The sequence below is a fragment of the Echinicola pacifica DSM 19836 genome, from assembly GCF_000373245.1.
Lineage (GTDB): Bacteria > Bacteroidota > Bacteroidia > Cytophagales > Cyclobacteriaceae > Echinicola > Echinicola pacifica.
On sequence record NZ_KB890738.1, the window covers coordinates 865,072 to 980,414 of the forward strand.

General features: G+C 44.3%; 86 protein-coding genes and 1 riboswitch (1 of these 87 running past the window's edge). Of the genes, 51 read left to right on the forward strand and 35 right to left on the reverse strand.

Annotation, left to right across the window (positions count from 1 at the left end; translation table 11 throughout):
• Window positions 1–125 precede the first annotated feature (125 nt).
• Window positions 126–2,930, forward strand: coding sequence for a YCF48-related protein (locus tag B050_RS0103660; RefSeq protein WP_018472534.1), 2,805 nt, complete (start codon window positions 126–128; stop codon window positions 2,928–2,930).
• A 313-nt stretch (window positions 2,931–3,243) separates the two neighbouring features.
• Here the strand turns inward: B050_RS0103660 and pafA are convergent, their stop codons facing one another.
• Entirely contained in the window at window positions 3,244–4,872 is a 1,629-nt protein-coding gene (gene pafA / locus B050_RS0103665) for an alkaline phosphatase PafA (protein ID WP_018472535.1), read from the reverse strand.
• A 304-nt stretch (window positions 4,873–5,176) separates the two neighbouring features.
• Here pafA and B050_RS0103670 point away from each other — a divergent pair, with 304 nt between their 5' ends.
• Window positions 5,177–6,775, forward strand: a complete 1,599-nt coding sequence (locus B050_RS0103670; RefSeq protein WP_026235601.1) for an aminopeptidase P family protein — start codon at window positions 5,177–5,179, stop codon at window positions 6,773–6,775.
• A 100-nt stretch (window positions 6,776–6,875) separates the two neighbouring features.
• On the opposite strand, the gene B050_RS0103675 is transcribed toward B050_RS0103670, so the two are convergent.
• The 4 genes from B050_RS0103675 to B050_RS0103690 all read right to left on the reverse strand — a co-directional run bounded on the left by B050_RS0103675 (window position 6,876) and on the right by B050_RS0103690 (window position 9,873).
• The gene (locus B050_RS0103675; protein ID WP_018472537.1) at window positions 6,876–7,895 is read right to left on the reverse strand and encodes a TQO small subunit DoxD; all 1,020 of its coding nucleotides are present in this window, start codon (window positions 7,893–7,895) and stop codon (window positions 6,876–6,878) included.
• 7 nt (window positions 7,896–7,902) lie between these two features.
• Window positions 7,903–8,328: a DsrE family protein gene (locus B050_RS0103680; RefSeq protein WP_026235602.1), complete on the reverse strand. Its 426-nt coding sequence runs from the start codon at window positions 8,326–8,328 to the stop codon at window positions 7,903–7,905.
• A 299-nt stretch (window positions 8,329–8,627) separates the two neighbouring features.
• Window positions 8,628–9,008 carry a hypothetical protein gene (locus B050_RS0103685; protein ID WP_157492520.1) on the reverse strand — a complete coding sequence of 127 codons (381 nt, stop codon included), beginning with the start codon at window positions 9,006–9,008 and terminating at the stop codon, window positions 8,628–8,630.
• Window positions 9,009–9,279: 271 nt separating this feature from the next.
• Window positions 9,280–9,873, reverse strand: coding sequence for a carboxypeptidase-like regulatory domain-containing protein (locus B050_RS0103690; RefSeq protein WP_018472540.1), 594 nt, complete (start codon window positions 9,871–9,873; stop codon window positions 9,280–9,282).
• Window positions 9,874–10,062: 189 nt separating this feature from the next.
• Between B050_RS0103690 and B050_RS0103695 the strand changes: the two genes are divergently transcribed.
• The 3 genes from B050_RS0103695 (at window position 10,063) to pruA (ending at window position 12,958) form a co-directional block, all read left to right on the forward strand.
• Window positions 10,063–10,443, forward strand: a complete 381-nt coding sequence (locus tag B050_RS0103695) for an ArsR/SmtB family transcription factor (protein ID WP_026235604.1) — start codon at window positions 10,063–10,065, stop codon at window positions 10,441–10,443.
• An 11-nt stretch (window positions 10,444–10,454) separates the two neighbouring features.
• Window positions 10,455–11,150 (forward strand): YjjG family noncanonical pyrimidine nucleotidase, encoded by a 696-nt coding sequence (locus B050_RS0103700; protein WP_018472542.1) that lies wholly within the window; start codon window positions 10,455–10,457, stop codon window positions 11,148–11,150.
• Window positions 11,151–11,326: 176 nt separating this feature from the next.
• Window positions 11,327–12,958 carry an L-glutamate gamma-semialdehyde dehydrogenase gene (gene pruA, locus B050_RS0103705; protein WP_018472543.1) on the forward strand — a complete coding sequence of 544 codons (1,632 nt, stop codon included), beginning with the start codon at window positions 11,327–11,329 and terminating at the stop codon, window positions 12,956–12,958.
• Window positions 12,959–13,222: 264 nt separating this feature from the next.
• On the opposite strand, the gene B050_RS0103715 is transcribed toward pruA, so the two are convergent.
• The 4 genes from B050_RS0103715 to lysA form a co-directional block, all read right to left on the reverse strand.
• Complete coding sequence (locus tag B050_RS0103715; protein ID WP_018472545.1) at window positions 13,223–13,906, reverse strand: porin family protein; 684 nt, start codon at window positions 13,904–13,906, stop codon at window positions 13,223–13,225.
• A gap of 67 nt (window positions 13,907–13,973) precedes the next feature.
• Entirely contained in the window at window positions 13,974–14,177 is a 204-nt protein-coding gene (locus B050_RS0103720; RefSeq protein ID WP_026235606.1) for a hypothetical protein, read from the reverse strand.
• 85 nt (window positions 14,178–14,262) lie between these two features.
• Window positions 14,263–15,804 (reverse strand): glutamate--tRNA ligase, encoded by a 1,542-nt coding sequence (gltX, locus tag B050_RS0103725; RefSeq protein WP_018472547.1) that lies wholly within the window; start codon window positions 15,802–15,804, stop codon window positions 14,263–14,265.
• Window positions 15,805–16,646: 842 nt separating this feature from the next.
• A complete protein-coding gene (gene lysA / locus B050_RS0103735) occupies window positions 16,647–17,879 on the reverse strand; it encodes a diaminopimelate decarboxylase (protein WP_018472549.1) in 1,233 nt (410 codons plus the stop codon).
• A gap of 305 nt (window positions 17,880–18,184) precedes the next feature.
• Between lysA and B050_RS0103740 the strand changes: the two genes are divergently transcribed.
• Window positions 18,185–19,900 carry a sensor histidine kinase gene (locus tag B050_RS0103740; RefSeq protein ID WP_026235607.1) on the forward strand — a complete coding sequence of 572 codons (1,716 nt, stop codon included), beginning with the start codon at window positions 18,185–18,187 and terminating at the stop codon, window positions 19,898–19,900.
• The gene (locus tag B050_RS0103745) at window positions 19,897–20,595 is read left to right on the forward strand and encodes a response regulator transcription factor (protein WP_018472551.1); all 699 of its coding nucleotides are present in this window, start codon (window positions 19,897–19,899) and stop codon (window positions 20,593–20,595) included. Before B050_RS0103740 ends, B050_RS0103745 begins: the two co-directional genes overlap by 4 nt.
• Window positions 20,596–20,737: 142 nt before the next feature.
• On the opposite strand, the gene B050_RS0103750 is transcribed toward B050_RS0103745, so the two are convergent.
• The 4 genes from B050_RS0103750 to aspS all read right to left on the reverse strand — a co-directional run bounded on the left by B050_RS0103750 (window position 20,738) and on the right by aspS (window position 28,138).
• A complete protein-coding gene (locus B050_RS0103750; RefSeq protein WP_044201694.1) occupies window positions 20,738–23,458 on the reverse strand; it encodes a non-ribosomal peptide synthetase in 2,721 nt (906 codons plus the stop codon).
• 716 nt (window positions 23,459–24,174) lie between these two features.
• The gene (gene queG, locus B050_RS0103760; RefSeq protein WP_018472554.1) at window positions 24,175–25,107 is read right to left on the reverse strand and encodes a tRNA epoxyqueuosine(34) reductase QueG; all 933 of its coding nucleotides are present in this window, start codon (window positions 25,105–25,107) and stop codon (window positions 24,175–24,177) included.
• 34 nt (window positions 25,108–25,141) lie between these two features.
• Entirely contained in the window at window positions 25,142–26,179 is a 1,038-nt protein-coding gene (ruvB, locus tag B050_RS0103765) for a Holliday junction branch migration DNA helicase RuvB (RefSeq protein WP_018472555.1), read from the reverse strand.
• A gap of 204 nt (window positions 26,180–26,383) precedes the next feature.
• Window positions 26,384–28,138 carry an aspartate--tRNA ligase gene (gene aspS / locus B050_RS0103770; protein ID WP_026235608.1) on the reverse strand — a complete coding sequence of 585 codons (1,755 nt, stop codon included), beginning with the start codon at window positions 28,136–28,138 and terminating at the stop codon, window positions 26,384–26,386.
• Between the two features lie 280 nt (window positions 28,139–28,418).
• On the opposite strand from aspS, the gene B050_RS0103775 reads away from it, so the two are divergent.
• Window positions 28,419–29,714 (forward strand): M23 family metallopeptidase, encoded by a 1,296-nt coding sequence (locus B050_RS0103775; RefSeq protein ID WP_018472557.1) that lies wholly within the window; start codon window positions 28,419–28,421, stop codon window positions 29,712–29,714.
• 341 nt (window positions 29,715–30,055) lie between these two features.
• On the opposite strand, the gene B050_RS0103780 is transcribed toward B050_RS0103775, so the two are convergent.
• On the reverse strand, window positions 30,056–32,941 hold the full coding sequence (locus tag B050_RS0103780) for an outer membrane beta-barrel protein (protein WP_018472558.1): 2,886 nt from the start codon (window positions 32,939–32,941) through the stop codon (window positions 30,056–30,058).
• A gap of 303 nt (window positions 32,942–33,244) precedes the next feature.
• Between B050_RS0103780 and B050_RS22010 the strand changes: the two genes are divergently transcribed.
• Genes B050_RS22010 through B050_RS0103800 form a run of 4 tightly spaced genes read left to right on the forward strand, consistent with a single transcriptional unit; the run spans window position 33,245 to window position 37,778 of the window.
• Complete coding sequence (locus B050_RS22010; protein WP_018472559.1) at window positions 33,245–34,843, forward strand: sodium:solute symporter family transporter; 1,599 nt, start codon at window positions 33,245–33,247, stop codon at window positions 34,841–34,843.
• Window positions 34,844–34,845: 2 nt separating this feature from the next.
• The gene (locus B050_RS22820; protein WP_018472560.1) at window positions 34,846–35,463 is read left to right on the forward strand and encodes an L-rhamnose mutarotase; all 618 of its coding nucleotides are present in this window, start codon (window positions 34,846–34,848) and stop codon (window positions 35,461–35,463) included.
• A complete protein-coding gene (locus B050_RS0103795) occupies window positions 35,460–36,533 on the forward strand; it encodes a Gfo/Idh/MocA family protein (RefSeq protein WP_044201700.1) in 1,074 nt (357 codons plus the stop codon). Before B050_RS22820 ends, B050_RS0103795 begins: the two co-directional genes overlap by 4 nt.
• A 12-nt stretch (window positions 36,534–36,545) precedes the next feature.
• Window positions 36,546–37,778, forward strand: a complete 1,233-nt coding sequence (locus B050_RS0103800) for an enolase C-terminal domain-like protein (protein WP_018472562.1) — start codon at window positions 36,546–36,548, stop codon at window positions 37,776–37,778.
• Window positions 37,779–38,238: 460 nt separating this feature from the next.
• On the opposite strand, the gene B050_RS0103805 is transcribed toward B050_RS0103800, so the two are convergent.
• The 3 genes from B050_RS0103805 to ytxJ form a co-directional block, all read right to left on the reverse strand.
• Window positions 38,239–39,885 carry a RagB/SusD family nutrient uptake outer membrane protein gene (locus B050_RS0103805; RefSeq protein ID WP_018472563.1) on the reverse strand — a complete coding sequence of 549 codons (1,647 nt, stop codon included), beginning with the start codon at window positions 39,883–39,885 and terminating at the stop codon, window positions 38,239–38,241.
• Between the two features lie 24 nt (window positions 39,886–39,909).
• The gene (locus tag B050_RS0103810; protein WP_018472564.1) at window positions 39,910–43,173 is read right to left on the reverse strand and encodes a SusC/RagA family TonB-linked outer membrane protein; all 3,264 of its coding nucleotides are present in this window, start codon (window positions 43,171–43,173) and stop codon (window positions 39,910–39,912) included.
• A gap of 701 nt (window positions 43,174–43,874) precedes the next feature.
• Window positions 43,875–44,213 (reverse strand): bacillithiol system redox-active protein YtxJ, encoded by a 339-nt coding sequence (gene ytxJ / locus B050_RS0103820; RefSeq protein WP_018472566.1) that lies wholly within the window; start codon window positions 44,211–44,213, stop codon window positions 43,875–43,877.
• A gap of 398 nt (window positions 44,214–44,611) precedes the next feature.
• On the opposite strand from ytxJ, the gene B050_RS0103825 reads away from it, so the two are divergent.
• Window positions 44,612–46,000, forward strand: coding sequence for a DUF4403 family protein (locus B050_RS0103825; protein WP_018472567.1), 1,389 nt, complete (start codon window positions 44,612–44,614; stop codon window positions 45,998–46,000).
• A 20-nt stretch (window positions 46,001–46,020) separates the two neighbouring features.
• Here B050_RS0103825 and B050_RS0103830 read toward each other — a convergent pair whose 3' ends face one another.
• From B050_RS0103830 to recF, 8 genes are all read right to left on the reverse strand, one after another.
• The gene (locus tag B050_RS0103830) at window positions 46,021–46,695 is read right to left on the reverse strand and encodes a 3'-5' exonuclease (RefSeq protein WP_018472568.1); all 675 of its coding nucleotides are present in this window, start codon (window positions 46,693–46,695) and stop codon (window positions 46,021–46,023) included.
• Complete coding sequence (locus B050_RS0103835; protein ID WP_018472569.1) at window positions 46,696–48,642, reverse strand: DUF294 nucleotidyltransferase-like domain-containing protein; 1,947 nt, start codon at window positions 48,640–48,642, stop codon at window positions 46,696–46,698.
• Between the two features lie 371 nt (window positions 48,643–49,013).
• The gene (gene acs, locus B050_RS0103845; RefSeq protein ID WP_018472570.1) at window positions 49,014–50,915 is read right to left on the reverse strand and encodes an acetate--CoA ligase; all 1,902 of its coding nucleotides are present in this window, start codon (window positions 50,913–50,915) and stop codon (window positions 49,014–49,016) included.
• A 232-nt stretch (window positions 50,916–51,147) separates the two neighbouring features.
• Window positions 51,148–52,851, reverse strand: a complete 1,704-nt coding sequence (locus B050_RS0103850; RefSeq protein WP_018472571.1) for a sodium:solute symporter family protein — start codon at window positions 52,849–52,851, stop codon at window positions 51,148–51,150.
• Window positions 52,852–52,872: 21 nt separating this feature from the next.
• Window positions 52,873–53,130 carry a DUF4212 domain-containing protein gene (locus tag B050_RS0103855; RefSeq protein WP_018472572.1) on the reverse strand — a complete coding sequence of 86 codons (258 nt, stop codon included), beginning with the start codon at window positions 53,128–53,130 and terminating at the stop codon, window positions 52,873–52,875.
• A gap of 380 nt (window positions 53,131–53,510) precedes the next feature.
• The gene (locus B050_RS0103860; protein ID WP_026235610.1) at window positions 53,511–54,242 is read right to left on the reverse strand and encodes a ZIP family metal transporter; all 732 of its coding nucleotides are present in this window, start codon (window positions 54,240–54,242) and stop codon (window positions 53,511–53,513) included.
• Window positions 54,243–54,244: 2 nt separating this feature from the next.
• Window positions 54,245–55,306: an FAD:protein FMN transferase gene (locus B050_RS0103865; protein ID WP_018472574.1), complete on the reverse strand. Its 1,062-nt coding sequence runs from the start codon at window positions 55,304–55,306 to the stop codon at window positions 54,245–54,247.
• A 118-nt stretch (window positions 55,307–55,424) separates the two neighbouring features.
• Window positions 55,425–56,531 (reverse strand): DNA replication/repair protein RecF, encoded by a 1,107-nt coding sequence (gene recF / locus B050_RS0103870; RefSeq protein ID WP_018472575.1) that lies wholly within the window; start codon window positions 56,529–56,531, stop codon window positions 55,425–55,427.
• A 157-nt stretch (window positions 56,532–56,688) separates the two neighbouring features.
• Here recF and pdhA point away from each other — a divergent pair, with 157 nt between their 5' ends.
• The 7 genes from pdhA (at window position 56,689) to B050_RS0103905 (ending at window position 64,855) form a co-directional block, all read left to right on the forward strand.
• Entirely contained in the window at window positions 56,689–57,711 is a 1,023-nt protein-coding gene (pdhA, locus tag B050_RS0103875; RefSeq protein WP_018472576.1) for a pyruvate dehydrogenase (acetyl-transferring) E1 component subunit alpha, read from the forward strand.
• A 400-nt stretch (window positions 57,712–58,111) separates the two neighbouring features.
• Window positions 58,112–58,831, forward strand: coding sequence for a tetratricopeptide repeat protein (locus B050_RS0103880; protein WP_018472577.1), 720 nt, complete (start codon window positions 58,112–58,114; stop codon window positions 58,829–58,831).
• Between the two features lie 93 nt (window positions 58,832–58,924).
• On the forward strand, window positions 58,925–59,401 hold the full coding sequence (ribH, locus tag B050_RS0103885) for a 6,7-dimethyl-8-ribityllumazine synthase (protein ID WP_018472578.1): 477 nt from the start codon (window positions 58,925–58,927) through the stop codon (window positions 59,399–59,401).
• Between the two features lie 43 nt (window positions 59,402–59,444).
• Window positions 59,445–60,764 (forward strand): aspartate kinase, encoded by a 1,320-nt coding sequence (locus B050_RS0103890; RefSeq protein ID WP_018472579.1) that lies wholly within the window; start codon window positions 59,445–59,447, stop codon window positions 60,762–60,764.
• Window positions 60,765–60,887: 123 nt separating this feature from the next.
• Complete coding sequence (locus B050_RS0103895; protein WP_018472580.1) at window positions 60,888–62,624, forward strand: M14 family metallopeptidase; 1,737 nt, start codon at window positions 60,888–60,890, stop codon at window positions 62,622–62,624.
• A 10-nt stretch (window positions 62,625–62,634) separates the two neighbouring features.
• Entirely contained in the window at window positions 62,635–62,958 is a 324-nt protein-coding gene (locus tag B050_RS0103900; RefSeq protein ID WP_018472581.1) for a DUF6787 family protein, read from the forward strand.
• Between the two features lie 109 nt (window positions 62,959–63,067).
• The gene (locus B050_RS0103905) at window positions 63,068–64,855 is read left to right on the forward strand and encodes an ABC transporter ATP-binding protein (RefSeq protein ID WP_018472582.1); all 1,788 of its coding nucleotides are present in this window, start codon (window positions 63,068–63,070) and stop codon (window positions 64,853–64,855) included.
• Window positions 64,856–64,982: 127 nt separating this feature from the next.
• Here the strand turns inward: B050_RS0103905 and B050_RS0103910 are convergent, their stop codons facing one another.
• The 3 genes from B050_RS0103910 to B050_RS0103925 all read right to left on the reverse strand — a co-directional run bounded on the left by B050_RS0103910 (window position 64,983) and on the right by B050_RS0103925 (window position 67,294).
• Window positions 64,983–65,759, reverse strand: a complete 777-nt coding sequence (locus tag B050_RS0103910) for a LytR/AlgR family response regulator transcription factor (protein WP_018472583.1) — start codon at window positions 65,757–65,759, stop codon at window positions 64,983–64,985.
• Between the two features lie 30 nt (window positions 65,760–65,789).
• Window positions 65,790–66,647 carry a carboxylating nicotinate-nucleotide diphosphorylase gene (gene nadC / locus B050_RS0103915; protein WP_018472584.1) on the reverse strand — a complete coding sequence of 286 codons (858 nt, stop codon included), beginning with the start codon at window positions 66,645–66,647 and terminating at the stop codon, window positions 65,790–65,792.
• A 242-nt stretch (window positions 66,648–66,889) separates the two neighbouring features.
• Window positions 66,890–67,294 (reverse strand): DUF4783 domain-containing protein, encoded by a 405-nt coding sequence (locus tag B050_RS0103925; RefSeq protein WP_018472586.1) that lies wholly within the window; start codon window positions 67,292–67,294, stop codon window positions 66,890–66,892.
• 571 nt (window positions 67,295–67,865) lie between these two features.
• Here B050_RS0103925 and gpmI point away from each other — a divergent pair.
• Both gpmI and B050_RS0103935 read left to right on the forward strand, forming a co-directional pair.
• Complete coding sequence (gene gpmI, locus B050_RS0103930) at window positions 67,866–69,389, forward strand: 2,3-bisphosphoglycerate-independent phosphoglycerate mutase (protein ID WP_018472587.1); 1,524 nt, start codon at window positions 67,866–67,868, stop codon at window positions 69,387–69,389.
• A gap of 10 nt (window positions 69,390–69,399) precedes the next feature.
• Window positions 69,400–69,969: a hypothetical protein gene (locus B050_RS0103935; RefSeq protein WP_018472588.1), complete on the forward strand. Its 570-nt coding sequence runs from the start codon at window positions 69,400–69,402 to the stop codon at window positions 69,967–69,969.
• A 258-nt stretch (window positions 69,970–70,227) separates the two neighbouring features.
• Here the strand turns inward: B050_RS0103935 and B050_RS0103940 are convergent, their stop codons facing one another.
• Window positions 70,228–71,745: a sodium:proton antiporter gene (locus B050_RS0103940; RefSeq protein ID WP_026235611.1), complete on the reverse strand. Its 1,518-nt coding sequence runs from the start codon at window positions 71,743–71,745 to the stop codon at window positions 70,228–70,230.
• 793 nt (window positions 71,746–72,538) lie between these two features.
• The gene (locus B050_RS0103945) at window positions 72,539–73,609 is read right to left on the reverse strand and encodes an anhydro-N-acetylmuramic acid kinase (RefSeq protein WP_018472590.1); all 1,071 of its coding nucleotides are present in this window, start codon (window positions 73,607–73,609) and stop codon (window positions 72,539–72,541) included.
• 38 nt (window positions 73,610–73,647) lie between these two features.
• Here B050_RS0103945 and B050_RS0103950 point away from each other — a divergent pair, with 38 nt between their 5' ends.
• The 18 genes from B050_RS0103950 (at window position 73,648) to B050_RS0104045 (ending at window position 96,625) form a co-directional block, all read left to right on the forward strand.
• The gene (locus B050_RS0103950) at window positions 73,648–74,520 is read left to right on the forward strand and encodes a type III pantothenate kinase (protein ID WP_018472591.1); all 873 of its coding nucleotides are present in this window, start codon (window positions 73,648–73,650) and stop codon (window positions 74,518–74,520) included.
• Window positions 74,504–75,787 carry a S1 domain-containing protein gene (locus B050_RS0103955; protein WP_018472592.1) on the forward strand — a complete coding sequence of 428 codons (1,284 nt, stop codon included), beginning with the start codon at window positions 74,504–74,506 and terminating at the stop codon, window positions 75,785–75,787. The genes B050_RS0103950 and B050_RS0103955 overlap by 17 nt, the downstream gene beginning before the upstream one ends.
• Window positions 75,788–75,798: 11 nt before the next feature.
• On the forward strand, window positions 75,799–77,103 hold the full coding sequence (locus tag B050_RS0103960; RefSeq protein ID WP_018472593.1) for a tetratricopeptide repeat protein: 1,305 nt from the start codon (window positions 75,799–75,801) through the stop codon (window positions 77,101–77,103).
• Between the two features lie 251 nt (window positions 77,104–77,354).
• Entirely contained in the window at window positions 77,355–77,891 is a 537-nt protein-coding gene (lptC, locus tag B050_RS0103965) for an LPS export ABC transporter periplasmic protein LptC (RefSeq protein WP_026235613.1), read from the forward strand.
• A 5-nt stretch (window positions 77,892–77,896) separates the two neighbouring features.
• Window positions 77,897–78,106: a hypothetical protein gene (locus B050_RS0103970; RefSeq protein ID WP_018472595.1), complete on the forward strand. Its 210-nt coding sequence runs from the start codon at window positions 77,897–77,899 to the stop codon at window positions 78,104–78,106.
• Window positions 78,106–79,371: a hemolysin family protein gene (locus B050_RS0103975; protein ID WP_026235614.1), complete on the forward strand. Its 1,266-nt coding sequence runs from the start codon at window positions 78,106–78,108 to the stop codon at window positions 79,369–79,371. Before B050_RS0103970 ends, B050_RS0103975 begins: the two co-directional genes overlap by 1 nt.
• A gap of 89 nt (window positions 79,372–79,460) precedes the next feature.
• Window positions 79,461–81,569 (forward strand): SurA N-terminal domain-containing protein, encoded by a 2,109-nt coding sequence (locus B050_RS0103980; protein ID WP_018472597.1) that lies wholly within the window; start codon window positions 79,461–79,463, stop codon window positions 81,567–81,569.
• 172 nt (window positions 81,570–81,741) lie between these two features.
• Window positions 81,742–82,011 (forward strand): DUF493 family protein, encoded by a 270-nt coding sequence (locus B050_RS0103985; RefSeq protein ID WP_018472598.1) that lies wholly within the window; start codon window positions 81,742–81,744, stop codon window positions 82,009–82,011.
• A gap of 11 nt (window positions 82,012–82,022) precedes the next feature.
• The gene (locus B050_RS0103990; RefSeq protein ID WP_018472599.1) at window positions 82,023–82,256 is read left to right on the forward strand and encodes a 4a-hydroxytetrahydrobiopterin dehydratase; all 234 of its coding nucleotides are present in this window, start codon (window positions 82,023–82,025) and stop codon (window positions 82,254–82,256) included.
• A complete protein-coding gene (rsmI, locus tag B050_RS0103995) occupies window positions 82,253–82,939 on the forward strand; it encodes a 16S rRNA (cytidine(1402)-2'-O)-methyltransferase (protein WP_018472600.1) in 687 nt (228 codons plus the stop codon). The genes B050_RS0103990 and rsmI overlap by 4 nt, the downstream gene beginning before the upstream one ends.
• 6 nt (window positions 82,940–82,945) lie before the next feature.
• Window positions 82,946–83,737: an inositol monophosphatase family protein gene (locus tag B050_RS0104000; protein ID WP_018472601.1), complete on the forward strand. Its 792-nt coding sequence runs from the start codon at window positions 82,946–82,948 to the stop codon at window positions 83,735–83,737.
• 253 nt (window positions 83,738–83,990) lie between these two features.
• A complete protein-coding gene (locus B050_RS0104005; RefSeq protein ID WP_026235615.1) occupies window positions 83,991–84,605 on the forward strand; it encodes an NADPH-dependent F420 reductase in 615 nt (204 codons plus the stop codon).
• A 151-nt stretch (window positions 84,606–84,756) separates the two neighbouring features.
• Window positions 84,757–87,756 carry an AsmA-like C-terminal region-containing protein gene (locus tag B050_RS0104015; RefSeq protein ID WP_018472604.1) on the forward strand — a complete coding sequence of 1,000 codons (3,000 nt, stop codon included), beginning with the start codon at window positions 84,757–84,759 and terminating at the stop codon, window positions 87,754–87,756.
• Window positions 87,757–88,234: 478 nt separating this feature from the next.
• Entirely contained in the window at window positions 88,235–91,621 is a 3,387-nt protein-coding gene (ileS, locus tag B050_RS0104020) for an isoleucine--tRNA ligase (protein ID WP_018472605.1), read from the forward strand.
• A 42-nt stretch (window positions 91,622–91,663) separates the two neighbouring features.
• A complete protein-coding gene (locus B050_RS0104025) occupies window positions 91,664–92,302 on the forward strand; it encodes a lipoprotein signal peptidase (RefSeq protein ID WP_018472606.1) in 639 nt (212 codons plus the stop codon).
• 307 nt (window positions 92,303–92,609) lie between these two features.
• A complete protein-coding gene (pnuC, locus tag B050_RS0104030) occupies window positions 92,610–93,233 on the forward strand; it encodes a nicotinamide riboside transporter PnuC (RefSeq protein ID WP_018472607.1) in 624 nt (207 codons plus the stop codon).
• On the forward strand, window positions 93,220–93,783 hold the full coding sequence (locus B050_RS0104035) for an AAA family ATPase (RefSeq protein WP_018472608.1): 564 nt from the start codon (window positions 93,220–93,222) through the stop codon (window positions 93,781–93,783). Before pnuC ends, B050_RS0104035 begins: the two co-directional genes overlap by 14 nt.
• A gap of 64 nt (window positions 93,784–93,847) precedes the next feature.
• A riboswitch (TPP riboswitch) is annotated at window positions 93,848–93,945 on the forward strand.
• Between the two features lie 289 nt (window positions 93,946–94,234).
• Window positions 94,235–96,625: a TonB-dependent receptor gene (locus B050_RS0104045; protein ID WP_018472610.1), complete on the forward strand. Its 2,391-nt coding sequence runs from the start codon at window positions 94,235–94,237 to the stop codon at window positions 96,623–96,625.
• 186 nt (window positions 96,626–96,811) lie between these two features.
• On the opposite strand, the gene B050_RS0104050 is transcribed toward B050_RS0104045, so the two are convergent.
• On the reverse strand, window positions 96,812–97,576 hold the full coding sequence (locus tag B050_RS0104050; protein WP_018472611.1) for an alpha/beta fold hydrolase: 765 nt from the start codon (window positions 97,574–97,576) through the stop codon (window positions 96,812–96,814).
• A 67-nt stretch (window positions 97,577–97,643) separates the two neighbouring features.
• The gene (gene dxs / locus B050_RS0104055; RefSeq protein WP_026235616.1) at window positions 97,644–99,557 is read right to left on the reverse strand and encodes a 1-deoxy-D-xylulose-5-phosphate synthase; all 1,914 of its coding nucleotides are present in this window, start codon (window positions 99,555–99,557) and stop codon (window positions 97,644–97,646) included.
• Window positions 99,558–99,751: 194 nt separating this feature from the next.
• Here dxs and B050_RS0104060 point away from each other — a divergent pair, with 194 nt between their 5' ends.
• Both B050_RS0104060 and B050_RS0104065 read left to right on the forward strand, forming a co-directional pair.
• The gene (locus B050_RS0104060) at window positions 99,752–100,501 is read left to right on the forward strand and encodes a segregation and condensation protein A (protein ID WP_018472613.1); all 750 of its coding nucleotides are present in this window, start codon (window positions 99,752–99,754) and stop codon (window positions 100,499–100,501) included.
• A 3-nt stretch (window positions 100,502–100,504) separates the two neighbouring features.
• Window positions 100,505–101,569, forward strand: coding sequence for a lysylphosphatidylglycerol synthase transmembrane domain-containing protein (locus B050_RS0104065; RefSeq protein ID WP_018472614.1), 1,065 nt, complete (start codon window positions 100,505–100,507; stop codon window positions 101,567–101,569).
• A 323-nt stretch (window positions 101,570–101,892) separates the two neighbouring features.
• Here the strand turns inward: B050_RS0104065 and guaB are convergent, their stop codons facing one another.
• From guaB to B050_RS0104095, 3 genes are all read right to left on the reverse strand, one after another.
• Window positions 101,893–103,371: an IMP dehydrogenase gene (guaB, locus tag B050_RS0104075; protein ID WP_018472616.1), complete on the reverse strand. Its 1,479-nt coding sequence runs from the start codon at window positions 103,369–103,371 to the stop codon at window positions 101,893–101,895.
• 204 nt (window positions 103,372–103,575) lie between these two features.
• Entirely contained in the window at window positions 103,576–104,763 is a 1,188-nt protein-coding gene (locus tag B050_RS0104085; protein ID WP_018472618.1) for an RsmB/NOP family class I SAM-dependent RNA methyltransferase, read from the reverse strand.
• 152 nt (window positions 104,764–104,915) lie between these two features.
• The gene (locus B050_RS0104095) at window positions 104,916–105,740 is read right to left on the reverse strand and encodes a formyl transferase (RefSeq protein ID WP_018472620.1); all 825 of its coding nucleotides are present in this window, start codon (window positions 105,738–105,740) and stop codon (window positions 104,916–104,918) included.
• A gap of 447 nt (window positions 105,741–106,187) precedes the next feature.
• Between B050_RS0104095 and htpG the strand changes: the two genes are divergently transcribed.
• From htpG to B050_RS0104140, 9 genes are all read left to right on the forward strand, one after another.
• Window positions 106,188–108,071, forward strand: coding sequence for a molecular chaperone HtpG (gene htpG, locus B050_RS0104100; RefSeq protein WP_018472621.1), 1,884 nt, complete (start codon window positions 106,188–106,190; stop codon window positions 108,069–108,071).
• Window positions 108,072–108,294: 223 nt separating this feature from the next.
• Window positions 108,295–108,711, forward strand: a complete 417-nt coding sequence (locus tag B050_RS0104105; RefSeq protein ID WP_018472622.1) for an RrF2 family transcriptional regulator — start codon at window positions 108,295–108,297, stop codon at window positions 108,709–108,711.
• Between the two features lie 73 nt (window positions 108,712–108,784).
• A complete protein-coding gene (locus B050_RS0104110; RefSeq protein WP_018472623.1) occupies window positions 108,785–109,033 on the forward strand; it encodes a DUF2061 domain-containing protein in 249 nt (82 codons plus the stop codon).
• 8 nt (window positions 109,034–109,041) lie between these two features.
• Complete coding sequence (locus tag B050_RS0104115) at window positions 109,042–109,743, forward strand: phosphoadenylyl-sulfate reductase (protein WP_018472624.1); 702 nt, start codon at window positions 109,042–109,044, stop codon at window positions 109,741–109,743.
• 98 nt (window positions 109,744–109,841) lie between these two features.
• Window positions 109,842–110,741 carry a sulfate adenylyltransferase subunit CysD gene (cysD, locus tag B050_RS0104120; RefSeq protein ID WP_026235617.1) on the forward strand — a complete coding sequence of 300 codons (900 nt, stop codon included), beginning with the start codon at window positions 109,842–109,844 and terminating at the stop codon, window positions 110,739–110,741.
• Between the two features lie 64 nt (window positions 110,742–110,805).
• Entirely contained in the window at window positions 110,806–112,065 is a 1,260-nt protein-coding gene (locus tag B050_RS0104125) for a sulfate adenylyltransferase subunit 1 (RefSeq protein WP_018472626.1), read from the forward strand.
• A 51-nt stretch (window positions 112,066–112,116) separates the two neighbouring features.
• Window positions 112,117–114,219 (forward strand): nitrite/sulfite reductase, encoded by a 2,103-nt coding sequence (locus B050_RS0104130; protein WP_018472627.1) that lies wholly within the window; start codon window positions 112,117–112,119, stop codon window positions 114,217–114,219.
• On the forward strand, window positions 114,216–114,980 hold the full coding sequence (cobA, locus tag B050_RS0104135) for a uroporphyrinogen-III C-methyltransferase (RefSeq protein WP_018472628.1): 765 nt from the start codon (window positions 114,216–114,218) through the stop codon (window positions 114,978–114,980). Before B050_RS0104130 ends, cobA begins: the two co-directional genes overlap by 4 nt.
• 87 nt (window positions 114,981–115,067) lie before the next feature.
• Window positions 115,068–115,343, forward strand: partial view of a precorrin-2 dehydrogenase/sirohydrochlorin ferrochelatase family protein gene (locus B050_RS0104140; RefSeq protein WP_018472629.1) — the 5' portion only. 300 nt of this gene lie beyond the right edge of the window; 276 of the gene's 576 nt are visible here — the first part of the coding sequence; it begins with the start codon at window positions 115,068–115,070; the stop codon falls past the right edge of the window.

The following is a 115,343-nucleotide window of genomic DNA, read 5'->3' on the forward strand; positions in this document are numbered from 1 at the left end:
ACTATTTATTCGTTTCCCCTGGCTAAAGACTTGTTATTTTGCTGAGTTGAGGTCATAGATTAAGAAACAGATTTTTCTTCAATAGCCCTATGAATGTGGAAAAGTGGCGCATTTTACCAACGATTATGAAAAGACTTTTACTTCTATCATTATTTATTCTTCAGGTTTTCGGCGCCAGTTATGCGCAGAGTTGGGAGCGTGCGGGGGACTGGGGAAATGACCTCTATGCTGTAGATTGGATAGATGAGCAATTGGGATATGCCGCCGGGGAAGGGATATTTCTAAAATCTACCGATGGTGGTAGTAGCTGGCTGGAGATTTCTCTACCCGTGGAGATGGAGGTATATGCTTTACGTTTCTTTGATGGGCTCAATGGCTATGTGGTAGGGAATGATGGATTGGTGTTCAAAACGACCGATGGGGCCAGCAGCTGGCAGCAGATGGACCTTGGTGCCACCAGCGACTTATTAGATTTGTACTATATCACTAAGGATCAGCTCTGGATAGTGGGAGCTGCGGGCAAAGTCTATAAGACCTCTAATAATGGGGGGAGCTGGACTTCGGTGGCTATCGGAAGCACGGAAGACTTGAATGCAGTGGTATTTACCAGTGCAAATAATGGATATATAGTTAGCAGTCTTGGTAAGGTTTTTAGGACTTTGGATGCTGGCGCGGCTTGGAGCGCGAGCGCGGTGACGAGCGGTATCGCTCTGAATGATATTTACTTTAGTGATGAGAACTCTGGCTTTGCGGTTGGCGATGCAGGGCTGATTTTTAGAACCGTCAATGGAGGTAGCCTTTGGCAGGAGGTCAAAAGTGGCACCAACTATAATTATAATACGGTAAGCTTTAGCCGTTCAAACCCAAAAATCGGGATTGTAGGTGGGGAGGGTGGCTATGTATTATATACTAATAATACTGGGCAGACTTTTTTGGAAAGAACCAGTAGGACGACTGAGGATGTACATGATTTGGTTTTTGCAGGACAAAGTGAACTTGCCATTGGGGTGGGAGATGCAGGGAATATCATTCGCAGCACCAATTCCGGGAATAGCTGGTCCCTGTCTCAGTCAGGTTTCAATAAGGACTTTTATACGACAGATTTTGTGACTGATAGTCGCGGCTATATAGCTGGGAATGATGGATTGGTGTTATTTACGAGCAATAGCGGCTTGACCTTTACCGATCGAACGCGGCCCTTGGTAGTTGATTTTTATGATATTGAATTTGAATCTACCAGTTTTGGCTATTTGGTAGGTGATGAAGGCACTGTGCTCCAGACCAGCAACTCAGGCGCTTCGTGGCTGGCCTTAAATCCCCAAACTGAGAAGGATCTATATGGCCTGTTTTTTTATGATGCCAATGAGGGCTATGTCGTTGGGGAGCAAGGTTTCATCGGCTATACTAATGATAGAGGCGTTTCATGGGTGACTTTGGAGGAGGGTTTGCGAAGTTATAATTTTAGAGATATAGCTTTTTTCGAAAATAAAATGGGGATTATTATTGGCGATGGTGGTAAAATTCTCCGCTCCAATAATGGTGTCAATTGGGTGGAAGTAAGTGCAGGTGTCAATCAGGATTTTACTTCTCTGAGTATTGTGAATGAAACCACGGCCCTAGCTATAGGGAAATCAGGGCAGCTCATTAGAACCAGAGATAATGGGCTCACCTGGACCAGGCTAAATACCAATCATACTACTGATTTTAATGGATTGGCATTTGCCGATGAGATGACGGGGTTTATCGTAGGCGTGGAAGGGTTGATTTTAGAAACTAAAGATCAGGGAGAGAGCTGGGAGCAGATCCAGACAGGCACCTTACAGGATTTTTATGATATCAATTTTGGCGATGCCACCACCGCCTATGCAGTAGGCGAGTATGGTTTATTTTATAAATACAGCTGTGCCCTGCCCACGGAGACGGGGACCATTGAGGGTTTTGATAATATTTGTATGAGCCAGCAGGTCTATACCCTGGAGCATGATGAGTCCACTGACTATACCTATGAATGGAGAGTGGACGGAGGGGAGATCATAGAGGGACAGGGAACGGATCGGGTGATTATCAACTGGGAGATTTCCGGAAGAAATTCAGTCATCGTCAAGAGCCTCAATGTCTGCGGCGAGGGGCCTGTGGCCGCACTGGAAGTGACCGTATCTACGCAGGCGGAGGCGGTAAATCAGATCAATGGTGTCGGCGTTTCCTGCCTGGGTGTGGAGGAATTATACTCGGTCGATTCCATTCCGGGAATGGAGTATTCCTGGGAAGTGAGCAATGGTATGGTGGTGTCGGGACAAGGAACCGCTCATGTGAAAGTGGCCTGGAATGGGCAGGGAAGTCAGGTGCTGACTGTCTTCCCTGGCAATGTATGTGGCCTCGGTCCTGAGAGTACCAAGGTCATCGAGGTGGGAACCGTTCCGCAGCAGCCCTCAGAGATCGTGGGACCGGCGAGGGTAGGCTTGGAGGAGCAAAGCTATAGGGTAACGACGGAAGCAGGCATAAATTACCAATGGTCCACCAATGGTGGAGGCACTATTGTCTCGGGACAAGGCAGTGCAGAGGTGCTGGTAAACTGGGATAGAGAGGGAGACTACTTACTGGAGGTGATACCTATGAATGCCTGTAATGAAGGTCCCAAACAGCTGCTCTCCGTTAATGTGGATTTGATCACCGCAATAGCGAATGAAGGGACCAATATGGCGCTAAAAATATATCCAAACCCCTCCCAGGGAGATATCCACATTGAAGCAAAAGGAATAGGGACCATTCACGATATCTCTGTGATCGACGCTATGGGTAGGCGTGTTTATGTGGTGACTCTTGAATTAGGGAAATTTAATTTCGAATTAAATAATCTGCCGAAAGGAATGCTATTAATCGTGCTGGAGACCAGTGAGGGGAGGATTGTGGAAAAGGTGTGGATAAAGTAGTGTGAATTTGCTTAAGATTCATCAATTGCCTATTTCTAATGTTAAATGATAGTATTTGAAGTTGCCGCAATTTCGTACTGTAATTTTCCCGAAAACCCTTGACCAAGCAAGCTTAATCTATTACCTATTAGGTGTTTTAGACAATTGTAAACTAAGAGTAAATTAGGTCTCAACTGCATTTTTACCCTCTCGCAAATCGGCTTCACTATAGATGAAGGCAGGAATTAATCACTTTCAATAAGCTTTAATAAAAAAACCGCTATATCAGCCTTCTTACTAAGGTCGAAATAGCGGTTTTGTGAATTAGGACGGATTACTTATCCGAAATTTCGAGTATAGGTTGTCCACTAGCACCATTAGGAATACGGATATCCAAAAGCATAGATAGGGTGGGTGCAATATCGGTGATCGAGCAATACCTAGAGCTCTTGCCGGCAGGGACATTCCATCCGTAAAAGAGTACGGGAACATGAGTATCATAGATATAACCGCTGCCATGGGTGGTGCCACGAGCCGAGTTAGATAGCCAGCCTGGTTCCAGGATCAGCATAACATCTCCTGAAGCCTTATGGTTATAGCCCATTTGCAATAAATGCGGGCGTCCCTCGGTATATTGCATGCGCTTCATATCGGAAGCGGTATAGGCTTCTTTGATACCTGGCAGCCTGAGCATAAAATCAGCTATTTCACGCTGCATCTTAGCTAGATCCAGTCCTTTCTCCTCCGCCAATTTCCTGTTTAGAAATATCTGATCGTTGGAGGTATTTAAGATCCAGTTGCCTTCCCCATAATGCTCACGAGTATAGCCTTTAAGTTGGGTCAGGGCAAATCGTGTGTCAAAACTGCCAGTAGGCAGGTTTTCACTCTTATTATAATTTACCACCTCGGCCACAGCATGATCGGCGGTAAGGAAGACCAGGTATTCACCTTTGCCGTATTCCTTATCTAGATAATTGAAAAACTTCTCCAGGCTTTGGTCCAATCGCAAATAGGTATCCTCCAGTTCTATGGAAGTAGGGCCAAATCGATGTCCTACATAATCGGTAGAAGAAAAACTAAGCGCTAAGAAATCTGTTTCCTCTCCCTTGCCCAATTTTTCGCCTTCTAAGGCCGCATAGGCCATGTCTAAGGTGAAGTCATTGCCGAAAGGTGTGGAGGCAATTAGTCCAATGCCATCGTTATCCTTCATCAATTTCTTAAGGTCGTAAGGAAAGTCAGTGGTTTCCTTACCAATAAATGGCGCCTCAAAATCATTATTGTCTGCTACACTTTGCTTATAGCTCTTGATATTATAGAGCGGCTTCCAGGTGTTGGACAGGTATTTCTCCGCAAGTTTCTTTTTGTTGAATTTCACTAACCAATCTGGCAGCTCCTCATGATAATAGGAGGAAGTCATAAATTCACCAGTGGTTTTATCAAACCAATAGGCTTCTCCCAGATGGCCCGCAGGAAGTGCCGCGCCACGGTCCTTGATGGCTATACCAACGACTTTAGACCGCTTATTGGTGGACAGCCTGAGCTCATCGGTGATGGTATTGGTAAGTAAGTTTCTTGGTGAGATCTCCCCATTTTTTGCTGATCCTCCGACTGCCGTCACCGTACTGTCTTCTGCGCAATAGATGGTCTGATTGAGTTCTCTTACATACCAGTTGTTGCCAATAATCCCATGAGTGGAAGGAGTGGTGCCGGTATATACTGAGGAGTGACCTGGCCCAGTATAGGTAGGGATATAGTTATAATGAGCATTTTTCATTACAAACCCCTCATTCATCAGGCGCTTAAAACCACCTTCGGAATAGCGCTCTTGGAATTTATTCAGGTATTCGTATCGCATTTGATCCACGACAATCCCTACCACCAGTTTAGGCTTTTCAGCCTTTTGAGCTAGGCTTATGCCCATACTCATGACCACGATAAGGCCAGTTGCAAAAATTTTTTTCATGGTGAAAATTCATTTTTTTGATAATGCGCTAATTTACAATAAAACCCGTTGGTATCTACCATTGAGAGTATGAAGTCTCTATTACCGCTAAAATTAACCTTAAACGGTTCATTTCAAACAAGAATGGTCTACGAATGCCGCTAGCACTTTAAAGGAAATGAGTAGAAATAACCATAATATAATATATAGACCTTGGTAAGTGTGCAGGCATGGTGTATAGCATGGGCCTTATGACTTATAAATATGCCCTTGCAAGGCCGATAATTATGGGAGAGCTTATTATCTTAGAGGAAATTTGAGTATTATGAAAACATTGAGAATAATCTGTTTGGCCCTAGGGTTTGCGGGAATATACGGCTCCCTTTTTTCACAGTCTTATTTTGATGATGGCCTTGATGCGGATTTCCACCGTGGTCGTCGCGAGGCCCTAAGGGAGAAAATGCCCGAAAAATCCATGGCAGTTATCTTCACCAATCCTGTCAAGAACCGGTCAAATGACGTGGATTTTATCTACCATCCTCAGACAGACTTCTTTTATTTGACAGGCCTTAGGGAGCCTGATGCGGCCTTACTGCTGTTTAGCGAGCCGGTATCGGTGGGTGGAGAATTGGTCGATGAGCTTATCTATGTGCAGCCACGTGATGAGACCGCCGAGATGTGGAATGGTAAAAGGCTGGGGAAAGAAGGCGTAGGTAAGTTTTTAGGCTTCCAGCAGGTGTACCTGAATGAGGAATTTTTAGAAGGCGTTTCTTTAGAGGATTTTGAGCTGATTCTAAGCTTTAATCTGGCCGATGGTATTGAGGAGAGCAATGCAAATAAGTCCATCCAAAGCATGAGAGATCAATTTAAGGAAGCCAGTAATTACCCTGATCAGCTATCAGAAGTGACCAATAAGATGTACGAGCTCATCAAAGCTACGGATGTGGATAACTCAGCGAATGTGGCCCAAGTGATAGGCCGCTATCGCAAATATTACCCAGAGGTGGAGAATGATGCGATGCTAACCGCCTACCTCGAGGCTGAGTCACCTGAGAAAAGAATGGAGATAGCGCAGGAAATTCCAGCACATAAGGTGAATATCAGTGCCCTTACGGAAATCATGGAATCGCTGAGAGGAGTCAAAACCGCTGAGGAAATCAGTATGCTGCAGAAGGCCATCAAAATCTCCGCCATTGGTCAGATCGAGGTGATGAAAGCCCTGAAGCCGGGCATGTCTGAGCGGGAAGTGCAGGGGATTCACGAATTTGTGTACAAAAGATATGGAGCTGAAAACGTGGGCTACCCTTCCATCGTGGGTGCCGGGCATAATGGCTGCATTCTTCACTATATCTCCAATGACCTACGAAATCCCGATAAGCGCCTGATGCTAATGGACCTTGGCGCAGAATGGCGAGGATATACTGCCGATGTCACCAGGACCATTCCCATTACCGGGAAGTTTACCGCCGAGGAAAAGGCAATTTACGATTTGGTCTATAAAGCCCAGGAAGCAGCTATGACGGCCTGCAAGCCAGGATCTGAATTTGGGGATATTAGCAAAATCGCTCAAAGGGTCATCAATGAAGGTTTGGAGGAGCTGGGAATCATCATTCGAGGTCAGCGCCATCGATATTTTCCACATGGAACTAGCCACCATCTCGGTTTGGATGTACATGACCGCGGTGAGTACGGTATGCTGCAGAAGGGTATGGTCCTGACCGTGGAGCCGGGGATTTATATTCCCGAAGGGAGTGACTGTGACCCCAAATGGTGGAATATAGCGGTGAGAATAGAAGATGATGTACTCATCACTGAGGAGGGATTCGTAAACCTCTCTGCCGATGCCCCGCGCAGCAGCGCGGCGATAGAGAAGATGATGGCCCAGCCTAGCATATTAGAAGAATGGGTACTTCCTGAATTATAAATAAAAAATCCTGAGGTTTCAAATAACTGATACCTACACGAAAAAATTACCAGAAGCGAGAAGATCATGCCCCTAGCTTCTGGTGAATTTTCCTATTTAATTATTTCAGTACTTGCTTTTCCCAGCTTGCACCACTTATATCTGTTATTTTAATACGATATTCTCCCGTAGGGAGTCCCTCCAATAGAGGACTATCAAAATTTAAAGTGGCTCTAGCCCCCAGAGGAAGGATCAAGCTATGTTTGCCAGGCTTTACCTTGGCTATATAATGGTTTTCTATCTGTGACTCTTCCATATTCGCAAGATCATTTTGGTCAAATTCAAGTTTGCGATTACCCTGCTTATCCATCAGCTCAATCCCAATGATCCAAGCGCCATAGACATCCACTCCTTCAGTTCTGAACACCTCAAAATCAAGTCTTCCCCCAATAATTTTGGTTTGAGAGATTTCTATTTTTGGCTTCACAGACTTATTGTGTAGCGTACCCCACAGTCCTCCATGGAAGACCTGGTTGGTAAATAGCGTCAAGCCAAAAATGAGCAGTGCGCCCGACAGGACCAATTTAGGAAACAGAGAATCATTGATCGGCAAGGTTCCGGAGCCTATCCATGGAAACCATGATTTCTTGGTGATCCCAAGGTTATTCTCAATCATATAGCGATCCACGGAATACTTGCCACTGCCGGTGAGGAATAAGATAAACCCGGAGGCTATCCCAAGTACCCCGATTTGCCATTCGTCTAAGCAGGTGGTGCCAATCCAGCCAGAACCCAATAGAATGCCCATGGCCAGGCCAAAAACACCGACACTCATCAGTCGCGTGAATACCCCAAACATGATGAGAAGTCCCACGATGCCTTCAATGATCGTGAAGGTGACCATTGCCATCCATAGAGCGTCTGGATTCTCCACCAAATACTGAATGATGGGCTTGATGCCTAGCGCATGAGGAAGGAAATGGTTGAATTTTTCTCCTATATACCCCGGCAGCTCAGGGTCTAATTTGTCCGCTAAAATGGTTCTTCGGAAGAAGGCCGAAAAATAGGTCCAGCCTACCACCAGCCTTAATGCTAAGGTCAATAGACCAGCGTCATTTTTATTATTAGTGATATTATGCATCTTACTATTAAAAACTTATGGTTAAAACTCCTTTTTTCTTTTGCTGAAAGCCATATAAAATGCCATTGTCCACCACCTCGACGGAGGAAGGAAGGTCCTTGGCCTCTAAGTCAAATTTTGATAGGGAAATGCCGCAGACATAGATTTTGATGCCTAGGCTTTCGGCTTTTTGCAATTGTGGATTAAACTGGGGATCGGTAATGATATCTTGCACGGCTTTGCCGCAAAAGACAAGCTGGAAATCCCCGAAATCAGCCCCATCCTCCTCGGCCAGCCCCTGTGCCGCCAAGAGAATGGGAGATAGCTGCTGCGCCTTTTGGGAGAGTGCAAGGTACCGATTTGCATGCCTTTCGGTACTCGTTTGGCCTTGCCCTTGCAAAGAAAAGAGTGTAAGGAAACAAACCGTGAAAATATAAACAGAATAAGATTTCATATAAATATATTTTTATTAAAGATAGATAACTATACCCTAGTACTATTTCCGTCAAGGAAAGTAAAAGGAATAAGGCCCATGCCTCATTTAGCCATTAGTCAAAAGCAGGTTTGAGTCTGCTGAAAGTGGATTTGAAAAGCGTATTCAGACCGCCTGTTGGCAAGGTTTATAGATGGCCTTATGGCAATGGCAATAGGATTTAGGGAAATATAGGATAGGCCCAATCCTGACTTCTCACTAGGCTTATTGTTATTCACCCAAAGTGGAAAGGATTCTGAATCAGCTAAATGAAAAAAGATTTAGGAATAAACCTTCAGATTCTGATATAAAATATAAAGAGGAATATAGCTGACCTTCTCTTCCAAGCTCGCATGAAAATGGAGGAAAGTATCAGGCTCCACTGCTGTGGACGTTTCAAAAGTATAAGGTATGAGGCTGAATGCAGGGATTTCCCATTGCTGATTGGTAGCGGCAGAAATCGCTTTTTCGGATATATCCAAGTTTGCGCAGCCTTGATTGGCAAGGGTCGATAAGCCTTTATTGGTAACTTCTGTAAGGGGAAGTCCGGATAGGGTTTGTATAGACTTTCGGACTTTGCAGGGGGAAAGCATGAGTAACATGGCGAGGCCAAGCACTGAAAATAGGGTAAAAAATGTCTTTCTTTTCTGCGATTCTCTCACGGCTAGGCTTTACTATTTTTGTTTGGGATAGGAATTATTCCTTTACCAAAAAGAGTGTACGGTAGTACAGCATAGGGGTTTCAAAAGTTAAGGTATTTGTTTCCTGAAATCAGCAGAATACTGGCATGATAAAAGAATAAAAGAACATGAATCACTACTCCTCACGCATCCCACTTTTCATGCCATGGTTGAGGCTGGATTGCTGGGCTTCGAATTGATTGCTGGGGAATAGTGGGATAAGGATTGTTGATATCAGTAGATAAATAGTACCTTAATTATCATTCTTCAGGTCACCTCGCTTGATGGATTTGATGAAGTTAGCCCAGGCAAAAGGATTAAGTAGGGGGAAAGACCTTGGCCCATAGCGATCCTGCACCTGCTGCATTTGACCTGCCTGCAAGTTTCGGAAGTTTTCATTGGCGGAGGCCGGCATTTTCTCAGCCCATCTTATGAACATTTGAGGACTTAGGTTGCCGCGATTTAGTGGAATATCCTCTATATTGGCGGCTAACATAGCTTGTTTGAATTCTTCCTCAGTGGGGTAGGGCATTACTTCTACCTCGCTCAGGGCGATTTCATCCTGTGCCATGGTAAGGATTAGACTGATCTTATCATCCGTCACCTTCATGGGAACCTGAAAGGTTTGGTTTTGAAGACCCACGAAACTGAAGATTACACTGTCACCTTCTGCTACGGGCATGGAGAAATATCCAAATTGATTGGAACTGGTACCGCGTCCTTTTTTAGGAACATATACGTTGACCCCGGATACGGCGGTGGTGCTGTCATTATTTAGGATAACCCCAGAAAGCTGAATGACCTTCTTTTCCTCTGTTTGCTGAGCGCTTACAGAGGTAGAAATCATTATTCCCGACAGGAAAAATAAAAAGAAAGCGAAATATGTAAGGGAGAATTTCAAAATATCCTTTTTTTAACGAAACGATTGGTGGCCAAAATAGTTTAGCGTATTGTGTGCCGATTTCAACTGCTATAATAGGGGTTTTTCGCTGCATTTTCTTAATTTCAAGCAGCTTTCTTCGTTAAAAGTTATTAAATGAGACTCAAGAACATTAGTTTAAATTATGGCATGAGGGTCTTCAAAGCCCTTTCTGAGGAGCCAAGGGTACGCATTATCCACCTTCTTATTCAGAACAAGGAAATGTGTATCTCTGACCTGGAGCATATTCTGGAATTTACCCAGACTAAGACCAGCAGACATCTGGCCTACCTTAAAAATTCTGGGCTGGTGGGGAGCAAAAGAATCGACCAGTGGACCTTCTATTATATCTTGGATGAGGCGATGGAAATCATCAACCAGATATTCAAGTTTATCCAAAAGGATATAAACCTCATCAGGGATCAGGAGGTATATGAAATCCTAAAGTCCAATCGAGAACTGGCGATCAATAAAATCGAAAATCAACCCTATAAATAAGTACCCTTAAAGTGAGAAAGTACCAGCATTTGTTTTTTGATCTTGACCATACCCTTTGGGATTATGACCGCAATGTCCAGGAATCCCTATCTGAGCTATATGAATTATACGCTTTGGCCGGACTGGGTCTGCCATCTGCAAGCGATTTCTATCAGGGATTCCTATTTGTAAATATGGGCCTGTGGGAACACTATAATGTGGGCAAGATCGATAAGGTGACGCTTAGAAAAGAACGTTTCAGAAGGATCTTCGATCATCTGGGAGCAGGAAATGCGGAGGTTCCGCAGGCGATGGAGGAGGATTTTATGCATAGAACCTCTACAAAGCCCCATTTGTTTCCACATTCCAAAGAGATTCTCATCTACCTGCAGCAACACTATCAGCTTCATGTGATCACCAATGGCTTTGACCATAGTCAGGCACAGAAGATGAGCTCTTCGGGTATTGGCGAGTACTTTCAGCTCGTGGTCACCTCTGAGACTACAGGTCATAAGAAGCCCGACAAGCGCATCTTCGAATATGCGATGGGCAAGCTGGGCGTAAAGGCTGAGGACTGTCTGATGATAGGTGATAATCCGGTTTCGGATATTCAGGGAGCCAAAAACGCCTCCATTGATCAGGTGTATTTTAATCCGCATGGAAGTGAGATAGATCCCCAGGCGACCTATACCATTACCCATTTGTCTGAGTTAGAAAACTTGCTGTAATTCAGGAATAGTAATATTGGGGTACCCCAAATAAAAAAGGCCTAAAAGTCCCCAGATAGGCAGAGGTTTCAGGAATGGTTCCAGCCAATCTGGGGAAACTTAGCGGCTACTTGGCATGGTATATGCCGCATTTTACATAAATTGTGCGACTAGGAATATAAAAACTCAAAATTGTTATGTTAAAAGGTTTTTTTAATGTGCCGGAACCAAAGAATGAGCCGGTGTTTGACTATGCCCCCGGGAGTCCGGAAAAGGCGAAATTGAAAGAAGCGCTCAAGGAAGCTAGAAGCCAGCAAGTGGATATTCCCATGTATATCGGTGGCGAGCAGGTGAAGACTGGGAAGAAAATCCCGCTTTCTCCTCCCCATGACCATCAGCATCTATTGGGTCACTTCCATGAAGGCGATAAAGGCCATGTGGAGCAGGCTATAAATGCCGCTCTGGGGGCAAAGGAAGCTTGGGAAACCATGGAATGGGAACAAAGAGCTGCCATTTTTCTGAAAGCTGCCGACCTGATCGCTGGACCCTATCGATATAAAATCAATGCAGCCACCATGCTCGGGCAATCCAAAAACGCCTATCAAGCAGAAATTGACTCTGCCTGTGAAATCGTGGATTTCCTCCGATTTAATGTGAAATATATGACTGATATCTATTCTCAGCAGCCTCCAATCTCTGGAAAGGGCGTGTGGAATAGGTTAGAACAGCGTCCTTTGGAGGGGTTTATCTTTGCCCTTACTCCATTTAATTTTACCGCTATTGCAGGAAACCTTCCCACTGCACCCGCTATGATGGGGAATACCGTGGTATGGAAACCTGCTTATACGCAGATCTATGCTGCCAATGTACTGATGGAGGTTTTTCGTGATGCAGGCGTTCCTGATGGTGTTATTAATTTGGTCTATGTCGATGGACCTGCAGCAGGAGAGGTGATCTTTGACCATCCTGACTTTGCGGGTATCCACTTTACTGGATCCACCGCTGTGTTCCAGACTATCTGGAAAACTATCGGAAATAATATCACCAAATATAAATCCTATCCGCGTATCGTGGGCGAAACAGGAGGTAAAGACTTCGTGGTCGCTCATAAGTCAGCACGTGCGAAGGAGCTGGCTACTGGTTTGGTAAGAGGCGCTTTTGAATTTCAAGGACAGAAATGCTCAGCAGCTTCCCGGGCTTATGTGCCTTCCAATCTATGGGAAGATGTGAAGAAATACATACAGGAAGATCTTTCTACCATGAAAATGGGTGGAGTGGAAGATTTCACCAATTTCGTGAATGCGGTGATAGATGAGAAGTCATTTGATAAAATCGCTAGCTTCATCGATAAGGCTAAGGAAGAAGGGCTGGAGATTATTTCCGGTGGCAATTATGATAAGTCCAAGGGGTATTTTGTGGAGCCTACCGTCATCGTGACCAAAGACCCAATGTACAAAACCATGTGCGAGGAGATTTTTGGTCCAGTGCTGACCATTTACGTGTATCAGGCAGATCATTTTGAGGAGACCCTGGAGCTCGTTGACCAGACCTCTCCGTATGCACTGACAGGAGCGATATTCTCTCAGGATAGATACGCTGCTGAATTTGCTACCAAAAAGCTAAGAAATGCCGCCGGGAACTTCTATATCAACGATAAGCCTACTGGTGCTGTGGTAGGACAGCAGCCATTTGGCGGAGCCAGAAAATCCGGTACCAATGATAAGGCCGGTGCGATGATCAACTTATTGAGATGGGTTTCTCCAAGAACAATCAAGGAAACCTTCGTCACTCCTACCGATTATAGGTATCCATTCCAAGGTGAAGAATAAGATTTCGATTAAAGAAATACCACTATCAATCCTAAGGATTGAGATCATTAAGAGCGGGCTTCCTAAAAGGAGTTCGCTCTTTTTTTTGCTGATCTGAGAGACGGATATTTATGGCGATTGATGCCCAAGGGAGGCTTAAAATGGTGATTAGGCTGAGGGTGGATGGGAGGCCGGGCTTCATGAGTGATATAGAAAGACTTATCAAATGCCCCACCTAAGCCTACTTTTGAATTTACCCTTTCTTATTACTCGGAAAGTGGATACTTAGCGGTCTATAACTTTAAATAAGTACGAGACGGTGAATTCTAAATTGGTAGCTGACATGTCAAAAATCCGATCCTGGCTTTCTGGGCGTCCTAGCTCGTAGGAAGCCCTTACTTCTGCGACGATGGTGCTTTTCCCAAATACTTTTGAAATCCCTGCGCCTGCAGTCAGTCCATACATAAAGCGTTTAGGGTCATCGCCTGGCTGGCCGTAAGTAGGCAGGATGGGTATATTGGGATTGGTAGATTCAAATTCCCTTCTGACGTCTTCGGCTTTCAGCAAATAACCAAAATGCGGCCCCATCTTAATATGGAATCGACCCGAGCCTCCAAAGTAAAAATTGGACAGCACAGGTATTTTCAAATAGTCAAATTGAGTTTCGTTGGAAAGGGTCTTTTCATCATTATATTCGATATAGCCAGTGGAGACATATTGAATGTCTAGCTCTATGCCGGCGTGATTTTGATAATAATGCTCCACTACCAGACCAAAGACAGGTTTGTTTTTTAAGCCATGGACTTTTTTACTGGGAATAGCAGGGTTGGATCTGTAGGACATTCCCGAATACGAAAGGCCTCCCCGGATGCCCACGCTCAGCTGAGCCTGCGCAGGAATACTTACCGCTATAAAAAGTACAATTCCTACTATGCCGATTTTCCTCAAAAGAGATTCTTTGATATTCAAGGTGCGATGATTAGTGGTCTGAAAAGGCTAATGAGGTAAAAAAGAAAAAATAGCTCGCCGAAGCGAACTACTTTTTCTTATCCTTTTTAATATCTTGAAGATCTTCCCGGTCTTTGAGCTTCTTATCATCTACATTCTTATTAAGGAAATCATTGATTTTATCAATTGAGAATGAACTTGATATTTCTCCGAAGGAGTTAATATTCATTTTGAAGCCATCGAGCTCAGGGTTTACTTTAGGATTTTCTTCTTTTTTGGTTTTCTTAGCCATGACGCATCTTTTTTTAGTAATCCCTGTGGATAAAGTCCCCAGGGCCATTCAAATTGGTAAAAGGTACTTCAATGGCTATCTGCCATTAAGATTCTATTACCTCTAGTGTGTTTAACGCAAAATCGATCCTTTTGATTAGCTCATCTTTACCGATGATCATAAATATCGAAATTAGATCTGGTCCTGCACCCGCGCCGGTAACTGCAAGGCGTACGGCTGGCATTACTTTGCCAAGCTTGATTTCGTTCTCAGCCGCCGCCTCTTCCAGCAATGCCTTGGCATTCACTGGCTCCAGGATGGCATCGAGCGATTCCAATTTCGCCTTATAGGTCGTAAGTACCTTCACGGCGTCAGCAGTCCATTTCTTGCTGGAAACTTTCTCGTCAAACTGATCTGGTGCAATCAACAAAAAGCGACCTTCTTTCCATAAGTCGGAAGGGAAAGTGGCGCGTTCCTTCATGATGGCAACGATTTGTTCCGCTTTTCCTTCTTCGATAGTTATGCCTTCGCTTTTCAGGTCTGCATTGAGGTATGCCGCTAGCTCCTCGTTGGACTTGGCTTTAAGGTATTGTTCATTAAACCACTTTGCTTTATTGATGTCAAACTTAGTGCCTGATTTGCCGATGCGCTCCACGGAGAATGCTTGGATCAATTCCGGAAGGCTAAATATCTCTCTGTTGTCCCCGGGATTCCAGCCCAAGAATGCAAGGAAGTTGATGAAAGCGTCTGGCAAATAACCAGCGTCCTTAAAGCCCTGTGAGAAATCCTCCGTCCGTGGATCTTTCCAGTTCATCGGGAAGATCGGGAAGCCGTTCTTGTCCGCATCTCGCTTAGAAAGCTTGCCATTGCCGTCAGGCTTAAGTAATAATGGTAAATGCGCAAACTCAGGCATGGTGTCTTCCCAGCCCAAATACCTGTAAAGTAGCACGTGAATCGGCGCAGATGGAAGCCACTCCTCGCCTCTGATCACATGGGTGATGCCCATAAGGTGATCATCCACGATGTTTGCCAAATGATAAGTAGGCATGCCGTCACTTTTCATCAGCACCTTATCATCAAGGGTATTAGAATGTACCATTACCCAGCCACGAATCATATCATTGAGGCGGATTTCCTCTTTTCTAGGTACCTTCAGACGGATAACATGAGGCTCTCCAGATGCCAAACGCTCCTTGACCTCATCCTCAGGAAGGGTAAGCGAGTTTTTCATCTGGGTTCTAGTGATGGAGTTGTACTGTGGAGAGACCACCCGAGCAGCAGTAAGTCGCTCACGCATGGCATCGAGCTCCTCAGAAGTGTCAAATGCATAATACGCAAAACCTTTTTCTACCAAATCCATGGCATAGTCCATATAGAGTGGCTTACGCTCAGACTGACGATAAGGACCATGAGGACCTTCTTTCCATGGACTTTCGTCTGGCACAATCCCAATCCATTCCAGCGCCTCCTTAATATATTCTTCCGCCCCAGGAACAAATCGGGTCTGGTCGGTATCTTCTATTCTTAGTAAAAACTGGCCTCCTTGCTTCTTCGCAAAAAGATAGTTGTAAAGGGCGGTGCGGACACCACCAATATGTAATGCCCCAGTCGGAGAGGGTGCAAACCGTACACGTACTTCTTTCGTCATTTTTTTATCTGTTTCCTAATTCTTTCAGGGAGAGCTCCCTGGCAAATTCCAAATGATAATTTCTTCACCGAGTATCTTGCCTTTTTTGGACTAATTTACTCCGTAAATACAATCAACAAAGATACAAAAAGATGATTTATAAAGATAATATCCCTTTAGGTAATCCGATGTATTATATTTTATGGAATTTTATTTTGGGCCTGGCGGCAAAATTGATGCTTGTCTTTTTTCTGCTTTGCAGCAATTATATAGCTTCTGCCTTACAAAATCCCTGATTCCCCTCAGTGGGAACATATTCTTAGCCGCCATGTGCTAAGCCGAACGAAGGGATGGGAAAGCTGTACCTTCTATACTTAATATAAGCCGACTTCAGCATTGCCCTTTAGAAAAGTACCAGCTACTTTTTACCTGCGTTTGGTATTTTTTCTACAGAGGCTTTATTGAGTGGCTTGATCCAATTTACCTCTTATCTATATTTATAAGGATGGGAAGCTAAGGTTTATAGATTCTTTATTTGATGTGGATTGGATATTGCGAAGCCGCTTAGCACCATGAGTATTTTAGGGTATTAGATTTGAGTAAAAAAAATATAAGCGTCAGCCAAATTATTCTTCGCAGGCCTAGGAAGGATATGGGAAATAGGAAGAATGATGCGTACAGCTTGAGGAGGGGATGAGTTTAGCAATAGGAGGGCATAAAAAAGCCCGGATAGTTGGATCCGGGCTTTGGTGAGTTAAATTATTACTACCAGGACCTGTGCTTGGTCATGCTGCTAATTTAAGGATATTGTCTTATTACTCAAAGTTTTGAAGGGGGAAAATATTGTCTTTCAAATGCAATATTTATATTCCTAAATCCACTTGATGACGCAAGATGTCTTCAAATGTTTCTCTTTTGCGTATAAGATGTGCTTTACCGTCCAGCACCAGAACTTCCGCTGGTCGTAGTCTGGAGTTATAATTGGATGCCATGCTGAAACCGTAGGCACCAGCATTCTTAATGGCAAGGATATCTCCTTCTTTCACTTCTTTGATTTTGCGATCTGCAGCGATGGTATCTGTCTCACAGATATACCCTACGATGGTGTACACCCGCTCTGGACCGTCCAGCTTGGAGATGTTTACCACCCCATGATAGGCATCATACATCATTGGTCTGATCAGGTGATTGAGTCCTGTGTCCACTCCTATAAAGGTGGAGGCAGGCGTAGATTTTACCACATTGGCATGCACGAGTAGATAGCCACATTCGCTCACCAGGAATTTCCCTGGCTCAAACCAGATTTCCAGTTCCCGGCCATATTCGGTGCAGAATGCTTTGAACGCGGCGGACACTTTCTTGCCCACATCCTGCATGTCTGTGGTGATATCACCTTCTTTATAACCCACTTTAAAGCCTCCTCCAAAATCAAGGAATTTCAAATCCCTAAATTCACGGGCGGCGTCAAACAGAATTTCGGCTCCTTTCAGGAATACATCAGCGTCCAGGATATCAGAGCCAGTATGAATGTGAAGGCCGATGACATTCAGCGTATGCGCTTCCACGATTTTCAGCACATGCTTCACTTGGAGGATAGAAATCCCAAATTTTGAGTCTATATGTCCTACAGAAATCTTGGCATTGCCTCCAGCGAGGATATGTGGATTTAGTCGTATGCATACAGGCACAGTATTACCATAGTGTGTCCCAAAATGCTCCAACATAGGAATATTGTCAATATTGATCATCACCCCTAAGCCTACGGCTTCCTGGATCTCCTCAAAGGCGACACAATTTGGGGTAAACATGATTTCCGAAGGAGCATAGCCTACGTGTAGGCAGAGATGTACCTCCTCGATTGAGACTGCATCAACACCCGTACCAGCCTTCTTCATCAACTTCAGAATATTGATATTAGAAAGGGCCTTAGTGGCGTATTTTATTTTAAGATTTGCAGAAGAAAAAGCGCTTTTCAGCGATTCCACTTGATCCAAGATCTTCTGGCCGTCGTACACGTACACCGGCGTACCAAATTCTTTTGCGATATCCAGCATAGGGATACCTTGTATTTGGTATTGTTGGTTGTTGATGGTCATGATTTTTCCAAAATAAATTAAGGTGGCAAATATAAAGAAGGCTAGCCAACAAAAAAAGGAAGGATGCCCCTTCCTTTTTGGATTTATTATAAAGCTTATTTTAAGAATGCAGATTTGAGAGCCAATCCACCACCAATGAAGGATCGGATAGTATGCTGTAGCACTATATCATTTATTGTCTTTCATTGGTAATTGTGACCAAATCTAGCTTTTTTGTATATTCATGAGGCCTCCAGCTGGTCTTTATCGCTGTTAAAAATTGTTAAGCTTAGAATATCCTACATGATATGGTATAAATTTGCGATATGTCTAAGACAAAAATGAAAATCATTATTCTTCTCATGTCTCTGGCCACCTTAGGTTTGGTGGGCTTTCAGTACTATTGGGTGACCAATGCGCTGAAGATAAACCAAGAGAGATTTGAGCAGAATGTCTATCAGTCTCTGGCAGCCAGCATATCACGACTGGAGCGTGGGGAGACCAGTGATATTATCCTCAATGCGGTGGCCCAGGACAGTACGTTTAAGTCAGTATTCTTTCAGAAGATTGAACCCATTCAATTCAATATACTCCGCAAGGTATCCATAGAGCGCAGGCCTTCGGTGATGGATTCGTTATTTAATGAGCCTATGCCGCAGGTGTCGCAGACCTTCCAGCGCATCATCGCCTCCCGAGGTGGTAAGCCCCAAAATCAATTTGAATTGCAGAAATATTTTGAGTTGCCGGCTTCCGTGGCCAGCCAGCTATTTACCCCAGATGAGATGGCCATTTACCTGCGGGAAAAAGAAAAATACCTGGGTTTTGTGGCCCGCAGAGATAGTTTTGCGCAGGTGCAGGATTATATGGTGAATCGCGAGGCCTTGATTACCGAGGAGTATAATGTATCAGAGAATGTGGCTGAAAATATTGTGAAGGCCAATAAGAAAATCGAATTAGTGGAGGTCGTGCTTTCCCAGATGATATCAGATGCCAGTCAGAATATCCTCAGCCGACTTGATACTGCAGACCTCAGGAAGGATATCACCTCCCAGTTGGCACAGAGAGGGATCGAAGGCCAATTCGAATTGGCTATTATGGATAGTCGAAATCAGCTTATCCCTATTCATGAGGTGGTCAATACTCACAATTTACGCCTCAATGGCATAAAAGCGGCCTTATTCCCTGGCGACCTGATGGGGCAGGAAAATTTCATGATTATCCATTTCCCTTCCAAGCAGCAGTATTTATTGCGGCAGGTGATATTGCCACTTTCGAGTTCATTATTGTTTTTGGTGATTATTATTCTTTGTTTTATATATGCGATCAAGGTGATCATACGCCAAAAGAAGCTGTCTGAGACCAAGAATGATTTTATTAATAATATGACGCATGAGTTTAAGACGCCTATAGCCACGGTCAGTCTGGCTGTGGAAGCCCTACAGGATCCAGATCTGGCTAATCAGGATGCGTTTAGAAATCGGTACCTTGCGATCATCAAAGATGAAAATAAGCGACTAGGAACGCAGGTGGAGAAAGTGCTCCAGGCTGCAGCCTTAGAGAAGAAGGACTTTAAGCTGAAATTTGATCTGATCAATCTGGTAGATTTAATTGAAGACTCCAAGAGGCATTTTGACCTTCAGGTCGAAAAGAAAGGTGGCCAAATTGAACTGGAGGTCATTGTGGATAACCCTTATGTGGAGGCCGATGCCTTCCACTTGTCCAATATCATCAACAATCTATTGGACAATGCTAATAAATATTCTCGCGACCAGCCGCTGATTCAAATCAGCCTGATTGCGGATCCCGATCGGATAAAACTGATCATTCGCGATCATGGTATGGGAATGTCAAAAGACTCTGTCAAGAAGATATTTGATAAATTCTATCGCGTACCTACCGGAAATGTGCACGATGTGAAAGGCTTCGGGCTAGGCTTGGCTTATGTCAAAACCATGGTCGAAGCGCATCATGGTGAGATCGCTGTCGATAGTGAAATAAATAAAGGAAGTACATTTACGATCATTTTACCCCGAAAACAATGAGTAAAGCAAAGCTTTTAGTCGTAGAGGATGACCCAAACCTGGGTGATATTCTTCAGGAATACCTTAATATGAAGGGGTATGAAACCACGCTGTGCAAAGATGGTGAGGAAGGATGGACAAATTTCAAAAAGGATAAATTTGACCTGGCCATTTTGGATATTATGATGCCCAAAAAAGATGGGTTTACCCTGGGTAAGGATATTAAGAAGATTCAAGACGACCTTCCTATTATTTACCTTACCGCCAAAAATATGAAAGACGATGTGATTGAAGGGCTCAAAATCGGAGCGGACGATTATATCACCAAACCATTCAGTATGGAGGAGCTGCTCCTCAGGATAGGCGCCATTCTACGAAGGACTCAGAAGCCAGATGGACAACCTGCTGCCCTGAAAAACTATCAAATGGGCGACTTGCTTCTTCATTATGATGAGCAGATGCTGGAAGGTCCCGATGGCAAGCATAAGCTGACCTCCAAAGAAAATGAATTGATCAGACTATTGGCCTCCGAGCTTAATAAGCCAGTAAGTAGAAGTCATGCCCTCAAGCAGATCTGGGGAGATGATAGCTATTTCAACGCCCGTAGCATGGATGTGTACCTTAGCAAGGTGAGGAAGTTGCTGAAAGCGGATCCCAAAGTTCAGATTATAACCCTTCATGGGGAAGGGTTTAAGATGGTGGTAAGCGAGGGCTAAGTGGCTCTTGCTCCTTCCTTAGGGGCAAATAATAAGATTAGCAGCCCTCTTCGTAAGTCTGAAACTATTAGATAATCTCTGGAGGAGAATTAATATTAAAAAAATTCCCCCCGCCCGTGGAGGCAGGGGGATAGACATAAAACTAAACTGATTCTTTGAGCAAATGATCGAGTTTTTTGCCAAGATCTAATACGAATGGATCTTCAAATAAGGTAAAATGGTCTCCTTGTACAGGGATCACTTCAACGGATTTACTGTAATCTGACCATCCATTACTCGGATGATTGAGGGATTTTGATGGTATTATTCTGGCTTTGAAGACAATGATTTTCACCTCCAAAGGCTTAGGGGCGTAATTGACCATCGCCTCAAAATTCAGATTTCGAATTTTATTGATAACCGCCGCTCTGCCATCAGGGGCCGACTTTACTTTAAGCTTTAGCTTTTCTAAAATCTTGTCCTTCTTTCTCGCCGCGGCACGAAGTTTAAATTGCCCCATGGTTTTAGGCGCTTGGATTAGAACTTGCAGCTCCACCTTTTTCTTGCGCAATTTATCCATCCAATGATTAAGTGATGAATCATTTTTGTGTGCATTCATAGGCATATTGACCGCCTGCGTGTCAAACATATAAAGCTCCTTGACCTCCAGGCCTTTTTCAATGAGAATTCTGGCCATTTCATAAGCCACATATCCTCCAAAAGAGTAGCCACCCAGCAAGTAAGGTCCTTCTGGCTGCTGCTCTAGCAGCTCATTGGTATAATGTACCGCCATTTCCTCCACCGTTTCCAGTGGGGTATCGCTGCCATTGAGGCCTTTTGACTGGAAGCCATAGATCGGTCTTTCTGGATCCAATAAAGAGGGAAGTTTGAAGAAAGTTCCCGCATTAGCCGCCATTCCATGGACCAGATATATTGGTGTTTTACTGCCAGTGGTCTTTACAGGAACCAATGATTTCCATTCAGCGGATTTGCCAGATAGCTGCTGCTCGTCCAGGTAAGCGGCAAATTCCCTTAAAGTAGGATGGCTAAATAAGCTTGTCAATGGTAAATTGATGCCTGTAAGCTGATCCACCTGGGTCATGACCTCCACGGCCAAAATGCTGTGGCCACCTAGGTCGAAGAAATTGTCGTCCACAGAAAAGGTGACCATCCGAAGGCTCTTTTTCCAGACTTCAAACAGTAGCTTCTCCATCTCCGTCTGAGGTTCTGCACCATTTGCGCTAGCAAAAGAACTAGTTTTTTCTGGTACTGGAAGGGCTTTTCTATCGATTTTGTTATTGGCAGTTAGCGGGAGCTCAGCGAGCATCACCCAGTCTGCAGGAATCATATATTCTGGAAGCTGTTGCTTCAATAGTTCTTTCCACTGAGCAGCCATTTGTAAGAATTCGGACTGCTGTAGGCTGTTTTTAGGGACAATAAATGCTGCCAGTCTTTTATTGCCAGGGCGGTCTTCCCAAGGGTTTACCGCCACTGCGGCGATCTCTTTCTCCTGCAATAATAACTGCTCGATCTCTCCCAGCTCAATTCGGAATCCACGGATCTTCACCTGATGATCAGCTCGGCCGAGGCACTCGATATCACCATTCAAAAGCTCACGACCCAGATCGCCAGTGCGGTACATGATAGGTCGGTCCATCTCAAATGGATTAGCCAGAAAACGCTCCACCGTGAGGTCTTCGCGTCCCAGGTAGCCCACAGATACTCCATCACCACTAATATAGATTTCTCCACTTTGGCCAGGCTCTACTTCATTGCCATTCTCATCGAGGATATAAATGCCTGTATTGTCTATCCCCTGGCCGATGGTGATTTTATCGTCCTTAGCGTCCAGCTTTTTGATGGTGGAGTAGATGGTGGTTTCGGTTGGGCCGTAGCCATTCCACACTTCATCACATAAGCTCAGCATGGTGTGCGCCAGATCAGAAGGGAATGCTTCACCACCACTTAAGGCTCTAAGGGCTAATGATTGGTCCCAGCCGGCAGCGGTAAGCATCCTCCAGGTCACCGGAGTGGCCTGCATAAAGGTGATCTTACTGCTTTTTAATAATTTGAGCAATGCTCTTGCGTCTTTGATCGCCTCAGCATCCGCAAGGACGATGGTGGCGCCAGAGATAAGAGGCAGGAACATCTCTAATACCGAAATGTCAAATGATATCGTGGTGATGGCAAGTAAGCGATCACTTTCCGTCATTCCCGGTGCTTTCTGCATGCTTAGCAGCAGATTGATAAGGTTCTTATGGCTGATTTGTACGCCTTTTGGCTTTCCTGTGGATCCAGAGGTAAACAAGACATAAGCGAGGTCATCGGCCTCGATGGGCGCTAGCTTGGGACATTCAGGATATTGGCTGAGAACTGGCTTGACCTCATCCATAAGCAGATGCGGAGCATTGCCTGGCAGGGAGCTGCTTAGGCTCTTACTGGTCAATATACCCACAGCGCTGGCATTGGAAAGCATGTATTTTATTCTATCCGCAGGGAGTTTTGGATCCACTGGCAGGTAGCCATGACCAGCTTTTAGGATGCCTAAGATACCGACGATCATATCAATGGAGCGTTCCATAGAAATGGCAAAAATGCCCTTTCCAGCAGGATATTTCGCCAATAGATAGCTGGCTAGCTGCCCAGATAGCTGATCAAGGTCAGCATAGGTAATGCTTTCCTGATGAAATTCAATCGCATTCTTGCTGGGATGGATCTGCGCTAATAACGAAAAATGACTGAGAAATGAGCGAAAATCCTCCACTTCATAAAAATTTTGACCCTTATCACAGGGGCTCTTAGCCCTCCTTAGAGGGTTATTGGAGGAATTGACTGGTGGCAAATGATTTGCCTTTGTCAATATACTTTGTCGAGTTGTTTCCATACGTTGGAATAAATTGAGGATTATAGTAGTAAGTTCCTGGCCGATCATAAAATCCCTTTCCCATCTTCATCATCGCTAAAAAACTAGATAATGGAAGTTCCTAAGACAAGTATAACTTAGAAATAGGATAGTTGTTATAATCATTAAATCATCAGCCTCCCTATCTATTAATATAGTATAAGGTAAAGTAGTTTATGTAAATATAAAAACGATTTTTGTAATCAAAAAAATGTATTTAAAATATATTTTTCAGGTATTAACCATCTAATAATAAATAGTGTTTAAAAGTATTCTGATAGTATTTATTGAGATATAATGGGATTATTCTAACGAAGCCTTGAAATATTTTTGTAGCAGGGAGAAATTTCCATTTTTTAGCCCTTCTGACTTTCGTTTTGACCTCGTGCAACTCAGTACCTATTATACACGATATATACCAGTTTTGCTTTATAATGCTCTTCATGCCCCCTTGGAAGAAAGCTAGAATGGCCCTGTAAACTATAAAAATTCCAGTTTAGGGCTTGTCATGCACGATTAGCTTACTTCTACAAGGTTTTGCCTAATGGAGATGTCCCAAGCTTTTTTTCAATGATATAGGTATAATAAGCCTGTTTTATAGCTTTAATTAATAAGGTCCAGCTATTAAATAGAAGGATAAGACTGGGGTAAAAGCACTTAAACAAAGCGTGGGAATGCGGATGGGTGAGGACAAGGGCTTACTTTAGGAAATCGATATTCCTGCGAAGGCCAGCTAATTTGGTTCTCTTGACGGCAGATTTCTGGAATACCTTGCTGAAAGTATCTTGGGTGATCTCCATCCAGTCTTCTTTGCTCATCTCCGATAGCTCCGGATGGGGCAGAAATTCTGGCTCTTGATGTGGCTTGGAGAATCTATTCCAAGGGCAGACGTCCTGGCAGATGTCGCAGCCGAACATCCAATTTTCGAATTTGCCTTTCATATCAGTGGGCAACTCCTCTTTGAGTTCGATGGTAAAATAAGAAATACATTTGGAGCCATCGACTAGTCCCGCCTGGGCAATGGCGTCGGTGGGGCATGCGTCGATGCATTTGGTGCAGCTGCCGCAGTAATCCTTCACCATGGGTGGATCAGGACTGACTTTGAGGTCAATGATGAGCTCGGCAAGGAAGAAGAAGCTACCCATTTTCCGATTGAGGAGTAGGCTATTTTTTCCTTGCCAGCCCAGGCCTGCTTTCTGTGCCCATTGCCGCTCCATGACAGGTGCGGAGTCCACAAAAGCCCGACCTTCTATATCGCCTAGCTCTTCTTTGAGTCTTTCTAGGAAAACCTTTAGCTTGTCTTTGATGACAAAATGGTAGTCTTTCCCATAAGCGTATTTGGCAATCTTAAGGTCTTCCCTGCCTTCGGGCAATTTATTTTCCGGATAATAATTATAAATCAGGCTGACCACTGTCTTGGCCCCTTCCACCAGTTTGGTAGGATCGAGCCGCTTGTCAAAATGGTTGGCCATATACCCCATTTGTCCATGGTAGTTATTGCTAAGCCATGATTCTAATTTGGGTGCTTCATCCTCCAGAAAACCAGCCTTGGCAATCCCACAAAAATCAAATCCCAGCTCCTTGGCTAGGGACTTGAGGACGGCGGCGTTCTTGTCTGATTGAATGTCCATATATTTTTTGGCTTATAGGATAGGTGATCGGGGATTACTCCCCAAATAAACTACCTGACTGGCCTCCCATATTGGGTTTTATTTTAAGATGTTTATAGGCCAATTCGGTGGCCATTCTTCCTCTGGAGGTTCTCTTGAGGTATCCTTCCTGGATCAAAAAGGGCTCATATACCTCCTCTATTGTTTCGCTTTCTTCGCTGCATGCGGTGGCAATGGTGGACAGACCGACAGGTCCCCCTTTAAATTTCTCGATGATGGTCATCAAGATTCTATTATCCATTTCATCCAGCCCATTTTCATCTACATCCAGGGCATTTAGGGCGATCTTGGCGATTTCCAGGTTGATGGTGCCATTTCCCTTGATATCTGCAAAATCACGGGTTCTTCTAAGCAGGGTATTAGCGATACGCGGTGTACCTCTGCTCCTGCGGGCAATTTCATATGCTGCCACCTCATCGATGGGGGCACCAAGGATATGAGCAGATCGGGTGACAATGGTGGTCAGCAACTTGGAATCATAATATTCTAAGCGGGCATTGATACCAAACCTAGCGCGGAGAGGAGAGGTAAGAAGTCCACTTCTAGTGGTGGCGCCGATCAGTGTAAATGGGCTTAGGGAAATCTGTACCGAACGGGCATTGGGACCTGAGTCCAGCATAATATCGATGCGGAAGTCCTCCATTGCGGAGTAGAGGTATTCTTCTACCACGGGATTGAGTCGGTGGATCTCATCGATAAATAAGACGTCACCATCTTCCAGGTTGGTCAGAAGTCCCGCCAGATCGGAGGGTTTGTCCAGCACGGGGCCAGAGGTGATTTTGAGGCTTGACTCCAGCTCATTGGCAATGATATGGCTTAGAGTGGTCTTCCCGAGACCGGGAGGGCCATGGAGAAGTACATGGTCTAATGGTTCGTTTCGCCTTTTTGCCGCCAACACGAAGATCTGAATATTATCCACAATCTTTTGCTGGCCTGTAAAGTCATCAAAACTCAGCGGTCGCAAGGCCTTTTCGTAGTCCTTGTCCGTCTGATTCATATTTTCACTGTCTCCATTAAGATAATCTTCTCTCATACTCTTCCACTTTACTGAATACAAATATAAGAATAAGCGCTCAAGTGAAAGAGATTGTTTAGGAGTATTTAGAAGCGCTGGATTTTTACTCGGGCTAGGAGGGGAAGGGCCTTGATTTAGACACAAAAAAAGCAGAGAGACTAAGCTAGTCTCTCTGCTGTATATAAAGTCAAATTAGCCATAAGGCTTATCTTTAGATCGCTTTTATTTCTTTAGCGCTAGCTGAATACTCAATTCCTGCAACTGATCTTCAGAAATAGCACTTGGTGAATCGATCATCACATCTCTTCCCGAATTGTTTTTTGGGAAGGCGATATAGTCTCTGATGGAATCACTACCACCAAATATGGCGCAAAGTCTATCAAATCCAAAAGCAATACCACCGTGTGGTGGGGCGCCATATTCAAAGGCCTCCATTAAGAAGCCGAATTGAGCCTGGGCATCTTCATCCGTAAATCCAAGGTGCTTAAACATCGTCTTTTGGGTGTCTCTGTCATGGATACGAATGGATCCGCCACCGATCTCCACTCCATTGATGACCAAGTCATACGCATTGGCTCTTACGGCACCAGGATCAGTTTCCAGTAGCGCAAAATCTTCAGATTTAGGACTGGTAAATGGATGGTGCATAGCATGGAAGCGGCCGCTCTCCTCATCCCACTCCAAAAGCGGGAAGTCAAGTACCCATAGTGGTTTGAAGGTGTTTTTGTCTCTGAGTCCCAGGTCAGAACCCATTTTTAGCCTCAATTCAGAAAGTTGCTTTCTGGTGGCATTGGTATCTCCTGATAGGATCAATAATAGATCTCCAGGATTGGCATTCATTGCCTCAGCCCATGATTTTAGGTCTTCCTGGCTGTAGAACTTATCCACGGAGGATTTGAGGCTTCCATCTTCGTTATATTTTACATAAACTAGGCCTTTGGCGCCTACCTGCGGGCGTTTTACCCATTCGGTGATGGCATCTATTTGCTTTCTGGTATAGGCGGCAGCTCCAGGAGCACAGATTCCCGCTACCAGCTCGGCATCATCGAATATTTTGAAGCCCTTATTTTGGGAGAGTTCGTTGAGTTCAACGAATTTCATATCAAAGCGAAGGTCAGGCTTATCGTTACCATAGTATTTCATGGCATCGGCAAAAGTCATTCGCTCCACTTCAGGAAGTTCCACTTTTTTGACATTGGCAAAAAGGTGCTTAATCAAGCCTTCAAAGGTGCTAAGGATATCTTCCTGATCCACGAAGGACATCTCGCAGTCTATCTGAGTAAACTCAGGCTGACGATCTGCACGAAGGTCTTCATCACGGAAGCATTTTACGATCTGGAAGTAGCGATCAAAGCCACTGACCATAAGGAGTTGCTTAAAGGTCTGTGGGGATTGGGGCAAGGCGTAGAATTCACCTTGGTTGATTCTGCTCGGCACGAGGAAATCACGGGCTCCTTCAGGGGTAGATTTGATCAATACGGGAGTTTCCACTTCCATAAAGTCAAGCTTATCCATGAATTTACGTGTCTCCTGCATCATGCGGTGGCGAAGTTGAAGTTTTTCGCGTACCACTGCACGTCTCAGGTCCAGGTACCTGTATTTCATGCGGAGCTCTTCCCCGCCATCAGTTTCGTCTTCGATGACGAATGGGGGTACTTTTGCAGCATTGAGCACATCCAGCTTGGCGGCTTTCAGCTCTATTTCTCCTGTGGGAATTTTCTTGTTTTTGGAAGTTCTTTCGATGACTTCACCGCTAGCCTGAATGACAAACTCCCTACCTAGGGAAGCGGCTTTCTCCAAGAGGGCTGGATCAGAGGATCCTTCTTCAAAAATAAGCTGGGTAACACCATATCGGTCCCTCAAATCCACCCATACCAATCCACCTTTATTACGAACCCTTTGGACCCATCCTGAAAGAGTTACTTCCTGGCCCACATCTCCTATGCGCAATTCACCGCAAGTATGTGTTCTTAGCATATCTATAATTTTTTAATCAATATCAGTCGCCAAAGATAATAATTCGATTTACAGTTTACTATTTATGATATTAAGTATCGAGGCTTTTTTCTTCAAAGCCTCAAATTTCTTTAAAATTCATCCTATTCATTATACCTTTGTTGGCAAGGAAAGCGTTTTACTTTTGAATTTCCACAAATAGCTTAAAATGAGTAAATACTTCGAGGATCGCTTGCTATTTGACTGGAATTTAAATTTATTAGAGTAACATTTGCAAATCAAAAAAAATTAAAACCCTAGAATGAAAAAATCATGGATCGCAGCAGCAGGACTGGTGCTGATGATGGCAGCAGGTTATGGCCTTTATGAGTATAGCCTGAGACCTGCAGTCGAGGAGGAAAGTGTGGTGGCTGTATCTCCAGAAAGTAAACCAAATATCGTGCATGAAGCCAACTTCCTGTACGGCATAAATGTCGACGATTTCAAAATCGTGGACGGGGTGGTGGGAAGAAACCAAACCTTATCGACCCTTTTGGCTCCTTTTGATGTGCCTTATCAGGTTATTGACCGAATTGCTAAAAAATCCCGCGACATATTCGATGTCCGTAAAATAGCATTCAATAAAAAATATACCGTACTCACCTCCAAAGATAGCAGCTCCAAAGCAGCATTTTTTATCTACGAACCCAATGCCGCCGAGTATGTGGTGTATAAGCTTGACGGTAACGATATCTATAAAGAGTCTAAGCCCATAGAGCTTCGCAAGCGTGAAGTGGGCGGAACCATCTCCTCTTCCTTATACGTCAATATGACCGAGCAGGGCATCACTCCGGATCTTATCGATGAATTCGCCGATCTGTATGGATGGAGCGTGGATTTTCAGCGCCTTCAGAAGGGGGATAAGTTTAAGGTAGTATATAATGAGAAATTGGTGGACGGCCAGGTGGTGGGTATTGAACCTATCCAGGTCGCTTATTTTGAGCATATGGGCCAGCCCTACCATGCCATTCCTTTTGAGCAAAATGGCCAGGTGACTTTCTTCGATATCGAAGGTAATAGTTTCAAGAAAGCATTTTTGAGAGATCCTGTGAAGTTTACCCGAATAAGCTCCCGCTATAATCTTCGAAGATACCATCCAGTACAAAAACGCTATAAAGCCCATCTGGGTACAGATTATGCCGCTCCTCGTGGTACAGAAATCCGTGCGGTGGGAGATGGTACCATCATTGCCGCAAGCTATACCGGCGGAAATGGCAACTATGTGAAAGTAAAGCATAATGGCACTTATACTACCCAATACCTCCATATGTCGAAGATTGCCTCGGGAATCCGAAATGGCGTGAGAGTAAAACAGGGTCAGGTGATTGGCTATGTAGGTAGCACAGGATTAGCCACCGGACCACATCTGTGTTTCCGATTTTGGAAAAACGGCAAACAGGTCGATTGGCTGAATGAGGAAATCCCTCCTTCCGATCCTATTCTCCAAGAAAACCAAATGGCCTTCGACAGAGCAAAAACTGAAAAGCTCGATCAGCTTGCTTCAATTCCCTATATCGAAAGCTTAGATGGGAAATTGGTCACTGAGGTAGTGAAATAAGCTCAATAAAGACTTCTTAAAGGTGCGATCTTTAATCATACGGTTAGAGATCGCACCTTTTTTTATGTCTAATAGGGTTTTCCCCTATGCTAGGAGGATACTTAAATCCTAAAGAAATTCACACAGGAACATCTCTTCGCAATTGAAAGTGAGCTGGGTAGGCTTATATATAGATGGCAGGAAGTAGCAGGTATTAGCGTTAGTTTGATAGCCAATAAAATTGACAGAAGAATGGATCTTCTTTCCCCAGGATCAAAAAAATAGCCCGCAGATTTTGAGGAATCTACGGGCGCTGTGGTGGCTGATAATAGCCGGTCTGTTAATATGTATTTAAGGAAGTATTACCAACTTCTAGCTCCTCCAGGAGGTGGCCCACCAAATCCTCTTGGCCCACGCTCTTCCTGCTCTGGTTTTTTGAATTTGCCTATTATATATGTGAAAGTGATGAGGCCGTAGCTAGTGAGGACATTGGAATGCACATCCGAAACGGATACATCGGAAATGGTTCTGCTGATGCTGTTATTTTGACCTAACACATCAAATATACTGAGCTTCAACTCGCCTTTATTATCCTTCAGGAAGCGATAACCCGCTTCCACATTCCATAGCCAATAGGACTGGTCAAAGCCTTCAGAAAGCCCCGTATATAGGGTGTTGCTCATATTAGAATTTACAAATAGCTTTCCGTCATTGGGAGAGAAATAGAATTTGAAGTCCGTGATTTGAGAATAATAGTTGTTTTCCAAACTGCTTTGCAAGGTGCTATTGACAATACTATAGGTGCCTCTAGTGGCGAGGGTAAAGTCAAGGTTTTTGCTAATATTACTGGTCAATGACAACCTTTGGCTAAGACCAATGGTCTCATTATAGTTGATTTGATTATTGATCATGCCGGGGGTACGGCCGTAGCTTATGCTGGTGCCACTATTAAAATTTGATTTGGCGGCTGCCCAAGGGGCTCCATAGTTTAAGAATACCCGCGCATTCCAGTTGCCATTTAAGTTTACTGGCTGAGTGATCTGCCCTCCTTTTCTTAGCAGCACATCGTCATTGATCAGGGTATCCTGGTCAGCCACATAGGTGTTGGTACCAATATAGTTTCCCGTTACCGATGCTGTTGCAAATAGGAAGAAGGTCTTTGATTTTTCCATGTCAAACTTACCATAATTGGCGAAGAAGTTATGGTTATAACTTTGACCCAAGGTGGGGTCTCCAATGCTCAGCTGCAGCGGGTTACTGTTGTTGATGACATTCTGAAGCTGACTTACGGAGGGCTCGTTGGTGCTGGTACGATAGCGAATACGAATATTCTTTCCAGTTTCCCGAGACCTATAAGATAGACTGGCACTTGGCAGCAGATTATTAAAATCTCTTTGGAAATTCACCACTTCGGGAAAGACGGCTTCGTTATTTAGCTTTGCATACTGGTAATTTAAGCTCATATCAAGATTCCATCCGTCATCACTCCAGCGATATCCTAAACCTGTCGTCTGGGTGGTGAAGTTATTGTCAAATTCATTACTAAGCGCCGTGTCCAGGACCATTAAATTGCTCTCCTGGGCTAGAATATACGTTTTCTGATCTGCGGAGCTTTTATTGTTTCCTACAGAGTAGCTTAATGAGGCGATGGATTTTTCTCCAAGAGGTTCGGTATAGGTGATATTGGCTCTATAATTAAAGCCATCACTGAGGTAATTTGTTTCCTGAAAAGTGGTATCGATATTTGACCTTACAAAATCGGTGTTTGCACTGAGAAGGTCTGTGAGCTGATCTTTTTTATTCCAGCCCGTATATATATTGGTGGAAATGGTCCTGCCCTGCTTGTCAAATTTATAGCGATAGGTCAGGTTATTCGAAAAGTTGTAGCCATTGGAAGTACGGTCATTCAGGGTCCTCGCGGCACTGAGGGAATCCTGTTCTGAACCAATATTTAGTCCATCCGTATCACTCAGCCGGCTATTGTCCTGGAAGCTTACCTTTGGACTAATGATGAGGCTATTTTTGTCATTGATATCATACTCTATTTTCCCACTGAACCGGTGATTATAGTTTTTGGTGGTGCTTAGAAGTCGCTCCTGATAGTATTGGTAAGTATCTTCAGAGAGTAGGGTTTCGGTATTGGTGATTTGGCTAAGGGTATTATTACTATTATTAAAGAAATAATTTCCTGAAAAATTGGTTTTTTCACCCCACTTATCACTGTAGTTGATGCCAAATGAATTGGTTTTTGAAATGCCACTATCATCTCCGGTGAGGAAGCTATCTCCGCCAGAGCTATTTCCTGGTCCGCCTCCTCTACGTCTGCCACCGCCGCCGCCACCGCCAGATACGCCAAGCAGATCCTCGGAGGAGAAGTTTTGTTGATTGATATTATTTGATAAACCGATGATGGAAAATCTTTTGTCTCCCTTGAAGAAATTTATATTTCCTCCGCTATTATAGCGATCATCAGTTCCATATCCAGCATAGGCCCTGCCAAAGTAGCCGTTTCGCATGTTTCCCTTAGTGATGATATTGATAGTTTTACTATAATTGCCATCATCCAGGCCTGTGAGGCGGGATTGATCGGATCTTTGGTCGAGGATTTCCACCTGGTCTATCATGTTTGCGGGTAGGTTTTTCAGAGCGATATTAGGGTCGTCCCCAAAAAACTCTCTGCCATCGACCAGCACTTTCTTGACATCTTCCCCTTGGGCTTGGATCGTTCCATTTTCGATTACCACTCCGGGCAGTTTGCTAATAAGGTCCTCGGCGTAGGCATTTTCTTTGGTTTTGAAGGCATTGGCATTAAATACCGCCGTGTCTCCTTTCATCTCACCTACGGGCGTCTGACCTTCCACCAGGAATTCTCCTAGCTCTTTGCTGTCTACCATCAGTTTGATGGTTCCCAGGTCCACCGCTCCTCTACCCTCGATAGCCTGCTCATGGCGAGTGTAGCCGATATAGCTGATCTCAATTTTGATCTGCATAAGTCGTGGGCGTGCAAGGGTAAATTTCCCCTGGGCATCCGTCACTGTGGCAGCTGCGAGGCTGTCACTGGCACTTTTGATTAGGATATTGGCACCAATTAAAATTTCTCCAGATTCTGCATCCACCACCTGACCGCTTATACTAGGAGCGGTGCCTCCTTGACGATTCCGGGTGGGGCCTTGTTGCTGTGCCTGGGAGGCCTGAATCCCTAAGAATAGGCAAACACCAAAGCAAATAAAAGTAAATAGTTTTCTCATAATATTCCCTGTTAAGGCTGGTTAGACCTAAGAATAGTTGGGCGGTTTAAAGTCTCTTAGAAATAAACCCGTATTTTAGGACAAAGGGCTGCTTTTGAGGGATAGGTGGTAGGATTTATAGGTAAAGGTAGATAGACTCTATCATCGAATAAGGAAAATATTCCTTGAAATAATTTATTTAAAAAAATGCTTAGGACACTAGTCCTATTTATAATTATTTTCGTAATTTTCCGATAATAAGTAGAATAGTTTCATTTCCTTACCGGGATAAACTAAAAAATTTCTCAAAGTAACCACTAACCTATGACTGATATCCAAGCCATCGACCTCATTATAATCGGAGCCTACCTTCTACTGATCGTGGTCGTGGGGCTGTGGTACAGTCGCAAGAGTAAGAATACCAGTTCGGGGTATTTTCTGGCAGGAAAGTCCCTGACCTGGGGGGTGATAGGTGCTTCCTTATTTGCCTCGAATATATCCACCGTTCATTTGGTGGGTTTGGCGGAGTCAGGATTTAAGGATGGGATAGTTTGGGGGAATTTTGAGTGGTTTTCAGCTTTTGAGCTGTTGATCCTAGCCTTCGTATTTGTGCCGTTTTATTTGAGAAGTAATATTGCCACTTTACCCGAATTTCTGGAGCAGCGATATGATAGCCGGTCCAGAGTGATCCTGGCTATATTCAGTATATTGGCGGCTTTATTTATGCATATAGGCGTGAGTTTTTATGCTGGAGCGATTGTTTTTGAAAAGATTTTTGGCCTTGATATATTGGTTTCGATTATTATCATCGCGGCGGCCACAGGGGTTTATACCATTATTGGTGGTCTTACTTCGGTGGTGGTGACGGAGACGGTGCAGACGGTTATCCTTATTTTAGGCTCCTTGGCCATTACGGTGCTGGCGATTTATAAGCTTCCAGAAGTGGGCATTACTAGCTATGAAGGGTTGAAGAATGCAGTGGATCCCGACCGGCTAAAGGCGGTGAGCTTTGATAGTGCACGGACTGGATTTACTTTTATGGATATGCTCACAGGTCATTTGGTTTTGGGGATTTGGTATTGGTGTACTGACCAGACCATCGTCCAGCGGGTGCTGGGTGCAAAGTCCGAGAAGGAGGCGAAGCTGGGGGCGATATTTGCTGGATTTCTGAAGATTTTGCCGGTATTTATCATGGTCGTTCCAGGGATTTTAGCTTTTGCCTTATTTAAGGATGAGATAGGAGCGGATACCAAGAGCGTGTTACCCATCATGATTTTGAATTTGCTTCCTGTAGGGCTAAAAGGCCTGATGATCGCGGCATTATTGGCAGCAGTCATGAGCAGTGTAGCGGCAGCATTGAATAGCTGCTCCACCCTGATCGTTTTTGATGTATTTGCTAAGATCAACCCGGGCATCTCGGATAAGAGTAAGGTGAGAATAGGCCGGATTACGGGCGTGGTGGTATTGGTCATGGCGGTGGCCTGGTCCCCATTTTTGGGTAATCTGGGAGCAATATTCGAATTGATTAATCAAATGTTCAGCATTTTTGCGCCATCTATCGTGGCAGTTTTCCTATGGGGGGTGATATCCACCAAGGGTACTTCCACCGCGGCTTTCTGGACCTTACTAGCTGGTAGCACCTTTGCCGCTGCGGTTTTTGTGGTGGAGAAGTATATCCCTATCAATGACATTCCAAATTATATTTCCAGTGCGGATGGTCTGGGCCTGAACTGGCTGCGACAGACCTTCTTTTACTTTATCGCTTCCACAGTCATATATAGCGTAATCAGTTATTTTGACCCCGTGAAGGCGGAGGTTCCTGATAACTTTTATTTGAAGGTAAAACAGCCTTCAAGACAAGTGAATATATTGAGTGCAATTCTGGTGGTGGCCATGATTATCATTTATATTTTCTTTTACTAATCATGGGTATTTTAGATGATAATAGCCTTTGTTTCGTCTGGAAAGAACAGGTGGGCCTGCTTCCTACTGAGATTCGTGATTCTATTGAGGAAAGCGTGCATATAAGGGCCCTTCACCTCTATCAAGGAAGCGATACTCATCTGGGCTTAATAGAGATGGATGGGAATGCTGAGATTGTAATTCCCGGGAATATTCCTCTATTTCCAGCAGAGAAGATATTTACCAAAAGCCAAAGACAAAGAGAGCTGGGCATAGGCACAGGCTCCCCTTCCAAACCTGGTATCTCCACCAAATTGCTGGTCAGTACTTTAGAAATGGAATCTAATGCAGATTTGATTCATGAGTATAAGAATATACATCGGCAGGTATGGCCAGAAATAATTGCCAATATGAACCAGATGGGGATAGAGGAGATGGCTTTGTATCTCCATGGTTTCCGAGCTTTTTTGATCATGGAAGTTTGCGATAGCTTCGATATGGATCAAGAGGCTGAGCGCTGGATCGAGCTTCCAAAGGAGCGGGAATGGCAGACTTTTGTGAGCCAATTTCAGGGATCATCCGAAGCGGGAGATTCGCTTAGGAAATGGCAGATTATGCATCCTATAATGATGAAGCAATGAAGATAAAACAAGCAGCAATCTTACCAAAATCCCCTCGACCGATTGCCTTGATTGGGGCAGGGGGAATCGTAAAGGACGCCCATCTTCCCGCCTATCAGATGGCAGGATTTGAGGTGATGGGGATTTACGATCCTGAGCTTGCCAAAGCCAAATCCCTGCAGGCACAATTTGGTATGGTGAAGAATACGTATGGTACGATGGAGGAACTTATCCGCGATGGGCAGCATGCTGGGGCGGTATTTGATATCGCGGTGCCTGCAAGCAAAACCCTATCCATATTGGAGCAATTGCCAGATGGATCAGCCGTCCTGATCCAAAAGCCAATGGGTGAAACCATGGAGGAGGCCAGGGCGATTCTGGAGAGGTGTGAGCAGAAGAGATTAGTCGCTGCGGTGAATTTTCAGCTTCGGTTTGCGCCCTATATCACTGCTTCAAGGCAGCTGTTTGAAGAAGGTCTTTTGGGCCAAGTCTATGATATGGAGGTCAAAGTGGGTGTGTTTACCCCCTGGCATTTATGGGATTTCTTATTTGACTTGCCACGCATGGAGATTTTATACCATAGCATTCATTATATAGATCTGATCCGTAGTTTTCTAGGAAACCCCTCCAAGGTATATGCGAGCACCATAAAGCATCCCAAGATGCCCGAGCTGGCATCCACCAGAAGTACGATTATAATGGATTATGATGAATATACCCAGGCGCGGGTTATGACCAATCATGGTCATGAGTTTGGGCTAGATCATCAGGAGTCTTATCTGAAGATCGAAGGAACAAAAGGCGCGGTAAAAATTAGAATCGGCTTATCCCTGGATTATCCACGGGGAATGCCTCCCAAGATGGAATATACACTGCTGGAGGATAAACAAGGCTGGCGGGAATTGCCCCTTGAAGGAGGATGGTTTCCCCATGCTTTTGTTGGTACTATGGCGGCTTTACAGCGCTTTTACCTAGGGGAAACTGATATTTTGCCTCATGCTACAGCGGATGCTTATGACACCATGAGGGTGACAGAGGCGGCTTACCAGTCCAGTGACCATGGGGGCACACCATTAAAAGATATAAAATAACCGAAATATATTATGAATAAGTCAATAGTAATAAAAAAGGGTTTTGCCGAGGATGTACGTTTCCAGCTAAAAGATGGATCGGGTTCGGATGCCATTCATACCGTGCCTACTTATGCCTATGGGGTTTGCCATCTTCATACAGACAGTATGTTGCAGGGGGTAGGGCTGGCATTTACTCTTGGGGAGGGAAATAACCTCGTCAAAGATGCCATTACCTACCTTGTCAAGCATGTGGAGGGAAGAGAAATCAATGAGTTGATGGCGGATTTTGGTACGACCTATAAGCAGATGGTGGACGACCCTAATTTCAGGTGGCTGGGCCCTCATAAAGGAGTGGTGCATTTGGCATTGGCAGCAGTCGTGAACGCTTGCTATGACTTATGGGCAAAGTCCAGAGCGGTGCCTTTATGGCAGCTGCTGATCGAGCTGTCGCCAGAAGAGCTGGTCAACACCCTGGATTTTTCATATTATGAAGATATCCTCTCCCGGGAACAGGCCATTGAGCTGCTTCGCTCCAAAAGTGCGGGCAGGGAAATGAGAAAGAAAATTCTCGACCTTGGATATCCTGGGTATGATACCTCTGTGGGTTGGTTTAATTATTCGGACGAAAAAGTCGCTGATAATATCAGGCATGCGATGGATATGGGCTTCACCGCCATGAAACTGAAGGTAGGTTCCAAAGATCCTGCAAGAGATATCCGTCGAGCCGAAATGGTCCGCAATATCGCAGGAGATAAGGCCACAATTATGTTTGATGCCAATCAGCAGTGGAATTTGCCTCAAGCCATTAGCATCTGCAAGAGCCTATTGCCTCTGAATCCCTATTGGATAGAGGAGCCAACTCATCCGGATGATGTATATGCTCATGTGGCCTTGGCGGAAGCGGTACCTGTGAAGTTAGCGCTCGGTGAGCACGTCCCCAATAAGATACTTTTCAAGAATTTCCTCCAGTCGGGATGTATGAGTTTTAATCAGGTCGATGCGGTTCGAGTTGGTGGTGTATCAGAATTTATCCTGATCAGTTTGTTATCGAAAAAATTTAATATCCCAGTCGTCCCTCACGTAGGAGATATGGGGCAGATTCACCAGCATTTGGTCTTATTTAATCATATAGCGATGGATCACCCTGCCTTATTGCTGGAGCATATTCCTCATCTCAAGGAGGCGTTTGTCAATCCCGTGGAGATTGTGAATGGCCGGTATAAAACACCTCACACACCGGGAATGAGTGCTGATCTGAAATAGTCAGGTACTAGATTCTAAAAATTCTATTTGTGAGAATAATCAGTATTGGGTTCAGTACATTCAATTTTGAGCCGAAGGCGACCAAAAGAAAATCAATAGAGCTAGCCGCTAGCCAAGTCAAAGGCCTGAGGTGCAGGCATAGGCTGCTGGTAGCTAGCTTATGACTGCTGAATATTTTATTGCCTCCGGCAAAATGATAAGGGGCTAGTCCTGACGCAAGATTATTAAATCGCTGTATTTTCTGATTCGGTGATAATGGACAAAAAAAAATCAGTTGGAATGAACGATGGGTTCAGCCAACTGATTTTTTTGTTTAAAATGACCAAGGCAATTTTTTAGCCTCAGGCATTGGTAGGAATAGGTACTGGATGGATAATACGCTGATAGTCAAATGACGTAACCTCGACTATGCGAAGGTTACGTCTATTTGTAGGGCTATCCGTACTCGCGTCTATCTATATTATTCCCATCCTTCAGTTTGTACTAAATTTGGATTCAGCGATAACTGGTTTACAGGTATAGGGAAGTAGTAATTTTTGCTTTCGTCAAACTTATAAGTTTGATTCGAAATGATGTATCCTGCTGCATTCAGGTTGACCTGGCTGCCGAGGACAAAATCATCTGCATTGGCGATATCCGTAGAGTTCCACTTAAGGCCCAGCACAGGCTGAGATAGCTTAGTGCCTTTTTTCCATCGCATTAGATCGTCAAATCTGAATCCTTCAAAAGCGAGTTCTACTCTCCTTTCTCTTTGGACATCAGCTATGATTGTCGCTGGGTTCAAGGTCAGATTGGCTACACCCGCCTTGGCGCGAAGCAGATTGATGGAGGCATCGATGTCTCCCTGGCTGATGGTGCCTAGTTCGGCTTTTGCTTCAGCTAAGATGAGCAATACTTCCGCATAGCGAATCAAAGGAGCATCAGTAAAAGCTCTGTCCCATGACGCCATTTGATCCATCTCTTCATTGTAAAACTTGGCCACTTGGTAGCCGGAAGGAGAGGCGGTATTGACGATGCCTTTAGGATCCCCGATTATATAGAGTTTATCAGTAACGAAATAGGTATTGGGCTGCGCAAATGTCCCTGCTAATCTACCGTCTCTGTTGGCAAATTCCTGCGTGATGGTAGCGTCACCTTGGTAAAGTGTGCTCTGGTCTATTGGTAAGCCATCCACACATAGATAATCATTGATCAAATCTTTGGTACCTCCAAACTGCGCACCATCCACATGGGTAAGTACATTGGAGACGTTATTATAGAGCTGTAAAGCTTCGTCATAGTTCTTGAAGAAAACCACTTCTTTATTGCCCGATAGGTCTATATTGGAGAACAAATCATTATAGCCTTTGCTGGCGTCTATGATATATCTTCCGCTGTTGATGACTACCTGAGCAGAGGCTGCTGCCGCTTGAAGGTAGCTAGCTTCATCACCCAACCCGTGGTATTTTCTGAAAGTACCCTCGTGAAGCATGATTCGTGCTCTATAGGCTTCCGCAATTATCTTATCAAATCTATTGGCATCTGCAGAGGTGGCCATCCACTCTACCGCATAATCCAAATCTTCCTTAATAAATGCCATTACCTCATCTCTGCTGGCTTGAGTAGCATATAATGCTGGATCTTCCTCTGTGAGCACATGGTCGATGATAGGAAGTTTGCCGTATAGCTTCAGTTTATCATAATAATCTAAAGCTCTCAGCAACCTGGCCTCAGCGATATAGGGGTTTTTTTGGAGTACTTCTATGCTAGAGGCCTCGCTATTTTCGAGCATCTGATTGATGTCTCTTATCAAGTCCCAGCTCCAGTCTTGTCGGCCTGGAAGGTTTACCGTGTTGAGGCCCAATCGGGTGTCATCAGGCGTTTGCGCAAAGGAGTTATCACTGGCATTATCATCAGTGAGGATTTTTGCATTGAATCCACCACCGCCAAATCCCTGAGATTTAAAATAAACGCCATAAAGCTGGTTATTATAAGTCATCAGATCGGATGGGCTCTTCCAGAAGTTATCGTCGTTGATTTGGGTTTTTGGATAGGTATCCAAAAACTGATCGTTACAGCCAGCTGTTATCCAGACGCAGGCTAATAAATATATAGCTAATTTTTTCATGTCTTAGTTAATTATAATCCTCAATTAGAAACTTAGGCTTAAGCCGAAAGAAAGACGTTTTGATAAAGGATAAATTTTCCCTGATTGTCCTCCGCCATTATTGAAATTGGCACTTCCGAGGTTTCCTTGACCTGGATCAAGTACTTCAGGGTCGAAGTTTTCATTCAACTTGGTAAATGTCAGTAAGTTTTCGCCTGACACATATACTCTCAGATTGCTGATCTTAATTTTCTCCAATAAAGGAGCAGGTAGAGTGTAACCGATTGTCAGGTTTTTCAAGCGAAGGTAAGCCGCGTTTTGTAGGTAGCGAGTCTGTACCACATCATTACGGCCCAGAACCGCTCCTTGACTTGGACGGAAGAAGTAAGCATCCGGGTTTACTGGAAGACCATCAGATCCATCACTCCAGGTATTGTCCCAGTTGTAATCGGTCACGATCACGTTGCCATATCCTGCACCGCCAAACATCAATGGACCATCGATCCAGAAATCGCGTTTTGCTACTCCCTGGAAGAAGAGGTTCAGGTCAAATCCTTTATAATTAATACCACCTCTAATGCCATAAAGGTATCGTGGGGAGGCATTGCCGATGATTTTACGGTCACCAGAGTCATCCACGGTGTTTGCACCGCCATTGATAAAGCCGTCACCGTTGAGGTCTGCATAGTGCACATCGCCTGGAGCTACCAGGTTGCCACCGCCCAGAGGAGTGTGGTCTGCAGCATTATCGATTTCTTCCTGACTTTGGAATAAACCTACCGTTTCATAACCCCAGATTTCGCCAATAGTCTGCCCTTCATAGTAGGTCCCTGAAAAGGATTTAGAAGGGTTTTCATAGCGAGTGATTTCACCTTTAGAGTCAGATATTACAAAACTCAAATTATAGGAGAGGTCATTATTGATCTGGTCGTTCCATCCAAATGAACCTTCCCAGCCCTTAACTCTTAAGTCTGCGGCGTTTTTCTCAGGAGCTTGGGCTCCAAATACTCCTGGTAAAGCAGCGCCTGCAACTAGCATGCCTTTGGTGTCTCTCTGGAAGGCATCCAAGGTCACTTCTAATCTTCCTCTCAGGAAAATCATGTCCAATCCAATATCGGAAGAGGCGACATTCTCCCAGGTTCTATTATAAGCAAGAGGGTTTTGGGGATTAAGTCCCAAAGGTCTCGTACCTCCAGAAATCCAATCGGTCTGTGGTACGGTTACATAGCCTACGAAAGGGTACAGGTCTCCTGATACCTGGTTTCCAAGTTCACCATAGGAGCCACGAATTTTCAAAAGGTTTAGCCAGCTAATATCTTTCATGAATTCTTCGTCAGAAATTCTCCATCCCGCAGAGATAGAAGGGAAGAATCCGTAACGATCGGCCTTATTAAATCTGGAGGAGCCATCGTATCGGCCGTTGAACTCCAATAGGTATTTACCAAGGTAGTTATAGTTTACTCTCATGAAACCACTTCTCAATGCCCAGTCTGAATAACTATCAGTGATGATCGGGGTACCGAGACTATTGGATGTAGATAAGACATCATCCGAGATCAACATGGAGTTATAGGTATAATCCTGTCCGAATTTAGCTTGTTCCTGGTTAAAACCAACAGTGGCTTCGATACCATGTCCACTATCCCAGTCCTTGCCATATTTGCCATAAATGTCAAAAGCATAGTAATTATCTACATCGTTAGTTTTTGCGATATAAGAAGGTTCTGCTTCTGGAGTCACATTGAGGTTGTTCCATGGCTGAATAGAATAGAATTGCTTATTATTTCTTACCCTCTGTGTAAATTTAGGGTTATAGGTGAAATTGGAGAATACTTTAAAGTCCCCAAATTTCATTTCTATGCCAGCCTTGGTATTAATATTATAGTTTACCGTATTGTCTCTACCACCATCTTCGATAGTTGCTGTAGGGTTTAGTCGGTGAAAAGTAGCATAATCCACACCATCTTGTTCAAAATAGGGTGTCCATGTTGGTCTAGCTCTCCATACCACGTGGAAGATGGAGGGTCCATAACCTGATCCAGGAAGATTATGTACGTCCTGTTCTGATCTTGCAAAGTTTACCTGGAAGGAGGTGGTTAACCATTCTGTCACCTCGGTGTTTAGATTCGTATTGAAGTTATATCTTTCGTAAGAATCATTACCTAGTTTTACAATTCCATTTTGCTGCGCATAGGCAAATGAAGCTCTATAGGCAGTTTTGTCAGATCCTCCAGAGAGGCTGATATTATGGTTTTGGCCAGGAGCTGCTGTCGCAAAGACCTGGTCTGCCCAGTTGGTATTGGCATGCTCATAATAAGCAGTGCCGGAAGGTTTCAGGGTATAGTCGGTAGAGATTACTCCATCAACACGGTCTTTGATAAGTCCCAAATGCTCCTGATTGAATATCTGAGCACCATTAGTACTGCTTACCATGCTATTTACATATTGCGCATAGCGGTAGGAATCAGATTTTTCGGGGATAATAGTCGGCTGGGCCACGAAGTAGTTTCCGGAATAGCTGATCTGTGGCTTGGAGTTTTTTGATCCCTTTTTGGTGGTGATGAGTACCACCCCAAAGGCCGCTCTTGCTCCATAGATAGCTGCAGATGCGGCATCCTTCAGGACAGTAACACTCGCCACATCCTGTGGGTTGATATTATTGATATCCATCTGTGCACCGTCAACGAGCACTAAAGGCGCTCCGCCATTGATACTTGTAGCACCACGAATGTTGAAACTTGGCGTTCCCCCTGGTGTTCCACTGTTTGAGGCAATATTAAGTCCTGGCACCACGCCCTGAAGTCCATCTGTAAGGTTGGTGATCGGACGGTTTTCTAATACCTTGCTGTCTGTCATTGATACCGCACCCGTAAGGTTTCCTCGCTTCTGCGTACCGTAACCCACCACGATGACCTCATTCAAAGCACTGATTTCAGAACTTAGAGTGATATTGATCGTGCGCTGGTTTCCTATTGACACTTCCTGTGTGGCGTAGCCAATATAACGGAATACCAATACCGTCTCTGAACCACCTACAGCTATGCTGTAATTACCATCCAAATCAGTGATGGTCCCTTGAGTGGTCCCCTTTACTAATACATTCACTCCAGGAAGGGGCATATTGTCCTCCTCAGAAACGATGGTACCAGAAACTATGACCTCTCCAGTGGATTGGGCATTTGCCTGAAATCCGGTGAAAGAGAGCATCGCTATGCAGCCCATTATTATGAAGGAATACAAGCTGCTAAAGCTGGTGTTTCCTACTTGCCAAGTCGCTGTTGACTTGACTCCATTGTCGAATTTTTTCATAGAATTTTGATTAATTGTCTATTAATTTTTTTCAGCAAAAAAATATATAGGTCTATTGAACTAGAAATGTATATAATTTTACAATGTAACGCAATCATTTGGAAAAAAATTTGCATACGAAATATAATATGCATTTTAATTAGTTTAATAGATGTGTTATTAAGTAAAAAAATAAAATAAGTTATAAAAGTCTGAATTTGTTTTTCCTTTACTTTACCTTGCAAATCCTTCAATACATTTCTTTTTGCCTTTTTGCAAGATATTATCTAAGTGTCTCTGGCCATAAGCCCAATAATTAATCGGAAGATGTGAAAATTACAATTGTTGACTTTTTTAAAAAAAATCAAAGTGATCCGTATCAAGCTATTTACTCCCTATCCGTATGACACCATTTGACACAGATCAATAGGAAGGCCTTTGATAGGTCATCCCACCAAAACAAATGTTTAATTGCCCGATTTGGATATGAATGGACCGAAATAGTAGATTAGTGAAATAGGGGGTTTATCTCCCTCATCGAATCCAGTGATCTTGATTTTTATTGGTGATGAGAGTTTAAAAAATTACTCATGAGGCAAAAAAATAAACCGCAATTTCACCTTGACCTCAGTTTCTACTATTCGTGGGTCTGGGAAATGACTCAAGAATAATGAATTCTTTTGACATAGATAAAATTGCGGTGCTATTCGCTCAAGCGGATGTTATTTTGCTTGATTTAATATTTCTTGATAATTGATGCCCATATGACTATTATCATAAGTGGCGATTCCATCCTTGAGGATGATTACCTGCGGGGATTCATGATGAATCGCAAATTCCTCCGCAATAGCATTGGAAATGGAGCGATAGCTCAAAAGATCCAATAGGTAGGGCTGAATGATGTCGCTATCTGATTCCTTCCAGTTCCGCTGGAGTCTATTCCATGCCATGCCGCTGATGCTGCAGCTGGTAGAATGTTTGAAAATTAATACTGGCTGATGCTTGCTTTCTTCTTTGATCTGAGCGATCTGATCCAGGGTCTCTAATCTTTTCCAAGCCATATAAATAGTTCTTTTTTGTATGAGTTTTAATAACAATTTAGTCTCCAAAGATAGTTCATTCCATACAAATCAAGGATCATTGTTAATGCCTTGGCCACTTTGATTAGCCCAAAACTTAGGAAGCTCTATTGCTGAAGCTCATCGAATTCACAAAAATTAACAGATTTAATCTAGGCTCGACCTTGTCATTTTCCAATTCGTTTCGTTATTCTTGTAAGTTCTAGCTTGGTCTTTCCGGATGGAGATTTCTATTGCGGCAGCTCAAGCATCCAGAAAGGATCGCTATTTATATAATCAATACTTATACTAGGGCCCTTTTAGCCAATATTTATTTCTGAAAATAGCCTTTGTGGCATTCTTACACAGGTTTATTTCTATCAAGGGCTTAATTGTCATTTATGAAAAACAACTTCCTTATCCTTATTATATTATGTCTGGTGGTTTCCTGTAAAGGAATCAATCCCGACAAGCCAAAATACGATGGTGCCCCAATTAGCCTTCCAGATGCCATTTCCAAGGTGAATATGCCACTGGAAATTCCACTAAGCTATTTGGAGAAAAACCTAAATGGTCAGTTGGAGCAGCTGCTATTCGAGGATACCGGGTTGAATATGGGCAATGGGTTATTTGCTGATCTCAAGGTAGTCCGCACAGATGATATCCATCTGGAGGCGGTTGGCAATAATAAATTGCTTATTGAGCTACCCCTGCATTTGACTGGAGAGTTGAAGATCAATAAGAAAATATTCGGGCAGACCATCTCCACAGGGATTCCCTTTGATGAGCTGCTCGCCCCAAGGGTGAGTTTTGTGCCTGAGATAGGCCGGGATTGGGATGTGGGCATATCCTCACTGAATATCGAAAGCTGGGGAAGGTCGATGAAATTTAGTTTACTCGGCTATGAACTTGATTTTGGCCCTATGCTAAAAAAAGAGGTCGAAAAAATGCTGGTGAAGCAGCTAACAGCCACTAATAAAGGAAGGATTAGCTTCAAGTCCTTGATGGAAGATACTTGGAAAGCCTATGGTAAACCCATCAAGGTGGAGCAGGACGGCATTGATGCCTATGTCTATACCGTCCCTCACCGTATCAAAGTGAGTGAGCAGTTTACGACCGATCAGAAGTTAAAATTGCTCATAGGAATAGAAGGTGAGGTATTTACTCAGGTGGGTTCGGAGCCGAATTTGCAGCCTAGCCCATTGCCTAGCCTCTATTATAATGAGGATGAGCGTAATTATTTGGATATCACTTTGCCACTTTCCATTCCCTATGCAGACTTGGACCGCTATCTGAATTCCATGCTGGTTGGCCAGGATTTTAAGATGGATAGCAAGACCACATTGAGTCCCAAGGGTTTTGAGTCTCAGGCTTTCGGGGATAAAGCCTTGGTGAAAGTGGATTTTGTGGTGGGTCGAGATGGAAAGAAGGATATAGGCGGTAATATTTACCTTGTAGGAAAACCCACTTATGACCCGCTGAGGGAAGCGATCGTATTTGAGGATATGGATTTTGATCTGAATACCAAGAGTATACTTGCCAATAGTGCTGGCTGGTTGAAGCAGGGGGCAGTATTGGAAGAAATGAAAAAATATGCCGTGTATCCCATTGGGGAATATATACGGGCGGCTAGGCTGGAGCTTCAGCAGCAAGGATATATTGAGACGGATTACGCTTCTTTTCGGGTGGTTCGTCCAAACCTGGATGTGGAAGGTATCTATACCACGGAGGAGGATATCCGCTTATACCTTCATTCCACGGGGGAATTGGAAGTTCGCCTGAAGGATTAATAGCAGCATCGTGGCGCTGACTACCAGCGCATCAAATCCCCATACGTTTTGATGCCTCTTTTTTCGGCAAGTTTCAGGAGCTTGAGGAGTAGCTGAGCGGTGAGGAAGGCATCTCCTGCGGCAGTATGGCGGTCTTCGACCTTAATATTATACCGTTCACAGAGTTTGTCTAAGCTATAATCCTGAAGATTTATTCTGCTGGGATCATACTGTATGCCATGCTCCAGGCGCATTGCCAGGTCACCTGTATCCACGATGGGGTTGAGGATTCGCCTCAAGCCAAAGGGCTTGCAGACTTTCTCCAGCATCCCCAGATCAAAGCCAGCATGATGGGCCACAAAGATATCATTGGATAAATAAGGCAAAAGTCCCCGCACAAATTCACGGATCGGCAAGGGGTTTTTGGGCTGGATGATCTCGTGTATTTTTATGCTTGAGGCTGACTTCTTTTTGGAGACCAAATAATGTTCTCTGGAAGTTTCGATGATTATCCGCTGCTTTATGATCTTCACCCCACCAAAGGCCAGAATATGATCCTGCTTGATGTCCAGTCCCGTGGTTTCAGTATCCACCACCACGAAAGTAAGTTCTGTCAACAGCGTTTTCTTTGCTATACCAGAAGCAAACAAGGCCTCATAGCGTTTGACCATGGCGGATTTGATAGGCCTTTTTTTGAATAGCTCGAACCAACTCATTTAGCCTGGGATCATATTAGTTTGAAATCGTAAGGCTAGCAATTCCTGAATCTGATGGATAGGCGCAAAGGCGTTTTTCAGCAATTGTCGCTGCAGTTTTCCCAGAGATCTGGGGCTGATATATCTTCCGGAATTGCCAGAGCTGATCCCTTCCAGTGCCCGCAGTCGTAAGAAAATCTCGTAGGCACTGCCGGCTTCACGGTAGATCTCGGCATTTGCTGGCTCTAGTTCAGCCAGTTTCATATAGCGCTGGAAGGTGTTATTGATCCCCATCACTCTGTGGCTGAGGATGAGTAATCTGGCGGCATCCGCTAAGGGCATCATAGCGCGCTGCTTGATGTCAAAGCGATCCTGATGCTCTCCACTTTTCTCCACGATAAAATTCTTAAAAAAACCCAATGGTGGCGGGTTTTGAAGGGCGTTTTTTGCCATAAAATTCAAGAATGATTTCTGCTTATCGATCACCTGATACACATGGTCTGTCAGGGATTCCGCCAAGGAGCGCTCTCCATACACCGGTCGATAATCAAAAAAGATGGTCGCATGCAAGAGTGAGGATTCGTCAGGCCTATGGATCCAATTCGTAAAATAATTTTTCCAAACGGAAAGTGGCTGACACCATGCGGGATTGGAGACCATCAGATCCTGGGGACAAGGGGAAAAGCCGCAGCTTTCCAGAAGTAGGACGATCTGCTGCCCCAGCTTCTCAAAATAGGCTTTTGCCTGAGGCATTTGCTTCGCAGGCAGCTCCCCAAATACCAAAGCATTGTCTAGATCGGTACGAAGCATCTGCTCCTGCCGACCTTCACTGCCCAGCGATAGGAAGCAGAATGGCGTATCACAGACCTCTGGATATTCCCCATCGAGGTCCTTCTTCGCCAGCTCGATCAATCGTCGGATAATGACATCATTGATTTCGGTCATGATACTGGCCACAAAGTCTATGGCCACTTCATTCTCAAGGAAATACCCCAAGAGCCCTTCAGCACGGTTCCTGATCGCTTTAATTTCGTTGATCTCCCAGGTATTTAATAGGCCGTGGATGAGCACTGCCGGGCTATTGCCATGGGACAGGAAGACATCATGGTCGGAGATGATTCCTGTAATCTTGCTCTGGTCAGTGCCATCCTCGGTGAGGATGAGATGATGCAGCCGGTGCTTGATCATGGTCAGGTAGATCACGGGGAAGTCACTGCCTTTCTGAATAGTCCTGACGGGCTGGGTCATGATGGCAGACACAGGCGAATGATAGGGGAGTTCGGCAGCCACCATCCTGTTTCGCAGGTCCTTGTCGGTGATGATGCCCATTGGGAATGCCAATTCGTCTACAATTACAATGGATCCTACCTCTTGTTTTTGCATCATCCGGGCCGCTTGGGAGATGGGGATATCAGCGGTGCAGGTCAGCACTTCTGTGGGGAAATTGAGCTTTCCTTTTTCCATAAATAAGGAAAGCCCATGGTCAGAGGAGGGGTCACGAAGGAGCTTACGGGCTTTTTGGGATTGGGAAAGATCTGTCCGTACCACCACCTGCCCTGCTGCAAATCCAGCAGCAAAGTACAGGCTCACTTCACTGTTTTCTTTGAGAATCTTGTCGAAGGTCTCCACAGGAACGGCGTACAAAAGACTGTCTTCCGCCACATAGCCATTGAGCACATATGGCCGCTGACCGAGCAGAGCTAATACTCCAAACACTTCCCCCTCGTCACAATAGTCCTTTACCACCATCTTGCCAGCATCCTCATCGGTGAGGTACACGGAACCTTCCTTTAGAAGAAAAAAGTGAGGCTTTGCAGGATCACCCTTCATGAAGATGTATTCCCCTTGGGTATAATACATGAGCTCCACCTCTCTGGCCACGACCTCTAGCAATTCGCTCGAAAGAAAGCTAAAAGGAGGAAATCCTTTCAAAAACTCTTTTACTCTATTGACAATTACGTTGGACATGCTTAGTTATTAGGTCTTGCTTTCAGGGCCATTCTCCATGAAGCAGCTAATCTACTTAAAAAGTGCCAAAAGGAAAAAAACCATTTTCTATGAATGATTGGCGTCCGTCTGGCAATCATAAGGGGCTTGCCCGCTTTTCCTGCTCTTTCACCTGTGAGGATTTTTTAAGCTTGGGAGGCGAGATAATGGAGGACTTCTAAGGGGCTGAGATAGGAGTTTTTATTTAAATTCTTAATGGCCTTGAAATCAAGAAAGCCACCCCTTCTCATAAAAAGAAGATGGTGGCTTTCTTAGATTTCTGATCCTTATGATGGGTAGGAGGACCAATTTTATTGATCGTAAATAATACCCGATTAGTCAGAAAATGGAGTTTATTTCTCCACTCGATTTTTGATGATTTCTTCCACTACAGTAGGATCCAATAAGGTGGAGGTATCCCCCATATTTTCGAAGTTACCTTCAGCTACTTTTCGCAGGATTCGTCGCATGATTTTTCCAGATCGGGTTTTCGGCAGGCCAGAGACGATTTGGATTTTGTCTGGCTTGGCAATTGGCCCGATACTCTTGGTTATGGTGTCCTTGATTTCTCCGATCAGGTTAGCTTCGGTTCTGTTTTTCATATCACAGATGACATAGGCATAGATGCCTTGTCCTTTCACCTCGTGCGGATAGCCTACCACGGCGGATTCTATGACTTTAGGGTGTTCGTTGATGGCATTTTCGATTTCTGCCGTACCCATTCTATGTCCGGAGACATTGATCACATCATCCACACGGCCCAATATTCGGTAATATCCGTCATGGTCTCGCTTCACGCCATCACCTGTGAAATACATCCCAGGGTAGGTGGTGAAATAAGTTTGCTTGCATCTCTCATGATCACCATAGGTGGTGCGAAGCATTCCTGGCCATGGAAATTTGATGCAGAGGTTGCCTTCCACTGCTTTGCCTTTAAGTTCTTTTCCTTCAGGATCCACAATAGCCAGCTGGACTCCAGGGAGTGGCAGCGTAGCATAAGCTGGTTTGGTAGGAGTGATTCCTGCGAGTGGGGACACCATGATGCCGCCAGTCTCTGTCTGCCACCAGGTATCCACGATTGGGCAGCGATTTTTGCCGATATGGGTATGGTACCAATGCCAGGCTTCCTCATTGATGGGCTCTCCTACAGACCCAAGTACTTTTAGCGAATCCAGTTTATAAGGCTCTATAGGCTTCGTTCCGTGAGCTTCCAAGGCGCGTATGGCCGTAGGAGCAGTATAGAACTGATTGACTTTATACTTATCCACAATTGCCCAGAACCTTCCCGCATCTGGGTAAGTAGGTACGCCCTCAAACATGATGGAAGTGGCACCCGCCAAGAGAGGTCCATATACTATATATGAGTGGCCAGTGATCCATCCGATATCGGCAGTACACCAATAGACATCCCCAGGTGTATACTGGAAGACATTTTCGAAGGAGTATTTGGCATATACCATATATCCTCCGGTGGTATGTACGACGCCCTTAGGCTTGCCGGTGGAGCCGGAGGTATAGAGGATGAAGAGCATGTCTTCACTGTCCATCACTTCTGCGACATGGCTGTCTGCCTGGCCTTCGATGAAGTCGTGCCACCAGATATCCCGACCTTCTTTCATCACCACTTCTTGCTGCGTTCGCTGATAGACGATGACCGACTTTACGGTACTAGTCTTTTCCAGTGCCTCATCCACTAATGCTTTCACGGCAATTTTCTTGGTACCTCGGAAGTTGCCATCAGAGGTAAGCACCGCCACGGCCTCACAGTCATTGATACGATCCGAAAGGGCATTGCTGGAGAATCCTGCAAATACCACAGAATGGATCGCCCCGATCCTTGCGCAGGCGAGCATGGCTATAGCCGCTTCAGGAACCATTGGCATATAAATGATGACCTTGTCACCCTTCTTAATGCCGTAGGCTTTTAGCGCATTTGAGAATTTGCAGACTTCGTGATACAGGTCTTTATAGGTAAGCGTTCTCCCTTCCTCATTAGGATCATTGGGCTCCCAGATGATGGCAGGCCGGTCTCCTAAGGTGTATAGATGGCGCTCAAGAATGTTTTCGGTAATATTCAATTTTCCATTCACAAACCACTTCACATCTGGCCCTTCAAAATCCCACTCGAGGACCTTATCCCATCTTTCTTTCCAGTGAAATGAATCTGCTACTCTAGCCCAAAATGCTTCTGGCTCAGCGACACTTTTTTGATATTCATGAAAATAACCACTAAGGGTGTGAATTCTATCACTCATGGTATATGGTGGATTTTAGGTTTAATATTAATTCAACGTCTCGAACATATTTCTTAACGTCTCACTAATTTAATTATTTTGTTTAAGAAACTAATATTTGTCGAAATATTTTAAAAAGAATGATCAGACAAATAGTATTAATAGCTTTCTAAAACTAATCAAATAATCCGCCAATTCTATAAGAATCGGCGGATTAGGAATGATAATTCTATGAGTGGTGAATGGCGAAGGCTTAATGATCTTGCGCAGCGCCAGCACCACGGGGAATTCGAATTTCTTCTACCAGATCCTGCACAGCTTGTGGAGGGGCGGGGGTAAGGCTGGAGACGATCACACCTACGATGGCATTCAGCACCATACCTAAGCTGCCAATTCCCTCGGGAGAAATCCCAAACCACCAATGTTCCTCCGATAAGGACTCTATGGGCAAACCAAGGAGGCTATTACCAAATTTGAAGTAGGTGATATAGCCTATGGTGAAGATCAGACCAGTGAGCATACCGGCGATGGCGCCTTCCTTATTCATCCTTTTGGAGAAGATTCCCATGATAATAACTGGGAAGAAACTCGCTGCCGCCAAGCCAAAAGCGAATGCAACTACCTGTGCGACGAAGCCGGGAGGATGGACACCAAAATACCCGGCTACCATCACCGCCACTGCGGCGGCCACCCTAGCAATAAATAACTCTTGCTTATCAGAAATCTCTGGGTTAAAGTTCTTCACAAGATCACGGCTGACGGAGGTGGAGATCACCAACAGCAAGCCTGCGGCGGTGGACAATGCCGCTGCCATTCCCCCTGCCGCGACCAGGCCCACGACCCAGTTCGGTAAGTCCGCTATTTCTGGGTTGGCAAGGACCATGATGTCCTTGTCTATGGTGAGCTCATTGGCTTCGGGATCAGCTAAGTATTGGACGATTCCATCTTGGTTCTTATCGTCGATTTTTATCAAATCGGTTTTTCTCCAATTCTCCACCCAGTCGGGTAGATTATTGAGAGGCTTCTCGGCCACCGAATTGATGGCATTATAGATTCCAAACGCAGATACCGCAGGCGCGGTGGTATATAGGATAGCGATAAAAAACAAGGCATAACCAGCAGAAAGTCGTGCGTCCTTCACACGAGGAACGGTAAAGAAGCGGACGATCACATGGGGAAGACCCGCTGTACCCACCATCAGGGCCATGGTGATGGCAAACATATCGATCATACTTTTCTTCCCTTGGGTATAAGCATTAAATCCTAAATCGGTGAGCACCCCATCCAGCTTATCCAAAAGGTAAGCGCCATCTTCGACTCTTCCTCCAAGGCCTAGCTGGGGGAAGGGGTTTCCTGTCAGCTGCATCGATACGAAGATCGCGGGCACCATAAAGGCAAATATTAGCACACAATATTGAGCCACCTGGGTGTAGGTGATCCCTTTCATCCCTCCCAGCACAGCATAGAAAAACACGATGCACATCCCGATGATGACCCCCGTATTAATATCTACTTCCAGGTACCTGGAAAAAACGATTCCTACGCCTCTCATTTGTCCAGCCACATAGGTGAAGGAGATGAAAATGGCGCAGATGACCGCCACCACTCGGGCTTTATTGGAATAATACCGGTCTCCGACAAAGTCAGGAACGGTAAATTTGCCGAATTTCCTTAAATACGGCGCTAGTAATAATGCCAGTAAGACATAGCCACCAGTCCATCCCATGAGATAAACGGAGCCATCATAGCCCGCAAAGGCGATAATTCCCGCCATGGAGATAAATGAAGCTGCCGACATCCAGTCTGCCGCTGTCGCAAGGCCGTTGGCCAGGGGAGAAACTCCTCCCCCTGCGATGTAAAACTCCTTGGTGGAGCCTGCCCGACTCCAGATTGCAATGCCAATATAGAGCGCAAATGAGAGCCCTACTAATATATAAGTCCAGGTTAGAATATCCATTTTTTAGGTTGGTTGGGGAAACTATTCGTTTACATCAAATTCCTTGTCCAGCTTATTGAGCAAACGGACATATACAAAAATCAAAATTACAAATACATAGATGGAGCCCTGCTGGGCAAACCAAAAGCCTAATTTGAAGCCCCCAAGTTTAAACTGATTTAAAAAATCGGCAAAAATAATTCCGCAACCAAAGGAGACGAAAAACCATACCGCCAATAAGGACAGAAGGATCTTTATATTCCTCTGCCAATAGGCTTTCATTTTTTGTTGATGATTCATAAGATGGATTAAATTGGGTAAAGAAACGCTTAGCGGCCGATACATGATGAGCTCCGCAATTTTCTGTCCTTTAAATAACAGCAAAAAAGATTGAAAATCCACCGCTCTCCAAAATAATTTAGACCATCAACCACACAGTGCAGTATAGTTCCTCGTCCCCGTGGCCCTTTGCAAGGCTATGGACTAGGCCTTGCTTCATGAGAAATGAAACATTTCCCAAAGTGTAAAAACTTGAAAACCCTAATAGATTAGAGGCTAAGCTCACCTTATTTCCTTCGCCGAAAACTCCCACAAAGATCAACCCCCACACAGAAGGCCTGGGCCCAAATTTCTTAAATCAAATCCCTCAGGGGTGCTTGTGGATATAAAAAATCGTTACCTCAGATCATATATTCAGAGGCAATGGCGATCAGGGCGGCAAAGATGCTTACGAGCAACCTATTAAGTTGTAATTTATGATGAGGGCTACTTTCGAAGAAAATGGTGGTAGAAATATGCAGGAACCCACCTGCTACCAGGCCGAATAATACATCCATGGCTTCTGCGGCCAGTATATGCTGAGAGAAGGCGATATCACTGATCACCATGCCCAATGGGCTGGCCAGAGCGAAAACCAATAAAAGCAAAAGCACCGTCTTGCGAGAGAGGCTTTCTGATAGCACCGCCACCAGAGCAAATGCCGCAGGTGCCTTATGCATCAGGATGCCAAATAGAAGGGTTTCTGTGCCATGATGATGACCATGTAGTGAAGGTTCCTGACTCAATAAAGTCCCTTCCAGCAAGGCATGAAGGGACAGGCCTATCATGATCATCCAGATGGTGTTTTTGGAAGAGGAATGCTGGTGAATATGTCCATGCTCTATTCCTGAAGACAAAAACTCTAATACCTGTTGCAGCAAAAAACCCAGAAGTACATACAGCCCCATATAGTAGGCGGTATCGGGATTAGCAAACAGCTCCGGAAGGATATGCAGTATGGTAATGGAAAAGAGGTATGACCCTGCAAATACCAAAACCAGTTTGAAGCTTTTTTCCTGCCATTTTGGAATGGACAGTGCGAGCGCTCCTGCCAAAAAAGCAGAGAGAAATAAAATCAAGACGTTAACGAGCATAACTATTCTTTTTCGCCTTTAATATAAGATACATAAGGTGACAGCCCCTCGCTTACATAGGTCTTCATGCCCGTGCTATCATTATAGATAAGGAATACATCTAAATTTTCCTGCTGCTGCAAAGCGATGGCCCGCTCGGTGCCCATTACCATCATTGCGGTGGCATAAGCATCAGCCGTCATGCAGTCCTTGGCCACCACGGTGGCACTGAGCAAGCTGTGATTGACAGGATAGCCCGTCGAGGGATCGATGGTGTGGGAATAGCGCACGCTGTCTTTATAATAGAAGTTACGGTAATTGCCAGAAGTGGCCATGCCTTTATTATCCAGGGCTATGATGCCATAGAGGCCATTGTCTTTGGGGTCTTCGCTGGGCTGGTTTACACCTACTTTCCACAATTCCCCGTTTTCATTGGTACCTCTTGCGACCAGCTCCCCGCCGATTTCCACCAGTAGGTCCTTGATGCCTTCTTTCTGAAGATAGCCTGCCACCAGGTCCACGCCGTAGCCTTTGGCTAATGCCGAAAAGTCTAAATATACGCCAGGAGTCGATTTCCAGACCTTCTGATCATCAAATTGGATGTGCTCAAAACCTACCAACTTTAATAAATCCTGAATCTGCACGCTATCCTTCAGCTGCGCCCCGCCCGGACCAAAACCCCAGGAATTTACCAATGGCCCCACTGTAGGGTCAAATGCCCCCTGAGTCTGCTCATTGATGGCTTTACTTTTTTTGAGGATGGATGGGAAAAATTCCGTCAGATATGCCAGGGTGTCCTGCTGATTGAATTGGCTAAGCTCCGAATCAGAAATATAGGTGGACATGGACTGGTTAAAGGCCACCAATAAGGAATCTATCGATGGCTTAAAATCACGATTGTGCTGGTCTAAATACACCACCCTGTAGGTGGTGCCCATGGTTTTGCCAGTTATTACAACTTTACCCTCTTTCTCTGGCTCCGGTTCCTTATTTCCAAATTGATTTTGTCGGTACAGGAATACAATAAATACCGCCAACAAGAGGATGATGGAGTAGATGATGTTCTTTCGGGCATTATTACGCATGGTACAGCAGATTTTTTCGCAAAGTTAGCGCATATTTTAACATTTTACGACTAAAAAGCAATATTGTTGCAAAAGCAATTAATGGCTGGTTCCTAATAGTCTGAAGGCTGGTTTGGTCTTATTGCTCAAGGCTGATGCTGCCATCAGCAATATGGAAATAAGCAATATCCGCATCCATGCCTTCCAGGATCTTTTTGGTCCTCTCAGGGCGCGCATCGGTAATGAACAATTGACCAAACTCATGTGCAGCCACCAATTGCATCATCTTGCTGATCCTGAAATCGTCGAGTTTATCAAAAATATCATCCAATAATAAAATGGGTTTGGTTTGGGTTTCCTCTTTGAATACCTGAAACTGGGCGAGTTTTAGGGCTATGAGAAATGATTTCTGCTGTCCTTGAGAGCCGAATTTTTTGAGAGGGTAGCCATCTATTTCGAAGACAAAATCATCTTTATGAATGCCAGCATTACTGCGTTTGAGGATAAGGTCTTTTTGAAGGCACTGATGAAAATACTGCTTAAAATCTTCCTTACTGCATTGGCTGGTATAATGGATATCGACGGCCTCTCTTTGCCCAGAGATCTCTTTATAGTGATTAAGCAGCAGGGGCTTATATTTTTCTATAAAGCGGTATCGGTCTTCATATATGGCCATGGATAGCTGGATTAATTCTTGGTCATAAGGCTCCAGCAGGGCCCTGTCCAGCCGATCCTGCTCTGCAAAGCGCTTGATTAGGGCATTGCGTTGTTTTAGAAAATGCTGATAGCGCACAAGTTTTTGCAGGTAATTTTTGTCCAGTTGTGATAAGATACTGTCAAAAAACTTTCGGCGTTCCTCGCTACCTTCTTTGACGAGGGAGGTGTCATCGGGGGCGATTAGGACCACGGGCAGCAAGCCGATATGCTCACTTAGCTTATCATAGGCCTTTCCGTTTAGTAGGACTTGTTTTTTCTTTCTAGGCTCAAGGATAACTTGTATTTCTAGGTCTTTTTCGTTTTTGTCAAATAGTCCTTTGAGGGAAAAGAACTGCTGGTCATGCTGAATATTAAGGCTATCTATTGGGTTAAAAGCACTTTTAGTAAGACTAAGGTAGTATATTGCATCCAGCAAATTGGTTTTACCACTTCCATTAATACCGAGAAAGCAATTAATTTCCTGACTGAAGGAAGTTAGGGCTTTAGGGTAATTTTTGAATTGGATTAACTGTAATTGCTTCAGATGCATAAAAGGTCAGGTATAATGACCCTACAAATATTGTAATCAAAGGGCTAAAATCATGGTAAAGGGGTAAATTATTTGCAGACTTCCAAAAGCCTTTGCTAATCAGTGAATACTTATTTATATTTGAGCCCCGAAAAATGCATATTTTATAGATAACGATATGGCGAAAAATAGTTCGACGACCACTAAATCCAAAGTAAAATACTCCAAAGACACCTATACCTTCTGGTATGAGAGCATGTTGCTCATGAGGAGATTTGAAGAAAAGGCAGGCCAGCTTTATGGCCAGCAGAAGATCCGCGGTTTCTGTCACCTGTACATTGGACAGGAGGCTTGTGCAGCTGGAGCGATCTCTGCATTAGACAAGGACGACAAATGGATCACTGCCTACCGTGACCATGCTCATCCACTAGGATTGGGCACCGATCCGGGTGCAATTATGGCGGAGCTTTATGGCAAAGCCACCGGAACTACCAAAGGAAAAGGTGGATCCATGCACATATTTGATAAAGAAAGAAACTTCATGGGCGGCCATGGTATCGTGGGTGCTCAGGTGCCTATGGGCTTGGGTATCGGCTTTGCGGAGAAATTTAAAGGTACCAAGAGTCTTTGCATCTGCCATATGGGTGATGGTGCTGTAAGACAGGGTGCTGTACATGAGTCCTTTAACCTGGCCATGCTGTACAAGACCCCCGTAATCTTTGTGATCGAAAACAACGGTTATGCAATGGGTACCTCTGTGAAGCGTTCCTCAAATGTGGATGACCTGTCCACCTTGGGAGAATCTTACGATATGCCTTCTTTTGCTGTGGATGGTATGAATGTGGAGGCGGTGCATGAAGCAGTCGCTGAAGCTGCCGAAAGAGCAAGAAGCGGTGAAGGTCCTACCTTGCTGGAAGTGAGAACCTACAGATATAAAGGTCACTCCATGTCTGATCCTCAGAAATACCGTACCCGTGAGGAGGTAGAGGAGTATAAGTCTAAAGATCCTATCGAGCAGGTGAAGAAGACGATTATGGACAATCAAATTCTGACTGAAGAAGAGATCAAGGAAATCGATGCCAAAGTGAAGAAGCAAGTGGCTGATGCCGTTAAATTCGCGGAGGAATCTCCTTGGCCTGACGGACAAAAAGCATTTGAAGATGTATATACCCAGGAAGATTATCCATTCGTAATGGACTAATTACTTTCAGAAACATACTATTTAAGGTCAAGGACCGCAGAAATAATGCTCTGCACCTTGACCTTTTTTTATTGTACCCATTATTTTTTGCCTTAATTATTCCCTCGTGGTCTTGAATTATCTTTGACCATAAAAGGGCTGACACCTAGTCTATTTATATATTATAGTCTCATATTGTCAGAGAGCAGTAGTAGATTTAGCCTAAAGCCCTTATAGCCATGAAGGTAGGGAGGACTTTGTGCTGCTTGCTAAGTTTCTCAGAATTAGAGACTCAGCGATCTATCTGCCCTGTTTTGGACCCTCTGGGCTTATCTGAATAAAAGTGCTATTCTCCAAAAAATTAAAAGGTTTTGTTATTATATGAAACATAATCTATATTTGCGACTGAAATTTTATAAGAATGGCAAAGAAAGAGATATCAAAAGGAGCTTCTCATGATCAACATGAGCACGAACTTTTAGAAAACCCCGAAGCAATTAGGGAATCACTAGGAAAAGGTGAAGCTTTTCTAAAAAAGAACTCACGGATCGTTGGAGGACTCATCATAGCGGCTATCGTTATTATTGCTGGGGTGTTATTTTTCCAGTTTAATAATGCGAATAAAGACAAGCAAGCTCAGGCTGACATGTTTCAGGCCGTATATTATTTTGAGCAAGACAGTTTAAGCCTAGCCATGGAAGGCGACGGTGTAAATGAAGGCTTCCTTGAGATCATTGAGGAGTATAGCGGAACCAATTCTGCTAACCTTGCGCATTATTATACAGGAGCTATTTATCTCGCAGAAGGTGAGTACCAAAAAGCTGTAGATCACTTAAGGAAATTTTCTGCCGATGATTTCTTCGTTCAAGCCAAAGCATTTTCCTTATTGGGAGATGCTCATATGGAACTTGGAGAAACTAGCGAAGCCATCAGAGCTTACGAAAAGGCAGTTGATTATAAGGAAAACAAATTCTTTACTCCAATGTATCTAAACAAACTTGCTATTGCTTTCGAAAAGGCAGGCGAGCTTGATAATGCTATAGAGGCTTACGATATTATTGAGAAGAAATATCCTGAATCATACGAATTTACCTTTGCGCGAAAGCACAAAGCGCGCTTGGAGGGCCTTGCTTCTAAGTAATGTTTTGTGATATACAACATTAAGAAGAGTAAGGCCAAAATGGTCTTGCTCTTTTTTTTTACCATTTTAACTTACCTATTAACTCCATAACACATGGCAACATCATTAAAAAACCTAAGTCAGCACTCCGATAAGAATATTTCAGATATCAGCAAGAAGAGGTTTGGTATTGTGGTTTCGGAATGGAACGAGGAAGTGACCGAGTCCCTATATGAAGGAGCCTTGGAGACGCTTTTGGCACATGGTGCCAAGAAAGAAAATATATATAGAAAGAATGTTCCTGGCTCATTTGAATTGTCCCTCGGGGGACAAAGGATGGCTGAGGTGGAGGAGATCGATGCAGTGATCTGCCTTGGATGTGTGATCCAGGGAGAAACGCGTCACTTTGACTTCATCTGCGATGCGGTAGCGCATGGCATCACCCAAGTAGGACTAAAATACAATAAGCCCGTTATTTTTGGCGTGCTAACGCCAGAAAATCAGCAGCAGGCGCTAGACCGTGCAGGAGGGAAGCATGGCAATAAAGGTGACGAAGCAGCGATCACCGCCGTGAAGATGCTGGGCTTCTGATCAATCCACAATAATTAACCATTAACATACATCCATCAAGCACATGAAAATCATGAAATTTGGGGGAACCTCAGTAGGGAAGCCCGAAAGAATGCATCAGGTGAAAGACCTGATTACTAGAGATAACCAACGTAAAATTGTAGTACTTTCTGCCCTTTCCGGCACCACCAATGCCCTGGTGGGAATAGGTGATGCCTTGGCAGAAGGCAAAAAAGACCTCGCCAAAGAGCGTATAGATGCTCTCCATGCACACTATTTGGACTTTTATAAAGAGCTATTGCAGTCTGATGCGGGACGAAGCAAAGCCGAAAAAATCATTAAAGAGCATTTTGAGTTCCTAAATATTATCCTCAAAATCTCCTTCAACGAAGCCATCAATAGGGATATCCTGGCTCAGGGAGAATTGCTCTCTACCAAGCTATTTTATACTCTACTGGAAGAAAAAGACGTTCCAGCAGTGTTCCTGCCAGCATTGGAATATATGAGCATAGACGAAAACGGAGAGCCTGAATTAGGAAAAATCTCTGATCGCCTGAAGACTATTCTGAAGAATTATGAGAAGGAAACTGTTTTCGTAACCCAGGGCTATATCTGCAAGAATCACCGACATGAGGTGGATAACCTTAAGCGTGGCGGAAGTGATTATACTGCCTCCCTGATCGGCGCGGCGATCAAAGCCAGCGTGATTGAGATCTGGACAGATATCGATGGGATGCATAATAATGACCCTAGAGTGGTGGATAGAACTCGGCCAATTGCTGAGATGTCATTTGACGAGGCTGCGGAGCTTGCTTATTTTGGTGCTAAGATCCTCCATCCTGCCTCCATCTGGCCCGCCCAAACTTATAATGTACCTGTACGCCTGCTAAACACCATGCAGCCGGAAGCAGCCGGAACGACCATCACCGCAGAGGAAACCGGCGTTGGCGTAAAGGCCATTGCCGCCAAAGATGGAATCATCGCCGTAAAAATCAAGTCCAGCAGAATGCTCCTTGCTTATGGCTTCCTAAGAAAAGTATTTGAGATATTTGAGAAGTATAAGACTCCTATCGATATGATCACTACCTCTGAGGTGGCGGTGTCGGTGACTATAGACGATGATACCCACCTCAAGGAAATCACTGCCGAACTGGATAAATTTGGTAGTACTGAGCTCGATTATAACCAATCGATCATCTGTGTGGCGGGAAATATGATCGCCGAAAACACTGGAATGATCAGAGACGTGGTAGTCGCCCTAGGTGATTTCCCCGTTCGGATGGTCTCTTACGGAGGAAGTAAAAATAATGTGTCCATACTAGTGGATACCAAATATAAAAATGAAGCCTTGCAGCGCCTCAATGATGAGCTGTTCCAATGGTAAACAATCTATGCCACCTGCAATCGCAGGTGGCATTTTGATTTTTAGTAGCAACAACTTTTTTTGATGGATCACCAAGGCTATAGATTTACTTAGTATTTTCGCTAAACGCTATACTTCTCTATCATGATATCAAAGACATCCGCACTTCTTCTTAGTTTTATCGCCTTATGTTATGGCAGCTTCGCTCAGGAAAAATATCCTACAGCATTTGAAAATTCTGGGGGCTTGGAAACCGCCACTTATGAGGAAGTCATAGATTTTTATAATAACCTCGCAGAAGATTATGAGTCCATCAAGGTTCTCACTAAAGGCCCTACCGATAGTGGGGAACCCCTTCACCTGGTGATTTATGATCCAAATGGTGACTTCGAGCCTGTGCAGTGGAAGAAGGAGCAGCGTTTAGTGGTCCTGGTCAATAATGGGATTCATCCTGGTGAGCCTGCGGGTATAGACGCTTCCATGATGTACCTTAGGGATGTGGCCAGCGGCAAGTTGGAGCTTCCAGCCTCGGTGGTCCTGGCCTTTGTGCCAGTGTACAATATAGGTGGCCATCTCAATCGAAATAACACCACTAGAGTCAATCAGGTAGGTCCCGAAAAATATGGCTTTCGTGGCAACGCTAGGAACTATGACCTTAATCGGGATTTTATCAAAACAGACAGCCAAAATTCAGCGAGCTTTCAGGAAATCTTCCAATCCCTGATGCCCCATGTATTTATAGATACCCATACCAGTAATGGGGCCGACTATCAGCATGTGATGACCCTGATAGAGACTCAGCATAATATGCTCGGTGGTCAGGCAGGAAAGCTGATGCATGATCGCCTTAGCCCCCTGCTATTCGAAAAAATGGATGCGGTGGGCTACCCCATGGTCCCCTATGTGAATGTCTGGGGTGGTGTGCCCGAAGACGGCTGGAAGCAGTTTAAAGATTCACCACGATACAGCAGTGGCTATGCCTCGCTCTTTCATACCATCAGCTATGTGCCAGAGGCTCATATGCTGAAATCGTACCAGCAGCGTGTAGAGGCCACTTACTCCTTATTGGAGGCCTTTGGGGCCGCTTATACGGTCCTTGGTGATGAGCTTGTAAATGCGGTGGAGCAAGACCGTGCGCAAGCAGGTGCTCAGCAGGAATTTGGTCTTAATTATAGTATTGATGAAAATATTTCTGTGAAAATTCCCTTCAAGGGATATAAGTCCGGGTATAAACCCAGCGAAATCTCTGGCCTGGACCGACTTTATTACGATAGAAATGAACCTTTCGAAACAGAAGTGGATTTCTATGATAGCTATTTTCCTGAGCTGAAAATCCAGAAGCCAGCCTATTATATTATTGGGCAGGCGTGGAAAGAGGTCATCGCCAACTTACAGAGGAATCAGGTGAAGATGAAAGTACTGGAAAATGACACTTTGATCAAAGTAAACGCCTACTATATCGAGGATTTTGAGACGCGGGATATGCCATATGAGGGGCATTACTTGCACTCATCTATCCAGGTGCGCAGTGCCAGTCAGGTGATGGCTTTTCGGAAAGGGGACCTTCTGATTCCTACAGATCAGCAGGCTATAGGATATATCATAGAAGTACTGGAGCCGCAGGGGGAGGACAGTTTCTTTGCGTGGAATTATTTTGATGCCATTTTGCAGTCCAAGGAGGGCTTTTCCCCTTATGTGTTTGAGGACTTGGCGGCGAATTATTTGGCGCAAAACCCAGGCCTTAAGGAAGTCCTGGAGCAGAAGAAAGCAAGTGATCCAGACTTTGCTGCAGATGGATATGCGCAGCTTAGCTGGGTGTATCAGCATTCTCCATGGAGAGAAAGGGAATATCGCCGGTATCCGGTAGTTAGAATCGACTAGATAGACTAATATGAGTAAGGGGAATTTCTTTCATCGGCTTCAAGAGAAATGGAAGCTGAATAGCTTATGGCAGGTGTTTCTGGTCCTGTTGGCGTTTGCCTGTACAGGCTTAACGGTGCTTTATATCAAGCAGCCAATCTTTGATTTGCTAGGTGTGGATATGAGTACAGGAGGATTTTGGAAGACTTTCCTTTACCTGCTTTTGGTTTTGCCATTATATCAGGCCATGCTGCTGTTTTATGGTTTTGTATTTGGTCAATTTCATTTTTTCTGGGACAAGGAAAAGAAATTCTTCCACCGAATTCGATCGCTATTCATCCACCGAGAAAAGTAGTTCGTAAATAGTGAAATCTCAGCCTTTTTATTGAATGATAGGAAGGTTGTCATTTATAAATCAAATCGTGTACATTTGTACCCGCAAATAAATAAGCAGCCCACCCGATATGGCAAAGAAAAAGAAAGCACTGGAAGCTCACGAAAAGAGGAAGTTGAATAAGCAGAACCTAGATAAACTATTAGGGATATTTAAATTTGTATTGCCGTATAAGGGGGTATTTGGATTGGGATTAGTGTTCCTATTATTCTCCAGCCTTACCTTATTGGCCTTCCCCTTTGTGGCGGGCAAGCTCATCGATACGGCACAGGGCAAGGAGTGGATCTTCAACGATATCGATTCCATTGCCATGGTATTGATAGGGATATTATTTGTGCAGAGTGTATTTTCGTTTTTTAGAGTATGGCTATTTGCTCAGGTAAGTGAGCGCTCCATGCGGGATGTGCGTACCTCGCTCTATCGCCGATTGGTGCATCTTCCGATGAGTTTCTTTGACAAGAGACGTACGGGAGAGCTTATCAGCAGGATCACTTCTGATGTGACCTTATTGCAAGACACCTTCTCTGTTACCTTAGCCGAGCTGTTCAGGCAGGTTATTACCTTGCTAGCAGGTACGGTATTCTTATTTGTGACCACGCCAAGGCTTACTTTATTTATGCTGGCCACTTTCCCAGTGCTGGTAATTATCGCTATGGTCTTTGGGAAGTTTATCAGGAAGTTATCCAAGGAGACGCAGGATGAGTTGGCTTCTGCCAATATCATTGTTGAAGAAACCTTACAATCTATCAGCACCGTGAAGTCCTTTGCCGGGGAGGAATACGAGTCCGCTAGGTATGAGAGAGGGCTTAATAAGGTGGTAAAGGTAGCTTTGAAGGCGGCCGGATTTAGAGGAGCCTTCATTTCATTTATCATTTTTGCCTTGTTTGGAGGTATAGTGGCGGTGATGTGGTACGGCGCTATGATGGTGAGCACGGGAGCCATGAGCATTGGTGATCTGGTTTCCTTCGTATTATATACCACATTTATCGGCGGGTCCATTGCCGGCTTAGGAGATATCTATGGGCAGGTGCAGAAGGCGATTGGCTCTTCCGAAAGGGTCTTGGAGATCCTGGAAGAAAAGCCGGAAGAATCTCTCGCAGATTATCAGCAAGCCAAGATCAAAGGGCAGGTAGGATTCGAAAAAGTAAATTTCAATTATCCTACGCGGCCGGATGCAGTGGTGCTTAAGAACATAAGTTTTAACATTCAACCTGGCGAGAAGATCGCTTTGGCAGGACATTCAGGTGCTGGGAAATCCACGATTATCCAGCTGCTAATGAAGTTTTATCCAGTGCTGTTAGGAGAGATTACCATAGATGGAAAACCTATCAATCAATGGAACCTACAGCAGTTGCGTTCTAATATTGGGATCGTTCCTCAGGAAGTGCTGCTGTTTGGGGGGAGCATTCGGGAGAATATCGCTTACGCCAAGCAGGATGCCACAGAAGAGGAGATTGTGGAAGCGGCCAAGAAGGCCAATGCATGGCAGTTTATCGCCAAATTCCCCGAAGGTCTCGATACCCTGGTGGGCGAACGAGGCGTGAAGTTATCTGGTGGGCAGCGTCAGCGTATTGCGATAGCGAGGGCTATTCTTAAGAACCCTTCTATATTGATCCTGGATGAGGCGACCTCCTCTCTGGATGCAGAGTCGGAATCTCTGGTGCAGGAAGCGCTCGATATATTGATGAAAGATAGGACGACGATTGTCATCGCACATAGGTTGGCGACGATCCGGAAGGTGGACAAGATCTACGTGATGAAAGATGGTGAGATAGTGGAAGAAGGAAGTCACGAGGTGCTTTCTGCTATGGAAGGTGGCTTCTACGCAAATCTGGTTAAGCTGCAGTTTGCGGATTAAACTCCAGCATCGTATTCTAAAAATAAATGTATTTATGGGCTAGTAAGCCCAAAAGCAATACTATTAAAAACCTGATGATGGCCATGCCCACGTTTTTTGGAACGTATGGGCTTGGCCATTATTTATTTTATTGGTTTACCCACTTCTTGAATTTGCTGACCTTCTCCCTGCTCACGATGATTTCCTCTTGATAATCGATCTTTGGAGTGATTTTCAGGCGATTGTTGACATGCTTTTTGATCGCGCCAATGGCCTTTACATTAATGATTACACTTCTGTTGATCCTAAAAAACTGCTTGGAATCAAGTTGATTTTCCAGGTCTAGCAGCTTATGGCTGATCTGGTATAACTCACCCGATCCCATCTCTACCAAAAATGTCTGTCCTTTGTCTGCCAGGAAAAAAGCCACATCCTCTGGAGTCTTTTGGAAAAGATGATCACCAGATTTTACCAAAAATCGTGATTTCTGAGCATTCTTCTCCTCTGGGCTTATGCTGGGGGCTGGCATAGGTTGCTTTGCGCTGGCCTTGGAATGAAGCAATTTATACTTGTCAAAGGTCCGCTTGAGTCGATCTTCATGAGGATTGTCTGGGACAAAATCAATGCAGTTTAGCCAGAAGGCTTTTTCAGTGACGAAGGGTTTTGAAGAGGTAAAGACCACGGGAATTTTCTTGTCCAGCCGATCAAAGGTGGAGGGGTGAAGCTCAGTGAGCTCATAGCTTCCTAGGATCAAATCGGGTTTTGGTTCTCTATTATTAAGGTATTGGATAGCATCTTCCCAGGAAGGTAGCACCTCGATGGTTTTTGCCTCTGCGCAGGCCTGGTGGATCTGATGGCTCAGCTTATATCCTTCCTCAGCTTTATGAACGACAAGGCATTGGATAAAAGTGTTTTCGGTGGCCATAAGTAGTGATGCTTTTGATTGATAGTTGATTTAATAAGCTTTGAGGCTGATATCCATGCTTTTTACATGATGGGTTAGTGCGCCGACAGAGATGAAATCTACGCCACATTCTGCGACATCCTTTAAGGTGGCTTCGGTGATGCCTCCTGAAGCCTCAGTGATAGCTTTGGAGCCAATCATCTTTACCGCTTTCTTCATGGTCGGATAGTCCATATTGTCCAGCATGATGATGTCCACGCCTCCCACGGCAAGGGCCTCTTCCACTTCCTGAAGGTTTCGCGTTTCCACTTCAATTTTTAGCTGGAGGAGTTTTTCGGAAAGATAATGTTGGGTGGATTCGACGGCTGCTTTGATGCCTCCGGCAAAGTCAATATGGTTGTCCTTTAGCATCACCATATCATATAGAGCAAAACGGTGATTTACTCCACCTCCAATAGCGACGGCCCATTTTTCTAGCATTCTGAAGTTTGGGGTGGTCTTACGGGTGTCCAGTAGCTTGGCTTTGGTATGGGAGATCAACTGGGTGAATTCATGGGTTTTGGTGGCGATACCACTCATCCTTTGCATGCAGTTGAGCACCAGGCGCTCTGTGGTGAGGATGGAGGCGGCACTTCCAGCTACTGTCAATCCGACATCACCAGCCTTCACTTGCTGCCCATCTTCCATCAATAGTTCTACCTCCAGATCTCTGTCAAAGCTATGGAATATCTTAACTGCCAGTTCTAGCCCAGCGATAATTCCGTCCTCCTTGATCAATAGTTGGGCTCGGCCTGTCTGACCCCGTGGGATAGCCGCGAGAGTGGAGTGATCACCTTCGCCCACATCTTCTTTGAAAGCAGCTTGGATAAATGCTTCCAGGTTCTCCTGTGTTAAGTAGTTTTCTTTCACCTTTCAAAGGTACAAAAAAACCTTTAAGTCAGTCCCCAATATACCGAAGTATCTAGGGGTTTATGGTGCCTTCTATGTCTGGAATTAAGGTGAAATGATTCGTATATCTGAAGGAAATGACCCTGCTGAAAGAAATAATTCTTTAGGCAAAAAAAATATTATTGCCCAGCCTATTATTTTTTACTTATAAGACTATTGATAAGGAATATGAAGGGATGTGATTAATACTTAGAAAATAGAAATTACTCCTTAGTAATATCTATTGCATAAATATTATTATCGTTTTTGTCCTTTTTGCACTTGATCAACATCCGAAAAGAAAGACTATTGCTTTGGTAGGTGCCAATAAAATAAGCGATAGATGTTCCGGATTTTCCACGATGAACGATTTCGAAATCTACTGGGGGAAATTTCTTGAAAAAATCCTTTATAACCAATTCAGCTTGGTTTTTGGAGTAATCGCCCTCATTTCCAATTATGGTAAGCTGAACTTCTTCATCAAAAAAACTTGATAATTCCCTGCTAGATCCTGCTTTTATGGATAGGGCAATTTCATCCGCATCTTTATCCTGGGCCTCTGCCTCTGGTGAATAGAGGAAAAAACCCATAGCAACTAGTAAGAAGGTGATAGTAAAGAAATGTTTCATTATAATGTTGGTACTCAAATTTTAAGCCAAAGTATATAGTTCATTTTTAACATGTATAATGTGAACAAAAAAAAGTAATTTTTACCTAAATCCGAAAGAAACTTTCCGAAAATCAGCCCAATTAGCGAATAAATTTAGTTTTAGGTGATCTGCACCAATGCTGAGGGCCTATTCTTGCTGAAATTGAGGATTCATTTTGCTTGAATTATTTCTTTTCTCCTTTTCTGATAGCAGGAGTCTCCTCACAATTTTTGGTTAGGGTCAGACCATAATTTACTGAAAAATGACTTTATCGTATTCATGCTATTTGGACTCCGTCCTATTTCATTGGACATGTTTTTTCACCTGCGGATTTGCGGAATAAGGGGATGGTTTTTCGAGCTTATTAAGATAGGGGGATGACTGATAGGGGGATAGGTAGGGGCCTAGCCTGGAAGGAAGAAATGGCAAATGGAGTTAGGCCAACCGCTCATGGAAGGAATTATTAAATTGATGTTTGTTTAAACTGATTTAGTAGGACAGAATCACAGGAATTTTCTATCATTGTATTTAAAATCTTTATATTTGCCACATGGATAAAAAAGTTTTATTAATGATTTTGGATGGTTGGGGTTTAGCCACCAACCCTGAAGTTTCGGCTATTGATAAGGCGAATACTCCCTTCATCGACAGTCTTTTTGAAAAATATCCTCATTCCAAGCTTGAGGCCTCTGGGCTAGCGGTAGGCTTACCTGAAGGACAAATGGGTAATTCAGAAGTGGGCCATATGAATATTGGTGCCGGCCGGGTCGTATATCAGGATTTGGTAAAAATCAATAAGGCGGTGGAAGAAGGAGATTTGAATAATAATCCGATTCTTCAAAAAGCTTTTAATACTGCAAAATCAACCGGTAAGAAAGTCCATTTTATAGGTTTGGTGTCAGATGGTGGGGTACATGCTCATATCAAACACCTGAAAGGCCTATGTGACGCTGCCAAAGCCAATAATGTTTCGGAAGCTTATATACATGCTTTTACGGATGGTAGAGATACAGATCCTAAGAGCGGTTTAGGTTTCTTGGAAGAGTTGCAAAACCATTGTGCGCATTCCACAGGCAAAATAGCCTCTGTGGTGGGCCGATACTATGCCATGGATCGTGATAAGCGCTGGGAGCGAGTGAAGCTGGCTTACGATGGGATGGTAAATGGCGAAGGTGAGAAGTCTAAGGATATCCTGGCCTCCATCCGCAAGTCCTACTCCAATGGGGTCACGGATGAGTTTATCCGTCCGATCGTGCAAGTGGACAGCAAGGGCAAGGCCATAGCCACCATTTCTGAAGGGGATGTGGTGATCTGCTTCAATTTCCGTACAGATCGAGGTAGAGAAATCACAGAAGTGCTCACGCAGCAGGATTTCAGTGATTATAAAATGGAAAAGCTCGACCTACACTACGTGACTTTTACCAATTATGACGAGACCTTCAAAGGCGTATCTGTCATTTTCGAAAAAGATAACTTACAAAATACCCTTGGCGAAGTGCTTGCCGGAAAAGGCAAAAAGCAAATTCGCATTGCCGAGACCGAAAAATACCCCCATGTGACTTTCTTCTTCTCTGGTGGTAGAGAAACAGAATTTGATGGGGAATCTAGGATCCTATGCAGCTCTCCGAAAGTGGCTACTTATGACCTTCAGCCAGAGATGAGCGCAAATGAGATCGCTAAAAAAATAAATGCGGAACTCGATAAGAAGGAAACAGACTTCATCTGCCTGAACTTTGCCAATGCCGATATGGTGGGCCATACAGGGGTATTCGAGGCAGCAGTAAAAGCCTGTGAAGCAGTAGATGAATGTGCCAATTCTGTGATTACCTCCGCATTGAAAAATGACTATTCCATCATCGTGATAGCCGATCATGGCAATAGCGACAAAATGATGAATGAGGACGGTACGCCAAATACTGCCCATACCACGAACTTAGTGCCTTGTATTATGGTTGATAAAAACGACCGGCTCGAAGTTAAAGATGGAAAGCTGGGTGATCTTGCTCCTACCATTCTTAAAATGATCGGGGTAGACATCCCTGCAGAAATGACCGGTGATGTATTGCTAAAATAATATACTACCATTGAAAAAAATAGTAATTACTATATTGCTTGGAGGGCTGCTTTTTTCCTGTCAAAAGGAGGAAAAGCAGCCCTTGGCAAATCCGACCCAGCTGGATAAATACTTTGCTCTGAAGGACCTGATACTAGATCAGCTGCCTGACTTGCAAGGTAGGGAGTTGAGCAAAATCTCCCATATCAATGGGAAGTACGACTCAAGCCTGGTCACTCTCGATAAGGATGGCTGGAGAAAAGAACTTGATCTATTTGTCCATGCTGACATCAATAAGGCGGCAAATGCTACCGCCTACCATATTGAGGAGCAGGATAAGACCACGACCTATACCCTGAAAGAGGGGGAAAAAGGAGAGATCAAAAGCCTCTGGGTGGAATTTTATGACGCTGAAAAGAAAAGGCCTGCCTCGGTCAATTTTGAATCCGCTTCTGAAAATTTGTTTTATCAAAGTCAGACTTCTGGTCATTTAAGTTTTGCGACTGGCACTGGAGCTTTGAAGAATTATCAGGTGGAAGCCAGACAGCAGGTGTGGTTTTTGGATCCGAATAGTATTGAGGTGAGGGGCGAGTTGAAATAGTCTCCTCTTCTTGGTTTCTTCAAAGCTGGTCGGAGTTACAGCATTAATTATTAGGCTTGTACCCCCATCGAAGGTTAAATGATATGCCTTCGCTAGACGGCAAGCCTGCATAAGCTCATTCGCTTAAGATCTATATATCACAAAAAAAAGGCAACTTCCTCTGATTGGGATGTTGCCTTTTTTGCTTGATTACTATTTGGATTTTGTGATTCTATCCTCAGCTAGGGCTGAATCTCCTTGTACTAAGCAGCGAAGTGCTTAGACGAAGGCGAAGAATATCAGCCAGGTGATGATCAGTACGGGTAGTAATATTGGAATACTGAATCGTATGATATACCCGAAGAAAGAAGGCATTTTGATGCCGGATTGCTCAGCGATAGACTTCACCATGAAGTTTGGCCCATTACCAATATAGGTCATGGCGCCAAAGAATACAGATGCGATGGAGATCGCCATCAGCTCAAAGGCCGAATCATGGTATCCATCCATGGCAAACTGTCTCACCATCTCCACATCTCCAATTCTTGCACCTTTGGAGGCCATGGCCGCCGCTAGGAAGTTTAGGTAAGTAGGTGCATTATCCAGGAATCCAGAAAGAATCCCTGTGCCCCAATACAGGGTATTATGAGTGATGAGTACGGAGCCTTCCGGAGATTGGGCAAAATAACCTACCAATTGCAGTGCTGGCATCATCGTCCCAAAGATCCCCACAAATATAAATGCGACTTCTCTGATAGGCTCAAAATTGAATTCATTGCCTTTGATCGCCCGTTGATCTGCAAATTTGAAGGAAAGGAATGCTACAGAGAACATGATGATCTCTCGTATAAAGGAGAACTTGGTGCCATCGATCGTCAATGCTGGCACCCACTCGATGACATTCGGGTCAATGAATACAGAGATGATAATCACCAGTAGCCATAAGAAGTTTTTGGAGCCTATAAGTTTTATATTATTGGTATAAGTCGCCTCCTCAATTTCTTCATCATTGCCGGCACGGCCAAACTTCCTATCAATAAAGTAAAATGCTACTGATAAGATGGCTAAGGCAACGATCCAAGCGGGCCAATTATGCTCTAAAGTCCAGAAGAATGGAATGCCTTTCAGGAATCCTAAGAATAATGGTGGATCACCAATGGGGGTAAGAGAACCGCCAATATTACTTACCATAAAAATAAAGAATATGATATGATAAGCCTGAATATTGAACTTGTTCATTCGAATGAATGGACGTATAAGGAGCATGGAGGCTCCCGTGGTCCCAATGAAGTTGGAGACAAATGCGCCAATAAGTAATAAGACCAGATTGGCCATCGGCGTGGATTTCTTGTCTATCTCTATTAATATACCTCCGGAGGCAATATAGAGGGAGGATAATAAGGCGATAAATTGCAAATACTCCGCTAAGGCGTGTATTGGCAGATGGTAATTGTGAAGAGCAAAAATATAGTACAATACCACCAATGCGGCTAAGCCAATAGCGACCTTGGGGTAATTATGGTGCCAGAAGTGTTCGTAAAATAAAGGACCGGTAGCAATCATCAATAGGAGTAATACGAAGGGTATTACTAACCAAGCAGGCGGATGGGCATGTTCTTCTTCAGCTGCAGCCCCATGGTCCTGACTTTCTCCGCTGACTTGATGAACCTCCTCATGATCTTGATCTTGTACATGTACTTCGGTGGTTTCTTGTTCCTCCTGCGCCATTAGTTGGGTAGAACCTGTGTAAAACAGCCCTCCCCAAACAATCCCCAATGCAATTATTAAATTCTTCATTAAAATCAAATTAGATTTATTCTTCCTAGGTTTAATAGATTCTATTTTCCGTCCTTGAACAAGCAGTAGCCAGGAGGGTAAAGTCACTCCTAAACTACAAAATTTGCCCCATTCACACCAATTTTAATTGATGAGGCGGTTGTAAATTAATGTTAGGGTAATGTATAAGTGTATGAGTTGTATTTCTCCCTACTTATATTCACCAAAACAGGTTTAAAAACAGGCAATGCTATCATGAATGGTCTTCGCCTAACGCCTTAAAACTCCTGATGGCGGTCAAAATATCCTACGACAATATCAGTATCCATTAGATAAATGGTGATTTACTATAGATTGCTGCCGGTAGTGTTATATTCTGACGCATCACCCTTGAGTATTCAAATGCTTAAAATAATAAATGGGCTTAGTGCGACTCAATTATTTATTAATAGAGACTATGCCTTTTTTGCCGATTCCCAAATCCTATTATGGCTTTGAGCACAGAGACCGGGTCTATATAAATAAGAAAGGTTGATAATGATATCAGCCTTAAAACTTGAGTTGCACAAAAATATAAAAAAATCCCATTTAGGCTATATTTGAAGCGCTATTTATGAGGATATGTGTTTTTTCTCTTTCTCTTGGTTCAAAATCTTATGAGAAATGTGTGAGTGATTGCGGAGATTGATTTTCATGGTTCAAAATATGGGTTTATACTTAAGAAACTATAAAGATATATTTGGCGGTATTTTTTCATAATTTAATGAAAAAACCTTGAAATCTAGTTAAAGTAAACAAAATTCCTCCCGAGAGCTTAAGGCTGATAACGAATCCCTCCCACGCTATTTGCGCTAGCACCAGTGACTGAGGCAAAGGAGTTTGGCAGGCCTTGTAAGTGCAGGAGTCCAAGGAATGCAAAAATCAAAGCTTCCTTAAAGTTGATGGTTTTCTGGGAGGGGATGACCACTTCGGCAGCATCTCCGAGATGCTGGCTAAGTCGCTCCACGAAGAATTGATTATAGGTTCCACCGCCAGTAAGCAGGACTTTGGCGCGAGTCCGAGGGCTGGACTGGGTGATGACTTGGGCGATCTGAATGGCGTAATGCTCCACTAAGGTTCTAAGGATATCTGCTTCCTGCGCATTGGCTTGCTGGAGTAGAGGCATGAATACCTCTTCCATATCCTCGCGCCCTAGAGATTTTGCATGATTTTTTTTATAGAAACTTAGGCCATTGAGCTGGGCGAGGAGCTCGGGCTGGATTTCGCCTTGCTTGGCTAGATGGCCACCTGCATCATAGGCATGCCCCAGTTTCTGAGCTTCCTGGTTTAGCAATAGATTGAAAGGACATACATCATAAGCCACTCGTTGTTTTTTCTCAATCATGGAGATATTGGAAATCCCTCCCAAGTTGAGGCAGAAGTCATAGGCAGAAAACAGGAAATGATCTCCCACAGGGGCGAGAGGGGCACCTTGTCCACCCAAAGCGAGGTCCTTGCTTCTGAGGTCGGCGATGGTCGGCAGCTGGCTTGCTATGGCCAGATCCCAGCCAGAGCCTATCTGTAGGGTAAATCCCTGAGAGGGCTGATGGAAGACCGTGTGCCCGTGAGAGGAAACCGCGTCAGGCTTGAGCTGATGCTTATCGCAGAACTCCCGGACTTGCTGACCCATCCACTTGCCAAAGGCATGATCCAAAGCAATGAGTTTGGTGCTTTCGAGTAGGTGAGCATTGGCAAGCTGATGGCCTAGGTCATCGGGAAATTCCACCGTTTCGGCAGGGCCGATATGATAATGCCATTGGTCGGGTTTTTCGAATTCACAATAGGCAATGTCAAGCCCATCACCGGAAGTCCCGGACATCAAACCTATAATCTTATGTTTTTCCATACCTGCTGCAGGGTTAAAAATTGTTAAATTTGCCTTCCATGCGAAAATTTTGGGGCAGTCTGTTTTTTGCCCTTTTATATATTCCGTATTTTAGAGCCGATTTTGACCTGAAGGAGACAAAACCTCAAGGGCATAAATGTGATGAAAATAATGTGAATTTGCCAAATTTCCCCGTGAATAATCTTGTGTTAGATATAGGAAATACCCGGGTAAAGGCGGGCTTATTTGCTTCAATGGTCCTTAAAGAAGAGTTTTCAGCAAAGGAGTTGGGGGAGGTGTTAGATTATATCCGTCAGAAAGATTGGCAATTTGCACATGCGATTGTGAGTTCGGTACGGTATGATCAGGAAGGATTGAAGGAAAAACTATTCTTTCCATTTTTGTATTTGGATCATGATACCCCTCTTCCAGTAGATAATTGCTATGAGAGTCCTCGTACTTTGGGGTTGGATCGTATGGCGGCGGCCATCGGTGCGGTAAGTAATGTACTTGGAAATAGTCCGGTATTAAGCATTGATTTAGGGACCTGCATTACCTATGATTTTGTGGATGGGCAGAGTCGGTATCAAGGAGGATCTATATCTCCAGGGCTTCAGATGCGCTATAAGGCCATGCATCAGCAGACGGCGCGACTTCCGCTAATCGAGCTGGAATCCGAAGGGCACTTGCCAGATGTTTTGGGCAAAAATACTCAGGACGGTATGAAAAGTGGGGTTCTTCAAGGTGTTCGCTTTGAACTTGAAGGATTGATCTCTTATTATCAAAGTCAACATCAAGATTTAAAGGTCTTTATTTGTGGAGGTGACTCAAAATTCTTTGAAAGCTTAACAAAAGACCACATATTTGTAATCCCCAATTTGGTCCTGTACGGACTAAATAGAATTTTAAATTACAATGTCGATAAAAACTAGACTGCAATTATTAGGCGCCCTATGCGCTATTTTCATATTTGGACCGGTACGTGGGCAGATAGGATCTTCCACTTATAGTTCCATAGGAGTAGGAGATATGAATAACTCCGGGCTGACCCAAAATCAGGCCATGGGAGGAATGGGCATTAGCTTTGGCGATGCTTGGTCTGTCAATAATGTGAACCCGGCACTTTCTGTAAGGAACAATGTGTTCAACTTTCAGGCAGCGATGAATTATAAGAAATATAATGCTACCACCGAAAATTCCACTGCCGAGTTAGATGGTGGTGGACTAAGTTATGTGGCGGTTTCCCTACCGATCAAGCCTAGGAAATGGAGCATGGGCTTAGGATTAAACCAAATCAGCACGGTAGATTATGAGCATCTCATCCAATCTCCTGTGGAGAATTCTGAATCCGTTTCTTATAACCGTGTGCGTGGTAGAGGTGGTTTGAGTGAGGTATATCTAAATACCGGCTTTGAGGTAGTGAAAAACTTCAATTTGGGTATTCAAGCCTCTTATATTTTTGGATCGACCATCAAGCGACAGCAGACGGAGTTAATTGATGAAGACGGACAGAATGTAGGCGAGATAACGGAGTATTATGACCGCTTTGCGGCTAGTGATATCTCCACCAAAGTGGGGGCACATTATGCAATGCGGACGGGGGCGAGTAGCCGCCTTAATTTTGGAGCTATTTACCAGTTCTATGGAGATATTAGCGGGAAGGCTTTTGCAAAAATGTCGGAGCTTGATTTTGCCTCCGATCCGGAATCAATAGGACAAACGATTTTCGATGACCAAAAAGGAAATATTTATTTACCTAATAAGTTAGGTTATGGCTTATCTTTCGAAAAAATTAATAAATTTGTTATTGGGCTTGAGGCTCAACATCAGGATTTTACCAAGTATAGGTCCTTCATTGGAAGAAATGTAGGACTGGGGAATTCCTTTAAAATAGCGCTGGGAGGACAGTTTGTCCCTGATATTTATTCGATGGATAACATATTTATGCGGACTACTTTCCGAGCGGGCTTAGAATTTGAACAGACGCCCTATGTGGTTGGCCAAAATACGGTTAATGATATTGGCATCAATTTTGGAGCTTCTGTCCCTATGAACAGTTTGTCATTACTGAATTTAGCAGTAAAATTTGGGCAGAGAGGTACCACCAATGATGGATTAGTACGTGAAGATTATGTTAAGTTTTCTTTGGGCTTTTCTATCAATGACAGCAGTTGGTTTTATAAAAGAGTATTTGAATAAACAAAACGAGTATGAAAGCAAAATTAGCATTATTAGGGTTATTTACTTTTGTATTTGTGGGTCTGGCGCAAGCTCAAGATGGTTGGAATTGGCCGTCTGATCCACAGATGGAAGCAAAAGCTAGGGAGTACAATGCTGCCTACAACGATTACATGAAATCTAGCCAGTTTATACAGGCTACGAAACCTCTTCATTGGCTCTTGGTCAACGCACCGGATCTTAATGAAGCCATTTATATCAATGGTGTTAAGGTGTATGATGGAGCCCAAAAGGAATCATCAGACGATGCCCAATCTAGAGTTTACCAAGATTCTGTGATGACGGTGTATGATTTGAGAGGAAAGAAATACAATAACGAGGCCGAATGGATCGAGAATAAAGCCTATTATGCTTATAATTATTACCGAGGTGATAAGGACAAAGTAGGTGAAGCCGCCTCTTATTTTGCCAAAGACGTTGAAATCAATGGTGAGATTGGTACAGTAGGCTTGATACCTGCTTACTTTGACCTTGTATATAGAAATTATGCATACAATCAGGCTTATACGGACGATGAAGTCTTGAAAATCTACGATGGCCTATATGCGACGCTTGACAAAGCCGCTGCCGCTGGTGAAGATGTTTCTGCTCCTAAAACTACCTTGGATCAAATCCTGGTAAATATGGAAATTATCGACTGTAACTTCATCGAAAATAAATTGGCTCCTAAGCTGATAGCAGATCCTTCGGATGTTGCTTTAGCAAAGAAGATCTTCCAATACTCAGTACAGTATAAGTGTACTTCTTCTGAGGCTTTTGCCAAAGCGCTAGAAGTAGTGGATAACGATAGCCCAACTTTCTCTACTTCTCAAGTAAGAGGAATGAGATTCATCCAAAATAAAGACTATGCTAAAGCGGAAGAGATGTTCCAGAGAGCTTTAGGCTTAGCTGAAAATGACGCTCAAAGAGCTGAGGTTCAATATGACTTGGCAAAAGCTGAGGCAAACTTAGGCAAAAAATCTTCTGCTCGTGCTTCTGCAATGAAAGTATTAGAGTATGATAGCAGCAGATCTGCAGATGTTTGGAACTTCATCGGAAGTTTGTACATGGGATCATCTAATGAGTGTAGAGGTGGACAGAGCCGAGTACAGGATTACTCTGTATTCATCGCCGCTTATGAGGCATTTGCCAAGGCTGGAAACAACCAAGGAATGTCTTCTGCCAAGGCTAGATTCCCATCCAAGGAAGAGTTGTTTACCGAAGGTTTCCAGGAAGGTCAGAGCATCAGCACTGGATGTTGGGTAGGTCAGACAGTAAGTCTTAGAACTAGAGATTAATTTATAATTCACATACGATTCATAGGCAAACTGCCTAATTCAAAAAGTGACTGCCAGCTGCAGTCACTTTTTGTTTTTTGTGATAAGTACTAGAGGTTTAGGGTCCTCAACGACATAGGATGGATGCGGGGAGGCGGAAGTTTTCGAGTTTATTGGGTCGGAATAGGCAAAAAGGGTATTATTTACTATAGTTCTATCGGTCTTTTTGCGGATAGGATAAATAATCCCAGTGAAATTAATAGATTTGTAGGATGAAACATTTTGCTTGGCTCTGTTTTGCCTGCATGGCAATTATATCATGTCGTGAAAGTGTAGATTTGCGGCAGCTGGAGCATTATGAGGGGCCGATAAGGATCACCTCCGCCATGGAAGTGTTTCGGAGTGATTCCGCAGTGGTGAGAATTAAGCTTACTGCCGCCAAGCAATTGGTATTTAAGAGTCAGGATATGGAATTCCCTGAGGGGATTTTGATTCACTTTTATGATACTAATGGCGCTTTGAGTTCAACGATTAAAGCAAATAAGGCTTATTATAGCTTTAAGGATAAACTGTATCGTGGAGAAGGGGATGTAAGAGTCCATAATATTGAGAAGGGGAATAAACTAAATTCGGAAGAATTGTTTTGGGATGAGCGTAAGGAGATTATCTTCACGGAAAAGTTCGTGACGGTGGAGAAGGATGATGGGACGATCATCAATGCCACGGGAATGGAAGCAGATCAAGGATTTAACGAATACACCTTTCATAAGGTAGAACGGAGCCGGGTACCCATCCCGGGTGAGGAATAAGGTTTATGAAGTTAAAAGGATATTTATTATTATCACTATCTGCCGCATTGGTGGTGATAGGTACACATACTACCATGACTCAGGGAATTACTTTTTCGTATCCCATATTCATGTTTGCGGTGGCCTTATTGTTTTATTACAAATACCTAAAAACCAAATGGGCTGAACAGGGAAATTCCACAGAGCCATCGGGAGATAAGAAAAAACGCAAATGATCGAATATCACTATTTGGGATATGTACTCATTACCTTGATGTTTTCTGCACTGTTCTCAGGCTTAGAGATTGCATTTGTCTCTGCGAATAAGCTACAGATAGAGCTTCAGAACAAGCAGGGAGACTTTACAGGTAAGTTGCTCGCCGGATTTATGAAGAATCCCGGGCAGTTTATCGGTACGACCCTTATGGGCAATACCATTTCTCTGGTAGTGTACGGTATTTATATGGCCTATCTTCTGGAGCCAGCCATCCTGGATTTTCTACCTTCTAGTTTTAGCAATCAGGCTTGGGTGATGATCATCCAGACCATGCTTTCCACACTTATCGTGCTGATCACTGCGGAGTTTATTCCAAAAAGCATCTTTATGCTTAATCCGAATAACCTTCTAAGTTTCTTTGCGGTGCCATTTATGGTGATTTATTACCTGATGTACCCGGTGGTATGGTTGGTGGTGAGCATGTCCCGGTTTTTTATTACGCATATTCTTGGCCTTGAATACAGTGAGGACAAGCCTGTATTTAAGATCACCGACCTCAATAGCTTCATACAGGACAATTTGGAGACGGAAGGCGACGAAAGTATGGACATAGACTCCAAGATCTTTGACAATGCCGTGGAGTTTAAGAAGGTGAAGGCGCGGGATTGTATGGTGCCTAGGACGGATATCGTGGCGGTGGATGTGGAGGACAGCATCGAGGAGCTGAATGAGACCTTTATGGAAAGCGGTCATTCGAAAATTATTGTATATAAGGAAAATATAGATGATGTGATTGGCTACTGCCATCATCTGGAATTATTTAAGAAGCCAAAAAACGTACAGGATATCCTTACCCCGATCATTATCGTTCCTGAGACAGCACTGGTCAACGAGCTTTTGGTGCAGTTTATCGCTGAGCGAAAAAGCCTCGCGCTAGTGGTGGATGAGTTTGGTGGGACCAGTGGGATAGTAAGCATGGAAGATATTATTGAAGAGATATTTGGAGAGATAGAAGATGAATATGACAATGATGATTTGATAGAACAGCAGATTTCTGAGACCGAATTTCTACTAAGTGCCAGGCATGAGGTAGATTATTTGAATGAAAAATATGAATGGAATTTACCAGAGGGGGATTATGATACTTTGTCTGGATTTATTCTTTCAGTAACCGAAAATATTCCCAAAAAGGGCGAGTCAGCGGTGTATGGCCCTTTTACTTTTACGGTCGTTTCAAAACAAGAACACCGCATTGATACTGTAAAACTTAAGATAAATACCTAAGAGTGGATAAGAAGTAATTATTGTAGGCGATAATATTTTGAATTTACCGTCAGATGTAATTATTTTGCGACACTTCAAAAACTAGAAGAATGGCTTTAATTAAAGAAATTAGACAGAGAACAGGTCTTGCAATTGGTGTGATTGCAGTAGGATTAATACTTTTCCTTGTAGGAGGAGATCTATTAGGTCCTAATTCTATGCTCTTAGGAGGCAGGGATACCATTGTAGGAGAAATCAACGGGGAAGAAATTTCCTATGAGGAGTATTTAGCGCAGATAGAGCGCTTTAAGCAAAACTATATGCAAAACTCCGGCAGAAATCCTACAGAGAATGAAATGTTCAGCATCAGAGAGCAAGCTTGGCAGGCCATGGTGGTGAAAAGTGTTTTCTCCGAGCAATACGAAGCTCTTGGACTTACCATCTCCGATGAGGAATTGGTGGATATGGTTCAAGGCAAAAATATTGTTGGTGAGTTAAGGCAGCAATTGACTAATCCTGAGACAGGAGAATTTGATCGTCAGCAGTTGATCGCTTTCTTACAGTCGCTGGAAAGTGCTCCAGCTCAGCAGCGTGCTTTTTGGGCGCAGCAGGAGCAGACTTTTGCGGACTCTAGACTCAGAATCAAGTATGACAATCTATTAGCAGCCTCTTCTTATGCAAATAAGGAGCAAGGAGCCATGCAATATAGAGTGCAGAACAGCGTAGCTGATGTGGAGCATTTATTTGTGCCTTATTATGCCGTGTCTGATTCAGCAGTAAAAATCAGTGAATCTGACCTGAAGGCCTATCTTGGCAATCATAAGGAACGCTTCGAAGGTGCCAATACAAGAGATATCTCTTATGTGCGCTTTGACCTGTACCCGAGTGGAGAAGATTCTGCTGCGGTAATTCAGCAAATCTCCAAATTGACCAGAGACCTCGCAGCAACAGCTGATGACTCGGTATTTGTTTTGAGAAATTCTGAAATCAACAATCCTTTCATGACCATCCTTCCTGGACAGACCCTGCCTGCAGATCTGGTATCCAATGTGGATGATATCGAAGAAGGTGGCGTATATGGTCCGTTCATTACCAACAGAAGCTCTTATGTGTCCTATAAGGTAAGTAAGCAATATGACGCTTCTCCACGTATGAGAGCTAGCCATATCCTGCTAAGTACCCAAGGAATGGATGAGGCTACCAAAGCTCAGGTGAAAGCCCAGGCAGAGCTAGTACTTGCGGAAGTTAAAGAAAGTGGAAACTTCTTCGCTGCAGCGCAGCAATATGGCCAGGATGGTACCGCTCAGCGTGGTGGTGACCTTGGATGGTTTGCTAAAGAAGATTTTGTGGAGCCTTTCGCAGAAGCAGTATTTAGCCGCAATGAAACTGGCTTGATCGGTGAGCTTGTGGAGACTGAATATGGATACCATATCATCTCTGTAACCGAGATGGCACAAAATACTGCCTATAAAGTGGCGGTACTCGAGCTAGAACTTATCCCAAGTGATGGAACTAGAAATGAGATCTTCAGAAATGCAGATACTTTCGCTGCCAACACAGGAAACTCAGATGAGTTTGATACCAATGCCAAAGAAGATGGTTACAGAGTATTGTCTGCTAAGGCTCTTCCTGCAAATGCAAGAACGGTAAATAACCTTACCAATGCTAGAGAGGTGGTACGTTGGGCATTTAACGATGCTTCTATCGGATCTGTTTCTACTGTATTCGAACTTGAAGGCGCCTATGTGGTGGCCGTATTGACTGGCAAGACTGAAGAAGGAGCTGTTTCCCTCGATCAGGTGAGAGCTGAGGTAACTGCTCAAGTAAGGAATGAGAAGAAAGGTGAATACATCGCTAAGAAACTTGCTGGCAAGTCCAGCCTTGAGGAGATGAAAAGTGTCTTCCCTGAATACGCTTCTATTGGCACTGCTCCGAACCTGAAATTGGTGGACAATACCATCCCAGGCATCGGTTACGCTCCAAAGGCTGTGGGCGCTATATTTGGCCTTAAGCAAGGCCAGGTGACTCAGCCTATCAAGGAAGATATCGGTGTGATCGTAGCGAAAGTAAATAGCATCACTCCTGCTGGAGAGGTGGCTGACTATACAGTGTACCAAAATCAAATCACTGCCAACGAGCAACAACGTACTGCCTATATGATTATGATGGCAGCCGAGGAGCTTGCTGAGGTGAAAGATTTCAGATATAAGTTCTTCTAAGGAGAATTAACAATAACAGAGCAAACCACCCAGTCTCGGCAGAGGCTGGGTTTTTGTTTTTATAAGCTTCGGACTTATATTCCGAAGTCCTCAGATCATTTTTAGTTTGTGGATAGGATAAGGTTGCAATTTCCGTGTATAACTGTCATATTTATCTTTTAAATTTGAATTTATGAACAACAAGCCATTTGATAAAGCCGCTTTTAAGGAAAAATTGGATGCACAGACCAGTTTTCCAGCACTATATATGTTTAAATTTATAGTGCCAAAAGGCCAGGAAGAAGAGGTAAAAAGCCTTTTTCCTATGAATGAGGTTATCTTTAAGGAATCGGCCAAAGGGACCTATATTAGTGCCACCATCAAGGTCATGATGAAGGATAGTGATGCCATCCTGAAAGTATATGATGAAGCATCAAAAATAGAAGGAATAATTTCACTGTAATGATAAGTAGTATGTGGGCAGAAGTAGATAATAAGCTGGTTAGAGCCTTTGAATTTAACGATTTTCAAGAAGCCTTTGGCTTTATGACTCGAGTGGCTTTCCTAGCCGAGCAGCAGGGACACCATCCGGAATGGTCCAATGTATATAATAAGGTCAAAATCTCATTGACCACGCATGATGCAGGAAATGTCATTACCGAAAAAGACCGTAAGCTAGCCGCTGCGATTGATGAGATATCCAAATGAGTGAAGATAAGAAAACGGATTTATACATAGTCCCCACGCCAATCGGGAACCTGAAGGACATCACCTTGCGAGCGATCGAGGTCTTGAAGTCAGTGGATTTTATTCTCGCTGAGGACACGAGGACCACCGGCAGGCTACTAAAGCACCTGGAGATCCAGCGCCCCCTGCAGAGCTACCATATCTTCAATGAGCATAAGACCGTCGAAAGACTTGTGGATAGGATGAAGGCCGGCGAGCAAATCGCCTTGGTGAGTGATGCCGGCACACCAGCAATATCAGACCCCGGGTTTTTGCTCGTAAGAGCAGCCAGAGAAGCGGACTTACTGGTGAACTGCCTTCCGGGACCTACCGCCTTCGTGCCCGCCTTGGTAAATTCCGCACTTCCTAATGATCGCTTCGTGTTTGAAGGCTTCCTACCCCATAAAAAAGGAAGAAAAACCCGCATCGAAAACCTGATGGAAGAGACCAGAACGATGATTTTTTATGAGTCCCCTCATCGTTTACTAAAGACACTTACACAATTTCAGGAAGCTTTTGGTGAGGATCGTCTGGCCTGTGTGTCCAGAGAACTTACCAAAATCTATGAAGAAAATATAAGAGGAACCCTGCCTGAGCTCGTGGCTTATTATACAGAAAATACCATCAAAGGAGAAATCGTCATTACCGTAGCCGGTAAAAATTAATAAACCATGGAATTAAGAGAACTTTTAGATAATACCATTTCCGTTGCCAAAGAGGCCGGAGCTTTTATTCGTCGTGAAAGACAGCGTTTTGATATCACCAAAGTGGAGCATAAAGGCTTCAATGATTTGGTTTCCTATGTGGATAAGGAAGCAGAGAAAATCGTGGTAAAAGGCCTCCAAAACCTGATCGTCGATGCTGGATTCATCACCGAAGAAGGCACCATTTCTAAGGAGGGTGAAGAGTATGTTTGGATCATAGATCCTCTGGATGGCACCACCAATTTTATCCATGGAGTTCCCTTGTATTCTGTCAGCATTGGGCTGATGAGAAATCAGGAAATGATACTGGGGGTGGTGTATGAGGTCAATAATAACGAATGCTTTTACGCCACCAAAGGTGGAGGAGCCTTCTGCAATGATACCCCTATCGCGGTAAGCCCTTCCCCTAAGCTCCAGAGTAGCCTGGTCACCACTGGCTTTCCCTATGCCGACTTCGGCAAGATGCAATCTTATTTGACAATATTAGAGCACCTGATGCGCAATTCCCATGGCGTCCGCCGGTTTGGTAGTGCTGCCGTGGACCTATGCTATGTCGCCTGCGGAAGGGTAGAAGGTTTCTTTGAATATAACCTGAATTCCTACGATGTGTCTGCTGGTACCTTGATCGTACAGGAAGCTGGAGGCGAAGTGAGCGATTTTGCAGGAGGTGATAATTACCTATTTGGCCGTGAAATAATAGCCAGTAATAAAAAGATCCACTCAGAATTACTGAAAGTTATCCACGATAGTTGGCAGTAGAAAACCTCTATGATGAGTTTATAGTCAGTTTTAGGCATTTTAATTTGGTATAAATGTACTGTGCTTACACTCAGTAAATTATACCAGAAGTAATTTGGTAGGGTTAGTTTTTTTTTATATTTTTCCCTCTATTATACCGAAAGGTGAATAGCTGCTAGGATCACCCATCTTAAAATCAATTCCTATTCAGGGAAAGATTTTGTCAGCTTATTCGTTGGAATACTATAGGGATAAAAGAAAAGAATACGAAAGGATGACAATAGCAATATTAGGAGGGACAAGATTGTCCATCGCTTTGGGGAATAAATATCTTTCCCGAGGAGAGGATGTAGTCTTTGGGGTGCGTGAGGAATTTAATGGAAAAGATATCGAGTGGAAAATCCTGCGGATGCAGAACAATAAGGTATTTGGATATTGCGAAGCAATAAATAAAGCCGATGTGGTGCTGATATGCTGTGAAAATGAATACCTTCCTCTGGTATGTGAATGTCTCTGCTCCCTGGAAAAGCGGGATAAGCTGGTGGTGGACTGTACCAATGGCAATTACCACCCAAACTTCGACTGCAATACGCAGTACATTCAGGAGCAGACCGAATACAGCCGCGTTTTGAAGGCATTCAACAATCTGGGACTGGATTATCCAGCCTCCGATCCCATGGAGTTGGTGAAAGAAACCTACTATTGCGGCAATGGGGACCTGGATAAATACCGCGTCAAAAAGATTATAGAACTGATTGGTTTTAAGGCTATTGATGTGGGTTCATTGCAAAATGCACCACTGCTGGAAGCCTTCTATCACCTCAGAAAGCAGATATGTGATAATAAAACCGAAAAGGTGGACTATCATTTTAAATTAATGTCTGTTTGATTATTTTTTAATTTTCGATATAATTATTCTAAGCATATTCTATATTCCTTTTTTTGGGGCATCAAATTTGATATTTTTATAATTAACATCGCGCTTTGCCAGAATGTGTAAGGGGGTCGATGGGTAATTTTTCACCAAATATTGATATGTCATGAAGAAAGCATTAATAATCATTTTATCATCTTTTATCTTACTGCTGCTCATACTGATCGCAGTACCCTTTATTTTTAAAGATAAAATTGTCGCTAGAATTGACCAAGAAATTGCCAATTCTGTCAATGCACAGGTTTACTATGATGTAGATCAGATCAGCTTGAGTGTTCTCAAGCGTTTTCCTAATATTTCGGCCACGGTAGATGAATTTGGGATTCGTGGCAATGCTCCCTTCGAAGGAGATACCCTTGCGCATATCAACCACTTTCAGGTGGATTTCAATTTATGGTCCGTCGTTTTTGGCGATTATCCGGAATTGACGGGGCTGCACTTGGATGGCGGACGCATCTATGTCAAAGTGCTGGAAGATGGCACCGCCAATTATGATATCGCCGTGGATACCGGGGAGCCGGAAGCTCCCACAGAGCCCTCCAATTTCAAGCTTGGCATTGACCTTATGGAAGTATCCAACCTTGACTTTATCTATGATGATCGTCAGATGAATTTTTTGTTGGGTCTGGAAGATTTTGACCTTAAGGGAGCAGGGGATTTTACCACTGATGTATATGAGCTCGATGGAGAGATACAGACCCGAATTGTAAGTGTGGATTTCGACGATGTCAACTATCTTTCTCAAAAAATGTTTACCGCTGATACTAAGATACAGGTGGACATGAATCAAATGAAATTTACCTTCGGTGAAGGAGAGTTCGGTATCAATGATTTCCTTTTTGGGGTAGATGGATATGTAGCCATGCCCACGGATGATATTGAGATGGATCTGACCTTTGCGGGTAAGGACAATACTTTCAAAAGCGTCCTTTCATTAGTGCCCGGTATCTATACCGAATCATTTGATGGAATCAAGGCTTCCGGATCGGTAGATTTTGGGGGATTCCTAAAAGGCACCTATAATGATACCCAGTTTCCTGCTTTTGATATAGGCATGAAGGTCGCAGACGGTATGTTCCAATATCCGGACTTACCCAAGCCAGTCAACAATATCAATATAGATATGGCCGTGTCCAATAAGACAAATAATCTGGACAACACTCAGGTAAATATTCCCACTTTCAACCTGACTTTTGGCAGCAACCCTATTTCGGGTAGGTTGCTACTCGAAAATCTCGTAACCTATGATGTGGATGGTCAGCTAAAAGGCAAGCTTAATTTGGATGAGCTTACGTCAATCTTCCCACTGGAAGGAATGGAGCTTAGAGGAATGCTAGATATCGATGCTACCGCAAAGGGTAGGTATGACAGCGTGGCGAAGATCATTCCTGCTATCAATGCAAAGATGGCACTCACCAATGGTTATGTGAAAAGTGAGGAATATCCCGCTCCTATCGAAAACCTGAATGCCAATACCACCATCACCAATAATTCGGGTAAGATGAGTGACTTCTATGTGAATCTTAGTCAGTTTGGCTTTGAGTTGGAAGGCGAAAAAATCTCAGGAAACCTTGCTATCAATGATCTGGACGCCCTTAACTGGGATGGAGCAGTGCACGGAGGGGTGGATCTGGGGAAGATCAGTAAGATATTCCCTATGGAAAATGTGATAATGGATGGTAAAATAAAAGCCGATATTGACTCAAAAGGGAGCTATGCCGATGTGGAAGCAGAGCGATATAATAAGCTCGACACGCGTGGGCAAATAAGCCTTACCGACTTCTACTATACAGACCCTGATCTCCCTCAAGGGGTTAGAATTCATCAAGCGAATGGTGATTTCAGCCCAAAAGCCATAAACCTTACCACCTTTGACGCTAGGTTGGGAGAGAGCCCAGTGAAAGCCTCAGGTAGCTTATCCAACTATATGGCCTATATTTTTGAAGAGCAGGCGGTGTTGTCCGGAAATCTGAATATCTCCTCCACGCGTTTTAATATAAATGAATGGATGACGGAATCCGATTCGCCTGCCACGGAGGATACCACTTCTCTGACGCTAATTGAATTGCCAAAGAATATTGATTTTACCATGGCGGTGCAGGCTGATGAAGTGCTCTATGATGATCTGGTACTAACCGAAGCAAAAGGCCAGATGACATTAAAGAATGGGGTTTTGACTTTCAAAGATGCAGGGATGAAGACCCTAGGTGGCCAGCTTACCCTCAACGGATCCTATAATACGCAAGATATCAACGATCCCAAATTTGCTCTTGACCTGGGTATCAATGCCATGAATATACAGCAGGCCTTCAATGCTTTCAATACCATTCAGGCTTTTGCTCCTATTGCGCAGCACCTTACCGGTAACTTCACGACCAATTTCAAAATGTCTGGAAACCTGGCGGAGAATATGATGCCGGTACTTTCTTCCATCGATGGGAGTGGGCTTATAAATATTGTGCAGGCGGCATTGAAGGACTCCAAGATCGTAAGTGGCATTACCTCCCTGACCAAACTTAAGGATAGCAATACCCTGCAGATCAAAGACCTGAAATTGAAAGCGGAGATCAAAGATGGGATGCTGAATGTGCAGCCTTTTGATATTAAGCTGTGGGATTATCAAGCCAATATCCAAGGAAGCACCGGCTTTGATGGCAGCATTAATTATTTGGTAAATATGCAGGTGCCTGCCAGCAAGTTGGGAAGCCAGGCGAATAGTCTTATTGCTACTATTACAGGCAGCGAAACCACCGAGGATACCAAAATCCCCATCGCCCTTAATCTAGGAGGAACGTATCAGGCTCCAAAAATCAGTTTGGCCGGAGGCCAGAGCATGGAAGCACTGCTTACCAATGCGCTAAAAGCCAGAGCAGGCTCAGAAGGTGCTAAACTCCAGGATCAGGTCACCGAGCAGTTTAAGGCTCAGGAGGACAGCGTAAAACAAGAAATGAAAGCCAAGGCGGCGGTCGCGCAGGATAGCGTCAAGAAGGAATTGGATAAAAAAATCCAGGAAACTCAGGACAAAGCTGGCGAACAAGTGAAAGGATTGATCAATGGATTATTCAATAAAAATAAAACGAGTCCAGACACCACTAAGAATAATTAAGAAATAGTCAGTACTATTCATCCTCTGGAAATCAGGGGGGAAGATAAATAAAGCCTGCGGAGACATTATCCGTAGGCTTTTTAATTTAAAAGCATGAGGTTTTAGGGTATTAAATGGTTTGAGAAGTCTATTCGGTTAGCCCTATTCATTTTTTTTGGTTGGGATTCCGCATTTACTGAGTTAAGTGTAATAATGGTAAGGGGAGGTTTTTGGCGGTGAAGAAAGATTATGACGGAGGATTGAGGGATCTCAAATGGCCCTGTGAATCCTGATTATTTGCGAGAATAGCTCCTTAATATTTTTTGGGGGATGGAGGACAATAGGCTGAACATGGAGTTTTTCGAGTGAAACCATATATAAACCCTGTTTTTCTATTAACTTTGTGCCTGCTTTTAAAATAATTAGCGTTTGAGTAAATGGGATTTTGAGGATATTCTCAAGCCACCACCATTGAGTAAGAAGTAATAAAGGAGCTATTGTGAAAAAATATCAGGAGTTCAAACAAGTAGATTATCCCGGGATCGGAGAGTCGGTTTTGCAGTATTGGCAAGAGAATAAGATTTTCGAAAAATCTGTTGATAACCGTGAGGGTGCTGAGACCTTCACTTTTTTTGAAGGGCCACCTTCTGCCAACGGAACACCGGGGATTCACCATGTGATGGCTCGGACCCTAAAGGATATCTTCTGCCGTTACAAAACCTTGAAAGGCTTTCAGGTAAAGCGTAAAGGTGGATGGGATACCCATGGCTTGCCAGTGGAACTGCAAGTGGAAAAAGAACTTGGCATCACCAAAGAAGATATAGGGAAGAAAATTTCCGTAGAAGAATACAATAAGAAATGCCGTGAGACGGTCATGCGATTCAAAAATGAATGGGATGACCTGACCGAAAAAATTGGCTATTGGGTGGATCTTGATAATCCATATATCACTTTTGAGCCCCAATATATCGAATCATTGTGGAGCTTGCTGAAGCGTCTCTATGAAAAAGACCTGATCTATAAGGGTTATACCATTCAGCCTTACTCCCCCGCAGCAGGCACCGGCCTGAGCTCTCATGAGCTCAACCAACCTGGATGCTACAGAGACGTGAAAGACACCTCTATTACGGCCCAGTTTAAGGTAAAAAATACCGAAAATACTTATTTGTTAGCATGGACCACTACCCCCTGGACCCTGCCATCCAACTCCGCCTTGGCCGTAGGCGAAAAACTAGATTATATCAAGGTCAGCACCTTCAATCCCTATACTTTTGAAGCTCAGGAGGTCATCATCGCCAAGGCTCGACTTGGAGCCTTATTTAATAAGAAGGCTGCTGAGCTCAGCTTAGAAGACTATAAGCCTGGTGACAAGCTGATTCCTTATAAGATAGTGGAAGAATATAAGGGCAAGGACCTTCTAGGCCTGGCCTATGAGCCCTTGTTTCCCATCGAAGGCATACATCTGGAGGATCCAGCATATACAGTGATCTCTGCGGACTATGTGACCACAGAAGACGGTACGGGGCTTGTTCACCTTGCGAAAGCCTTTGGTGCGGACGATTTCCGTGCATTGGTGCAGGCGGGAGTGCCGGGTGTATTTGTGCAGGATGAGCAGGGCAATGAGATCCCTGTGGTGGATAAGCAAGGTAGGTTCTTACCCGTGGTGGGAGAATACCTCCTGGCCAAAATGAAGGAGCATGAGATTACTGCGCATAAAGAATATACCGCCGAGGAATTTTATGTAAAAAATTACCTTAAGGAAGATGAAAATGCAGCGGACTATAAAAATACCGATGTTATTATTTCCATCATTCTTAAAAATGAAAATAAAGCGTTTAAGGTAGAGAAATACGAGCACAGTTATCCACACTGCTGGAGAACTGATATGCCTGTTCTTTATTATCCTTTGGAGAGTTGGTTTATAAAAACTACCGCTTGTAAGGACCGATTGGTGGAGCTGAACAAAACGATCAATTGGAAGCCTGAGGCTACTGGCACCGGAAGATTTGGCAATTGGCTGGAGAATTTGGTGGATTGGAATTTAAGTCGGTCCAGGTTCTGGGGTACTCCCCTTCCTATCTGGAGAAATGAGGAAGCCACGGAGACCAAATGCATCGGGTCCATTGCGGAGCTAAATGAAGAAATTCAGAAATCCATCGATAAGGGATATATGACTGCTTCCCCATTTAAGGATGGAGAGGTGGACCTGCACCGTCCCTATGTGGATGATGTGATCTTAGTGGATTCCAATGGGGATAAAATGTTCCGTGAGCCGGATTTGATTGATGTATGGTTTGACTCTGGATCGATGCCTTATGCACAATGGCATTATCCTTTTGAAAATGAAGAAATCTTCAAAGCTAATTACCCAGCAGATTATATTGCTGAAGGAGTAGATCAGACCAGAGGATGGTTCTTTACCCTTCATGCCATATCCGTCATGCTGTTTGACAGTGTCGCATTCAAGAACGTGATCGCCAACGGTCTGGTCTTGGATAAGTCAGGAAATAAGATGTCCAAGCGCCTAGGCAATGCAGTGGATCCCTTTACCACACTCAAAGAATATGGCCCTGACGCCCTACGTTGGTATATGCTCTCTAATGCCAACCCATGGGATAACCTTAAGTTTAACCTGGAAGGAGTGGCTGAGGTCCAAAGGCGATTCTTTGGGACCTTGCAAAATACTTATAACTTCTTTGCGTTATATGCCAACTTAGATGCGTTTACCTACGATGCCTCCAAGAAGGTGGCTATCGCCAAACGCCCTGAACTGGACCGATGGATCATCTCCAAGCTTCAATCTTTGATTGAGGAAGTGGAGACCTCTATGGATAATTATGATGCCACTCGAGCGACTCGGGCGATTATGAACTTCACCGTGGATCAGCTTTCTAACTGGTATGTCCGCCTGGCGAGAAAACGATTCTGGAGAGGCGATATGAATGAAGATAAGCAGGCGGCCTATGAGACCTTATATGAATGCCTGATTACCTTAAGTCAGCTGATGTCCTCATTTGCTCCGTTCTATGCCGATTGGATGTTTACCAATCTGACAGAAGGCGCCAAAGAGGCGGGTCAGGAAATCCCTGAATCCGTTCACTTGACCGACTGGACCGCGGCAGATAGCGCCCTGATCAATGCAGACCTCGAAGGAAGTATGCAGCAGGCACAAGATATCTCCTCACTGGTGCATAGTCTTCGTAAGAAAGATAAATTGAAGGTCCGTCAGCCCTTGCAAAAAATCCTGATCCCCATTCTTAATGAGAAAACCAGGGAGCAGATCCAGCATGTGGAAGACCTGATCAAAAGTGAGGTCAATATCAAGGCCGTAGAATATATAGATGATGCTTCAGGGATATTGGTGAAAAATGCCAAACCTAATTTCCCTCTTCTCGGCAAGCGTTTTGGCCCAAAAATGAAAATGGTAGCAGCAGCTATTGGCAAATGGGGCCAGGACGAAATCAATAGCCTTGAGAAAAATGGCTCCTTTGCCATAGAGGTCGATGGAGAAACGGCAAGCCTTACCGCGGAAGAGGTCCTGATCACTTCTCAGGATATCCCCGGTTGGTCTGTCGCCAGTGCCAATGGCATTACCGTGGCCTTAGATGTGACGCTTACAGAGGAGCTGAAACAAGAAGGCATCGCCAGAGATCTGGTCAATAGAATCCAGAACCTTCGTAAGGATATGGGGCTGGAGGTACAGGACAAAATCACTATTGCCGTCGCTAAGGGAAATGCCGTAGTAGATGAAGCATTGGTTAGTTTTGCCGATTATATACAATCAGAAACACAAGCCCTCGAGCTTAGTGTTGTTGAGAATTTGGATGGGGGAGTAGCCCTGGACATGGATGAATTTGAGCTCTCCGTAAAGGTAGAAAAAGTATAAATTGGTGGCTTGGCAATAGGCTGGGTGCCATAATCATTCGATATGAAATATTTAAAGTACTTTGGGATTACCTTATTGGTAATTCTTATAGACCAAGCGGTAAAATTGGCAGTGGATGCCAATATGATGATGGGCTCAGCAGGGCAGATCAAAATCTTCGGTGATTGGTTTAAACTTCACTATACCACCAACCCCGGCATGGCCTTTGGCATGGAGCTGGGCTCTGAATATGGCAAGCTCATCCTTACCTCATTCAGGCTGGTGGCGATGGTCGGTATTGGGTATTATTTGTATTACCTGATAAATAAGAGGATTCACACCGGCTATATCGTTTGCATCGCGATGATTCTTGGAGGCGCCATAGGCAATTTGGTGGATTCTGTGTTTTATGGGGTATGGCTGGGCAATGCGCCCTTCGACGCCAGCACCCCCTGGTTTCATGGACAAGTAGTCGATATGTTCTATATCGATATTTGGGAAGGCTTCATTCCAGAATGGGTCCCATTATGGGGAGGGAAATACACCGCTCTTTGGCCGATATTCAATATCGCTGACGCTTCCATCTTCGTGGGCGTCTTGATTATCCTTATATTCCAAAAGAAATTCTTCAATGAAGAACATGAAGATGAAAAAGTAGAAGAGGAAGACGAGATCCAAAGGCAATTTATAGAGGAGAAATAGTACCCTTCTGATCTATTTAATTCCTTAGGAGGCGTAGCGAATAAAGGCTCTGCTTCTGACATCAATTTTCCTCTAATTGAGGGGTAAAAAATAATACAAGTCCAGGCCTGCGCTAAGCTAGGTCCTGGACTTTTGTATTTATGAGCAATGAAAGATATTATCCCCAATAGACTTATGATTTTTCTGCTGGCACGGCGGCTTTCTGATTACATAGAATGCGCATTTTTAATACTCAATAAGTGGCCTCTAAACTGAAAGAATATTCTACACTGTTTCTATTCTCTTAATTTTGGCGTTATTTTGGGGCATGGAAATTCAATGGGTACTGGAGGAGCTTCATGCTGGTTTGCTGCAGGTCACATGGCTGGAAGGCATGGCGGTGATTTTTGGTGTGTTGAGCGTATATTTTTCCATTAAGGAGAATATCTTAGTTTATCCCACAGGGATTATCAGCACCTTAATATATGTGTATATCTGCCTGCAGGTAAAGCTGTATGCCGATATGGGGATTAATGCCTATTATTTTTCGATGTCTATCTATGGATGGTATATCTGGACCCATCCAAAGGAGGGGCGCAGCAGCCTTCCCGTAACCTGGCTAAAGCCCTCTGGATGGTTGGTGGCCATTGGGCTGATGGCGATTTCCTATGGGACTTTATATTATGTATTGGCCCATTTTACCGATAGTGATGTACCATATTGGGATTCTTTTACCACCTCTTCCGCCTTTGTGGGGATGTATCTGATGGCAAAGAAGAAAGTGGAAAACTGGATTGCCTGGATCATCACTGACTTAGTTTCTGTTCCCCTGTATTTCTATAAGGGCTTAGTGCTTACCTCTTTTCAGTTTCTCTTTTTTACCGTTTTGGCCACCATAGGCTTAATAGCCTGGATGAAATCCGCTAAGAAACAAAGCTATGCCGCAGCCTAAAAAGATAGTAATCATAGGCCCCGAGAGCACAGGCAAAAGCACACTTACTCAGGCCTTAGCTAGCCATTTTGGGGCGCCATGGGTGGAGGAATATGCCCGGGAATATATAGAAAAACTTGGTCGAGCCTATGAGTATGAGGACCTGCTGGCGATAGCACAAGGACAAGTGGAGCGTGAGGATATACAAGCCGCAAAGGCTAAGGATGTTTTGTTCTGCGATACTGACTTGCATGTTTTGAAGGTGTGGAGCTGCCATAAGTATGGGAGGCTTCATGACTGGACACAGCAGCAATTGGACAGCAGAACCTATGACCTCTACCTGCTGACGGATATAGATATCCCCTGGGAAGATGACCCCCAAAGAGAGCATTCTGAGCCTGAAATGCGTCAATTTTTTATGAACTGGTACCAAAATCTGCTACAAACCACAGGAGTTCCTGTACTCCTCCTTTCGGGAAATTTTGAGCAACGTACTGATACCGCTATTCGACATATCGAAGATAATTTGCTGGATGCCCCCTCAGATTACCCAGCGGGGAATCTTGAATGAAATACCTTCCGGACTTGCTCCTCATTTTTATTATCAGATAATCCTCCTACCTTTGCACCATAATACGATCAAATAGGGGTGCCTTAAAATTACGGGCTGAGATCACACCCATATCACCTGATCCAGGTAATGCTGGCGAAGGGAAATGCGATATTCCATCTTTAACCCGAGAGATTCATTGGACTGGAAAGCCAAAGTCGCTTAATCCTACCTAGCGAGGTAAATTAATGCGAATGGCTATTTCATACTCATCAGCTGTCCTAGCCTTCGGCCAAATACTGGCTTGGACGGACACTAACGCATCAATAGCGTGCAGGAAGGGCTCCCTTAGTGGGCGTGGCTTTTGGGGAAAATGAATAATGAGGATTTATGATGGATCATCAAAGGGAAAACAATCGAGAAGTGGCCAACCCCTTGGCGCACTTAATGTTTAACCACAAATGTCATAATAATGAAACGTTTGCTATTCACCGCCTTAGGCTTATTATTTTGCCTTAGCACTTACGCGCAAAATCACCTTAGCGGCACCATTGTCGATTCGGACACTGGCGAGCCACTTATTGGTGCCAATATCATCCTGCAAGGCACAGGACGCGGCAGCACTGCCGACCTCAACGGCCATTTTGAATTCAAAAATCTAGCGGAAGGGAAATATAAGCTGAAAGCTTCCTTCGTGGGCTACGATTCCTATGAGCAGGAAGTAAGCCTGCCAGGGAGCGGTTCCTTGGATATTCAGCTGAGCACCAATGCACTACTGACTGAGGAGTTTATCGTTTCGGCTACCCGGGCATCGGAGACCACACCGACGACCTTTCAAACCATCACCAAGGCTGAACTTTCTAAAAACAACCTTGGTCAGGATATCCCAATTTTGCTCAATTATACCCCCTCAGTGGTGACCAGCTCTGATGCTGGGGCAGGAATTGGCTATACCGCTATGCGTATTCGTGGCTCTGACCAGACACGCATCAATGTGACGGTCAATGGTATCCCCATGAATGACGCAGAATCCCATGGCGTGTTTTGGGTGAATATGCCTGATTTTGCCAGTTCTGTAAATAATATCCAAATCCAAAGAGGGGTAGGGACTTCTACTAATGGATCAGCCACTTTTGGGGCTAGTATGAATATTCAAACAGATACCAAAACCGAAGAAGCCTATGCCGAAGTGGCTAGCTCCGCAGGATCTTTCAATAGCCTGAAAAATACAGTCCGCGTAGGCTCCGGACTTCTGAATGACCGCTGGGCGGTGGACGCCCGATTGAGCAGAATCTCCTCCGATGGCTATGTGGACCGGGCTTCCTCTGATCTGAAATCCTTCTATCTCTCAGGTGGATATTATGGAGATAAGTCGGTATTCAAAGTGAATATTTTCTCTGGTCAGGAGAAAACCTATCAAGCTTGGTACGGCTTGCCGGAAAGCAAATTAGAAACTGATCGGACCTATAACTATTATACCTATGATAATGAAACTGACAACTATCAACAGGATCATTATCAATTTATCTATACTGGAAAGTACGGCGACAATTGGAAAACAAATGCCGCGCTGCACCTTACCCGTGGACGTGGATATTACGAGCAATACCGTGAGGATGATGATTTTGCCAGTTATGGCCTAGATCCAGTGGATATCGGTGATGAGGTCATTGAGAGTACCGATATTATCAGACGGAGATGGTTGGATAATTACTTTTATGGGCTGGTATTTTCTGCCAATTACCTCAGCAATGATGGGCTGTGGGATGTGATCATGGGGGGAGGAGCCAATCGATACGATGGAGACCATTTTGGAGAGATCATCTGGGCACGTGTGGCGGGTGATACTGATATCCGTGACCGCTATTATGACAATAATGCAGTCAAGGATGACCGAAATATTTTTGCTAAAGCTACCTATGAGGTTGCTGATAGATGGTTCTTATTCGCTGACCTGCAATTTCGCCAAATCGATTACCGCTTTGATGGGGTCAATGATGACCAGCGGGTCGTGGATGGCAGCCAGCATTATGACTTCTTCAACCCCAAGATGGGAATCAGCTATGAGGGGAGAGAAGGACATACCTGGTACGCTTCTTTTGCGGTAGCAAATCGAGAGCCTGTAAGAAGTGATTTTACGGATAATCCCATTACTGAAATACCGAAGCCTGAGCGATTGAATAACCTGGAAGCTGGTGTCAGAGCCAAAATGGGCACCTTTAGCTATAATGCCAATATCTATTATATGGGTTATAAAGATCAGCTGATCCTCACCGGACAGATCAATGATGTGGGCGCTTATATCCGTGAAAACGTCCCCAATTCCTTTAGGGCAGGCCTTGAAATCGATGCATCCGTGCTGCTCTCGCCAAAGTGGACCCTTGGAGGAAACCTGGCCTTAAGCAAGAATAAGATTCAGGAATTTACCGAATACATCGATGATTATTCCACCGCTGACTTCCAGCAGATAGAAATCAATTATACCGATACGGATATCGCATTTTCACCTAATATGGTGGCCGCAGCGATCATTGATTTTAGACCTATAAAAGGCTTAGAAATTGGCTGGATGACCAAGTATGTGGGAGATCAATACCTGGATAATACTCAAGACAAGACGCGCCAGCTGGACGCCTTCCTGACCAATGACTTTCGGGTAAATTATACCATCAGACCAAAATATGTGAAGGCACTCGAGTTTATGTTGAAGGTGAATAATGTCTTTGATGAAAAATATGAGCCCAATGGCTATACCTTCAGCTATTTTGTGCCGGGAGAGGCAGGTCGTGAGCTAGTGACGGAGAATTTCTATTATCCGATGGCCGGCACCAATTTTATGGCAGGGGTAAATATCAAATTTTAAGCTATAGGCAGCAGGACTAAGGCTAGGCTATAGGTGTGCCAGTGGTATTTCTGTAGGTTAGCCTTCGGGATAGTATCCTAATCAAAAAGCGGATGTTCAAGCCTTGAGCATCCGCTTTTTTCTTGAGCATCCAGCTGCTCTAATAACTGTAAATTGGAACCATACGGGTGCTTTTACTTACTGGAATCAGCTTTCCAGGAATTCTTTTATCATGGCTAAAGTAAGCTCGGGTTGCTCAAACATCCCCATATGACCGGATTCTTCCAGTTCATAATAATGGCTCAGATAAGGTTGGTGCTGACGACTCGCTTCGATTTTTACGGCTGTATCTAATTGTCCAGCAATCATCATTTTTTTACCCCCAAATGTTTTTAAAACTTCCATGCGATCTTTTCGGTCCCTCATTGCTTTGGTGAAGGCTACCAACCCCTCTAAGCTGGTTTTTCGGGCGATTTCGACTACCTTCTGGATAGTTTCAGCCATACTTTCGCGGTGAGTTTCTGTAAATAATGGAGGGACAAAGGAATCTACAAATTTTCGAGCGCCGTGCTTATGAGCGAAGGTGATGGTACGATTTCTCAGGCCAATTTTTTCCTCGTCATCCGCAAAAGCCGTAGAATGAAATAAACCTAATCCCGCAATTTTATCGCCCATTTGTTCCACCAAGGCCAATCCAATATAGCCTCCCAAGGAGTGCCCGATGATCACCGGCTGCTCCAAACCAAGTGAGGAGATCCATTCTTCTAACAGGGTGGCGGTCTGTTCCAGGCTGATTTCCTCTTCGTACCAGCGTGTATCTCCGAAGCCAGGGAGGTCTGGACAGAGGATCCGGTAATAGGGAGATAGGGAGTCGGAATAATATTGCCACATCTCTTTGGCTTCACAGAAGCCATGAAGGAATAGGATGGGCTTTCCATGGCCTTGGTCGGTGTATTCGATCGTTGTGCTCATATCGGAAAATTAAGAATAGCTAGGCACAAAAAAAAGAGCCTCGGAAGGCTCTCTATGATTTATAGTTTTAACTGGTAGAAACTGGCTCGGCGAGCTTTTTGACGGCTTCGGCGATTCCATTCGGATCAAAGCCACATTCTTTATACAGCTCCATTTGAGTGCCATGTTCGATGACTTCATCGGGTATGCCCAGGCGTTTTACCTGAGCTTGATAGTCATGATCCATCATCCATTCCAGGACAGCACTACCAAATCCTCCCATCAGGCATCCGTCTTCGACGGTGATGACTTTGGAGAATTTGCCAAATACCTCATGAAGCAAAGATTCATCCAGAGGTTTCACGAATCTCATATCATAATGTGCAGGGTTCAGACCTTCACTTTCGAGTTGCTCACATGCTTCCACAGCATAATTCCCTATATGTCCTAGGGTCAGGATAGCGACATCTTCCCCTTCACGGACGATTCTACCTTGTCCGGCGGGGATTTCCCGCATAGGTTTTCTCCAGTCAGGCATGACGCCCTGTCCTCTCGGATAGCGGATGGAGTAAGGGCCATTATGGATGGAGGCGGAGTACATCATATTGCGAAGCTCCTCCTCATTCATAGGTGCGCTCACCACGAGGTTCGGAATGCAGCGGAAGAAGGCCAGGTCGTAGGCTCCATGGTGTGTAGGGCCATCGGCACCGGCAAAGCCAGCACGGTCCAGGCAGAATACCACCGGGAGATTTTGCAGGCATACATCATGAACCACCTGGTCATATGCACGCTGCATAAAGGTACTATAGATATTACAGAATGGCTTCAGGCCTTGAGTCGCCAGCCCAGCCGAAAAGGTGACGGCATGTTGCTCAGCGATTCCCACATCAAAAGCCCGATCTGGCATTGCTTTCATCATGATATTCATGGATGAGCCAGAAGGCATGGCGGGAGTGATGCCCATTATTTTATCATCTGCCTCTGCCAGCTCTACGAGCGTATGCCCAAATACATCCTGGTACTTAGGAGGCTGAGGTTTATCATATACTTTCTTGGCGATCTCGCCAGTGATTTTATCAAATTTTCCAGGAGCATGCCATTTGGTTTGATCCTTTTCTGCAAGGTCATAGCCCTTACCTTTTACGGTAAGGCAATGCAGGATTTTAGGCCCTGGGATCTTTTTAAGGTCATTCATCACCTCCACGAGGTGATTTACGTCGTGCCCATCCACGGGTCCGAAATAGCGTAAGTTGAGGGATTCAAAAAGGTTACTTTGTTTAAGCAAGGCGGATTTTACCGCTCCCTCCACTTTGGAGATCACTTCCTGGGCGCTGCTGCCAAACTTACTGAATTTGCCCAATGTCCTCCACAGGTCATCCTTGAAGCGGTTATAGGTCTGTGAAGTGGTGATGTCTGTAAGATAATCTCTAAGTGCACCGACATTAGGGTCGATGGACATACAGTTATCATTTAGGATGATGATCATATTGGTGTCGGAAACACCGGCATGGTTCATTGCTTCAAAGGCCATTCCGCCCGTCATGGATCCATCGCCAATTACCGCTACGTGCTGTTTTAGCTCATTTCCTTGGTATTTGGAGGCCATGGCCATTCCAAGAGCGGCAGATATAGAGGTGCTTGAGTGGCCTACGCCAAAGGAGTCGTACTCACTCTCTTTTCTTTTGGGAAAACCAGATATGCCTTTATAGAGTCGATTGGTATGGAATAACTCTCTTCTACCCGTAAGGATCTTATGTCCATAAGCCTGATGTCCCACATCCCATACCAGCTGGTCTTCGGGGGTGTTGAGGACATAATGCAGGGCCACGGTCAGCTCCACCACTCCCAAGCTAGCGCCAAAGTGTCCTCCATAGACAGACACACTGTCAATTATATATTGGCGCAACTCCTCGCAAATCTGTACGAGCTGATCTTTTCTGAATTCTTTAAGGTCTTCAGGGGAATTGATCTGCGCAAGTAGTTTTCCTGGTTCTATAAGCATTATGGTGTTTTCCCTGGTGTATAATCTCAACTGATCGGTGAAGAGAATGTTTTAATATAGCTAAAATATAGCCAAACTTTTAATCCTCAAGTTTTCTTGTTGATTTTGAACCGACTGGTGTTGATTTTTGTATATTAATAATATCTTTGATGTTCAATCCGAACGCAAAATTAAGAGAAATTTAATAGTATCCAGTGAGTTTCGAGATCAAATTACCTCTTTTTGAAGGGCCTTTCGATTTACTACTGTTCTTTATTGAGCGGGATGAATTGGATATATACGATATTCCAATATCAAAAATCACACATGACTTCCTTGATTACCTCAAGCATTTGGAGAAAATGGAGATTGAAGTGGCCAGCGAATTTATCTTAGTGGCCGCGACTTTGATGAAAATCAAGTCCAAACTTCTCATTCCCAGGCCTGAATTGGATGAAAATGGCGAGGAAATTGACCCTCGGGAAGAGCTGATCCGGCACCTTCTCGAGTATAAGAAATACAAATCCGTCGTGGGGGATCTTTCCGATATGGAAGCCACCCGGATGACCAAAGAGAAAAGAGGGAATATCGCCAGCGAGCTAAAAGAGCTCAGCAAGGTGGATGACGTTGAAAGTGAGATGCAGGATGTGGACTTATATAAAATCCTTAAGGTTTTTCAGCGAATAATGGCAAAATATGCCTCCAGGACCGATGAAACCACCCACACGGTCGTGCAATACCCTTATACCATTGATCAACAGAAAAATTTTGTTCTGGATAGAATAAGCTTCAAAAAGCGAATGCCCTTTTCAGAATTTATAGAATATAAGCCAGATAAAATCTTTGTGATCTATACCTTCCTGGCCATTTTGGAATTATTACAGTTGTCCATGGTGACCATAAAGTTGGGAGAGGGCTTTAATAATTTTTGGGTGGAGAAAATAGAAAATGTTCCGGTAGAGTAACCTATGAAGTTAGATAACAAAGAAATTTTCAAGACACTCAATCCCAATAAGGTCTGGATTCCGGTTCTGATCGGTATTGGGATCGTATTTTTGATGTTCTATCTGGACCCTTCTATCTCCAGAGAAAACCTCAGAAGTGTGTTTGATGCTTCTTGGCCTTCTTTGTTGCTCGCTTTGCTGGTGATTTTTTTGAGGGATGCCGGCTATGTCTTCCGGATTCGGGAAATTACCGATAAAAGCCTCAGCTGGCCCCGGGCTATCTACGTGATCATTCTCTGGGAGTTTGCCTCGGCAGTCACCCCATCCATCGTTGGTGGTACCGCAGTGGCAGTATTTATCCTGCACAAAGAAGGTATTAAATTAGGCAAGGCCATCGCTTATGTCATGGTGACCGCCATATTGGATAATCTTTTCTTTGTGATTGGTGCACCTATAATCCTCTTCTTTGCCAAAGGGTCTATTTTTCCGGATTCCCGCGTGCTGGAGCTGACCCTGGAAAATAGCCTCAATTATATCTTTTGGGTAAGCTATTCTCTTTATGCCATATATTCCATCATCATGGCGGGAGCTTTATTCTTTAGGCCTAGGGTGTTTAAGTGGCTTCTTCTAAAGCTATTTTCCATCCGTTGGTTCAGGAAATGGAAGCACAATGCAAGTGAATATGGGGATCAGATTATAGAATCTAGCAAAGAGCTGCAGGGCAAGAAGTTTGGGTATTGGTTTACCATCATCCTTGCAACGATCTTCATCTGGTCTTCCAGGTACCTAATGCTGAACGCCCTCATGACCGCCTATATTGACCTGAGTTTCATGGATCATATTATAGTTTTTGCCAGGCAAATCATCATGTGGGTGGTGATGATGATTTCTCCCACTCCCGGGTCCAGCGGCACAGCAGAGTTCTTCTTTGGGCAGTTCTTCTATGAGTTCCTGACCAATTATACCTTCGTGACCAGCATCCTCTGGAGGATGTTCTCCTATTATCCTTATTTATTATTAGGGGCAATATTTCTTCCTCGCTGGATTAAGCAAGTGTTCTTCAAGAAAAAGAAGGGCGGAAAAGCATAATCCAAACACCTTTATTAAACGCATTTTTATCGAAGCCAAGGCCTTTTGATTGGCTGGGCTAAATTAGCATGCCCTAAAGTTTGCATCAGTTTCTATATTGCTCTATTAGAGAATGAGGAGATACAGCTTTTGGCATCGGCTTATGGGTGGACATGGATTGAGGAACAAAAAAAATCTCCAGTTCCCCAGACGTTCTTGGCCATTCCGAGGGATATCCCTTCGGGCTTTGCAAGAGTCGGGGTACTGGAGATTGGTAGCGCTGGACCGCTGAAGATGATAGGTCGGCTTATCCAGTGCTTAGTATGTGTTCCTTTTATTTTGCCTTATCCTTTTACGCTATAGTTTGGTGCTTCACGGGTGATGCTAACATCATGCGGGTGAGATTCACTTGCGCCAGCGGCGGTAATTTTGACAAACTTGCCATTTTTCTGAAGGTCTTCCACAGCTTGTGTTCCGCAGTAGCCCATGCCCGCTTGCAAGCCACCCACTAGTTGGTAGAGGACTTCCGATACGAGGCCTTTATATGCCACACGACCCACGATGCCTTCAGGGACTAGCTTCTTGATATTGTCTTCTGTGTCCTGGAAGTAGCGGTCTTTGGAGCCTGATTCCATTGCTTCCAATGATCCCATGCCTCGATAGGTTTTGAATTTACGTCCTTGGTAGATGATCATCTCCCCGGGAGCTTCGTCGGTACCGGCGAGCAAGGAACCGATCATGATAGAGCTGGCGCCAGCGGCGATGGCTTTTACCAGGTCACCAGAATAGCGGATTCCACCATCTGCGATGATTGGTACGCCAGTGCCTTGTAGTGCTTTGGCACATTCAAAAACGGCTGATAATTGGGGTACTCCTACTCCGGCGATTACGCGGGTGGTACAGATACTTCCTGGTCCTACGCCTACTTTCACGGCGTCAGCACCTGCCTCGGCCAGCGCCGTAGCGGCTTCTGGTGTAGCGATATTTCCTACGATCACCTCTAAGTCAGGGAAGGTTTCCTTGATCTTCTTGCAGCAATCGATCACCCCTTTGGAGTGGCCGTGGGCAGTGTCTATAGATACGACATCCACGCCAGCGTCTTTAAGTGCCTGCACGCGCTCCACGATATCTGGAGTCACCCCTACAGCTGCACCTACACGGAGGCGACCGTATTCATCTTTACAGGCATGCGGCTTGTCTTTTCTTTTAAGGATATCCTTATAGGTGATCAGGCCGGTCAGCTTATTGTCCTCATCTACGATAGGAAGTTTTTCGATTTTGTATTCCTGAAGGATTTCTTCTGCTTGCTCCAGCGTAATTCCTGCTTTGGCAGTGATCAGATTCTGTGCGGTCATGATCTCCTTTACAGGCCTTTGCTGGTCCTTGATGAATCTTAGATCCCGATTGGTGATGATACCTTTCAGGCTTCTTTCGTGATCCACCACTGGGATACCACCAATATGGTACTCGCTCATAATGGCTTCAGCATCCTTCACTTTGGCTTCGACGGGTAGGGTGATGGGATCGAGGATCATTCCACTCTGAGATCGCTTCACCTTGCGGACCTGTGCAGCCTGCTGGTCAATACTCATGTTTTTGTGAATGAAGCCCAATCCGCCTTCCAAAGCAATGGCAATGGCCAATTCTGCTTCAGTAACCGTGTCCATAGCTGCTGATACCAAAGGGATATTCAGCCGGATGTTTTTAGTAAGTTGGGTGGATGTGTTGGTGTCGCGCGGCAATACTTCTGAGTATCCCGGAACCAAAAGCACGTCATCATAGGTGAGTGCTTCAAAGAGGAATTTATCTGTGTTTAGATTCATGGCAAATTTGGTTAAGGAACCCTATTTGCCCGTCAAAGATACAAACAAATTTGAATGTGAATCAATCTTGATCAGAAAAAAAAATAAAATATTTCTCAAAAATCATAATCTCTTAAAAGAATATTTGGGAAGCCTGCCTGGAGCCGATTTGGCGGCTCCATAGCATGCAGTCTTTCCTTATGGTATAGTGCGGAAAATCAGAATTTATTTCCGCTTTAGTTTCGCAATGTAAAATCCGTCAAAACCACTTTCATGAGCCAGGACTTTCTGCTCTTCCACTAGTTCAAAGCTTTTGCCTTGTTCGGTTTCGAGAAATTCCTTTACCTGATACTCATTTTCGGTGGGTAATATACTACAGGTGGCATACACCATTAGTCCTCCAGGCTTGACCATACCACTATAGCTTTGGATGATATCCTGCTGGATCGTGCGCACATTGGCGATGCTCTCGGGGCTTAGCTTCCATTTGGTATCTGGATTCCTCCTTAGCACTCCCATTCCTGAGCAGGGTACGTCCAGTAGTAGGCGATCTGCCGACTGCTGGAGTCTTTTGATCGTTTTGCTGCCTTCGATGGTTCTGGTTTCTATGATGCCGATCCCATTTCGTCGGGCTCTTAACTTGGTATTCTTAAGTTTCCATTCTTCAATATCCATCGAGAGCACCCGGCCTTTGTTTTGCATTAGCGAGGCGATGTGCAGGGATTTTCCGCCTGATCCTGCGCAAGCATCGATCACGCGCATACCCGGCTCCACGTCCAAGGCTGCAGCCACCAGCTGAGAAGAGGCGTCCTGGATTTCGTATAAGCCTTCCTTAAATGCTGGATTTCGGAAGATGTTTTGTCGCTTGCCCAGCACCAGAGCGTCCCTGTACCCACGAGGGGCGTAAGTGTCCACTCCATCTTCTTGGAGGCGATTCATAAGGGCTTCTCTGGATGTCTTCAGGGTATTCACTCTGAGGACCACTTCAGCTTGCTCATTGAGGGCGTTGATCTCTTCTTCCCATTGGTCGCCGAGTAGCTCGCTGCCCATCTCGTCCATCCAGTCAGGGATAGACTGCAGTATCGCTCTAGAATCCAAGGCTTCGTAGCGGCTTTTTACACGGTCAACATGGATGTTTTGGAACTCCTCCCAAGGTGGAAGGGCATTGCCTTGCATCACCCAGTAGGTTGCAAAAAGATGATAAGGGTCATCGGATGGGCTTACCTCATTGATGAGTCTCCACCAACGGACCATCTCATAGACAGATTCAGCAATAAATCCACGGTCACGGGCTCCCCACTTTTTATTGGATTTGAGCGTTCTCTCGATTACCTTATCTGCGTATTGTTGTTGATTGAATATTTCGTCGATGGCATTCACTACACCTCTGACGGTATTGGCATAAAGCTTCATGGGGAGCTGTTTTCAGTTAGGCTGCAAAGATAGGGAAAATAGCAGATATTTTTTTTGAACTGCATTATTTCCCTATAGGCTTCCAGGATACTGCCCATGGAGAGCCTTGTTTAAGAAGAAAAACTGAGCTTGAGCTAAGTAACCAATGTTGCTTAATGGGAGGAATATTCGAATTCATCCGAACATGGGCCCACAATGGGGGTTTCACCAAAGTGCCTTTCGATTTTTGAGGCTTTCTTGGCATTTCCCTCAGGGTTAAACTGACGTTCCCAGAGGAAAGAAATCTCAGTAGAAAGGGTTCTTTCTGCGTTTTTATAGTTTTTGCCACTGGTGACCTGCTTGGTACCGATGATAGGATAGTTGATTTTGGACTGGGAAAGGAGATAGTCCCGCAAGGCTTCCGCGAGTAGGCTGGAGGTTTTTAGGTCAACAGTGCTTTCTGTGTCATTGCTATCCACATTGGCATATACTCGGGCTAGGATATTACCATTGTCCACGCCTGGGCTTAGGTGATGTATGGTGCCGCCTACCTTATCGAATTCCTTATTTTTCATCGCCCAAAACAAGGTATGATTACCTCTATAGTCTGGGGCAAGTCCGTAGTGGATGTTTATAGCTGCAAATTTCGGAATGTTGATGACCTGATTTCTGACGATTGGCGCTCGGCAGGTGATCAAAATATCTGGGTTATGACTTCGGATGAGCTGCAGACCCGCCTCTTTGTTTATTTGGTCAGAGGGCATCTCAATGATATTATCAATAGGCAAATCCCCATAGCGGCTGTGGACAGCTTGTCTGAGGTCTCTTTCTCTCCATTTGGTGATGAGCCTATGAGCAAGCTTCGTTAAGCTTCTACTTTTTCTTTTTTTATGGTTAAAGGTGGGCTTAATCACCACCGTATCAGGGTAAATTTTCTGTACCTGATTTATTACGATACGTTCGCGAGGTTTACATTCGCTTATGAATACTATTTTCATAGAAGTGAGCTTAATAGAGTAGTAGGCGCTATCTATTCAACTAATAATAATAGACAACAGTAGTTTCTTTACGTGCAATATATTAATCTTTTTGAATATATAAAAGTGAATTTTGTGACAGGGCTGCTGTGGTCGTTTTAGCAGGCATATTGCCATAATTTTATTTTTATGGGCTGATTTTAAGATAATTGTATTTAGCTAAATGAAAATCAGGATTAAAGCTTAGTGAGAAATTATTAAGAGACTAAATAGTCGGGTTTACTTTACCATTTTGTCGCATTTTATTGTCCGATTTTCCGCTATGGAGCATGCATTATGACACAGGAGCTTCAGGAAGCAACATGAAGTGGCGTGAATTTCTGTCATTTTGGCACAGGTGATGCTTTGGAACGGGGCTTGTTATTGCCGAAGGGTAGAAAAAGCTATAAACAAAAACTAACGATAACTATGCAGGAGAAAGGTACTATCTCGATTCATACCGAGAATATTTTCCCGATCATTAAGAAATTTCTTTATTCAGACAATGAGATTTTCCTTCGGGAATTGGTGTCCAATGCGGTCGATGCCAGCCAGAAGATCAAGCGTCTAGCTAGCTTAGGGCAATACCAAGGCGATCTGGGCGATTTGCGTGTGGAGGTGGCCTTCGACAAGGAAAAGAAGACCATCACTATCTCTGATAAGGGCCTAGGCATGACTGCCGAAGAGATTAAAAAATACATCAATCAGATTGCATTCTCAGGGGCGACGGAGTTTGTGGAGAAATTTAAGGATGCCAAAGATGCCAATGAGATCATTGGTAAGTTTGGTCTTGGGTTTTACTCCGCATTTATGGTGGCGCATCAGGTGGATATCCACTCTCTTTCGTATCAGGAAGGCGCTGAGCCAGCCAAGTGGACCTGTGATGGAAGCACCTCTTTTGAGATCTCAGAAGGTGACCGCACGGACAGAGGGACCGATATAGTCCTTCATATCAATGAGGAGTCTGAGGAATTTTTGGATCAATATAAATTGCAGGAGATCCTGGATAAGTATTGCCGATTCCTACCTATCCCTATCGTCTTTGGCACCAAATCCGAAAGTGTGGAAGATGGCAAGGATGAAGAAGGTAATCCAAAGTACAAGTCTGTGGAGGTGGATAATGTCATCAATACCACAGCTCCAATTTGGACGAAGTCCCCAAGTGATCTTCAGGACGAAGATTACCTAAAATTCTATAAGGAGCTCTATCCTATGAGCGAGGATCCTCTGTTTTGGATCCACCTGAATGTCGATTACCCATTCAATCTTACCGGAGTGCTTTACTTCCCTAAGGTGAAGAATGAGTTTGAGATGCAGCGTAATAAAATTAAGCTTTTCAGTCGACAAGTGTTTATTACTGATGAGGTAAAAGACATCGTGCCTGAGTTTTTGATGCTGCTGCATGGGGTGATTGACTCCCCGGATATTCCGCTAAACGTATCCCGAAGCTTCTTACAGGCGGATGGCAATGTGAAGAAAATCAATAGCTATATCACGAAAAAGGTAGCGGATAAATTAGGCGAGCTGTTCAGGAAAGATCGTCCTTCTTTTGAGAGCAAGTGGGGTGATATTGGCCTATTTGTAAAATATGGTATGATCAGCGAGGAGAAGTTTTATGACAAAGGCAAGGACTTCGCGCTACTGACCAATACCAAAGGGGAGCATTTTACCATGACAGAGTATCAGGAGAAACTGCAGGCCAATCAGGTGGATAAGGATGGCCAGACGATAGTGCTATACACCAACGATGCAGAAAAGCAGGATGCCTTCATCCAATCTGCCAATAAGAAGGATTATGATGTATTGGTGCTTGACTCGCCTATAGACAGTCACTTCATCAATACTCTGGAACAAAAACTCGAGAAGACCTCCCTGAAGCGCGTGGATGCGGATGTAGCAGATAAGCTAATCAAGAAGGACGATGGCATGGCCAATGTGCTGACAGAGGATCAAAGCAAAGCCGTGAAGGAGATTTTTGAGAAGGCCATCGGTAATCAGGCTTATACAGTAGAGGTAGAAGGCCTGAACCCTGAGGAGCTACCAGTGACCATCACGATGGAGGAGTTTATGCGTCGTATGAAGGATATGGCTCAGACCGGTGGAGGAATGAGCTTCTATGGGGCTATGCCAGACAACTATAAAGTGGTCATTAACGGAAATCATAAGGTGATCGACAGGATCTTGAACGCGGAGACTGAAGAGGCAAAAACCAATTTGGCGAAGCAAGCCTTTGACTTGGCGAAGCTCTCTCAAGGCATGCTTTCTGGCAAAGACCTTACGGAGTTTGTAAAGAGAAGTGTAGAGATGATTTAATTCAATAGGTCGCTTAGTATCTATATTGTCATACAACTAACTAATAACCCTGATCCAGCTTTCTGGCAGGGTTATTTTTTTTAGGTTAAGATAACTTATATAAGGAGTATTTATTCGTATTGGGGGCCTATGAAAGATGGGCTTGCTGCGGTGATGGAGGAGTCAAGAGGCGAAAAAGCCCCATAGGGTAGGGCGGTTTGGCGAATTATTATATTTTTGTAGGATGTTATCCAAAAAAACCAAATATGCATTTCATGCGCTTACCTATCTGGGTAAGCATAAGGATGAGGGATCTGTTTTGATACAGGATATTGCTGCTAAGCATGGTATCAGTCACAAATTCCTGGAGAATATCCTATTGGAGCTCAAGAAGGCAGGCTTCCTGGGAAGTAAGAAAGGGAAAGGCGGTGGATATTACCTGATCAAAGAGCCTAGGGACATCCCATTGTCTAGAATTATCAGGCTGCTGGACGGGCCGATTGCGCTCTTGCCTTGCGTGAGTTTAAACTACTATGAAGCCTGCGAAGAATGCGAAGATCAGGTAAGATGTGGGCTGAATAAGGTGATGATTCAGGTGCGTGATGAGACGCTTAACATTCTGGAAAATAAGACTTTAGCTGACATTTTGGATAAGGAGTGAAAAAAATTTCCTATAAACCCTACTTTTTTTATAGGTTTTATATACTTTTGTCTTTCAACAAATTAGAGAACCTATGATTTTTGATCAATCTATCAAAAAATGGTTTGTAGACGAAGAAGGCAAAGACAGCAACATCAAGAGTTTGCTAAAGTCCATATCCTGGAGAGTGGTGGGGACCATAGATACTATGGTGATTTCCTATCTCATTACTGGGCAGATTAAGACAGCGTTGTCCATAGGCAGCATAGAAGTAGTGAGCAAAATGATACTTTACTATTTCCATGAAAGAGCCTGGGCCAAAATTTCTGATAACAATAGTTAGTACAACCAATGAAAAAGAACCTTTTGAAAGATTTATCAGCGCGGGTAGAGAATCTCTCCATAGCCGAGGCCATCGCCCAGTTATGTGAGTTGTTTCCAGGTAAGGTAGTTTTTTCGACCTCATTAGGTCAGGAGGATCAGGTGATCACCGAGATTATAGCCAAGAACAATCTTCCCGTTAAGATATTTACTCTTGATACAGGCCGCTTATTTTACGAGACCCTGGATTTACTGTCTCGTACAGAAAGCAAATACCGCATTAAGATTAAGCCTTATTATCCCACGACCAGCTCCGTTGAGAATTTGGTGGAGGATATTGGCATTAATGGATTTTATGATTCTCCAGAGAACCGAAAGAGATGCTGTTTTGTTCGGAAAGTAGAGCCCTTAAAGCGGGCTTTGGAAGGCAACAGCGTGTGGATCACAGGACTCAGAGCAGAGCAGAGCGAGAATAGAAGCGGGATGCCTAAGCTGGAGTGGGACGCTGGAAACCAGATCATGAAATTCAATCCTCTCCTCAACTGGACGATGGAGGATATGCTGACGTATATCAAAGAGAACAAAATCCCATATAACCCATTACATGACAAGGGCTTCATAAGCATAGGCTGCGCACCTTGTACCCGGGCAATAGCGCCCGACGAAGATCCCCGTGCCGGCAGATGGTGGTGGGAAGCTTCTAAGAAAGAATGTGGTTTACATATAAAATAGAAATTTAGCATTGTCGGAAAAGACTTAAATGGTGACTGGTATTGATTACCAGTTATGATTTAAATTTGAGTTTTGAACCGGAAAAAATACTTATTCACATGAAAAATATACTTGTTCCAAATCCTAAAGAAGCTGAATCAATTCACATCATCCGTGAGGTAGCCGCCCAGTTTGAGAAGCCTGTGCTGTTGTTTTCGGGAGGAAAAGATTCGATCACCCTTGTTCGGTTGGCACAAAAAGCTTTTTATCCTGCCAGGATTCCTTTTCCACTCTTACATGTGGACACCGGTCACAATTTCCCTGAGACCATCGCTTTTAGGGATCAGTTGGTGGAGGAGCTTGGTTTAGAGCTGATCGTAGCCAATGTACAGGACTCTATTGATCAAGGAAAAGTACAGGAGGAAAAAGGCCGTTATTCCAGCAGGAATTCCCTTCAGACCACCACTTTGCTTGATGCGATTGAGAAGCATAAGTTCGATGCCTGTATTGGTGGAGCCAGAAGAGATGAGGAGAAGGCTAGGGCCAAAGAGAGAGTATTCTCTGTAAGAGATGATTTTGGTCAGTGGGATGAGAAAAACCAACGTCCTGAGCTTTTTGATATGCTAAATGGCAAAATTAATCAAGGGCAAAATGTCCGTGCATTCCCTATTTCCAACTGGACTGAGCTGGATGTTTGGGAGTATATTAGAACCGAAAATATTCAAATTCCATCCATCTATTTTGCGCATAAGCGGGAGACCTTTGTGCGGGATGGCATGATCTGGACTGCTTCCGAGCACGTGTACCGTGAGGATCACGAGGAGGTAAAAGAGCGTATGGTGAGATTCAGAACGGTGGGTGATATGACCTGTACCGCGGCGGTGCTTTCTGATGCTGATAACCTTGAGGATGTAGTAGAAGAAATCCGTGCAAGTACCATTTCTGAAAGAGGGGCAAGAATAGATGATAAGCGCTCTGAGGCAGCGATGGAAAACAGAAAAAAGGTAGGTTATTTTTAGAATTGGGGACTAGCATTAATCAAGCCCCTCAACAGTTTAGGCCAAAAATTACAGATAAGAAATTATGAGTACTGAAAATAGAAAACTAATCAATATAGCAACTGCAGGAAGTGTAGATGACGGAAAGAGTACCCTGATAGGGCGACTGCTATATGATACCAAATCGCTGACCACTGATAAGTTGGAAGCCATTGAGAGAAATAGCAAGCAGAAGGGATTCGATTACCTTGACTTTTCTCTGGCCACGGACGGACTGGTAGCGGAGAGAGAGCAGGGCATCACCATTGATGTAGCGCATATTTATTTCAATACCAATAAGACGAATTATATCATAGCGGATACTCCCGGTCACGTGGAGTACACGCGTAATATGGTGACGGGTGCTTCCACCTCTCAGGTGGCCATCATTCTTATCGATGCCCGTAAGGGAGTAATCGAGCAGACCTACCGTCACTTTTTCATCAATAACCTGTTGAGAGTAGAGCACGTAATCGTGGCGATCAACAAGATGGATTTGGTGGATTTTGATCAGCAGGTATTTGCAGATATTAAGAGTGATTTCGAGGCTTTGATCGCCAAGAGTGATTATACTGACGATCAGGTGACGTTCATCCCTGTAAGTGCGCTTCATGGTGATAATATCGCCAGTGGATCCACTAAGATGGACTGGTACCAAGGGCCTTCGCTTCTGGACTATCTGGAAGGCCTGGAGATCGAAGAGCTGGAGGACCACAGTGTGGCCCGCTTCCCCGTACAGTATGTGGTACGACCAAAGACCGATACCCATCATGACTTCAGAGGTTTTGCCGGCAGATTATATGGCGGTAACCTATCAGTGGGGGATGATGTGACGGTATTGCCGTCTTTCACGACCACCAAAGTGAAGAGCATCGAGTTCTTTGATCAGCAATACGATGAGGCTGTATCTGGCAGCTCAGTGACGATTACATTGGAGGACGAGGTAAATGTAAGCCGTGGTGATATGTTGGTAAGATCTGGAGAGCTGCCTCAATCTGAGAAGCAGTTGTCTGCGACCATCTGTCAGGTAAACAGCAAACCACTTCGTCTGGGCGCAAAATATATTCTACAGCACGGTGTCAACCAGGTAATGGCCAAGGTGGACAGCATAGAGGGTCTTGTTCACACGGATTTCTCTGGCGAAGAAAGCACCGATCAGCTGAGACTAAACGATATCGGCAAGGTGAAATTCAGGTTGAGTAAGCCTATTCATTTTGACCCATATAAGGTTAGTAAGTCAAATGGCAGCTTTATCCTTATCGATGAGGGCTCATTTGATACCACCAGTGTAGGTTTTATCCAATAATCCCCCACGCTGGCAGAGGCATTCACACCACAAAAAATTGAGACAACCACTATGCAAAGTTTTAGAACAGAAATAGAAAACCCCGTTGTGGAGAAAGATATTATTGACCTGGAGAAGAAAATTTCACTTTTCCGGGGAGGTAAAATCGATGAGGAGAAATTTAGAAGCTTGCGACTGGCACGGGGCATTTATGGCCAACGCCAGCCTGGAGTGCAGATGATCCGTATTAAGCTTCCTTATGGCAAGGTAAACAGTAAGCAGCTGCACCGTATCTGTAAGGTTTCTGAGGAGTATTCCACCGGAAGATTACATATCACCACCCGTCAGGATATCCAGATTCACTATGTGAGCCTGGATCGTACCCCTGAGCTATGGGCGGAGTTGGAGAAGGATGATGTCACTTTGAGAGAAGCCTGCGGTAATACCGTGAGGAATATCACCGCTTCTGAGCGTGCAGGTGTGGATCCTGTGGAGCCGTTTGACGTGACTCCTTATGCAGATGCCACCTTTAAGTATATGCTTCGCAATCCGATCTGCCAGGAAATGGGCCGTAAGTTTAAGATGGCATTTTCTTGCAGCGAGGAAGATACAGCCTTGACTTATCTCCATGATCTGGGTTTTATCCCTCAGGTAAAAAACGTGGATGGTGAGGAAGTAAGAGGCTTCAAAGTACTATTGGGTGGAGGATTAGGCTCCCAGCCACGTCATGCAGATCAGGTGACTGATTTTCTGGAAGTGGATAAGCTTATTCCATTCATCGAAGGAGTCGTTCGGATCTTTGACCGCTATGGCGAGCGCGCCAAAAGAATGAAGGCGCGGATGAAATTTCTCATTAAAGAAACAGGTGTAGAGGAGTTTTTAAGATTGGTGGAAGAAGAGCAAAAAGCCCTTCCCTTCCAGACTTACCCTATCGACCATAAAAGCTACGAAGCAGCGCAGACCTTGCCAAATCCGGAGATTCCAGCAGTGGACACTCCTACGGATGAGGCCTATCAGCGCTGGTTAAAGACCAACGTATTGCCTCAAAAACAAGAGGGATATGTTTCTATTGGTATCAAGGTGCATTTGGGAGATTTCTATATTGACAAAGCACGCCAACTAGCCGACTTAGTAGCAAAATATGCTAATGACGAAATCCGTCTTAGCTTAAGACAAAATATACTGATTCGTGATGTGAAGGAAGAGGCTTTGGCATTTTTCTATCAGGAATTGAAGAAATTAGATATGGTAGCTTATGGCTACGATTCTCTTGGAGACCTTACCGCCTGTCCGGGTACAGACACTTGTAATCTTGGCATCGCCAGTAGTACCGGTGCCGCCCATGTGCTGGAGGAAGTGATCTTCAATGAATATCCTCAGTACTTAGACAATAAGGACCTGACGATTAAGATCTCTGGCTGTATGAATGCCTGTGGCCAGCATAATATGGCTTCCATAGGTTTTCAGGGGATGTCTATTAAGGTAGGCAAATCCGTAATTCCTGCCTTGCAGGTACTTCTTGGTGGAGCCACTTTGGGGGCTGGCCAAGGGAGATTCTCCGATAAGGTGATTAAGATTCCAAGTAAGCGTGCGCCTCAGGCGCTGCGATTGATCCTGGACGATTATGATGCCAATGCCGGTGAAGCAGAAGCTTTTGTAGATTACTATGACCGTCAGGGTCAGATGTATTTCTATGATTACCTGAAGCCTCTGTCCAGCACAGAGGATGTGGTAGATGCCGACTTTATCGACTGGGGCAATGAAGAGGAGTATGTGAAGGCCGTAGGGGTAGGAGAATGTGCCGGAGTGATGATTGACCTTGTGGCAACCTTATTATTGGAAGCGAGAGAGAAACTGGCAGATGGGGAGGAGAAAATACTGGAAGGCAGATGGTCTGACGGTATTTATCATACCTATGCATCCCTGGTGAATGCCGCCAAAGCCATATTGGTTGCTGATGGTCATAAAACCAATTCCTACGCTCAGATCGTTGAGCAGTTTGATACCGAATTTACCAGTACTGGCAAAATCCAGCTGGAGGGTAGTTTCTCTGATATTGTTTATCAAATTCAGCAAAACGAACCTTCTGAGGCCTTTGCGAAAGCCTACTATGCGCAAGCAGAGAAGGTATATCATGCGATCAGTGATTATAGAGCCAAGGAGGTAGAAGCATGAAGCCTGATTTCACACCGAAATTGACCTTGGTGGGTGCCGGACCAGGTGATCCAGAACTGATCACTTTGAAAGGTATTTTGGCCTTGGGCAAAGCGGATGTGATTCTATATGACGCATTGGTGGACCCCTCGCTATTGGCGCATGCCACCAAAAATGCCCTTAAGGTATTTGTGGGTAAGCGTCATGGAAGTGCCAAAAACCCTCAGGAAGATACCAATAAGCTTATCGTTGAATATGCATTGAAGTATGGTCATGTGGTACGGCTAAAAGGAGGCGATCCCTTTGTATTTGGCCGTGGAGCGGAGGAGATAGATTATGTACAGCAGTTTGGAATCGAGACAGAAGTGGTGCCGGGCATTACGTCCAGCATAGCGGTGCCTGCCGGCCAGGGGATTCCTGTCACTAAGCGCGGCGTGTCCGAAAGCTTCTGGGTGATCACAGGAACCACCTCCTCAGGCCAGCTGTCCAGGGATATTTTCCTCGCCAGCCAGTCCACCGCCACTGTGGTGGTGCTGATGGGTACCAAAAAGCTCGACCAAATCGTGGAGGCTTATATGAATGCGGGTAAGGGAAATACTCCCATTGCGCTCATCCAAAGCGGAACCACCACTGATGAAAAATCAGTAGCAGGGCAGATATCAGATATCCAGCCAAAGGTGCATCAGGCAAATATCGCAGCACCCGCCATCATCATCATCGGTGAAGTGGTGCGACATAGCCCTAAGCTAATGGAAGTCTATAAAGAAGCCATGAGCCTCTAAAGGCCAATTAGAATACTTAAATCCCCCATTAGGAATCTGGTGATACAGAACTTAATGGGGGCTTAATCCTATAAAATCACCTTCAGTATGAACGAACTATACCCAATATTCCTAAAAGTGGCCCAGCTAAACAGCCTAATCGTGGGCGGAGGAAATGTAGGGCTCGAAAAACTTTCTTTTCTCCTGAAGTCTAGCCCTAATGCCAAGGTGACCTTAGTGGCTAGAGAGATTTCGGAGGATATTAAAGCAATTGCAGCCAGGCAGCCTAACTTAGAATTGGTGGAAGAGATCTACCAGCCTCATTTCCTTGAAGGAAGACATATGGTGATCGGCGCGACTGATGATCCTGCAGTTAACAAACAA

Coding starts and splice junctions, on each gene's coding strand:
- B050_RS0103660 (WP_018472534.1), top strand. CDS start 126: ATGAAAAGACTTTTACTTCTATCATTATTTATTCTTCAGGTTTTCGGC.
- pafA (WP_018472535.1), bottom strand. CDS start 4,872: ATGAAAAAAATTTTTGCAACTGGCCTTATCGTGGTCATGAGTATGGGC.
- B050_RS0103670 (WP_026235601.1), top strand. CDS start 5,177: ATGAAAACATTGAGAATAATCTGTTTGGCCCTAGGGTTTGCGGGAATA.
- B050_RS0103675 (WP_018472537.1), bottom strand. CDS start 7,895: ATGCATAATATCACTAATAATAAAAATGACGCTGGTCTATTGACCTTA.
- B050_RS0103680 (WP_026235602.1), bottom strand. CDS start 8,328: ATGAAATCTTATTCTGTTTATATTTTCACGGTTTGTTTCCTTACACTC.
- B050_RS0103690 (WP_018472540.1), bottom strand. CDS start 9,873: ATGATTTCTACCTCTGTAAGCGCTCAGCAAACAGAGGAAAAGAAGGTC.
- B050_RS0103695 (WP_026235604.1), top strand. CDS start 10,063: ATGAGACTCAAGAACATTAGTTTAAATTATGGCATGAGGGTCTTCAAA.
- pruA (WP_018472543.1), top strand. CDS start 11,327: ATGTTAAAAGGTTTTTTTAATGTGCCGGAACCAAAGAATGAGCCGGTG.
- B050_RS0103720 (WP_026235606.1), bottom strand. CDS start 14,177: ATGGCTAAGAAAACCAAAAAAGAAGAAAATCCTAAAGTAAACCCTGAG.
- gltX (WP_018472547.1), bottom strand. CDS start 15,804: ATGACGAAAGAAGTACGTGTACGGTTTGCACCCTCTCCGACTGGGGCA.
- lysA (WP_018472549.1), bottom strand. CDS start 17,879: ATGACCATCAACAACCAACAATACCAAATACAAGGTATCCCTATGCTG.
- B050_RS0103740 (WP_026235607.1), top strand. CDS start 18,185: ATGTCTAAGACAAAAATGAAAATCATTATTCTTCTCATGTCTCTGGCC.
- B050_RS0103745 (WP_018472551.1), top strand. CDS start 19,897: ATGAGTAAAGCAAAGCTTTTAGTCGTAGAGGATGACCCAAACCTGGGT.
- B050_RS0103750 (WP_044201694.1), bottom strand. CDS start 23,458: ATGGAAACAACTCGACAAAGTATATTGACAAAGGCAAATCATTTGCCA.
- queG (WP_018472554.1), bottom strand. CDS start 25,107: ATGGACATTCAATCAGACAAGAACGCCGCCGTCCTCAAGTCCCTAGCC.
- ruvB (WP_018472555.1), bottom strand. CDS start 26,179: ATGAGAGAAGATTATCTTAATGGAGACAGTGAAAATATGAATCAGACG.
- aspS (WP_026235608.1), bottom strand. CDS start 28,138: ATGCTAAGAACACATACTTGCGGTGAATTGCGCATAGGAGATGTGGGC.
- B050_RS0103775 (WP_018472557.1), top strand. CDS start 28,419: ATGAAAAAATCATGGATCGCAGCAGCAGGACTGGTGCTGATGATGGCA.
- B050_RS0103780 (WP_018472558.1), bottom strand. CDS start 32,941: ATGAGAAAACTATTTACTTTTATTTGCTTTGGTGTTTGCCTATTCTTA.
- B050_RS22010 (WP_018472559.1), top strand. CDS start 33,245: ATGACTGATATCCAAGCCATCGACCTCATTATAATCGGAGCCTACCTT.
- B050_RS22820 (WP_018472560.1), top strand. CDS start 34,846: ATGGGTATTTTAGATGATAATAGCCTTTGTTTCGTCTGGAAAGAACAG.
- B050_RS0103795 (WP_044201700.1), top strand. CDS start 35,460: ATGAAGATAAAACAAGCAGCAATCTTACCAAAATCCCCTCGACCGATT.
- B050_RS0103800 (WP_018472562.1), top strand. CDS start 36,546: ATGAATAAGTCAATAGTAATAAAAAAGGGTTTTGCCGAGGATGTACGT.
- B050_RS0103805 (WP_018472563.1), bottom strand. CDS start 39,885: ATGAAAAAATTAGCTATATATTTATTAGCCTGCGTCTGGATAACAGCT.
- B050_RS0103810 (WP_018472564.1), bottom strand. CDS start 43,173: ATGAAAAAATTCGACAATGGAGTCAAGTCAACAGCGACTTGGCAAGTA.
- ytxJ (WP_018472566.1), bottom strand. CDS start 44,213: ATGGCTTGGAAAAGATTAGAGACCCTGGATCAGATCGCTCAGATCAAA.
- B050_RS0103825 (WP_018472567.1), top strand. CDS start 44,612: ATGAAAAACAACTTCCTTATCCTTATTATATTATGTCTGGTGGTTTCC.
- B050_RS0103830 (WP_018472568.1), bottom strand. CDS start 46,695: ATGAGTTGGTTCGAGCTATTCAAAAAAAGGCCTATCAAATCCGCCATG.
- B050_RS0103835 (WP_018472569.1), bottom strand. CDS start 48,642: ATGTCCAACGTAATTGTCAATAGAGTAAAAGAGTTTTTGAAAGGATTT.
- acs (WP_018472570.1), bottom strand. CDS start 50,915: ATGAGTGATAGAATTCACACCCTTAGTGGTTATTTTCATGAATATCAA.
- B050_RS0103850 (WP_018472571.1), bottom strand. CDS start 52,851: ATGGATATTCTAACCTGGACTTATATATTAGTAGGGCTCTCATTTGCG.
- B050_RS0103855 (WP_018472572.1), bottom strand. CDS start 53,130: ATGAATCATCAACAAAAAATGAAAGCCTATTGGCAGAGGAATATAAAG.
- B050_RS0103860 (WP_026235610.1), bottom strand. CDS start 54,242: ATGCTCGTTAACGTCTTGATTTTATTTCTCTCTGCTTTTTTGGCAGGA.
- B050_RS0103865 (WP_018472574.1), bottom strand. CDS start 55,306: ATGCGTAATAATGCCCGAAAGAACATCATCTACTCCATCATCCTCTTG.
- recF (WP_018472575.1), bottom strand. CDS start 56,531: ATGCATCTGAAGCAATTACAGTTAATCCAATTCAAAAATTACCCTAAA.
- pdhA (WP_018472576.1), top strand. CDS start 56,689: ATGGCGAAAAATAGTTCGACGACCACTAAATCCAAAGTAAAATACTCC.
- B050_RS0103880 (WP_018472577.1), top strand. CDS start 58,112: ATGGCAAAGAAAGAGATATCAAAAGGAGCTTCTCATGATCAACATGAG.
- ribH (WP_018472578.1), top strand. CDS start 58,925: ATGGCAACATCATTAAAAAACCTAAGTCAGCACTCCGATAAGAATATT.
- B050_RS0103890 (WP_018472579.1), top strand. CDS start 59,445: ATGAAAATCATGAAATTTGGGGGAACCTCAGTAGGGAAGCCCGAAAGA.
- B050_RS0103895 (WP_018472580.1), top strand. CDS start 60,888: ATGATATCAAAGACATCCGCACTTCTTCTTAGTTTTATCGCCTTATGT.
- B050_RS0103900 (WP_018472581.1), top strand. CDS start 62,635: ATGAGTAAGGGGAATTTCTTTCATCGGCTTCAAGAGAAATGGAAGCTG.
- B050_RS0103905 (WP_018472582.1), top strand. CDS start 63,068: ATGGCAAAGAAAAAGAAAGCACTGGAAGCTCACGAAAAGAGGAAGTTG.
- B050_RS0103910 (WP_018472583.1), bottom strand. CDS start 65,759: ATGGCCACCGAAAACACTTTTATCCAATGCCTTGTCGTTCATAAAGCT.
- B050_RS0103925 (WP_018472586.1), bottom strand. CDS start 67,294: ATGAAACATTTCTTTACTATCACCTTCTTACTAGTTGCTATGGGTTTT.
- gpmI (WP_018472587.1), top strand. CDS start 67,866: ATGGATAAAAAAGTTTTATTAATGATTTTGGATGGTTGGGGTTTAGCC.
- B050_RS0103940 (WP_026235611.1), bottom strand. CDS start 71,745: ATGAAGAATTTAATAATTGCATTGGGGATTGTTTGGGGAGGGCTGTTT.
- B050_RS0103945 (WP_018472590.1), bottom strand. CDS start 73,609: ATGGAAAAACATAAGATTATAGGTTTGATGTCCGGGACTTCCGGTGAT.
- B050_RS0103950 (WP_018472591.1), top strand. CDS start 73,648: ATGCGAAAATTTTGGGGCAGTCTGTTTTTTGCCCTTTTATATATTCCG.
- B050_RS0103955 (WP_018472592.1), top strand. CDS start 74,504: ATGTCGATAAAAACTAGACTGCAATTATTAGGCGCCCTATGCGCTATT.
- B050_RS0103960 (WP_018472593.1), top strand. CDS start 75,799: ATGAAAGCAAAATTAGCATTATTAGGGTTATTTACTTTTGTATTTGTG.
- lptC (WP_026235613.1), top strand. CDS start 77,355: ATGAAACATTTTGCTTGGCTCTGTTTTGCCTGCATGGCAATTATATCA.
- B050_RS0103970 (WP_018472595.1), top strand. CDS start 77,897: ATGAAGTTAAAAGGATATTTATTATTATCACTATCTGCCGCATTGGTG.
- B050_RS0103980 (WP_018472597.1), top strand. CDS start 79,461: ATGGCTTTAATTAAAGAAATTAGACAGAGAACAGGTCTTGCAATTGGT.
- B050_RS0103985 (WP_018472598.1), top strand. CDS start 81,742: ATGAACAACAAGCCATTTGATAAAGCCGCTTTTAAGGAAAAATTGGAT.
- B050_RS0103990 (WP_018472599.1), top strand. CDS start 82,023: ATGTGGGCAGAAGTAGATAATAAGCTGGTTAGAGCCTTTGAATTTAAC.
- rsmI (WP_018472600.1), top strand. CDS start 82,253: ATGAGTGAAGATAAGAAAACGGATTTATACATAGTCCCCACGCCAATC.
- B050_RS0104000 (WP_018472601.1), top strand. CDS start 82,946: ATGGAATTAAGAGAACTTTTAGATAATACCATTTCCGTTGCCAAAGAG.
- B050_RS0104005 (WP_026235615.1), top strand. CDS start 83,991: ATGACAATAGCAATATTAGGAGGGACAAGATTGTCCATCGCTTTGGGG.
- B050_RS0104015 (WP_018472604.1), top strand. CDS start 84,757: ATGAAGAAAGCATTAATAATCATTTTATCATCTTTTATCTTACTGCTG.
- B050_RS0104025 (WP_018472606.1), top strand. CDS start 91,664: ATGAAATATTTAAAGTACTTTGGGATTACCTTATTGGTAATTCTTATA.
- pnuC (WP_018472607.1), top strand. CDS start 92,610: ATGGAAATTCAATGGGTACTGGAGGAGCTTCATGCTGGTTTGCTGCAG.
- B050_RS0104035 (WP_018472608.1), top strand. CDS start 93,220: ATGCCGCAGCCTAAAAAGATAGTAATCATAGGCCCCGAGAGCACAGGC.
- B050_RS0104045 (WP_018472610.1), top strand. CDS start 94,235: ATGAAACGTTTGCTATTCACCGCCTTAGGCTTATTATTTTGCCTTAGC.
- B050_RS0104050 (WP_018472611.1), bottom strand. CDS start 97,576: ATGAGCACAACGATCGAATACACCGACCAAGGCCATGGAAAGCCCATC.
- dxs (WP_026235616.1), bottom strand. CDS start 99,557: ATGCTTATAGAACCAGGAAAACTACTTGCGCAGATCAATTCCCCTGAA.
- B050_RS0104065 (WP_018472614.1), top strand. CDS start 100,505: ATGAAGTTAGATAACAAAGAAATTTTCAAGACACTCAATCCCAATAAG.
- guaB (WP_018472616.1), bottom strand. CDS start 103,371: ATGAATCTAAACACAGATAAATTCCTCTTTGAAGCACTCACCTATGAT.
- B050_RS0104085 (WP_018472618.1), bottom strand. CDS start 104,763: ATGAAGCTTTATGCCAATACCGTCAGAGGTGTAGTGAATGCCATCGAC.
- B050_RS0104095 (WP_018472620.1), bottom strand. CDS start 105,740: ATGAAAATAGTATTCATAAGCGAATGTAAACCTCGCGAACGTATCGTA.
- htpG (WP_018472621.1), top strand. CDS start 106,188: ATGCAGGAGAAAGGTACTATCTCGATTCATACCGAGAATATTTTCCCG.
- B050_RS0104105 (WP_018472622.1), top strand. CDS start 108,295: ATGTTATCCAAAAAAACCAAATATGCATTTCATGCGCTTACCTATCTG.
- B050_RS0104110 (WP_018472623.1), top strand. CDS start 108,785: ATGATTTTTGATCAATCTATCAAAAAATGGTTTGTAGACGAAGAAGGC.
- B050_RS0104115 (WP_018472624.1), top strand. CDS start 109,042: ATGAAAAAGAACCTTTTGAAAGATTTATCAGCGCGGGTAGAGAATCTC.
- cysD (WP_026235617.1), top strand. CDS start 109,842: ATGAAAAATATACTTGTTCCAAATCCTAAAGAAGCTGAATCAATTCAC.
- B050_RS0104125 (WP_018472626.1), top strand. CDS start 110,806: ATGAGTACTGAAAATAGAAAACTAATCAATATAGCAACTGCAGGAAGT.
- B050_RS0104130 (WP_018472627.1), top strand. CDS start 112,117: ATGCAAAGTTTTAGAACAGAAATAGAAAACCCCGTTGTGGAGAAAGAT.
- cobA (WP_018472628.1), top strand. CDS start 114,216: ATGAAGCCTGATTTCACACCGAAATTGACCTTGGTGGGTGCCGGACCA.